The organism is Cytobacillus kochii, assembly GCF_044790165.1.
Taxonomy (GTDB): domain Bacteria; phylum Bacillota; class Bacilli; order Bacillales; family Cytobacillaceae; genus Cytobacillus; species Cytobacillus kochii.
Genome location: NZ_CP085254.1, coordinates 3,459,025 through 3,574,367, shown reverse-complemented (window position 1 = coordinate 3,574,367; position 115,343 = coordinate 3,459,025). Strand labels below are relative to the sequence as shown.

Below are 115,343 nucleotides of genomic sequence, written 5' to 3'. Positions count from 1 at the left end.
GCATACGGACAAGCTTCCTCATAAACGATTTCACCTTTTAATTAATCGAGGATTATTAGGGTTATACTTATCCGATGAAAAAGTCGGGAGAAGACAACAAATGAAAAAACTAGCAAGAAAGATGATTAAATCTGGTGGATTCTCAAGCCTCTTTTTTTATATTAATGGTCGTGCCTATCGCGCATTAAAAAGTAGACAGGCGGTAGTGCGTTCATGAATCCAGTGGATAGAGTAAAATCATGTCTAACGATAAAATTTGCAGAATAAAGTTCTCCTCCACATAAAACCTGTCATCAACGTAGGACATTAGAAAGGGGCTTCTGACGCAATAGAGATCGGAAGCAATCCACAAGAGAAAAGCAGGAACAGGATAGTCTAACTCGAAAAAACCTGACTCGCAAGCGGCATCTAGTCAACCATCAAGAAAAGGCTACAAGTTTGACTAGAATAACTCAGATTCGATTCAAACAAAAGTAAACGAGAAAAAATAAAAAACAAGAACAAATTTGTTCTTGTCTGTTCGAGTGTTTATTTGTCTTAACTTACCTTTTCTCAATCGCAACAATAAAAGGTGGCCGGTTAGCTTGGTTAATGAATTGATATTGCAAAATATGAGCAGTATTTTGATCAATGGTTTTCAAGTAACGCAAAATATAGTCACGCTCAACAGCACCTTCTGGATGACCGTGATAAATCACCAAAATAATAATGCCTTCAGGTGCCATCATATCAATTAACTGTTCAATCGCGGAAATGGTTGTTCTCGGTCTTGTGACAATCGTTTTGTCTCCACCAGGTAAGTACCCGAGATTAAAAACAGCGCCAGTGATACGTCCGAAATGGATTGGTGGAATGCTAGCAGTCACATGCTCATGGCCACGATTAAATAGAACAGTCCGATTAGAAAGTTCATGTTCATCAAGTTTTATTTGGGTAGACTGTATGGCTTCATCTTGGATATCGAATCCATAAACTCTGCCATGTTCGCCAACGAGCTGAGCTAAAAATAATGTGTCATGTCCATTTCCAAGTGTAGCATCAACCACGACGTCTCCTGGTGCAATTGCTTTCTGTAGTAGTTCTCTCGCAAATGGTAGAATACGTTCTAGCTTCAAGAGCTCACCTCCTCGGTAAATGGTTGATGATATTTACCTTGCCAGCTATCTCTTCGCTTCAGTTCATGATCAATGCCATTTAGCACATCCCATTTATTCACACTCCACATAGGACCAATCATAAGGTCGATGGGACCATCGCCAGTGATGCGATGAATAATCATCTCTTTAGGTAAAATCTCTAATTGGTCACAAACTAACTGAATGTATTCATCACGGCTAAGGAATGAAACCATTCCCTTTTCATATTGCTTAACCATCGGTGTTCCTTTTAATAGATGTAATAAGTGTATTTTAATTCCCTGCACATCTAATTTTGCAACCTCTTGTGCTGTTTCCATCATCATTTCAGGTGACTCTTCAGGTAAACCATTAATGATATGAGAACAGACACGTATATCATGTTGACGAAGTTTCTTTACTTCTTCTTTATAGCAATCATAATCATGTGCACGATTAATTAATTGGGCTGTTTTTTCATGAACGGTTTGTAGGCCTAATTCAACCCATAAGTATGTTCTTTTATTAAGGTCAGCTAAATAATCTATGACATCATCTGGTAAACAATCAGGCCTTGTGGCAATAGATAAGCCAACAACCCCTTCTTGTTTTAAGACAAATTCATACTTTTCTTTTAGTACTTCAACAGGTGCATGGGTATTTGTGAATGCCTGGAAATAAGCAATGTATTTTCCATTTTTCCATTTCTTATGCATGCTATCCTTGATTTTAATAAATTGTACGTCTAATGGTTCTGCACGATTACCGGCAAAATCACCTGAACCTGCTGCGCTGCAAAATGTACAGCCACCATGAGCGACAGTGCCATCCCGATTAGGACAATCGAAGCCTCCATCCAAAGCAACTTTAAAGACCTTGTGCCCGAAATGTTTTTTTAAATGAAAGTTCCATGTATGATAACGATTTTGATCATTTGTATATGGAAATTGAGTCAGTAAATCCAAAGTCAGCCCTCCTAAAGTCACCACTGTGACAAATTCAATATTATCATGAAAGAAATCATCAACTCAATTACACATTGATAACATTTCAATTAGTAGAAATCGAACACTCGGTAAATACTATCATTGAGGCGTATTTGCTTCGTACACTTCATTAAAAAAGAGGGGGAAGGCTTTTATGGCAACCCGTGAATCCGTACAACAATTAATGCAACAATGTGAAGAAGTCATTCAATTTGCTAACATGCAGTTTAAAGATGGGCAAATGCAAGAACATTATAACGATCAAGACTATGCTAAAGCGCTTGCTCATATTGAACAAGCCTATAATGATTTGATGACGATGTCTCATAGTGCCACAGATGCGCAGAGGGAAGAACTTCATCGAATGAGATTACAGCTACAGCAGTTACAAAATCAAATGATCATTACTCCCCATTAAGAGGTGAACAACAATTGGTTAGAAAAAAATCAAAACAAAACAATCCAGAGCAAAAAACAAGAAATGGTATCAATAACCAAGAGGTAGAATTCGGTAGTGCGAATGTGATCCCTCGATCTAAAAAGAAATATGAGGAAACAGGTGGGCAACCCGTTAAATCTAAATTTCATCCAGAATAAATAATATGTATTTAGTAAAATGATCTGTACACAAGCAAATCTCATGGAGTTTGCTTGTGTATGGCTATGATAAATTTAAAAAATATTATTGTATATTTCATACATAATGTCATCCATTCCTTCTGTTTATGCTTAATTTCAAGAGTAATTATTCATTTTTATGTATAGATAAGATAGATGTCTAAATCTGTCACAAAATTAGTATTGAATCCATCATAAAAAACGAATAGAATTTATTTTGGAATTCGAAATGGAATGAATTGAATTAGAATGTGAAAGGGGTATGGATGATGCCTCGAGCTTTGTGGTTATTAGTAATTGGGATGGCTGTTAATGTAACAGGTTCCTCTTTTTTATGGCCTTTAAACACCATTTATATGCATGAAGAATTAGGAAAGTCTTTATCGATTGCCGGCATTGTTTTAATGATCAATTCAGCAGCAACAGTCATAGGCAATCTAGTTGGTGGTGTGCTGTTTGATAAATTAGGTGGCTATCGTTCGATTTTATTAGGCATAGTCATTTCGTTATCTTCACTCATTATTATGGTCTTTAAACATGGATGGCCGGAATACATTGTATTATTGACGATATTAGGTTTTGGCTCAGGGATCGTGTTTCCTTCTATGTATGCATTGGCAGGAAGTGTATGGAAAGAGGGCGGCAGAAAAGCGTTTAATGCGATGTATGTAGCGACAAATCTAGGTGTAGCATTAGGTGCAGCAATGGCGGGGTATATAGCTTCATTTTCTTTCAATTATATCTTTATCGCTAATTGTCTAATGTATATCTTGTTTTTCTTGATAGCAATCACTAGCTATCGAAAAATGGAAGTAAAGTCGGTTAGTCAACCAAATGAAATAAAAACAGCACAAAAATTTCGCGGTAATCCTAAATTAAACGCTTTATTCGTTTTGTTAATCGGTTATCTATTATGTTGTATTGGCTATGTGCAATGGCAATCGACTATCTCAGCATATACTCAACAAATTGGGATTTCATTAAAACAATACAGTATGCTTTGGACAATAAATGGCGCCATGATTGTACTTGCGCAACCATTAATTAGTCTTCTAGTTAAAAGGATAAAATCATTAAAAGTACAAATTATTATTGGTATTTTTATTTTTGCTATCTCTTTTGCTGTTGTAGGAAATGCAGTTGCCTTTTCCGGCTTTGTCACAGCAATGATTATTTTAACCATTGGGGAAATGCTCGTATGGCCAGCGGTACCTACAATTGCTAATGACTTAGCACCTAAAGGTAAAGAAGGGTTCTATCAAGGAATTGTTAACAGTGTCTCTACAGGAGGAAGAATGATTGGGCCATTACTTGGTGGCGTACTCGTGGATGTATACGGTGTGAAGATGCTTTTCGGTATATTAATGGCATTACTGCTCATTTCCGTATATACAACTGTTGTTTATGATAAGAAGCTTAAAAAGAAAAAAGTTGTGCCAGCTATACCTTCATAAAAAGCGAGCCCCGTAGATAAAAACTCTAGGGGCTCTCTACTTAACCATTCAGATAATATCCTGGTAATGATGTGATTGAACTTCATCTAGAAAAATGACTTTATGAAAGAAACTTTTCAAGATCAACCAACGAGCGGGATAGGCCTCGATAAAACTTTCAATGACTTTTTCGGAGTAGAGTATCAGACAATCTAACTTCGGTTTGGTTTGTTTTAAATCATAATATAAGGCATGTGGAATGGTGTAGTAATCATGTAATTGATAAGGATTCAATTTAATGGTTTTCATTTGGTTATTTTCAATGAACGTCTGGATGGATTGCTTCTGAACTTCAAGGCTTTCATCTAGCGTTTTAAAATCATTCATAATCCACTTTTCATTAATAAAAGCGATACCTTTCATAATATGAAATCACCTTTCCTTATTTTTTACTATAGTTATGGGCAAAATAAGGAAGAGTAATACATGGATTAAAAAATTGACACGTTTTCGATTTTCTTGAATAGCTTATACTTATCTATAGTAACTTGTGAAAGCCTACTTGCATCAACCATTGAAATTGATTACAATGTCAATATGAATATTTTATAACTGCAATGATGAGGAATAGTAATGCTAGGAAGCCTGATATTAGAGAGCTAGCGGTTGGTGTAAGCTAGTCAGCTCCTTGCATGAACTCACCTACTGAGCAGCAAGTGTGAAAATGACAGTAATGCTTGCCGTACTCCGCGTTAAGGATGAATGAAGTGAACAGTTAACCGTAAACTGTTAATGTGGGTGGTACCGCGGGAGATATACATAATCCTCTCGTCCCTTTTTGAGGGATGAGGGGTTTTTTTATACTTAAAAACGTAGCATTTTTAGGAGGAAAGAAGATGAGCTTTAATCATCAGCAAATTGAAGGTAAGTGGCAACACTATTGGGAAGAACAAAAAACATTTAAAACGGGTGAAGAAAAAGGGAAGAGAAAGTTCTATGCGTTAGATATGTTTCCTTATCCGTCTGGTGTAGGTTTACACGTAGGACACCCTGAAGGATATACAGCAACAGATATTCTTGCCCGTATGAAAAGAATGCAAGGGTATAATGTTCTTCACCCAATGGGATGGGATGCATTTGGTTTACCTGCTGAACAATATGCCCTTGATACAGGGAATGACCCAGCTGAATTTACCGAGAAAAACATTAATACATTCCGCCGTCAAATTAAATCATTAGGATTTTCTTATGACTGGGATCGTGAAATTAACACAACAGATCCGGAATATTATAAATGGACGCAATGGATTTTCTTAAAGCTTTATGAAAAAGGTCTTGCTTATATCGATGAAGTAGCAGTGAACTGGTGTCCTGCACTTGGAACTGTGCTTGCTAATGAAGAGGTAATTGATGGGAAAAGTGAACGTGGAGGCCATCCTGTTGAAAGAAGACCGATGCGCCAATGGATGTTAAAAATAACAGCTTATGCTGACCGTTTACTAGAAGATCTTGATTTACTTGATTGGCCAGAAAGCTTGAAGGATATGCAGCGTAACTGGATTGGCCGTTCTGAAGGTGCTGAAGTGACTTTCCATATCGAAGGTGACAAAGGTACGTTTGAAGTGTTTACGACACGACCAGACACATTATTTGGTGCGACATATGCTGTCCTTGCACCAGAGCATAAACTAGTTGATGTAATTACAACAGAAGAGCAACGTAATGCAGTTGAGACTTATATTGAAAAAGTTAAAACAAAGAGTGATTTAGAAAGAACAGATTTAGCTAAAGAAAAAACAGGTGTATTCACAGGTGCTTATGCAATTAACCCTGCTAACGGTGAAAAAATGCCGATCTGGATTGCTGATTATGTGCTTGCTTCATATGGTACAGGTGCCATTATGGCTGTTCCAGCTCATGACGAGCGTGATTATGATTTCGCGAAAGAATTTAACTTGCCTATTAAAGAAGTCGTAGCTGGTGGAGATATTTCTAAAGAAGCTTATGCCGGTGAAGGAGAACATATTAATTCTGATTTCTTAAATGGCTTAGGTAAAGAAGAAGCAATTACAAAAATGATCGCTTGGCTAGAAGAGAAAGAGATTGGGACGAAAAAAGTGACATATCGCTTACGTGATTGGTTATTTAGTCGTCAAAGATATTGGGGTGAACCGATTCCTGTTATTCATTGGGAAGATGGTACAATGACGGGAGTTCCTTACGAAGAGTTACCGTTAATTTTACCAACAACAACGGAGATTAAGCCATCTGGTACAGGTGAATCACCGTTAGCTAATATTGAAGAGTGGGTTAATGTTATTGACCCTGAAACAGGTAAAAAAGGTCGCCGTGAAACCAACACGATGCCACAATGGGCAGGTAGCTGCTGGTACTATTTACGTTATATTGATCCGAAAAACAGTGAGGCATTAGCTGATGCGGAAAAATTAAAAGAGTGGTTACCGGTTGATATTTATATTGGTGGCGCTGAACATGCGGTTCTTCACTTATTATATGCTCGTTTCTGGCATAAAGTATTATACGATATCGGTGTAGTGGATACGAAAGAACCATTCCAAAAATTATTTAACCAAGGCATGATTCTTGGGGAAAATAATGAAAAAATGAGTAAGTCAAAAGGGAATGTTGTTAACCCTGATGCCGTTGTAGAAAGCCATGGAGCGGATACGCTTCGTTTATATGAAATGTTTATGGGACCACTAGATGCTTCCATTGCTTGGTCTACAAATGGATTAGATGGATCTAGACGCTTTTTGGACCGAATTTGGCGTTTGATTGCTGAAGAAGATCATAGCTTAAGTAGCAAAGTGCAGGATGTAGAAGTATCTCAACTAGAAAAAGTGTATCATCAGACAGTCAAGAAAGTAACAGAGGACTTTGAAGGTTTGCGCTTCAATACAGCTATTTCACAAATGATGGTTTTCGTCAATGAAGCCTACAAAGCTGATATTCTTCCAAAGGCTTATGCAGAAGGGTTCGTAAAAATGTTGGCTCCAATTGCTCCACATATTGCTGAAGAACTATGGGAGATACTTGGTCACACAGGAACCATATCTTATGAAGCTTGGCCAGCATATGACGAAGCGAAAATGACAGATGATGAAGTGGAGATCGTTATCCAAATCAATGGTAAAGTGAAGGCTAAATTAATGGTACCCGTTGATGCACAAAAGGATGTGCTAGAACAAATTGCCATGGATGATGATAAAATCAAAGAACAAATTGATGGCAAAACAGTAAGAAAAGTCATTGCTGTTCCTGGGAAGCTAGTGAATATTGTCGCTAATTAAGATTATTTAGGAAAAGAGGTAGCTTAATGAAAAAGAGCTACCCCTTTCCCTATGAGACTGTAATATTCGCATTTCGATCAACACTTCTTTAGAATAAAGATAACGATAATGGAAAGGGTGGTTGATGATGACTGAAATGAAAGAAATCACAACAGAAGAATTGCAGAAAAAGTTAGAAGCAGGAGAACAACTTGAACTTGTAGATGTAAGGGAAGATGACGAAGTAGCTCAAGGAATCATTCCTGGTGCGAAACATATTAGAATGGGCACAATTCCTGAAAACCTAGATAAGTTTGATAAAGACAAAGAGTATATTATGATTTGCCGTTCAGGGAATCGTAGTGGACAAGTTTGTCGTTTTATGCAAGAACAAGGCTATCAAGTGACCAATATGGTCGGGGGTATGCTTGAGTGGGAAGGCGAAACAAAATAATTGTTACTTTTGAAGAAGGCCTCTTTTTAGGAGGTCTTCTTTTTTTCGTTCTCGTTTAACTATTTAAGAGATGGACGTAAGTACTATGCTAAGGTTTTGATTCATGAAGTATGTAAGAATTAAGAGGTGTGTACATAACTTTCCGTTTGCTTTTACAATATGCCAAGCTTGTCATGAAATGTGTTCATCAATTGAATACTATCCAACACGCTGGATTTCTCAGAGTTGTGAGGCATTTTTATTTAGCGCTCATCAATTTTTTGAGCTGAGTTTGTTTTCAGGAGTTAGCGACAATCATTAGTTGATTGATTTTCTCAGCAACTTCTTTTGTATTTGTGATTGGTAAGAAATGATAGCCATTATTAATGTGGTAGACGTCTGTGTTAGGGTGCTCTTTTGTAAAGGCTGTCAGTTTGGTCTTACTCATATCATCGAGGTTTAAATCAGCTATTAATAATTGCAAGGGAATATCATATTTCCTTAAATAATAGGATGAATCCGTATGAATTTGTTGTATGAGACGATTTACGGCCTTTTCATCACTATGATGCTTATACTCCTCTCCTGTTAGGATAAAATTGTTTTTCAAATAAGAAAATAGCACTTCACTTGTTTCGTTCGTTAACTTGCTCATTTGTTGGCAATGTTCTTTTATCGCAGGGATAAAATCATTCTTATGGATGATGGGAAGCTGAATGTATTCGCTGGGCCTTTCATTTATTGGATAGTAACCACCATCTAATAAGGTAAGACTTAATACTTCCTTTGGATATGTACCGTAATATTTTTGAATAATCCATGCACCAATAGAGTTCCCGATAAAATGGGCTTCACTTATTTCCAGTTGATTTAATACATGATGAATGCCTTTTAGATAATTAGTAAGAGACATATCAACTTCACCGTTGTGTCCAGGCAAATCAAATGAAATGATACGATGGCCCCTTAACACACTGCCAAGAGAGGAGAAAATTTCCTTTCTTTCACCAAGAGGTGGAAGAGCGATTATCGCTTCCTTGCTTACGCTTGCGCCACCATAAATTGCATATTGCATATTTACACCACCTGTTAACAATTTACTCTATTATAGGTATAATATTATAAAAATTCAATTTATTTACTTCGGACGATTGTTCAAATAGATGCGAAAGGAGAAAGAATGAGTAAAAAAATCATCCCTTTTTTATCGGTAATTGTTCTATTATTTTTGTCCATGGGTGTATATCAATTTTATCTTTCTCAGAAAAAGCTGGGTTTTAATGAGGTCGTACTGGTATCGGAGGAAAACCTACATTCCATCATTATAGCTACTAGTGAAACAACAGAAACTGTATCTTTAAATAAGGCCGATCATGATAAGCAACTAAAAGAAATTCGCTCACTTTTGGCAGATATTGAATTAAAAAGGTATCATCGCACAACATCTAAAGAACTGTATAGAATTGGTTTTGTAACGAAAACAGCTGGAAAAAGTGTTAGCGTATATGATGAAGTAATCGCCATTCACTACAAAAACAAAAAACCTACTTTTTATAGAGTCCTAAATAAAGAACCACTCACACAAATCATCGATATCCTATTATCAGAAAATAAATAAAAGAGTTTAAAAACCCTCCAATATACCACCACCCTTCATTTCTTTTGCTATGATGTGAATCTATTCTTAGAAAAGGGTGTGAGTTGATGGTTCTGAAGGTAAAAGAATTGTCCGTTAGTTATGGAGAGAAAACGGTAGTTGATAAGATTAGTTTCTCCCTTCAAAAAGGGGAGGTACTGGGAATACTAGGAGAAAATGGCGCAGGAAAGACTTCGTTGGTAGAAGCTGTGCTAGGAATTAGGCCTGCTGTTTATAAGGAAGTCGCTATATTAGGGCAATCTCCAATTCATAATAGAAAGCAAGTATTTGAGAAAGTGGGTGTGCAATTTCAGGAATCGCATTTTCCAGATAAAATGACCGTTTCTGAAGCATGTCAGCAATGGAGTGTGTTATACAAGGCAACCGCGCCATATCAATTTTTATTGACCAAATTTGGCCTACAAGATAAGGAGAAATCATTAGTTAAATCATTGTCAGGCGGTGAAAAGCAAAGATTGGCGGTGTTATTAGCATTGTTACCCAACCCAGAATTAGTCTTTCTAGACGAATTGACTACGGGTTTAGATACGAAAGCAAGAAAAAAATTGTGGCAAACGCTAAGAAATTATAAGCGTGAGGGATTATCTATTGTCCTTACCTCTCACTATATGGATGAAGTAGAAGCACTCTGCGACCGCGTTATGATTTTAAAGGGCGGACATATCATATGCGAAGGAACGATAGCAGAAGTGATCAATTATTCAGGACAAGCTTCGTTGGAAGCTGCCTATTTAACTTTAACAGATGAAGAGGGGGAAGGATGATGACATTCTATACTTTAACAAAAATAGAAGCGAAACTCGTTTGGAGAGGTTTAGATATACTGATCTTCGGTATCATTTTTCCAATCATTGTTGCCTTATTATTTGGTTATATTATGAATAATGAACTGTTTACCGAAGGAAATACAATGTTCCTCCATTCTTATCCAGCGGTTGTAACTATTAGTATATTAGCTACAGGTGTAATGGGACTGCCCCTTACCATTGCTGATTACCGTCATCGCCATATTTTAAAAAGGTTTCAGGTGACCCCAGCTTCGCCTTTAACTTTGCTTTTTGCGCAGGCATTGGTTCAATTTATTGCCTCTATGTTGTCTTTCCTAGGGGTGACTGCGGTATATCTTTTTGTTTTCAATTATGAAATGACTGGTTCCTTTGGTTTGTTTCTTTGTAGTTATTTATTTGTTTTAATGGCTATGTATAGCATTGGTATACTCATTGGGAGTATTGTTCCAGATCAAAAAGCAGCGAATCTATGGGGGTCGTTAGCCTATTTCGGCATGCTTCTTTTTTCAGGTGCTACTATACCTTTTGAGGTTTTTCCGCAAATTTTACAGAATGTCTTTGCATTCCTTCCTTTATCACAAGGTATTCAGTTGCTTAAGGAAGTAAGTTTAGGCGGAATTCTAAGCGACATGATTTTTCCCATAGTCACAATGATGGCTTGTGTATTCATTAGTGGATTCCTTTCGATTAAATATTTTAGATGGAAGTAGTGAGATATCTTGGTTTATTCAACTAAAGAAATCGCTGATAGTATGGGCGTTCATCCTAATACGGTGAGAGTTTACGAGGAATGGGGATATCTTTCCCCTGCTCCTCGTGCTGATAATGGATACAGACAATATGATGACATACATCTTTTTCAATTGAAAATAGCGAGGTTCGCTTTTCGTTGTGAAATCATTCAAGGCAGTATTCGTAAAAGTGCAAGAGAGATTGTGCTCCTTAGCGGTCAGAAGCAATTTCTCAAAGCTTACGAGCAGGCTGAAGAACATTTACTGCATTTAAACAAGGAATATGAAAGAGCGGTTGAAGCAGCTGATATTGCAGAGAGTTGGTTATATTCAACTAAGGAAATTCAAAGTGAAGGATTGTCAAGACAACAAGTAGCTGAAAAAATTCAACTTCATCCAGAGCTAATAAGAAATTGGGAAAGAAACGGATTAATTACTATTCCTCGTAATGAAAAGGGGTATCGTGTTTTTACAGAAAAGGAAATAAATATGCTAAAGGTGATTCGAGTATTAAGGATGGCTCATTATTCTTATGCATCTATTTTACGCCTAGTCCAACAAGCAAAAATGGCTCATCCAATTCATATCAAAGAGGTATTGAACCTACCAGAAAATCAGGAGGATATTGTATATGTTACTGATCGCTTATTAATGTCGTTAAAAGAAGCAATCGCAGATACAAAAACCATCCTTACCATGTTAAGAGAAAAAAATGACGGAGATTAATCAATCTTTTCTACGTCTACGATATTTATTCTTCCAGGATAAGACTCTAAAATGCTTGTATACCAAATGCGAACTTGATCGCCTGAATCGAATGAATGGTAATCAAGCAAAAATGTCGGTCCGTTCGGTATATAGTCAGGTTGATAGGTCGTGTTAGATGATGCCTCTTCATTTATCTGGACAGTGGGCCGTTTTTCTTCGTCGATAAAGTAAATCATGCCTTTTTCTTTTATCAAAATGGCGTCGATAAAACCAGCACCATTGTATTTAGTAATTGAATTACTGATATCTCCAATTACCCACAAGCCATAAAGACAAATGGTACTTAAAAGTATTCGTTTAACGGCGCTCATTTCATCACCACCTACCTATGTATATATTATGAATTTTCTGTTAATAATAAATGAAAATACTCATTCCCATGAAGGGAGTTTTTATCAAATGATCAAGGTAAAGTTATTTGACCAAGAGCATGAAAAAGATTTAGAGGTTGCGATGAACCGTTTTTTAGAAAAGGTGGAAGAACAAAAGCTTGTTGATATTAAGTATAATATTGCTGCAATGCAAGAAGAAGATGAGGAGCAAATTTATTGTTTTTCGGCGATGGTCATTTATAGAGCGTAACTACTTTTACTTATCAAGTAGTTACGCTTTTACATATAGCCGCATTACTGCCAGCTAAACGTCCAGTTACAAGGGCTGAGGTAATATTGTAGCCACCGGTATAGCCATGAATATCAAGAATTTCTCCGCAGAAATATAAACCAGCCATTTTTTTTGACGCCATTGTTTGTGGTTCAATTTCTTTAACAGAAACGCCGCCACCAGTTACAAAGGCCTTTTCTAATGGTAATGTCCCATCGATTTCAACACGGAAATCATGTAGACGGCTAACGAATAAACGTAGCAGTTCATTCGTGATACTCACTGCTTGTGCCGTTGGATCAATACCTACTTCTTCTAAATGAAAGAGAAGATATCTCTCAGGAACGATCCCTTTTAGCAAGTTTTTGATACTCTTTTTTGGCTCTGATTTTTTTAGTGATATGATCTCTTGGAAGGTTTTCTCGCCATTTTGCCCAGGTAAGGCATTGATGCGTACGCTTACCTTTTTTAGCTTCCATTTTTTCATGGCTTTGACAACGAATTGACTACATCTTAAAATCGCAGGACCACTCAGCCCGAAATGGGTGAATATCATATCCATTTGATGTGTAATCAACGGCTTGTCTTTAGGGTTCAATACACTTACTTCTACATCGCGTAAAGAGAGTCCTTGTAACGCTTTGTTCTTGATAAATAATTCACTTGACGTTAAGGGGACTTCTGTCGGGAATAAGTCTGTAATCGTATGTCCAGCTTTCTCTGCCCAACCGTAGCCATCTCCTGTAGATCCTGTATGAGGAACAGATTTGCCTCCCACTGCTAGCACAACTGCTTTTGCATGAAACTGTTCACCGGAATGTAATTTGACTGTATGGCTTTTCTCCGGTTGGAATTGAATATCAGCAACAGGGCTATTTGTTTTTATCGTTACTTTCAATTCGTCTAGTCGCATAAGTAGTGCATCGACAACGGATTGTGCTTTATTACTTACTGGGAACATTCTACCGTGGTCTTCCTCTTTTAAGGCGATACCAAGCTTCTCAAAAAAAAGGATAATATCTTCATTACTAAAAATGGAGAAGGCGCTATGAAGAAAGCGACCGTTACCAGGAATATGTTTAATGATTTCATCGATTGGGAGCCGATTAGTCACGTTACAACGACCACCACCTGAAATCGCCAGTTTTCTACCTAATTTATTTCCTTTATCAATAAGTAAAACTTTTACTTTATTCTCTGCAGCACCAATGGCAGCCATTAGTCCAGACGGTCCACCGCCAATGACAATGACATCATATTGTGTTTGTTTCATTTTCTTCACCAACTTTTTCTCTTTCATTGAAAATAGCATACCTTTGCTATTATAAAGCAAAAGATAAAACATCTAAACATCTTCTTAAAAAATCATCAAGAATGAAAAGGGTCTTCTGAGATAAAAATATGTCTATTATTGTCGTAACATATGGTAGAATGAGAAGTTGTATAGTTTAATTTTGCGAATGATAGAAAACACCACGCTTTTGGTAGCGCTTGGACAATAGAGGAAGGGATTATATGTCGTCTAAGCTTTTACGAGGAACATTTATTTTAACTCTTGGTACATTCATATCTAAGTTTCTTGGATTATTTTATGTGATTCCATTTTATCAAATCGTTGGAAACGAAGGAACAATCCTTTATAACTATTCTTATGTACCGTACACAATCTTTATTAGTGTGGCGACTGCGGGTGTACCGCTTGCCGTCTCAAAGTTTATTTCAAAGTATAACGCATTAGAGGAGTATGCTGTAGGTAGGAAGCTATTCAAATCCGGTTTAATTATTATGCTTTGTAGCGGAATTGTCTGTTTCTTAATCATGTATATGGGAGCGCCTACTCTAGCAAAGATTTTTGTGGACCCAGAAGATGTAGCAATGCTACAAGATATTGTCTCGGTTATTCGAGCGGTCAGCTTTGCCTTAATCATTATCCCGTTTATGAGCTTAATTCGCGGATTCTTCCAAGGTCATCAATCCATGGGACCTTCAGCCGTATCTCAGGTCGTTGAACAAATTGTACGAATTGCCTTTCTACTTGCTGGGGCATTTGTCGTCCTTTATGTAATGGATGGCGATTTAGTTACAGCAGTCAGTGTAGCTACTTTTGCAGCCTTCATAGGTGGTATCGGTAGTTTAGCTGTTTTGTTTATTTATTGGTACAAAAGAAAGCCTTATTTAGATCAACTATTGGCTAAAGATAAAGGTACAATGGATATCTCTCTTACAGATATGTATAAGGAAATCATTCTTTATTCGATTCCGTTTGTCCTTGTCGCATTGGTTAATCCGTTATTCCAAATGATTGATTTATCAACGTTTAATAAAGCGATGCAATCGATAGGATATTCTGGTAAAGAAGCAGGAGAAGCCCTTTCCGTATTGAACTATCAAACGCATAAATTAGTGATGATTCCTGTCACTTTAGCAACGGCGTTTTCATTAACACTGGTACCAACCATTACGAATTCCTTTATGAAAAATGATCGTTTGACGATGAATCGTCAATTGAATCAAACGTTTCAAGTGATCTTGTTTTTAATATTACCGGCGGTTGTTGGCCTTGCATTATTAGCCGAACCAGTATACACATTGTTCTATGAGCATAGTGAGTTAGGCACTGCTGTACTTCGGGCCTATGCCCCAGTAGCAATGTTATTTGCCCTTTATGCAGTTACAGCTGCGATTCTCCAAGGGATCAATGAGCAGCGCTTTACCATTCTTAGTTTATTAGTAGGAATTTTAGTAAAGCTTGCATTAAATATACCCCTAATTAAGTGGTTAGAAACAGAGGGAGCAGTTCTAGCAACAGCACTTGGTTATGCTGTGGCAATTTTAATCAACTTGATTGTCATTAAAATATTCTCAGGCTACCAATTTAGATTTGTATTCAGGCGCAGTTTATTGATTATTATCCTTACATTGGTTATGACTGTCATTACGTGGGTCCTTTATCAAATATTGATGATTTTCTTAAATCCAGCTTCTGGATGGCATGCAATTATCATTGTGTTTGTTTGTGGAGGAGTAGGTGCAAGTGTGTACTTCTATCTTGCAAATAAGGTTCGACTATTACCACTATTGTTCGGAGATAGAATCGATCGGATATTAATTAAACTGAAGCTGAAGAAATAGTATCTATCTTTTAAGCACCCAGCCATCTATACTGGGTGCCATTAAGTTTTTACTGCTTCCTCTTATGCAATGTTTTCCTCCAGATAAATGTTAATGCCCAATTGGGAAATATTTGTTGCAGTCCTAAAAGGACAGTTCATAAATATTACCTTGGCCATTTTCTTTAATCGTTTCCGTTAACAGATGGTTACTTCACTTGTAATGATTTTACCGCTTTGGTGGTTCATATGTTCAACCCCGCTTTCACAATTCTCTGGATTCTCCCATTTGATTATATATTTATTTCCTTTCTGTTCAATTGAAACGATAGTTACATTCCCAATTGTTCTTGTGTTCTTTTCAATAACGATGGACTTGGCTTGTTGTTCGGAAATTTTAGGTTCTGGTGCTGTCGAACAGCTACTTAAGAAGAGTAGTAACAGAAATAGCAGTAGACGAGACGTTTTTTTCATCAAGTTCATTCCCCTTTTTATGAGTAGACGGAATGATGGGGTGGAAGTTTCATAGGAGTTGGGAAATACTGAAAATTTTCACTAAAAGGAAATGGCACCCGTAAGTACGGCAATAATCGTCATCACAATCGTGGTCCCAAACGCCCACTTAAATAGGAACTTCTGATGCTCCCCAAAGTCTACACCAGATAGCCCGATGAGAATAAAGGTCGCAGGAACTAAAGGAGACAGAGGGAAGCCTGTTGTTGAATGACCGAGTAATGCTGCTCTACCTATTTCCACTGGGTCGATGCCAAAGTTGGCTGCTGTTTCACTTATAATTGGTAAAATGCCAAAGTAATAAGCATCAGGTGGGAAAACAAACACTAACGGTAAACTGGTTATCGCAACAAGGACAGGAAGGTAAGGACCAAGGCCTTCAGGTATGATAGAAACAATGGAAACAGCCATCGCGTCCATCATTTGCGTTCCATTTAGGACACCTAAGAATATCCCTGCAGCAAAGATTAATGTACTGATTAATACAAAGTTATTTGCATGACTTAAAATTTGTTCTTGTTGCGCTTTTGGATCCCGGAAGTTGACAAAAAGTGCGATAGAAAAAGCAATGGCAAATAAAATTTGTAATGGCAATACGTCCATAATAAGCATGATCATTAATGCGATTGTCAAAAGTAAATTAAACCAGAATAATGTGGGGGACGTTTTTTTCTGTTCGATTGTACTCGATTGTTCTGTGAAACTCTCAGTGTATATTTGAATGACACCGATTCTTTCTCTTTCCTTCCTACCTAGAATATAAGCAGAGAAAAATGTCCAGACTAGTCCGCCGATCATCGCTGGGATGAGAGGGATAAATAAATCACTCATTTCCACATTTAAACTAGCAGCGGCTCTAACTAAAGGACCTCCCCAAGGTATCATATTCATTACCCCTGCAGCTAAGGCAACAACACATGATAAAATAAGGCGGTTCATGCCTAACTTCTTATAAAGAGGTAGCATCGCTGATATGGTAATCATGAAAGTGGATGAGCCGTCCCCGTCTAAACCAACAATCATTGTAATAAGAGCTGTAGCTATCACTATTTTTAATGGATCCCCTTTGACATACTTTAAAATACGTGAAATCATTGGGTCAAATAGCCCTACATCAATCATTAACCCAAAATATAGGATCGCAAAAACAATCATTATCGCTGTAGGGGTTACTTGGATAATCCCATCCATCATCAGTTGGCCCATTTCGTTGCTGAATCCTCCGATAATGGCAAAAGCAACTGCAACAAAGACAAAAGCAACAACAGGTGAAAGTTTTTTAGTCAGAACTAAAAGAAGAAAAGATATCATCATGCAGAAGCCTAATAGAGATAGCAAGTTTACATTCACTCCTTTTAATATATAAATAGTTGTGTTTTTTTCTTCTATATAATCCCTTTTTCTCTTAATTTTGCGATTTGCTCTTTTGTGAGTGATAATTCTGACATTAAAACATCTTCTGTATGCGACCCTAAGTTTGGACCGGCCCACTTTATCTCACCAGGTGTTTTACTCAATTTCGGTACGATTCCTGGCATTTTCAAAGTTCCGATTCCATCAATAGGTACTTCTTGTATCATATTTCTGTTTTGATAATGTGGATCATTTACAATATCTTTGATTGAATAAATCGACCCAGCTGGTACACCAGCCTCATCTAAGAGCTCTTTGACTACAAGTAGTGGGTGCTGACTCGTCCAAGCTTCAATCAGCTGATCTAAATACTTTGCATGTTTAGAGCGACCGATATTATTTTCAAAGCGAGAATCTTTTGAAAGCTCTTCTCTGCCAATGGTTTTCATTAACCTTTTGAAAATCGTATCTCCATTTGCACCAATGACGATATATTTGCCATCCGAACAAAGGTATGTATTGGAAGGAGTGATACCTGGTAGTGTGCTACCCGTACGCTCTCTGATTACCCCATTTCTTCCGTATTCAGGTAGGATGCTTTCCATTAAACTAAACACCGATTCATAAAGGGCGACATCAATGACTTGTCCTTCTTCTGAATGATTTACGTCACGGTGATAAACCGCTATTAGTGCACCAATTACTGCATATAGAGCGGATAGGGAATCACCTATACTTATGCCTACCCTCACTGGGGGGAGGTCGGGATAGCCCGTTATAAAGCGAAGTCCACCCATTGCTTCTCCAATTGATCCAAACCCAGGTTTATCTTTGTATGGTCCATCTTGTCCGTAACCAGACACTCGTACCATAACCAATCGTGGATTAATTTTTTTTAATTCCTCATATCCAATACCCCATTTCTCTAGGGTACCTGGACGAAAGTTCTCAATTAAAATATCAATTTCCTTCACTAATGCGCGGAGAACTTTTTGACCTTCTTCTTTTTTTAAATCCAGTGTAATTGATTTCTTATTCCTAGATTGCACATACCACCAAAGGCTAGTCTCATCTTCTATTACTCTCCAAGTTCTAAGAGGGTCTCCTTTTGTAGGAGGTTCAATTTTAATGACATCTGCACCGAATTCAGCTAATAATTTCGATGCGAAGGGTCCAGCGATTAGCTGTCCCAGTTCAAGAACCTTTAAACCAGATAACGCTTTATTGGACATTTTTTTCACCTCAATGAATGATTAATAAATAAATTTACTTATAGATTGCTTGTAAAGAGAGTAAATCTTGTTCAATATGATTGTACATTTCATTGGCTGCTTTTAAGCTATCTCGTTCTTTAAGTGCGGCTAGAATTTGAGCGTGTTCTTCGATACAACTCTCGTCTCGTATGCCGATTTTAATCCCACTATTTCTGAAATAGGTTACTTTATCACGAATGGTATTAGTTAATGAAACTAAATGATCATTTCCAGATGAGCTTAAGATGATTTCATGAAACTGTATACTAAGTCTTACGACATCCTCTTTCGCCTGCGATAACCATGCTTGTTTCGTTTGATCAATAATACTTTCTAAAAGTTCTAAGTCAGAATTTTCAATGTTTTTAGCGGACAACTTTGCTGCGAACGACTCCAATTGCTGTCTAATTTGATAAATTTGTATCATATCTGTTAGGGAAGGACTAAATACTTTAAGGGTGTTTCCGATTTGTACAACTAATTCTTCTTGGATGAGCATTTTTAATGCTTCACGTACTGGCCCTCGGCTAACGTTAAATTCTTCAGCGATTTTTACTTCTATTAATCTTTCTCCTCCAGGATAATATCCGTCTAATAATCTCTTTTTTAAATGCTGATACACTTGTACTGTTAATGTTTCTCTCATAATGGAAATCAAGCAAACCAATCCTTTCAACAAAAAAATGTAAGCGCATTCAATATGTAATTATCATAAGAATATAAATGTATACTGTCAACAGTAAATTTTCAGTATATTTAATATTTTCTAACTAAAACATTCTTCCTACTTTTTATTGATAATGTGAATGAAAAACAAAATGAAATGTAATTACTAAAAAGGGAGAGAAGTGGATCCTTCGCGTATTTCGTTGAAAGAAGTGAATAAAATGGAGTCATTTGGATTATTAGGAATTATTCTCGTCATTGCTTTAGGGGTCTTTTCGCAGTGGTTATCATGGAAAATTCAATGGCCTTCCATTGTGATTATGTCGATTGCTGGATTAGTAATCGGTCCAGCATTCGGACTATTGAACCCAGAACAAGATCTAGGAAGTCTTTATAGCCCTATTATTTCTTTAGCTGTAGCTGTCATATTATTTGAAGGTAGTACAACACTTGATATTCGTGAAGTTCGTAGTATTTCCAAATCTGTTTTTCGGGTAGTTACTGTTGGGGCGTTTCTTGCTTGGATACTTGGATCTTTGGCAGCTCACTATATCGCAGGCTTGAGTTTAGAGGTGGCTTTTATCATCGGTGGATTATTTATCGTTACAGGGCCAACTGTTATAATCCCTTTATTAAGGCAGTCCAAACTTAAACCACGAGTGGGTGCTTTATTAAAATGGGAAGGTATTATTGTCGACCCAGCAGGACCACTACTAGCCTTATTTGCTTATGAGGTTATTAAAGTATTAGTAAGTGATACGTTAGGCATGATGGAGCTCGGAAAATTCTTGTTAGCTTCATTATTAGCGATTGTGATCGGTTACATATTTGCAAAGGTTTTGAGCTGGATGGCTAACAAAGGGTTGTTTCCAGAATACTTGAAATCCCCTATTACTTTATCACTTGTGTTCATTTGTTTTGGCATAAGTGAAGTGATTATGCATGAAACAGGCATGCTTGCTGTGACAGTGATGGGACTCGTGCTAGCTAGAGAGAAGAAAAGGGTATCTGCCCTTGGGAATATTAGTCACTTCATTGAAAATGTCTCTGTAATCTTAACATCTACAATATTTATTCTATTAACAGCTTCTTTAACAAGAGAGACAATTGCAGAAGTGTTTAGTATCCAAATCATTGGCTTTGTAATCGTGATGTTATTTGTTGTTCGTCCACTATCAATTTGGATATCAACAATAGGGACAGAGCTAACCAATCGAGAGAAAACTTTAATTGGATGGATTGCCCCAAGAGGAATCGTGGCATTAACGGTATCTGGTTATTTCGCAACGACATTAATGGATGATGGTTATCGAGAAGCGGGATTACTTACAACATTAACTTTTGCTCTCGTTTTTATTACGGTTTGTGCTCATGGTTTTACATTAGCACCGCTGGCAAAAAAATTAAAATTAGCATCTGAATCAGAGCCAGGTGTACTGATCGTTGGAGCAAGTAGTTTTTCAATTGCTTTAGCATACAAGTTAAAAGAGTTGGGTAATCCTGTACTAATTAGTGACACATCAAGTGGCAAGTTAAAGCTTATCCGAAAAAAGGGGATTGAAACTTACTCGGGACAAATACTAGATGAGCATAGTCAATTCGAAATCGATTTAACACCTTACGAATTCATCCTGGTAATGTCTGATGATCCTAATTACAATGCACTGGTTACACAGTCATTTCTTCCGGAGTTTGGCTATAATAAAACGTTTACCATTGCGACTGAGCGGATGGATGAGGAAAAGGATGGAAGGTTACCCACAACTGTGAAAGCTCATATGCTTTTTGATGAAGAGCATGTGTTCACAGAGTTAAATAAGAAGATAAATACAACTTATTCGATAGAAAGTAAACAAGCAAACGACAATTATGAAAAAATAGAGGAAGCACAAGTGGGCGGTTATCCTTTATGTGTTCGTAAAAAGGATGGATCGATCGCTTTTAAGACCTTAAAGGATTCACCTTCTATTGATAAAGAAGACATTATCATTTATTTGGAGGAAGTAAAATAAGCACAAGATTGCATGATGAAATCATGCAGTCTTGTTTCAGTTTCTATTGTGTATTAATCACTTATTAAAGGACTTACATAGAATATTTAATAAAACTGAATGAAGAGGTGAGGAAAATGTTAGTTAACAAGAAAAAACACACGTCTCATCACTATGGGCAACAGAAATTAGGTTCCCTTTGTCATTTAAATGAAAACAGACAAAAGCATGGAGATAACAAAGAAATAAAGAAACGTCCTCTCACAAATAGTAAGAGTGTATGATCAGGATGTATGTGTAAGTTACATTATGTTAGGTAGATGATATACTAGGGTTAACTAGGAGTAACTGACAAAAAGAGGATATGTAGAAAGAGGAAAAACTTCCTCTTGATCTTTCCTCCTTCCTCAATAAGGGCGAGGAGAGGGTGGCGGATTACTAATACCAATGCGCCGTTCCACTCTTTCTAATCTTCTTTCTAAACGATCGAATTGTTGCTCTAAGCGTTGTACTTGATTTTCTAACCGCTCTATTCTACGGTTGGTATTGCTCGGCGGGAAGCCTGGAATAGGGAAAAACGTTGGTTGTTGACGATAGTAATACATGTTTCTTGCACTCCTTTATCGATAAACTATGATGTTAGTCTATGTTGATAAAGGCAATATGTGCGTAGGAACGATGATATAAAAGGAGTAAGTAAGATGAGAATAGATAAAATGTTAGCAAACTTAGGTTATGGAAGTAGAAAAGAAGTAAAGCAATTATTAAAGCAAGGAGCAGTAAAGGTAAATGGGGCGCAGATTAAAGATGCTAAACAACATATTGATCCAAAACAGGACGAAGTGGGTATTCATGGGGAGATAATTGAGTATAAAGAATACATATATATAATGATGAATAAGCCTAACGGGGTAATTTCTGCCACAGAAGATACGATGCATCAAACAGTCATTGATCTATTAGAGATGGAAGAAATCGTTTATTCTCCATTTCCTGTAGGTAGACTGGATAAGGATACAGAGGGACTATTACTAATAACGAATGATGGTAAGCTTAGTCATCAGTTATTGTCACCAAAAAAACATGTGCCAAAAACATATTATGCCATTATTAATGATAGAGTAACAGAGGCAGATATTCATACCTTTTCTAAAGGTGTGAAGCTTGATGATGGTTATGAAACGAAGCCAGCAAAACTAGAAATATTAAAAAGTGAGACAAACTCTGAAATTCATTTAACGATTACAGAAGGGAAATTTCATCAAGTCAAACGCATGTTTGAGGCAGTAAATAAAAAGGTGATTTATTTAAAAAGGCTTACAATGGGTCCGCTTCAACTTGATGATTCTCTTGCGTTAGGAGAATATCGAGAATTAACGGATGAAGAATTAGAAGAATTATTATCTTATGATCCAAGTAATGAAATGTAAGTACTAAATATACTTTGTAACAAAAAAAGAAGCCTGAATAAGAGCTTCTTTTTTTCGCTTGTCATTTTCTTATGATGACATCTTCACTTTCTTTTGTGTAATAGTCCATTTTCCTCGGCTTGGACTTTTCACCAAGTCATTATAAGCTAAAACATTTAAATCTCGCTGTATCGTACGAGGAGTGATACCGAATTCCTCTACAAGCTCCTGAGTTGTTACAGTTCCGTTTTTCCGAATAAACATATAAACGGATTTGATACGGTTTAACATCCGGTTAGTCGAAGGTTTCAAAAAACCACTCCCTATCCAATTTATAAACCCATGGCAAGTGCCTGCAACCGACAGTTTCAGTTAAGAAACATGTCCTTTCAGTTATATGTAGTCTTCTTTTTCCCGAGACAACTCCTTTTTTGGTTTAACAGAAGAAATAATCAAGATGTCATACTAATTATTAATATTGTAAACCTATTTTCAGATAATTTCTAGTCACTTGCATGATTTTACATTATTTTTCTCTTTTTCCTTCTAAATATACAAAAGCATCCTCCATTCTTTTTAACATCATATATATGGCTAAAGGAGCCTGTTTTATGTTCTAAATATTCAAAAAAATAAAAGAAAAACTTTTTTATTGGTTTAAAGAATGAAATGTTAGGGAAGTTATTATAGATTGAAATTATCTAGTTGGAGGAAACTCATGATTACATTTGCTGGTGTGTCTAAGGCTTTTGGAGAAAAAGAAGTCGTCACTTCTTTGGATTTCTCCATAGAAAAAGGAGAACTATTTGTATTAATAGGTCCAAGCGGCTGTGGTAAAACAACAACACTAAAGATGATTAACCGCTTAGAAGAAACGAGTGGTGGATCAATTACAATAAATGAAAGGAATATTAGTGATTATGCTCTTCATGATTTACGTTATGACATCGGCTATGTGTTGCAACAGATAGCTCTCTTTCCGCATATGACAGTAGAAGAGAATATAGCCATTGTACCAGAATTAAAAAAATGGAATAAAAGTAAAATTCATCAACGTGTGACAGAATTATTAGACTTAGTGGGATTGGATGCAGGTACGTATCGTAACCGAAAGCCAGCTGAGCTATCTGGTGGTCAGCAACAAAGAGTAGGTGTCGCCCGTGCTTTAGCTGCCAATCCTGAAGTGATATTAATGGACGAACCATTTAGTGCGCTTGATCCGATTACGAGAGTGAAGCTACAAGATGATTTATTGTTAATGAAGAGAAATATAAATAAAACAATTGTCTTTGTGACACATGATATGAAAGAAGCGCTAAAGCTAGGTGATCGCATTGCTATTATGAATGAAGGAAAAATGGTCCAAATTGGTACACCCGAAGAGCTGAGGTATCAACCTGAAAGTCAATTTGTTGAAGAGTTCATCACTTCAACTGACCAAACAGTTGATCGATTTGCCATTAATCATGTGATGATTCCTTTTGATACGAGCGATGTATCAATCACTGAAACAGTAACGACAAACATAAGTAAAGAGCAAGTGCTAGATCAACTGGTCACACATGAAAAAATAGCAGTGGAAGAAGATGGTGTTATCGTTGGGATGATTACAAGGGAGAGTGTCATTCAGTTTTTAGCCACTCAAGCGAAAGATGTGGGTGGAGAGTATGAATGAACTTATTAACGTTTTATCAGAGAGACAAGACCAATTGCTCAATGCATTAATTGAGCATATGCAAATTTCATTTATTAGTTTATTATTTGCCGTGATTATTGCAATCCCACTAGGGGTTATCTTAACGAGGAATGAAAAGGTAGCAGAACCCATTCTTGGCATTGCGGCAGTTATTCAAACAATCCCTTCATTAGCTTTACTTGGCTTATTAATTCCCTTATTAGGTATTGGTAAAATCCCAGCTATTATTGCTTTAGTTGCCTATGCTCTTTTACCAATCTTACGAAATACATATACAGGAATTAAAGAAGTTGATCCAGCCTTAAAAGAGGCGGCCAGTGCGATGGGAATGAAATCTGCACAACGGTTGATGAAAGTTGAACTCCCTCTAGCGCTACCTGTCATTATGGCTGGAATCCGTACAGGTATGGTTCTAATTATAGGAACGGCAACTCTAGCAGCACTTATAGGTGCAGGAGGCCTAGGAGATATTATTTTACTAGGGATTGACCGCAATGATTCTACACTAATTGTGATTGGCGCTATTCCAGCGGCCCTTTTAGCTATTTTATTTGATTTTATTTTAAGAAGGTTCCAGAAATTATCATTTAAGAAAGCGCTGGTAGGTGTCAGTATTGGAGCTATAATTGCCTTGTTTGTAACGGTGTCTCCTTATATCTTTCAACAAGAGAAAGACTTGAAGATTGCCGGAAAACTTGGATCAGAACCTGAGATTCTTATCAATATGTATAAATTATTGATTGAAGAAGAAACAGACTTAACGGTTGAGCTCCAGCCAGGACTGGGTAAGACTTCTTTTGTATTTAAAGCTTTAACATCCGGTAGTATTGATATTTATCCTGAATTCACTGGTACAGTGATTGCTGAGTTTTTAAAGGAAGAAGCAGTAAGCACAGACCAAACAGCCGTCTATGAACAAGCGAAAGAAGGAATTCAAGAGGAATTCGATTTAGTTCTATTAGAACCAATGGAATATAATAATACCTATGCATTAGCTGTGCTTAATGAATTTGCCGAAGAACATGAACTTCAAACAATATCCGACTTAAAAGCAATTGAAAGCATGATGAAACCAGGATTTACACTCGAATTCTCTGATCGTGAAGATGGTTACATCGGTATTCAGGAGTTGTATGGCTTAAGTTTTTCTGAAGTGGTGACAATGGAGCCTAAATTAAGGTATACCGCTTTGGAAAATGGTGAAATCAATCTTGTTGATGCCTACTCAACTGATTCTGAGTTAGAAGAGTATGGACTAACTGTTCTAGAAGATGATCAATCACTATTTCCTCCTTATCAAGGTGCACCGTTATTGAGACAAGAAACAATTGAGAAATATCCGGAAATTGTTGATCCTCTCAACCAGTTGGCAGGGAAGATAACAGACGATGAGATGAGAAAAATGAACTATGCAGTGAATGTTGATGGGAAAAGTGCCAAAGAAGTAGCAGAAGAATATTTAAAAGAGAAAGGTCTTATCCAGTAGTGAACAAGAAAGATAAGAAAGTCCGAACAATGTGATGTGTTGTTCGGACTTTTAACGTTTATTAAAGAAATGATCAATAATGAATATAAGATGTAGACTTTGAAATAGAAACATACCGTACATATCGTTATATTTTTAAGGGTAGTGTTATAATAACCATGAAAGCACTTACTTTATTAATCCTTTTAAAAGAGAAGGATGTTGATTACATATAGCAGGAGGTTTTTACATTGGGTGATATTAATTGGCAAGAAGAAGTTATGAAAAGGAAGGACGACTTAATTAAAGATACACAAAAGTTATTGCAAATTAAAAGTGTGCTAGATGAGGAAAATGCCACATCTGATGCGCCGCTCGGTAAAGAGGTAAAAGAAGCGTTAACCTATCTATTGAACTTAGGTGAAACCGATGGATTTATAGCAAAAAATGTTGAGAATCTTGCTGGTCACCTAGAGTTTGGACAAGGTGAAGAGTTACTCGGCATACTTTGTCATGTCGATGTTGTTCCTGAGGGAGATGGCTGGTCCAGTGATCCTTATGCTGCCGAAATAAGAGATGGTAAAATCTTTGCTCGTGGAGCGATTGATGATAAAGGACCAACAATGGCTGCGTATTACGCAATGAAAATTGTCAAAGAGTTAGGCCTGGATATGAACAAACGTGTAAGGATGATTATTGGTACGGATGAAGAGAGTGAATGGCGTTGTGTGGACCGATACTTTGAAGTAGAAGAAATGCCAACTTTAGGTTTTGCCCCAGATGCAGATTTTCCTATTATTTATGCAGAAAAGGGCATTGCTGACTTTGACCTTGTGCAAAAAGAAATTATTCGTGGCGTCGCTTCCTCACAAGTAAAAGTGCTCTCACTCCAGTCAGGTAAAAGATACAATATGGTTCCTGATTTTGCTAAAGCATCACTTATGGTTCAATATGAGCCAACTGAAGTTGTACAAATGTATGTTGACTTTTTAAAGGAAAAAGAACTTCAAGGTAAATATTATATGGACAATGGTGAACTTATTCTTGAGCTTGAAGGTGTATCTGCACATGGGATGGAGCCGAATTTGGGTAAAAACGCCGGACTATTATTAGCAGATTTTCTCTCAAGTTTAAAGCTAGATCAACAAGCAGACCAATTTATCGGTTTCATAGCGAAGCATTTTGCTAATGATTCTAGAGGTAATCAGTTAGGTATTGCCTTCTCGGACGATATCACGGGAGACTTGACAATCAATGTAGGTAAAATCTATTACAAGCAACAAACTGGAGGTAGATTGGGTTTAAATATGAGATATCCAGTTACTACTGATATTGAATCTACATTGAAGAAAATTGAACAAAAAGCTCAAACATTGGGGATGCTATTTGAAAACCTAGATGATTCAAGACCACATCACGTAGATGGTGACTCTTTCCTCATTCAAACATTAAAAAAAGTGTATACAGAACAGACTGGGGAAGAAGCTGAATTACTTTCGATAGGTGGAGGAACCTATGCGCGTTCATTAAAAGCTGGAGTAGCTTTTGGTGCGTTATTCCCTGGGAGAGAAGATGTAGCCCATCAAAAAGATGAATATATGTATATTGAAGATTTATTGAAAGCAACGGCCATCTATGCAGAAGCAATATACGAATTAACAAAATAATCTATTGATAAATGCTGTTTTCCTTGGTAAGATAGCGTTGAAGTTTAGCACTTTAAAGGAAAAATGAAATCGTTGAAGGAGATGCTCTATCATGAATTATGTCATTTTTAATGGCAATATCATTGAAAGATCGGAAGCAAATGTTGATATTGAAGACCGTGGCTACCAATTTGGTGACGGAGTGTATGAAGTCATTCGCGTCTATAATAGCAAGATGTTTACAGCGACAGAACATTTGGAGCGAATTATTTTAAGCGCAAAAAAAATTGGCATGGAGTTAACTTATACTGTTAATGAAATGAAAGAGCTGTTAACACAATTAATAACAAAAAATTCATTAGAGCATGGAACGATTTATATGCAATTCTCAAGAGGAGTAGCTCCACGTAATCATCCATACCCTACTTCTGATGTAGCTCATTCATTTGTGGCTTATACGAAGGAAGTAGCGCGTCCGCTTGCGAATTTAGAAAATGGTGTCAAAGCCATATTAAAAGAAGATATTCGCTGGTTACTTTGCGATATTAAAAGCTTAAATTTACTTGGTAATGTCATGGCTAAACAAGAGGCTGTGTCAAAAGGATGTTATGAAGCGATTCAACATCGTGGCGAAGTTGTAACAGAAGGTAGCTCATCTAACATTTCTATTATTAAAGATGGAACACTTTACACACATCCTGCTTCCAATCTGATTTTAAATGGCATCACTCGTCGTAAAATGATTGAGGTTTGTGAAAAGGATGGTATTCCGGTAGTGGAAGAGCCGTTCTCGTTAAATGATTTAAATACAGCGGATGAAGTATTTTTATCTAGCACAACTTCAGAAATTACACCTATTATTCAAATAAATGAAAAACTAGTAGGTGAAGGTGTACCTGGCGTTTTAACGAAGAGAATTCAAGGATTATTTGATGCAGCGATTGAAAGCGAATGCGGAAGATTAACAACGACAGTGTAATGATTATCAATATAAAGGGAAGATAGAATTCTTTCTAACGATAAGTAATATCAAAAACTGCACCCCACTTGTTAGACGGTATCTAACAAGTGGAGGTGCTCTTTTATTACTAGCAGGCCTTTTCATGAATAAAGTCAGCTATATTTAATACTTTTTGATTGCACACAAATCATTAATCGTCTTCATGAGTATGAAAAAACCGGGCGTGGAGCTGCTTCTTTAGCTGCATAGGATGCTCAAGCAAATTTCCACTTTCAAGGACATTATTGTAAAATTACCAACTTTAATATCTCTAAATATCCAGCACTTTTCAAAAAATCGTACCAAATTTTTCATGATTTTCGAGTGTAGACTTTTTGTTCTTTCAGAGGACTAGTATATAATTATGACATGAAATAAACAGAAGAATTGATGAAAAGAGGATGTTTTATGAAAAGAAGTCATGCTTGGATGATTGTACGAGCTGGCGTGCTTATACTCACTTTGGTGTTGGTCGGCTGGTTCGTCATAAAAACATTCACCCTTACCTATCCTTTCTGGTTGGCTGCCTTATTTGCCTGGTTTTTACAGCCCCTTGTTCGGTTATTACAAAGTAAATTACGCTTTTCTTCAGGATGGGCAAGCTTCGTTGGCTTGTTAGGCGGTGTTCTTGTTATATGCGGTATGATTACTGGCCTACTGTTCTTACTAATCGCCAATTTTAAAACCTTTTTCTTGCAAATCCCTAACTGGATAGAGGGCGCTTCTATTAATGTGCAACACTTTTTTAATACGGTTATTTTACCTTTTTGGCAAGATGCGTCAGGGTTATTTAACTCAATTGGTTCGGGTAATAATCAGGCAATGAAGCAAGGAATAATGGAACTTGGTTCACAGGTTGGTTCTATTTTAGGAGATATTGGTCAAGGAGTTGTTGATTGGTTATCTCAGTTGCTACTCAGCTTGCCTACTTTTTTTGTTGCCTTTATTTTTTTCTTATTAAGCATTTACTTTATGGGAAAAGATTGGGGACAATATAGAAGTTTTTTTAGGAGAATTCTCCCTTTTCGTATGAGAGTGAAGGCAAAAGAGTTTAACTTTGCCATAAGAAACCGACTGTTTGGTTTTATACGAGCGCAGTTTATTCTAATGATCGCAACAGGAATTATTGTCTTCATTGGTCTTGCTATTTTGCGAGTAGAAAATATATTTACACTAGCGGTTATTATAGGTATCGCAGAACTTCTACCTTATTTAGGCACAGGGACAATCCTCATTCCTTGGAGTGTTTATCTACTCATTACAGGAGATGTCAGACTTGGGGTTGGCATTGCCATTGTTTATGGCGTGACATTAGTCGTAAGACAATTGTTAGAGCCCAAAGTTTTATCGAGCAGCATGGATTTAAATCCGGTTGCTGTGTTAATCTCTCTTTTTGTTGGTCTCCAATTATTCGGAGCATTTGGCTTATTTATTGGTCCAGTCACACTTGTTTTGCTTATCATTCTTCACGATATAAAGATTACACATAGTATTTATTACTTTATAAGAGATGGGTTTAAGAATGAAAAAGATGGTTAGTTTGGTGAAATAGAAAAAACGAACAATTTGTTCGTTTTTTCATTTACAGTGGTTTTATGTACCAACGATCCATAGCGGAATGTTCTGATCCTTTTAGTGGCTCATGAAGTAATTCAAACCCATATGATTGATATAGGCGATCCGCAATTGTTAGTGTATTGTGTGTTTCTAAATAACAATACTGATAATGTTGTTTTGCGAATGTGAGTGCAGTATCCATTAACTTTTTGGATAAGCCCAGTCCTTTAGCTTTAGGTGAAACATATAGTTTTTGTAATTCACATATTCCTTCGTCTAAGTCAAAAGGAGCAATGCCGATACCTCCAATGATTTCTTTTTCCATTTCAACAATCCAATAGGCTGAGCCTGGGGTTTCTTCATAGTATTGATGGAGCGAATCTAATTGAGGATCGTAATAAGCCGTTCCTGAAATAGCTAAATTGGCTGACTCTAATGCTTCTTTTATAATTGCTGCAATCTGTAAGTTATCTTTCTGCTTAATTTTTCGAATATTGATCATAGGAACCTTCCTTAATTAAACGGTTAATCATATTGATTGTTTGCATGTGGATTCCCTCGTGAAAGATGGTTCTGATGAGGACATCCTCAATGGTGCACATACCCATATCAATAGGCTGATATTCGCGATTTAAGAAATCACCATAATGATGTTCAATAACTGTCGGTTGGTCACGAAGTAATCTGATTAGATCTTCATAAGAAGGTGTGCATTCATTGAAATCAGTTGGGGTTGTACCGAAACCAAAGAACGAATGATAGGCTGATAAGTCTATGATGACCTCCCTTGTTAACGATTGTATCCATAAGTACTGATCAAGGTAAATATGCCCCATATGCCATCTGATGTTATTGCGGAAACCGAAAGGAATGATTTCTGCTTGTTCTGCAGATACATCCTTGAGGATTGATAGCACTTCCTCACGATACGTGTGTAATTGATTCATAAGAACAGTATGACGTCTGATCAACGGAATCACCTCGTAATATTTTTTAAACCATCTTGTACATTAAAACATCGTCAACATATACATCATGACTAAGCTTAATATCTTTTATTTTTCGTCCTTCTTCCACAAAGCCCATTTTTTTATAAAGATGGATAGCGGGGTAATTAGTAGAAAACACTCCTAAGCATAATTTTTCAATGACAGGATGTCCCTCAGCCCATTTAATCAGTGTTTGCAATAATTGCATGCCAATGCCCTTTTTACGATAGCTTGAGTCAACATATATACTAAAACTACCATGATGAGCTAGTCGGGATATGGATGATGAGCGAAATATTATACATCCAACGACTCTTTGATCAGACTTAGCGACAAAGACAACCGCGTGTTTTTTGCTATGTGTGATGATTGCAGCTAATTTCTTTCTTTCTTCAGCTATATTTGCTAAAAATTCTTCGTTTGTAGTAATGAAAAAACGATTTTCTTCAACGATCCCTTTCTGCAAAGTAAGAATATCATCTACATCAGCTAACAACGCTTGGTATACTTTCAACAGCAACCACACTCCTTACTCTTGCTACAATCAATAAAATTATACGAAATATTCATACAAATAGTAAAGTGAAAATGTACCATGAGGGTTGCCACATAAGTATTTTGGCAATATGATATACTAATAAATAGGTGAGAAAATTACCTTTTATAGGAATTTATTTACGTTCTATATAGAACATGGGCATCTAGTGTGAATAGATGCTCTTTATTGTTTTAATTTTAAGGTTGTAAGTGAGGTTATATAAATGAGTGGATATACAGAAAAAGGAAATTTTTCACTTCTTCAACAAGCTCTAAAGGTGAACAAAAAACCTTTTCCATGGGTAAAGGCTTTTCTAGCTGGATTAGCTGCAGGTCTTCCGGTTATTATTGGTATCCTGTTTGGAGAGCTAGAGTATGGTTTATTAACAGGTATGGGGGGGTTTACCTATCTTTATGTATTTAATATCCCTTATGCCCAAAGAGCAAAAAAACTATTTTTCGTTGTCATAGGTATTACTTTATCCTCCTTCTTAGGGACAATTGCTGCACCGTTTCCACTTGCTGTTGCAATCATTATGGGTATAATTGCTGCAATGGCCACGTTTGTCTTTGGAGCGTTACGGTTTACTGGGCCAAGTGCGATCTTTTTTGTATTAGTGTTCGCGATGACTTCTGGAATGCCTACAGAGCCTGAGCTAGCGTTTCAGCGTGCTGGGTTTGTGTTTTTAGGTGGTGCACTTTCATGGGTGATTGCGATGGCAGGATGGTTTGTGAATCCTTTTGGACCTGAAACAGATGTTGTTAAGAGGGCTTATAATGAATTAATCATTTTGATAAAAAGTATTGGTACAGAGCAGTTTGATGAACAGAGGTATAAAGTGATGTCCTCCTTAAATGAAGTCGAGGATATCTTAATTGCTGGCTACTTACCTCTTAGAAGGCAGAAGAGATATGATCGTTTATATGTGTTAAATGATCATTTGAATCGCATTTTTCTAGAGGTGATTAAAAACTTTTTAAACGAGAAAACAGCGCCACCACAAAAATTAATAGAACAGCTTCAAGTTTTATCGAATTCAGTTGATAAAAGCAGATTGGATATAATTGAAATCGAAGAAGATGAAGTAAGAGGCTGGCACGCCAAGTATAAACAATTATATGCAATTATTAAACGCCTCGATTGGGATACAGAAGATATATCTTCTCATGTGAAAGAAGAAATAGAAATTTCTAAACCCACTGTTAGAAAAGCTTTACTTCATTCATTTGATAAGAACTCGATTGTATTACTGTCTGCTATGAGAATTGGAATTATGACGATCATTGCAGGAATTATCGCTTACCAATTTCATTTTGAACGTTCATTTTGGGTTCCTCTTTCTTGTGTAGCTGTCATGTCTGGAGCAACAGTCGTTGCCACTTATCATCGTGCAATTCAACGTGGAATTGGAACAATAGTGGGGATCTTAATCGCTAGCTTTATACTTAGTTTTCACCCTACAGGACTTGTCATAGCCATATTAATCTTTTTACTTACCTTTATTACAGAATTATTTATTGTGAAAAACTATGGATTAGCAGCAATCTTTTTTACACCTAATGCGTTGATGATGGCAGAAACAGTAACCCCAGGTGATTTTGCTTTTACTTATTTCGCACAAGCAAGAATAATTGATGTTTTTATAGGTAGCATCATTGGTTTATTAGGTGTTTTAATTATTGGGAGGAGCTCAGCCTCTAGTAGGCTACCCCACCTCATTTCAAAAACAATTCGTAGTCAAGCTCAGCTCATGTTTACAATGTTTTCAAACCATACAAAAGATGGTCATGTATCAGAAAGAGAACTATCTAAATTGAAAACAAATATTCAAGGCTTAAAGACTGTATATAATACAGCAGCTGGTGAAATCCCAATCGATCGCAGCGCATTAACCTATTATTGGCCAGTTGTTTTTTGGTTAGAGCAAATCACCTATTTTCTTGAAAAAACAGCAGAAGAAAAAGAGCAGCAGGTGAAATTATCTGATGAGGCTTTAGCGCAACTCTTGTATTCTTATGAATCTTTAGCTAATGCAGCGTACAGAGAGCACGCTCCAGCAAATTTGTCTTTTCCTAAAATGCAAGGTTTATCTAACTTGAAAAATGACATGATTCATCTTCAAAGATCATTACAAATGCACGAAGAAAAGCATCCATCATAGGGTGCTTTTTTTTAATGATAAAACGCTAGTATGTCATAAAAGAAACCTGTATATAGGCGTTGGCATTAAAATGATCAATGTGTTGATTCCCTCTTTTTTATAATTATTATTTAAAAAAAATGATTATTTTTGTTTTAGAAAGAATAGGGAGGGTAAATAGAAACAACTATTCCTTAAAAATAATTACATAATAAAAGGAGAGAATCACTATGTCTAAAAATGATAAAGACAAACAACTTGAAAATTTTAGAAGTAATGACAATAAGGATAAAGACTTAACAACAAACGGTGGAGTAAAACTTTCAGAAGATGATCATTCTTTAAAAGCTGGTACAAGAGGTCCAACATTACTAGAGGATTTCCATTTACGTGAGAAGTTAACACATTTTGACCATGAAAGAATTCCTGAACGTGTTGTTCATGCAAGGGGGTTTGGCGCTCACGGTGAGTTTCAAGTTTATGATGATTCAATGAAGGCTTTCACGAAAGCGAAATTTTTAACTAATCCTCATACGACAACGCCTGTTTTTGTCAGATTTTCAACAGTTGTTGGTTCGCGTGGTTCACTTGATACGCCGAGAGATGCGAGGGGATTTGCAACGAAATTTTATACAGAAGAAGGAAATTATGATTTAGTAGGTAATAATATTCCTGTGTTTTTCATCCAAGATGGTATTAAATTTCCTGATTTAATTCACGCAGTGAAACCTGAACCGCATAATGAAATGCCACAAGCTGCTTCTGCACATGATACTTTTTGGGATTGGGTTTCGCAAAATCAGGAATCTGCCCATATGGTGATGTGGGTGATGAGTGACCGTGGTATTCCGCGAAGTTATCGTACAATGGAAGGATTCGGTGTTCATACATTTAGATTGGTTAATGATAAAGGCGAAGGTCACTTTGTTAAGTTTCACTGGAAACCAGTATTAGGCACACATTCTCTTGTTTGGGACGAGGCACAAAAGTTAGGAGGAAAAGACCCTGATTTCAATCGCCGTGATTTATGGGAGTCTATCGAAGCAGGCGACTATGCTGAATACGAACTTGGTGTGCAAATTTTAGAAGAGAAGGATGAATTTTCGTTTGATTTTGATATTCTGGATCCAACGAAGATTTGGCCAGAAGAAGAAATTCCGGTTCGTAAAATTGGTAAAATGACACTGAATCGCAATGTAGACAATGTGTTTGCTGAAACAGAACAAGTAGCCTTCCAGGTTGGGAATGTAGTACCTGGTATTGATTTTACGAATGATCCATTATTACAAGCAAGATTGTTTTCCTATACAGATACCCAACTCATTCGTTTAGGTGGTCCAAATTTCCATGAGCTACCTATTAATAGACCTGTTTGCCCTTTCCACAATAATCAAAGAGATGGTTATGGTCGCCAAACGATTAATACAGGACAAGCTGCTTATCATAATAATACCTTAGCAAATGGTTCGCCGAATACGGTTGAAGAATCTGAAGGTGGTTATGCTCACTATCAAGAAAAAGTAGAAGGTAGGAAAATTAGAGAACGAAGTGATAGTTTTGAAGATCACTTTAGTCAAGCTACACTGTACTGGAATAGCTTGAGCGATATAGAAAAAGAACATACGATTAGTGCTTTTCAATTCGAATTGAGTAAAGTGGAAAGCCATGCTGTAAAAGAGCGTGTAGTCGAAATGTTTAGTCACGTAAATAGTGATCTTGCTAATCGCATTGCTGAAAAAGTGGGTGTTGATGCAGTTGAAAATAATAATGAGACAACTACAGCGAAATCATCACCTGCACTAAGTCAACAAAACACAATCTTTTCAGCAGCTACACGTAAACTAGCAATCATTGTTACGGATGGATTTGAAGGTGAAAAAGCAAAGTCAATCATCAATGATTTGCAAGAAGCTGGTGTGAACCCATGTATTGTAAGTGACCGTCTTGGCACAATTAGAGGGAGTGGAGGAGTAGAGTTACAAGCAAAACATACATTTGCTAGTGACAGTTCAGTGGTATTTGATGGTGTGTATCTTATTGGTAGTGATGAAGTTGATGCAACCTTTAAGCATGATGCATTGCTGTTTATAGATGAAGCATACCAACACTTCAAACCAATCGCTGCTACTGGTGATGCCATCTATTGGATTAAAGATTTAGATTATCCTAGTGAAGAAGGCATTTTACTAGAAGAACAATCAGGTAATGATTTTGCGAAACAAATAATTGATGCTTTGTCCGCTCACAGATTTTGGAATCGGTCGCAAGTATAATGACTAAGTAGGAAAGCAGAGACGTCATCTAATGGTGTCTCTGTTTTTTGCGTTCAATAGTAAATTTAACTACATGTATCATCCTTTCTATCATACGTAGTTGTTTTATAGAGAATTTCTTCAATGATTATGATGTATTGTTTTTGAAATAGTTGTACTCTCAATTTCATTAATCAAATCATCATTATCTTCTCTTATCTGTTAGATACAGTATAGACGATTAGTGCCATCCAAACGCCGGTAATAGGTCTATTTTAAAAACTCCTTTATAAAATCAACCCCTCTCTTGTATTACTTATTATGCCTGATGATTAATAAATAGTTGAATACCTTAAGGTGTTATGAAAGCTTATACTAGTTGAATGATAATCAAATCATTGCTCACATGTGCCAGAAATAGAGTAAACTAGTCAATAACGGTTGTAACCAGAGGGGATGGAGTAAAATTGAGTGAACATCAAGTATCTATCATTGATTTTGCGAGGAGGGGACAATCTATTTATATTGTCCTACAAGGGTACGATGCACGATCCGATAAACCATTTGCAGGAGAAGTGAGAATTCTAGGGAATAACATATATGGTGATATGATTCATCCGAATAAGTCACTTTTATCTGAAAGCTGCCGTCAGTTTATTAAGGATACAATACGAAGAAAACTTCAAAATCAAGAAATATAAAATTTAACAAAGTGAGGGGAAGAAATGGGAGAACCGATTCAATCGAGTTATAGTGAGAGTGAAAGAGAGAGATTATATAAAAGAACTTTAACGGTTGTAAGTATTTCTCAGTTGTTTGGTGGAGCAGGTTTGGCTGCAGGCATTACGGTAGGAGCGTTATTAGCAGAGGATATATTAGGAACGCCTTCATATGCAGGCTTGCCAACAGCTTTATTCACGATTGGATCAGCAGTTACTGCTTTTATAGTAGGGAAAACTTCTCAATATTATGGCAGAAGAATTGGGCTTACTATAGGTTTTATTGTTGGTGGACTAGGAGCATTAGGGGTTGTTTTGGCAGCTATATTACAGAATATTTTTCTATTATTCTTTTTCTTATTCCTTTATGGAGCAGGTACGGCAACCAATTTACAAGCGAGATATGCCGGCAGTGATTTGGCTAATGAGAATCAAAGAGGAAAAGCAATTAGTTTAACAATGGTTATGACCACATTTGGAGCAGTATTAGGGCCCAATCTAGTTAATATTATGGGGGAGGTGGCAGGCCGATTAACCATTCCTCCTTTAGCTGGCCCGTTTTTATTATCTGCCCTTGCATACATAGCTGCTGGGATTGTATTGTTTATTTTATTACGCCCAGATCCATTTATCTTAGCGAAGCAATGGGTAGCTGAAGAAGAAAAACAAATGAGTAATTCCGTTATTGCTACCAAAAATGTAAATAAATATCATATCGTTGTTGGGGCAACAGTTATGATTTTAACACAGTTAATTATGGTAGCGATTATGACGATGACCCCTGTTCATATGCTTCATCATGGTCATACACTACAAGCAATCGGAGTGGTAATTGGCGTTCATATTGGTGCGATGTATTTACCATCTCTATTTACAGGTGTTCTAGTTGATCGATTAGGTAGATATTTTATTGCTATTGCTGCAGGTGTTACATTATTGTTATCTGGAATTACCGCTGCTAGTGTGCCTGAGGATTCTTTATTTGGATTAATCTTAGCTTTAGCTTTATTAGGGTTAGGCTGGAACTTCGGTTTAATCAGTGGAACGACATTAATTGTTGATGGAACAACCAATGAAAACAGAGCTCACATTCAGGGAAAAGTCGATGTGTTTATTGCCCTATCTGGTGCGACCGGTGGGTTGCTTTCGGGCATGGTTGTTGCTCATTCTAGTTATGCTACTTTAAGTATAGTTGGTGGATTGATTTCATTCATTTTAGTACCAATTGTCTTCTGGCCAAAGTTAGCAAAAGCAAATAGCTAATAGGAAATGAATAACCACGAACCAAATTCATTTGGCTCGTGGTTATTTTAGATAAAAGCAAAACTGTCCAAGCTGTTTTTATTTTGTTTGTAAATAGTACCAAATCAAATTTGTAAACGTATGAGCTTGTAGTTCGATCTCTGTCTTGTCTAGTGAGGTTTGGAAAGGTTTGAGTAAAGGTAACAGAACAGGTTTACGAATTCGATCTGCTTTTAATTCTGTTAATATCGCATCAAATAAATCTTGTTGATCTTCATCAAATTGGTGCTGTTCTTGCAATTGCTGAGCAAACTCAAAAATTTCTTCAATTTTGATAATCCGTTTATTTATATGAGTTCTTAGCTGATTAATAGCTGAATAATTGAGAAGAGAAACGCCACTAGATTTCATCGTTTGTAAAATCATCTCTAAATAAGATAGTGTCACATCAATAAGTTGTTTTAAATCATAAACATTGTTCGTAATTCTTTTCACAAATAGAAGGTGTTGGAGCATTCCAGTAAATAAGACAACTCCTTCAAACGCGTAATCTCTAGTGTCTTCTCCAAATACCTCAATAACTCTAAAAGTTAACCATTCCATATCGTACACTCTATGTTGTAAAACGAGTTTTTTTAAATCCTTTTCATTTGAATGCAATATCGCTTCAAACAATCGATGAAGATTACTGGCTTCTTGCAGTGTGTATAAAAGGGAGATTTGATCAATAAAGACGTCTCTATCTTTTGTATCTTTCCCCACTTGTAGTGCAATTCTTCTTTGACTTGCTTCATAGCGCAAATCCTCTAATATCTCAGCGATACAATCATTTTTTGTGGCGAAATAATTGTAGAATGTCCCTTTGGAAATATTTGCTGAATCAATAATATCTTGTACAGATGTTTGTTGAATCCCCTTTTCTTGAAACAGTTTCAATGCTGCATCTGCCACTTTCTTCTTCTTGTTATTCATCGTGTATTCCCCACCCTTATGGCTTTCATTATAGATTCTTAAGAAGAGAAATACAATGCAATTGAACTTTTAGTATAAATATGTTGACCAATTTATACTTTGGGTTTAAAATGGTTCAGTACTCGAAATAAAAAAATAAAAAGGATGAGAAAGTATGGATTCAAGTTTACAACCTCAAAAACCTCCGTATTTAATGCTTGCGATATTATTTGTCGGTGCGTTTGTGTCTTTCTTAAATAATTCATTATTAAATGTGGCATTGCCTAGTATTATGGTCGATTTAAATGTAGAAAATTATTCTACAGTTCAGTGGCTGGCAACTGGGTATATGCTAGTTAGTGGCGTGCTTGTTCCTGCTTCAGCATTCTTACTAACACGTTTTAAAAATCGTAGCTTATATATTTTCTGTATGTCTGTATTTACAATTGGTACAGCGATGGCTGCATTTGCACCAAACTTTGGTATGTTATTAGCAGGTCGCATGGTTCAGGCTGCAGGTGCATCCGTTATGGGGCCTTTATTAATGAACGTCATGCTTGTTAGTTTTCCTCGTGAAAAACGCGGTACGGCAATGGGTGTGTTTGGGTTAGTTATGATTACTGCACCAGCCATTGGTCCGACTTTGTCTGGGTATATTGTTCAATATCACGATTGGCGTGTTCTTTTTGAGATGATTTTGCCATTAGCAATCATCAGCTTATTACTATCTATTTGGAAATTAGAGAACGTTATGCCTCAAAATAAAAATGTGCAACTTGATTATTTTTCAGTCGTGCTATCTTGTCTAGGTTTCGGCGGCTTGCTTTATGGATTTAGTTCTGCAAGTGCTGATGGTTGGACAGATACATGGGTACTAACGACTTTAATTGTTGGTGGCATTTCACTTATTCTCTTTATTATTCGTCAAATGACAATGGAAAAACCACTATTAGATTTACGTGTATATAAATATCCGATGTTTGCACTGGGATCAGTGATTGCAATTGTTAATGCGGTCGCAATGTTTTCAGGTATGATCTTAACTCCAGCATATGTCCAGAGTGTTCGTGGAATATCGCCGCTCGATTCTGGTCTGTTAATGCTTCCAGGAGCAATTGTGATGGGAATTATGTCACCAATCACTGGTAAGTTATTTGATAAATTTGGACCGCGTATGTTAGCTGCTGTTGGTTTAATAGTGACAGCTATTTCAACTTATATGTTAGCTAATTTACAAATCGATACATCCTATAGTCATATTGTGATTATCTATGCGTTGAGAATGTTTGGTATGTCAATGGTAATGATGCCAATTATGACAAATGGTATGAACCAAATTCCAAATCGCTTAAATCCACATGGAACAGCAATAAATAACACAGCTCAACAAGTTTCGGGTTCAATCGGTACAGCTATATTAGTAACGATTATGAATAGTGTCACACAATCTGAAGCAGAAAGCTTAATGACAGGTGTAGACCCTACAACAATGACAGAAGCAACAACTGCTGCAGTTACTCAACAAGCGTTACTAGCAGGTATACAATATGCCTTCTATGTATCACTTGCCATTAATATTGTTGCACTTATACTCGTATTATTTATAAAACGAGTAGATACAAGTGAGGAAGCAGTACGTAAGTTAGAAGAAGAGGAAGACAATAGGCATTCAAAACAAGTGAGTGCAGAAGTATAAGAGAATGGCCATTCGATAAATCGAGTGGCCTTTTTTTTTGGTGTTCTAAACATAACGCATATGAGCGGGGAACACGCGAAAGAAATATTGGAGGATTTCTTTAGGGCACATTTGAAGCACAAGGTACATATTAAATGTGTGGTTTGCATATTACTCAGAAGCGAGAATGGGGATGAAAGCCGAGCAATGCGAACGTGCAAGTCATTTAGCAGGAAAGACACAAATGAAAACTAAAATAGGAAATTAGGGAATCAAATTGGATACACACGAGGTGTGAAAGCTTGGTAAACTTGGTTAACGGGGGATCGGTTTTTAATTTAGGAGTGTAATAATAAAAAAGCCGGACAAATCTACGATAGCATTCGTCCGGCTTTCTAGCTCTATATTCAAATTTTAAATAAATCACTTGATAAATATCGTTCACCTGTGTCACAAACAATGAATACAACGACATCATCTGGTGTGAAATCTTTAGCGACCTGTATCGCTGCGAAACAAGCAGCTCCAGATGATGGCCCGACAAGGATGCCCTCTTTTCGTGCGAGGTCTCTTGTTGTTTGATAGGCGTCTTCGTCTGTGATTTGATGTATTTCATCATAGACATTTGTGTTTAAGATATCTGGTATAAAGCCAGGACTCGTCCCTACTAATTTATGTTTTCCTGGTTCTCCACCGGAAAGCACAGGCGAACCTTTTGGTTCTACAACATGGACTTGGAGTCCCTTATAATAATCTTTCAATACTTCCCCGGTTCCTGTAATGGTTCCCCCTGTCCCTGCAGTAGCAACGAATGCAGACAAATCCTTACCTATTTGTTTCATCCCATCAATAATTTCAATAGCAGTTGAATGCCTATGCGCATCTGGGTTAGCATTATTTTCAAATTGCATAGGGATAAAGCTATTAGGAATTTGTTTAGCTAATTCTTTTGCTTTTCTAATTGAACCAGGCATTTTTTCATCTCCTGGTGTGAGAACAACTTCTGCACCGTACGCTTTTAATAAATTGATTCTTTCTTTCGTCATCGTATCGGGCATTACGAGTATACTTTTATATCCTCTAGCGGCAGCATTCATAGCCAGACCTATGCCTGTATTTCCGCTTGTAGGTTCAATAATTGTCGCCCCTGGTTTTAATAACCCTGCTTGCTCTGCTTTTAGAATCATATTATATGCTGCTCGATCCTTTACGCTTTTGCTAGGATTAAAAAACTCTAGTTTCCCATAAATAGTAGCCCCATTTTTAGGTCCAATTTTATTTAATTTCAATAGAGGGGTGTCTCCTATTAGTTGCGCTAAGTTTTCAACAACCTTCATTCAAGTCGCATCCTTTCTTCAATGCTTTACTCTTTATTATAGTTATATCATATTTAACTTATCAGTTATAAAGGAATTGCTTAAAGGCAAACATGACATCATACCTATGGAAAAATACTGAAATTCTTATCTGTTCTGATAAAATAGATATAGATAATCAAAAGGAATTGGGAGGATAAAGATGATGGAAAAGAGAAATCCTCATTACTTTTATGCGATTAGTATTCCAAGAAATATACAATTAATCATAAAGCAAAAATGTCTGGCAGTAGAGGCTGATTATCCCTTTAAAGATTGGGTCCATGAATGTGATTATCACATTACTCTTGCTTTCTTAGGGGGTGCTTCATTAGAAGTATTGGACGAAATGAACCGAGTGATAGTTAATGATTTAAAAAATATTTCCTCATTTACGCTGTATCTTGAAGGTGTTCAAACTTTTGGGCTTAAGGAACGCCCTCGTATTCTATGGTGTGATATACATAAAGAAAAGCAATTACATGAGATTCAATCAATTGTTAATCAAGTCTGTGAAAAGTATGGTTTCTCACGTGATAGAAGAAATTTCACACCACATATTACATTAGCTAAAAAGTGGCAAGGTGAAAATCAGTTCACACATTTTCCGCCTATTATGGAAACACCATTATCATTTGAAGCTACTGAAGTGGGTCTTTATGAAGTAAATACAGAGAGTAAGCCGAAATATAAAAGAATAACAACATTTTCATTAAAAAGTTAAGGGGGTAGTAGGGTGGGGCAGTTAATAAAAATTGTCGATTGTATTTCACGATATGAGCAGAATATTTATTTATATCCATCTAGATTTGTAAAATTAAAAAAACAACAATGGGAACTGTTGTTGACCCGTTTTGAAGAAGAAGGAAAAGAGTACCAACTCATAGAGAAAGAACCAGCTCAATATCATAAACCACGCTTGAAGGATAAGTTGCTCAATATTGTAAAAAGAAACAAAGAGACAATGATTGAAGAGGAAACGAATCATAATGAAGAGTCATTTTCATTTACCGCGGACTATCATGTGAGACCTACCTCAACAAAGGAACTTAAGCAAATGTACCTCGATCAATTATTTCGTACACAATTAAAATGGGCAAGCTCAACCTTGTTTTCTGAATCGTCTCTATCAAGAAGTTACTATTATAATGAACAGTTAAAATACTTGTTACAAAGGTTTCCAGATACATTCCTTGTCCTTTTTCAGCCGATACTAAAGCTAGGTCAAGCACCGGTTTCTCTTGATACAATTATTCTCACACCGACAGAAGTAATCTGTCTCCATTTTTTAGACGGTGCTGAATTAACGGCTTATACCGGAAGTGCTGGCCGATTTTGGTTAGCTAAAAAAGAAAATGAACAGAAAATTTTAAACCCATTGATCTCATTGAACAGAACAGTCACAGTAGTCAAGAAAATTTTGGACAAACATGATGTCACTTTACCTGTTCAAAAGGTCGTTCTTTGCCGAGAAGGATATATTGATTATCCATCAGTTCCCTTTGATGCTACTTTAATTGACCGGAAAGAGTATCCGTCTTGGTTCATAAATCAAAGACAAACAAAAGCACCGTTAAAAAGTCAGCAGTTATTAGCAGCACAAGCCTTGTTGACTTATGCGGAAAGGATATCATTTGAAAGATCTGAATGGAGTGACATAGGGGAAGGATGATGAATAGTCGATTATTGTCTATCCATACGTAAAAAATGAAATTAAATGAGTGTTTCACTCGTTCAGTCAAATGTAAGACAGTCAAGCCAAATACTGTTGTCAGGTAACAGGGTCCGAATAAAAGAGTGTTATTGGTTTGTAAGGCAGTGTTTGTACCATTCATGAACTACATAATGGATGGTATAAGAGCTCGGCTGTTAATCTGGCCTTTTTCCATATAGAGCGGGTAATAATTTGGCAAGAGGTATTTTGAAAGTCTATTCAGCTAAACAAGCACTTAAATCGCTGGTGAATAATATAGATAATGAAGAAGAGTTTGATATAGGGAGAATATGCGGATTAAATAACTCTACTCGCTATTTGTAAAAATAACGGGCTGTGTTTAATGCTCAAGTTCCCTATAAAGTGAATCGTTTTATAAACCGACAGCAATAGAACCTGAGACTTTTTGTTGGCGTTACATATAATTTCCGCAAATGTCGTTAGTAACTGTGGCGAGTACAGGGGTGGACATTATCATAATTGATTAATATTCTCACATTGCAAAGGAAAGTAGGGAAGTATAAAGAAGTGATGTCACATCTTGGACTTTCTATCTCCATGCGGCTTCCCGTTACACCTAAGAGATATTTCCAATCTAGCAAAGAGTAAAATAATTAAATGAAGGGATGGGGGAGTAATATGAATGATAGTAAGAAAGCATTTTATGCGTATATAGATCGATTAGATTTAATCACATTATTACTTCCTTATGATTATCACCAGGGCCATTCAAAGTATTTTACTTATATCCATCGTGATGAAAGTTACGAGCTTGTAATAGAAGGAATGGAAGAAATTAATGATTTTCGCAAATACTATTGCTCTTTTCCTCATCCTTTTCCATTTGGGGCGATAGGTTATATAGAAAGTGAACACGGAGATGTGATTGAGGTCGATATTGGGTCGGTGACAAGAACACCTGAATTTGATGAGCTCTTCAAATATGAAGGGCCTCTTGGATATGAATATCAACCGCATGCAACGACTTTTAAAGTATGGGCACCAACAGCAACTGCCCTACGATTAGAGTTACAGCATGGCGATGATTCAGAAATAATTGAACTAAGTAGGAAGCAAAAAGGCGTTTGGCAGGTTACTGTATCAACGGATGTACATGAATGGAGTTATTGCTACCACATATGTGTGAACGGGGTTTGGAGAGAAGCTGTAGACCCATATGTAAAAGCAATTACTCCGAATGGGCAATTAGGTGTCATTATTGATGAGAATCGATTTAAACATCCAAAAACAGCACGTCCATCCTTCTCAATGATGACAGATGCCATTATTTACGAAACGCATATTCGGGATTTAACCATTCATCCAAATAGCGGTGTCCGCCACAAAGGCTTATATAAGGGTATAGTTGAAGAGAACACTACTAACGTAAAAGGAGATTCTACAGGACTCAATTATATGAAAGAATTAGGTATAACACATATCGAATTTTTACCATTGAATCATTTTGCTGGAGTTGACGAGACAAGACCAGACGATTGTTATAATTGGGGATATAATCCTCTTCATTTTAATGTGCCACAAGGAAGCTATGCCTCTAATGCTGCCACTCCTTATACAAGAATAAATGAATTAATCGAACTCATTGATGTCATTCATCAAAATGGTATAAGGGTCATTTTAGATGTTGTCTATAATCATGTGTATGAAAGAGAAACTTCCTCTTTTGAAAAAATTGTTCCAGGCTATTATTTTAGACATGATCTAAATGGTACTCCATCAAATGGTACAGGTGTCGGAAATGATATCGCATCTGAAAGGCATATGGTAAGAAATTTTATTGTTGATTCGATTACTTATTGGACCAACACTTTTAAGGTTGATGGTTTTCGATTTGACTTAATGGGTATTTTAGATGTGACAACGATGAAACTTATCCGGAAAACGTTAGATAGTATTGATTCGACAATCCTTGTTATCGGTGAAGGTTGGGACTTAAATACACCTCTCGCTAAAGAAGAGAAAGCGAATATTCATAATCAAGATAGGCTTGGTGCCATTGCACAATTCAATGATCAGTTTAGAGATGGAATAAAAGGGAATACATTTAATCTATACGATTGTGGATATGCACTTGGTAATCACTATTATTATCAAACAGCTAAAACGGTATTGAAGGGGAGCATTGGTCAACAAGGGATATTTAATGAACCATTTCAGACGGTTAATTATGTAGAAGTACATGATAATCATACTTTGTGGGATAAAATCCATATATGTTTTCCTGAAGACACAGATGAAAGTAAAAGACTAAGACATCGATTAGCAACAGCGATGGTTCTTCTTGCCCAAGGGATTCCTTTCTTGCACAGTGGTCAAGAGTTCTTTCGGACAAAAAACGGTGAAGGGAATAGTTATCGTTCACCTGATTGTGTGAATCAATTGGATTGGATGGCTAGGAGTAAGTATAAAGAGAATGTTGAATATGTAAAAGGATTAATTGCTTTCAGAAAAAAGTATGCGATTTTACGTTTATCCAGTACGAAGCAAATTAATGAAGCGGTAAATTTTCTAGATATTGAAAAACCACTACTGGCGTATTTACTTTCACATCATAAGTTTAATGAGGATGTATTATGTTATTTTAATCCAACTGAAAAGGAATATGAAATTTCCTTACCATATGGGCAATGGCAATTATTTGTCACCCAAAATCAAGCCTCTCCTCATTCGTTAGGTAACTATTCTAATATTACTTTGCCTCCATTTTCCTGCTATTGTTTTGTTCAGGAAAAAGTAACTTGCTAAAAACTCTTGAAAGAGATAAAATTTATAAAGATAGCTATTGTTGAATTTGTATCAATAGCTATTTTTATTTTCAGATGAAACTTTAAGTGTGAAATTGTTTAATACAGCTATTCATAAATGGCGTAGTAAATTGCAGGTGAACTATTTTGGAAAATTTATTCGGGGATGACTGGCGGATTATCCCGGCTGGTGGTGCAACTGGAGAAGCCTATTATGCACAACATGATGAACAGCGATTATTTTTAAAAAGGAATTCTTCTCCTTTTCTAGCCGTGCTTTCTGCTGAAGGAATTGTCCCGAAGCTTGTTTGGACGAAAAGGATGGAGAATGGAGATGTATTTACTGCTCAGCAATGGATGAGTGGTAGTGAGCTTAGGCAATCGCAAATGAATAGCGAGCGCGTAGCCAAGCTGCTAAAGAAGATTCACTCATCAAAACCATTGCTTGCCATGTTAACTAGGTTAGGGAAATCGGCCATACATCCAGAGACAGTATTACAATCACTATTAACGGAATTGGATCAAGACTTATTGGAAATTCCATTAGTAGCTGAGTCACTAACATTTTTAAAAGACACAGTGAATGCGATTGAAACGGATGTAACGACTGTGTGTCATTGTGATGTAAATCATAATAATTGGCTATTATCCGAGGATAATCAGTTGTTTTTAATAGATTGGGATGGAGCAATGATCGGTGACCCGGCTATAGATATAGGCACATTATTATATGCCTATATTCCATATGAACAATGGAGTGAGTGGCTTCAGTTATATGGCATGGTGTTGACGGAAGATTTGCGATTGCGTATGAAGTGGTATGCATTGTTCCAAGCCTTGGATAGTATTCAATGGCATAAAAGTAAATTCCGTTTTCAGGAAATGAATAATCTAATCCAAGGGCTGGAAAGAAGGCTTCATTTAGATTATATTAGTTGATTCATTGTGTCGACCCATTGAGAGAGATCCTCTTTGCTAGAAGAAATATGCTCGTTTAGGTCAGATGATACTATACCGTTTTTACTATATTGATCAACATCATTTAATAAAGGAAGTAAATCTTGATGAATAGTTTCTTGGTTTTGTAGGGATTGTACAAGCCTAGCAATTTGTTCACATTCTGATTTGGAGCCACAGGCATCTGTGTGATGGTTCCTTAATAGATCCTGCAGCAATGTTAATTGGTCTTTTTGACTAATTGGCATTTTACTCACCCTTTTTCTTTTTATGGAATCACAACTAGATTGTGATTCCTTTCGTTTTTTATACATACAAAAAACCGTAATGACAAAAGAGGTTTCACCATGGGAAGTAGTGAGTATCTCAAAAACTGCATAGTAAGATACCCTTATAAAGGAGCTTGCACACTTTTACATTGCATGTTATCTTTTGAAAGATGAATTGAATATAGAGGTGTAATTATGCGACAAAGAAATAAACCGTGGGCGAGAGAAAAACTTGCCAATTATCCACAATACATTATCCAAGAGCCAAAAGAACAAAAAGGAAAGTGGCAAGCGTGCTTTGGTAATAATCGTCCACTTCATATCGAAATTGGTACTGGAAAAGGTCGTTTTATTACTGGAATGGCAAAACAGAATCCTGAGGTTAATTATATTGGTATTGAATTAGCGGAGAGCGTCATTGTAAGTGCGCTTGATCTTATTATTGAAGAAGAATTACCGAATGTAAAATTGATGAATATCGATGCAGCAGAGTTACGGGAGGTATTTGAGAAAGGGGAAGTTGATCGGATTTATTTAAACTTCTCAGATCCGTGGCCTAAAAAACGACATGCAAAAAGAAGACTAACTTATCAAACATTCCTATCTCTTTATGAAGATATTCTTCCTCCTCAAGGAGAGATTCATTTTAAAACAGATAACCAAGGTCTTTTCGAATATTCTTTAATGAGTTTTTCTCAATACGGTATGATATTGAAATATGTCAGCTTAGACCTTCACCAAAGTGATTATGAAGGAAATATAATGACAGAGTACGAAGAAAAGTTCTCGAATAAAGGTAGTCGTATTTTCCGATGTGAAGTGCAATATCGATAAGGTGAAAATGCCACTTCACTAAGAAAGGCTCAGAAAATAGTAATAGGTCTTTATCGTCACGTTGTGTTGGTGATAAAGGCCTTTTTCGCTTCTCTAATCATGTTTCATTGCGTTGACTGGATAACAAGAGTATGTGTTCAAAGAGAATACGAGTTCTGTACAAAGTCGAATAAAGGTGAAAAATGATAAATTGTAAGATATCGAGCCTGTAACGGAAGTCACGGAAAGAGAGCTTCTATGTGAACGATGAATTGCTATTTCTTTTCCTTACTTCACAGTTTTTTAGTGACTATACCCAGCGGCTCAACTGAACTTGTTTTTTCTTTTTTAAATGGAAGACTGTTTAATGTTAGATTTCTTAATATTGCGTAAATATGATAGACTAATGGTGTGAAAGGGAGGGAAAAGAATGGAGACTTTACAAATAGACGATATAAAATTAACTTGGCTTCGTGGTGGTGTCAATCATCTAGATGGGGGAGCGATGTTCGGTGTCGTTCCGAAGCCATTATGGTCCAAAAAGTATCCTAGTAATGAAAATAACCAAATTGAGCTACGAACAGATCCAATCCTCATACAATGGAATGATCAATTGCTATTAGTTGAAAGCGGTTTAGGGATTGGAAAGTTTACAGATAAACAAAAGCGGAATTACGGTGCATGGGAAGAATCGTTTATTGAGGAAGACTTAAGGCAACTAGGTTTTACAACATCGGATATTGATTATGTTCTTATGACCCATATGCATTTTGATCATGCTTGTGGTTTGACTAAATTAGAAGGAGAATCCTATCATTCTGTATTTCCGAACGCGAAGATTATTTGTTCACAAATCGAATGGGATGAAATGAGAAATCCGAATATTCGCTCACGTAATACATATTGGAAGGAAAATTGGCAGAGTATACAAGAACAAGTAATAACATTTGATAAAGAATGGAGTATGGGACCTGTTCAAATGATTCACACAGGCGGCCATAGTGATGGACATAGCATCATTATCATTGAGGGAAAAGAAGAGTTGCTTATACATATGGCTGATATTATGCCAACACATGCGCATCAAAATGTGCTATGGGTATTGGCGTTTGATGATTATCCGATGGATTCTATCTCTGCAAAACAAAAGTGGATGAAAATTGGATTAGAAAAAGAAGCTTGGTTTAGTTTTTATCATGATGCTTTTTATCGAGCGGTTAAATGGGATCAAGAGGGGAAAGAAATCATCGCAGAAATTAAAAGAGCCAAATAAATAATGAATGCCTGTGCCCATCAACGCATCTGCGTCGATGAGGCTCAGCGCTCATTTAGGAATAAATTAAATAGGATAAGCGTCAATAATGACACCTGTTTTTGCATCGGCAACAAATTCATATTGTTTTACATCTTCACCAGTATATCTGGATATGCCGCCTTTATACACTTCATAATTTAACTCTTCCTTTTGATAAGGTTCTTTTTCCATATGAATCCATGAACCACTTATTTCCCCATTCTCCTTAAAGGCATCTTTCGCATTTTGTAATGCCTTCTCAGGTGACGCTGCTATTTTCTCTGTCATTACTTCGCGCGTAATATATCCTCCAACAAGACCGACCCCTACACCTAAAACAAATGATTTCCAACTCATAATTAAACCTCCATTATTAAAAAGTATCTACATAATCTTTTAGATGTTTTGCTAGTGCTAATTGCTTCACTTTTATCTTAGCAAAGATTTGAATATTTAAAAACTAATTAACTTTCCTAATGGTGGCACCCGTCATAAAAGTTATGTAGAATGGTAATATACATAGGATTCAATATAGTCAAATAATAGGAGTGGGAAATAATGAATGAGAAGACCTTAGAACTATTTAAAACATTAACAGAACTTCCCGGAGCAGCTGGTAACGAACACTTAGTTAGAAATTTTATGAGAGAAGAGCTTAGTAAATATTCAGATGAAATTGTTCAAGATCATTTAGGAAGTATTTTTGGTGTGAAAAAAGGTGCTGAAACAGATCCTACGATTATGGTTGCAGGTCATATGGATGAAGTAGGTTTTATGGTAACTGCTATCACAGATAATGGCATGATCAGATTTCAAACATTAGGTGGCTGGTGGAGCCAGGTATTATTAGCACAAAGGGTGCAGATTATGACTGCTAACGGTCCGGTAATTGGGGTAATTGGTTCTATTCCTCCTCATTTATTAGATGATACGGCAAAAAATAAGCCGATGGATATAAAGAATATGTTGATTGATATCGGGGCTGACAATAAAGAAGATGCAAGAGAAATCGGTATCAAACCAGGACAACAAATTGTTCCTATTTGTCCATTTACACCAATGGCGAATCCGAAGAAGATTTTGGCGAAGGCTTGGGATAATCGCTATGGGTGTGGTCTTGCTATCGAATTGCTTGAGGAGATAAAAGATGAGAAACTACCTATTAATTTATGGTCTGGTGCGACTGTACAAGAAGAAGTAGGCTTAAGAGGTGCAAAAACAGCTGCTAATATGATTAACCCGGATCTTTTCTTTGCGCTTGATGCGAGTCCTGCCAATGATATGACTGGTAAAAAGGACGAGTTCGGACAGTTAGGGAAAGGTACATTATTAAGAATACTTGATCGCTCAATGGTTACACATCGCGGTTTGAGAGAATTTATTCTAGATACGGCTGAAAGTCATCAGATTCCATATCAATACTTTGTTTCTCCTGGCGGAACGGATGCAGGTAGTGTTCACTTAACAAATAATGGTGTCCCAAGTGCAGTTGTTGGTATTTGTTCAAGATACATTCATACGCACGGTTCAATTATCCATATAGATGATTATGCTGCTGCGAAAGAACTACTTGTCACATTGATAAAATCACTTGATCGCACAACAGTTGAAACCATTCGTCAAAACAGTTAGAATTTCAAATAAGTAACATGGGACTTCTTTACAAGAGGTCCTTTTTAAGTTTTGCACTGGCAATGAGTATATCAGGATGATTTTTAATATATTTATTTTAGGAGGGGCTATCATGAAGATCTATATTGGATCGAAAAACCCTACAAAAGTACAGGCCGTTAAAAATATTTTTATTGAAAATAGTGATGTTATTGCTGTTGATGTTGCATCTAATGTAGCTAAACAACCAATGACTGATCAAGAAACGATTCAAGGAGCAATTAACAGGGCGAAGGGAGCCTTATATGAAGGCGATGGAGTCATTGGCATTGGCCTAGAAGGTGGTGTACAGCAAACAGATTATGGTCTATTCTTATGCAATTGGGGTGCACTTGCAGTGGAAGGGCATACGCCAATTGTTGCAGGTGGAGCAAGAATTCTTTTACCAGATTCTATAGCGCAGCGTCTGATTGAAGGTGAGGAACTGGGACCAGTCATGGATGATTTTACGAATAAAAATAATATCCGTAGCCAAGAAGGAGCAATAGGGGTATTTACAGGAAATCAAATCAACCGCGAAGAAATGTTTACCCATCTTGTTAAGCTATTGTATGGTCAATGGCAATATCGCAATAGTGGTGAATAAAGCCTTACGCAATAAATTAACCAGCCCATTTTATTTTGGGGCTGGTTTTTTTATGGGATACATATGGTGTGTTTTATGCAAAAGTCTTTATCAAAAATATACCTACCACATGAATGGTGGCAGGTAGGGAGTAGTCTACTATTTTTCCTCAAAAATATAAGAAAGTACTTTAATGGCCTGATTAACCGTTTCCACTGTAACATTTGCTTTACTTGATAATTCTTTCAGAGGGTGGTGGAGTTCTTCTGGCCGAATGAGGATAAGCGGTTTGTTTTGGTTGATAGCTGCACTTGCATCCATAGCAGTATTCCATTGCTTATACTTTTCGCCAAATAAGGCAATCACTAAATCAGATTTTTTCAATAATAGCTCAGTGCGTAAATTATTGATATTTGAAGCTGCTTCGTCTTTGAAAATAGCATTAGGCTGCTTACCAAGGATCTCCTCTCCAATGAAGTCACTGCGATCGTGATTCTCCATAGGTCCGAAAAAATGAACCGGTAGCTGTAGTGATTTGACTTTATCCTTCAGTTCTTCACGCCAGTTAGAATGAATTTCCCCAGCTAAATATACATTCAGTTCCATTGTCTTCCTCCTCTACACTTTTACTTATTCTAACATCAAATGGATTGATAGTGAAAATATGTGCACTGCTTATTTTGTTTGATACTGTTAGTGCTAAATGGCCATTTTCTGTTCCCATGCTTCATCCTTTCTAATAATAATCGTTACCCTTTACAATCGCGTATGTAGATAGTCTATTTCATTTCACTATCAGCAGGCTTGTATGAGGCTATTTCTAATGGTATTAACTATTTCATCAACTGAAGTATGAATATGAGAAGAAGAAGAAAGAATGTGGACAAGTATCTACTGAATGTTTTGGAAGAAAAACAAATGGTCATACCATTCATTGGATTTTTGAATGGTATAAAACTTTAAGGTTGTTTACTCCCTCTATTAACATCTTAATGAAATAAAAAAATAGATATTACATATGTCTTTACATGTGATAAGATAATATGGTGTTAAATGAACATAATGATGGAGGATTTATACTTATGAACGCTTTTCTTAATAAGAAGGGAGTAAAACTGTCTCTAAAAGTATATTTTATAGACGCTATGGGGAGTATGGCTTTAGGATTGTTCTCCACTTTAATTATAGGGTTGATTATTAAGACGATTGGTGAACAATTACAACTAGGCATGATTTCTAATGTAATGATTGAAATGGGTACAATGGCGATGGGGTTAATGGGTCCTGCGATTGGGGTTGCTATTGCGTATAGTTTAAAAGCGCCTCCTCTCGTCTTGTTTGCTTCTTTATTAAGTGGGGCTGCTGGTGCGGTATTAGGTGGACCAGCAGGTAGCTTTGTTGCAGCAATCATCTCTACTGAACTAGGCAAACTAATTAGTAAGGAAACAAAGCTTGATATTATTGTGACACCTTTTGTTGTTGTGTTTTCCGGATATAGTGTAGCGACTTTAATTGGTCCTTTTATAGATCTTGGAATAAAAAATCTTGGTGCATTGATTATGTGGGGGACAGAGCAGCAACCACTGGTGATGGGAATGATTGTAGCTGTACTAATGGGTCTCGCTTTAACAGCCCCTATATCAGCAGCAGCTATTGCGATGATGCTTGATTTAAATGGTATAGCTGCAGGAGCGGCAACAATTGGTTGTGCTGCTCAAATGGTTGGATTTGCTGTCTCGAGTTATAGGGAGAATAAATTTGGTGGCCTTGTTGCACAAGGGCTAGGAACTTCTATGTTGCAGGTGCCAAATATTATGAGAAATCCATTCATACTCATCCCACCCACAATTGCAGGGCTTTTACTTGCGCCAATTGGCATCATTTTTTTTAATATGGAAAGTATTGCTGCTGGTGCGGGGATGGGTACGAGTGGCTTAGTCGGCCAAATAATGACTTTTACAACAATGGGATTTAATCTTACTGTACTATTAAAAGTGATTTTAATACATTTTATTGGACCTGCAATCATTAGCTTGATAATATCAGAATATATGAGAAAAAAAGGCTGGATTAAATTCGGCGATATGAAGCTTGATATGGGAGATGAAAAATAATGAGAAAATTAGCGTCAATGGAAGAATATGAGCAATTAAAAGGAAACGGAAAATATATTTTAATGTTTTCAGCACAGTGGTGCGGGGATTGCCGGTTTATTGAACCGTTTATGCCTGAAGTAGCTGATAAGTATAAAGAGTTTACATTTATTTATGTAGATCGCGATGCGTTCATCGATCTTTGTGTGGAACTTGATATTTTCGGTATTCCGAGCTTTGTAGCTATCGAAAATGGTAAAGAGCTTGGTCGTTTTGTCAGTAAGGATCGTAAAACACAGGATGAAATTGAGCAATTTATTGCAGCGCTTTAAAAATAGATTTGCACGGCTCCTTATAAGGGGCCGTTTTTTATTCTTACAATATGAATTTGGAGATAATCGGTGTTATTTCTTGTTCACACCACGAATTGTATCAATGACAATCTTGTTTGAATGGGCAAATGAATCCAACCTGTAATCAGATAAATGGTATTTTGTTCATTCCTTTATATCTTTTTTCGCTTTTCCCACGAAATAGGCTGGTTGTTTGGATAGGATAGATGATGAAGATATTTGTTCTACATGGATAATAGCCATATCATTCGTTATGAAGCGGGACACTTTTGTTTCTGTTCATTTTAGTGTAAACTAAGTACCGAAATCTTCCCTGTAAGGAGGGATAAGAATGAAGAATAAAATGACAAGTAAGCGTATGAAAGAGGAATTAGAAAAGCGTCTTCATAAAGAGGATCGCCTAATGACTTTCGATAGAGAAAAAGATCAATTACGTATAGAAAATAAACATACTGGCAAAGGGATAACGATAGAATTGCCTGGCATTGTTGCGAGATATCAAGAGCAAAAGGAAAAAGCGATTGATGAGGTTGTTTATTATGTAGAAGAAGGCTTAGAAGCCATGACAGGAGAACAACGTTTTTCCGGTAAAGAAAAAAACATTTTTCCCGTTATTCGCTCAACTTCCTTTCCACTAGAAACAGGTGATGAAGTACCCTTTGTATATGATGAGCATACCGCAGAAACACGAATTTTTTATGCGCTTGACTTAGGGAGCACTTACCGATTAATTGATGAAAAATTGCTTCAAAAAGAAGGCTGGGAAAAAGAGCGAATAAAAGAAGTTGCTCAGTTTAATGTTCGGTCGCTTTCAACAGAAATGAAAATAGATCAAGTAGCTGGCAACGATTTTTATTTCCTCAATAAAAAAGATGGGTATGATGCTAGTCGTATCTTAAACGAGTCTTTTCTCAAAAATATGGCGACAAAGGTCAAAGGAAATATGGCTGTAGCTGTTCCTCATCAAGATGTATTAATTATTGCTGATATTATGAATGAAACAGGATACGATATCTTGGCGCAAATGACAATGAGCTTTTTTGCAAGTGGTCATGTACCAATTACAGCTCTGTCTTTCTTATATGAAGATGGGGAGTTAGAACCAATATTTATTCTAGGCAAGAATAAAAAGAAACAATAACCATGGAAATGGGTCGCTATAGGCGGTCCATTTTTCATTTGTGTGTCATCTTTTTCAATGATATCAAAAACTTATCAAAGATAACTCAGATTATATAATTGCTATCATTCTTAGTAGGTTTACTGATAGAATGTAAGTTAGAACAGAAAAGGAAGTTGATAGAATGAATTGGTTTAAAAGAATAAAAGCCTACTTTAATGGCTATGATGCCGATGAGTTCAAGGAATATAATCCAACGAATACAACTCAAGAAGAGAAACCTACAAATAACACTAATAAAATTCAAGCTAAAGAACCATATGATACACATAGAGAGATAGAAGCAAAAGTAATTTATCAATATCCAAAAGGTGAATTTCGTTTTCCTCTCATCCCAGATGAGACACGGGGAAGAAGAAAGCCAAGAGAACGTGTAAATAAATTAGCAGACGAAAAGCCAAAAGATAGCAAAAATCTTCAAACAAGACAAAGAAGAAATCATTCAACAAAAGAAAATATTGAAAATCAGCAAGAAAATCATCGTCCAATAGAAAAGAAACAAGTAAAAAAAACAGAAATTAAGCTGAATGCTGGGCCATTTAAACCATCAGAAATTCCCTCTCCTATATATGGTTTTGGTCAAAGGAAAAGTCAAATAAAAGAGGAAACGAAACTTGAACAGTATGAAAGAATAGAACCTACTGAATATGACCTTGGTATTGCTCGTGGAAGAAAAGAATCTGCTTCACTTGAAGAACAATACAATCAATTGTCTCTTTACGATGAGCCGGAACAAGTGAATGTGAGGGTGGAAGAAGACCCAATAGTGGCGACTAACAATGAGTCTGAACAAGTGGATGTGAGGGTGGAAGAAGACCTGATAGTGGCGACTAACAATGAGTCTGAACAAGTGGATGTGAGGGTGGAAGAAGACCCGATAGTGGCGACTAACAATGAGCCGGAACAAGTGAGTGTGAGGGTGGAAGAAGACCCGATAGTGGCGACTAACAATGAGCCGGAACAAGTGAGTGTGAGGGTGGAAGAAGACCCGATAGTGACGACTAACAATGAGCCGGAACAAATGATAACATCCTTTCAGGTCGAAGATGAGCTAACAGTTTCACAAGATCAAACTGCTGTCGCACTTGAAAAATCCATTCCTTATTCGAATCAGTATGAAGAAGTTGAAGAAAAACGGATGTATGAAGATGAGGCACAGGATGAAGGACAAGCAAACATACATAGCATGGAAGAAGCTCACGCCAATGTGGAAGAAGAGATAGAAACTGGAACATCGTCTCATCAATCACAGAAGCGGAGTCATCTGCCCTTTAATGTAATGATGTTGCAATCGGATAAGAAAAAGTTAAATGTCAATGAGACGGCAGCATTTGATCCATCGTCACAAGTAAAAAAAAATGACTTTTATAGAGATGAGGAAATAGAAGAAAATTTGCCTAATTATGTCTTCCCATCTATGAGGTTGTTAGATCCTCCAGTTAATATGGACACAGATGAAGAATGGTTATTAGAACAAGAGGAATTATTAAATGCCACCCTACATCACTTCAATGTCCGAGCTCATGTGATACAAGTAACGAAAGGTCCTGCCGTTACTCGTTTTGAAGTGCAACCAGAGCCGGGAGTGAAAGTAAATAAAATTACAAACCTAGCTGATGATATCAAACTCAGTCTTGCTGCAAGGGATATTAGAATAGAAGCACCTATCCCTGGAAAACATGCGATAGGCATAGAAGTGCCTAACCAAAAGAGTAGACCTGTACAAATTAGCGAAATCATTCATAGTGAAGAGTTTATGCAATCAGAATCACCATTAACTGCTGTATTAGGTTTAGATATTGCTGGTGATCCAATTGTCACAGATTTACGCAAAATGCCCCATGGTTTAATTGCAGGTGCAACAGGATCTGGTAAAAGTGTTTGTATAAATTCTATTCTTATTAGTCTTTTATACAAAGCTGATCCTGAGGAGTTAAAGCTCTTGCTCATTGATCCTAAAATGGTAGAATTAGCACCATACAATCAAATACCACATCTTGTTAGTCCGGTCATAACCGATGTAAAGGCGGCAACAGCCTCACTGAAGTGGGCAGTAGAAGAAATGGAAAGAAGATATGAATTATTTGCTCATTCGGGCGTACGAGATATTAATCGTTTCAATGATTATGCAGAGGCAAATAAGCAATACCATCAAAAACTGCCGTATATTGTCATTGTCATAGATGAATTAGCCGATTTAATGATGATGGCCCCAGCGGATGTTGAGGAAGCCATCTGTCGTATCGCTCAAAAGGCAAGAGCCTGCGGGATTCACTTAATTATTGCGACTCAACGACCGTCAGTTGATGTTATCACGGGTCTCATTAAGGCAAATGTACCAACAAGAATTGCCTTTTCTGTCTCTTCACAAGTGGATTCGCGGACAATAATAGATATTAGTGGTGCTGAAAAGCTTTTGGGTAGAGGAGATATGCTCTTTTTAGAAAACGGTTCATCAAAGCCAGTTCGTTTGCAAGGAACTTTTGTTTCTGATCAAGAAATTGATGATGTCGTAGCACATGTTAGGAAAGAGCAGAAACCACAATATTTATTTGAACAAGATGAGTTATTAAAGAAAGCGAAAGTAACTGAAGAAACAGATGAATTATTCTTTGAAGCATGTTATTTTGTGATTGATCATCAGGCGGCATCCGCTTCTATGTTACAAAGAAGGTTTAAAATTGGTTATAACAGAGCAGCACGCTTAATAGATATGATGGAGGAACAAGGCTTCGTATCTGAAAATCGGGGCAGTAAACCAAGAGATGTCCTCATTACTGAAATGGAACTAAATGAAATTGAACAAAATAGTGAATGATGTTAGAAGAAAGGTAAGGAAGGGTCATGATGGTTGAAAATGATACACCCATCGTTCATTTGCACAAGTTTCGTGATAAAAAGCAACTGCAAGGTGAGGAAGCTAGTTTTCAGTTAATTGAAAAGGTTAAAAGGTACAGTGAACGCCACTTAAATATTCGTGAGATGGTCCGTGCAAAGCATATTTTTAAACTACACCTCCAATTAAAGGAGGAGGATGAAATTCCATCAAGCATGTACCATCTATTTACAGATTGGTTAATTTTTGACTACCAAACCATTCATGGGGTTAGCGTGTTTCAGCTATTTTTACAGAGACAAAGAAATCAGATGCGTGAATATGAAATGATTCAAGCTGCCCTATGTATGGCTGCTGTTATGGAACCATTGTTAATTACAAACTATGATGGAAAGACTATAGTTGGATATGATTTAAATGAGGAAGAACAAATTGTATCTTTAAATAACGTAGAGCATTCTTCTTTAACTATCGTAAGAGGAACGGTTGTTTTTTTAAGGAGAATTCCTGGTATAAAGAATAATTTCGCTTTTCCCCCTCTCCTACTATGTCAAGATGTTCATCCTTTTAGTGAATTACGTACAAACTATCAAAGAATGGGCAAAAAAGATACATTGAGGTCTTTTTTAAAGCACAGAGCATTGGACATTTTACCAGAAAGCCAATATTGGGAAGTGTTGAGTCAATAGTCCTCTTTCTTATTACCTAAAAATAAACAACCTTTTTAAGTAGAAAAGGCTGATATACTGTGCTGTAGGTAAGGAAAATTCTCATGCACTATAAGTTGCAAAAAATTATGATGATCGGGACAAGTGATACATAGTTTTTCAAAGGGAATAATGATATAATGTTTAAATGTGAATTAAAAAGAACTATGGAAACTTGAAATAAACGATTATGAGCAAAAATAGATATATGTCATATACTGTTTTACAGATATACGATGGTTGGAGGTTTCTTTATATGACTATTTACCATTTCGTCGGTATTAAAGGGTCAGGGATGAGTGCACTTGCACAAATTCTACATGATATGAATTATAATGTTCAAGGATCAGACGTTGAAAAGCACTTCTTCACACAAGTGGCACTTGAGGAAGCTGGAATAAAAATTTTGCCATTTAATAAAAATAATATACAACCTGGCTTAACAATCATTGCCGGTAATGCATTCCCTGATACACATGAGGAAATAGAAGAAGCGACAAGACTTGGTTTACCAATCATTCGCTATCACAAGTTCCTCGGTGATTTCATGAAGAATTTTACAAGTATCGCTGTTACAGGAGCACATGGTAAAACTTCTACGACTGGGTTGCTTGCACATGTACTTACAGGTGCGAATCCTACTGCTTATCTGATTGGTGATGGTACTGGGAGAGGAAATAAACTGGCCGAATATTTTGCTTTTGAAGCATGTGAATATCGCCGCCACTTCTTGTCATACCATCCGGATTATTGCATCATGACAAATATTGATTTTGATCATCCAGATTATTTTGCAAGTCTTGATGATGTTTTTTCTGCGTTTCAAGAAATGTCATTACAAGTAAAAAAAGGGATTTTCGCTTGTGGTGATGATGAACAATTACAAAAAGTGCAAGCAAAAGTACCTGTTGTTTTTTACGGTTTTGGTGAAGAAAATGACTTTCAAGCAAGAAATGTCATCAAGTCAACAAGCGGTACAACCTTTGATGTATTTGTAAGGAATACCTTCTATAATACGTTCACGATCAAATCATACGGAGATCATAACATCTTAAATGCTTTAAGCGTGATTGCCGTGTGTCATTACGAAGATATTGATGCTTCGATTGTTCAAGAGCAGCTCCTCACATTCGGAGGAGTAAAGAGACGATTTACAGAGAAACAAATTGGTGATCAAGTCATTATCGATGATTACGCTCACCATCCGACTGAAATAAAAGCAACAATTGAAGCAGCGCGTCAAAAATACCCTGATAAAGAAATCATCGGTGTTTTTCAACCGCATACCTTCACAAGGACACAAACATTCTTAGATGATTTTGCTTCAAGTTTAAACTTGGCAGACCAAGTGTATCTATGTGAAATCTTTGGATCCGCTAGGGAAATTCATGGAAAGCTTTCTATTGAAGATTTACAAGCAAAAGTGGATGGTTCTGTTATTTTAAACGAAGACGATACGAATATCTTAAAAGATCACCACGATGGTGTCTTAATCTTTATGGGTGCAGGCGACATTCAAAAATTCCAGAAAGCATACGAAATGCAACTATAAGCGAGTAGTTCCTCATGAGAGTGGGGGACTACTTTTTGTTTCATCAATTCAATTTGTGGTTTAAGTCCATTAGAGAAAAAGGAATTTGCTCGTGCAACTGAAGTGAAATAAGCAAAGATAGCAGATCAAAAGGGATTTGCTCGTGCATCAGAAGTAAAATCGGAAAAGATAGCTGCGCATTTAATGGGCTACACTCACATCAGGCCATCAACACGGCATAGCAATCATTTTTTCTTTAAATATTCCCCTTAATCAATTACTTTGAACTAAATAAATTTGAATGATGAAAGTTGATGGTATTCATTTTCTTACTATTTTGATAAAATATAATATAAAAAAATGACGGATAAATTACGGGGGAATGAAGATGCGAAAAAATATATTAAAGGTATGTGTTCAACAAGATGATATTGATCATTTAGGTCACATGAATTATATGAAGTATCTTGTCTATTTAGAGAAGGGTGTATCTAACTGGTATAGAGAAATTGGCATTGGAAAAGAGCAATTAGATCAACAGCATTTAGGAACAGTAATGGTTAACTTTGATGTTACCTATAAAAAAGAGGCACGAGTGAATGAAGAACTCACAATTTTCACAGAATTACGTAATGTAGGTAATAAAAGCTTTTATATTTATCAAGAAATATATAATGAGGATCAAGAGCTATTGACAACATGTAAGAAGACTTTTGTCATGTTTAATACCATTACAAGACAGGGTGTACCTGTTGTTAAGGAAATTACTGAATTAGTACAGAAGGAAAATTACAACAATTAAATCTGAAGAAAAGACGGTTAAGATGATTGTTGGCTTCTGCTATATGCATGAATTATTGTGGCAGTATTTTTTATGTAGGAATACATAAATAACCACGAACAAAAATTTGTTCGTGGTTCACATGGGAAAATTCCCATTTGTTAGCTTATTTTAAGTTTTCTGGATTGAGTGCTTCTAATTCTGCAATTACAAATTTGCCGTCTTTGCGGATTAATTGATCATCGAAGTAGATTTCTCCACCACCATAATCAGGACGTTGGATATTGACTAAGTCCCAATGGATATTTGATTTGTTCCCATTATATGCTTCGTCATAGCATTGTCCTGGTGTGAAGTGAAAGCTACCGTCAATTTTTTCATCAAAAAGGATATCTTGCATTGGGTGTAGAATATAAGGGTTAACACCAATAGCAAATTCTCCAACAAAGCGAGCACCCTCATCTGTATCAAATATTTTGTTAATACGCTCAGTATCATTAGCAGTGGCTTCAATGATTTTCCCATTCTCGAAAGTTAGTTTTACATTTTCGAACGTAAAACCGTTATATGGAGATGGTGTGTTATAAGAAATAACTCCATTCACTGAATCACGCACTGGAGCGGTATAAACTTCACCATCGGGTATATTCATTTGTCCAGAACATTTAATAGCTGGGATATCTTTAATTGAAAAACTTAAATCAGTCCCAGGTCCTGTTAAGCGAACTTTATCTGTTTTATTCATCAATGAAACGAGATTGTCCATGGCTGCATCCATTTTACTGTAGTCTAAATTACATACATCAAAGTAAAAGTCTTCGAATGCTTCCACGCTCATTTTAGCTAATTGAGCCATTGAAGCGTTTGGATAGCGGAGTACGACCCATTTTGTTTTTGGCACGCGAATTTCTCTATGTACCTTCTGACCGATTGTTGATCCGTGAATACGCATTTTTTCATCTGGTACATCTGCTTGTTCGTTAATGTTATTTCCAGAACGTAAACCAATATAAGCATCCATTTGACTCATGACATTTGCTTCAAATGAAGCCATCATATTATATTGTTCTTCATTTGCGCCGAATAAAAGTGCGCGGTCAACTGTATTATCTTTTATCGTGACAAAAGGGTGACCACCAGCGGCGTAGGCTTCTTTTACAAGAGCAGTTACAAGTTCTTTTTGTAAACCGAAGTTCTCAATGAGAACTTTTTCTCCTTTTTGTAAACCAATTGAATAATTAATTAAGTTCTTAGCTAATTGTTCAATACGAGGATCTTTCATTACATATCCCTCCGAATAAAAAATTGATTACTACCTTCTTATTGTAACCTAAAGTGGGAGGTTTGTTCGAAAATAACTAGAGAAAAAGACAGAATAAATGATTTTCTTAGGATAAAATAGATAAGTAAGGTTCCCGTTAGGTCTAATCGCTTCATTTAAGTAATTGTTTATATTATGATAATATTTACAGATAAAATAAAAAGGATTATTTGGAAAGAGCGTTTATTCTCTCATAATTGGGGAAAAGCAATAATAAATTAAATACTTTGCTCTTTTCTTTGAATCATTCTTATTTTGAAAATACGGAGGTGTGCCTAATGGAAATTATCTTGTATTTGAGTGTAGCGGTTATTGCCATTGCTTTTTTAGTTTTAGTCATCTACCTTGCTAAAACACTCTCATCCCTACAAGTAACGTTAACAAGTGTATCTAAGACATTAGACGGGTTAGAAAAACAGCTTGATGGAGTGACCAAGGAAACGACAGTACTCTTACATAAAACGAATGCATTAGCAGAAGATATTCAAAAGAAATCTGAAAGCTTGAATAATGTTGTTGGTGCCGTAAAAGAAGTAGGGGACTCAGTAAGAACCTTTAATGGTTCTATTCAAAATATATCATCTTCAGTCAGTCAGCAGCTAGAGTCGAATAAAGAAAAAGTTGCACAAGCTATTAGCTGGGGTAATGTCATCTTAGAATTAAGAGAGAAATATAAACAACGTAAGCAAGCACCAGCGCAAACGTATACAGCTGAGGATCCTATCCCAGTTCCTAGCAAGAAAAGAGAAAGAGCAAGGTCATAAATTCAATTTGGAGGATGATAATGATGAGTAACCAAGATCGTCAAGAAAATGAATCAACACAAGTGGCCAAAAATGAAGATAGCATTAATACAAAGGATTTCGTCATCGGAGCACTAATTGGTGGTATTGTAGGTGCTGGTACAGCATTATTACTTGCCCCTAAATCAGGTAAGGAACTAATAAGTGATATTAATACACAAGCTTCTCATTTAAAGGAAAAATCTAGCCATATCGCTGATACTGCTAAAGTAAAAGGTACTGAATGGGTTCAGGTTGCTAAAGAAAAAAGCAATGAAATCGTTCAATCAGCAAAAGAAAAATCTAATGACTTACAACAAACAGTCTCAAAGCAGTCTGCAGATATGAAAGATAAAATTAAGCAAATGACTGCAAAAGATGACGGAGTGGCTGAAGAAAATGCTCCAACATCGGAAGCAGAAGCACAAAAGAGATTAGAAGAAACGAAAGTAGCTTTTGACCAAACAGAGGAAAAAGTAAATCAATAGTATTCAATAAAGCGGTAAAGAGCCCTCTATTCTTTACCGCTTTATTATGATCTCGATTTGTCATAGGTGACTCTTTTTTAGTAAAATAATGTGAGGTATACCATAATTATAATAAGAGAGGTAATTCAAATGGAAAGATTAAATACAAAAGAAGCATTTAACCAAGCATTGCAAGAGAATGAGAAGATGTTATTACTTAAGCACAGTAACACTTGCCCAATCAGCGCAGATGCTTACGAGCAATATGAAAAATACACAAATGAAAATAGTGATGTGAAAGCTTATTACTTAGTTGTTCAAGAAGATCGCCCATTGTCAAACGAGATAGCAGAAATATTTGAAGTAAAACACGAATCTCCACAAGCTTTTCTTTTTGTTAATAAAGAAGTGTCTTGGCATACATCCCACCGTAAAATTACATATGATAACCTAAATGAGGCTGTACAAGCTTAAGGAAGTTATCTATCCCGAACGATTTATTTGTCTAATATGGACGTGAGTCGTTCGGAACATTATTTAAATTGGTTGAAGGAGTTATGTGTTTTTTCCGCACGAGTGTGTAATTTTTAGTTGACCAGTGAATTTTTAAACTGTCCCCCTCTTGTATTTCCTCCAATAGAGAGGACTTCTTGCCGTTTTTAAATAATGTACATTGAAGTTTACCATGATAAGGAATTTGAACTTGAGCAAATTTAATCACATCATGAAAATAAAACCTTGCTTGTTCTTCTTCCTTTATTATTTCTAGTACATCTCCTGAATGTATAAGTGATTCCTCACCTAATTTCTCTTTTTCTCTGATTATGTGCAAAAGTTGTTTATAAAGCGTAACTTCTTTATTATTAACACTAATCGTCATACTGACCTTGTACTGTAAAGATTTATATTTGATGAATTCTAACAGTGTTAATGGGCGTTGTTCAATAATCTCTAAACGATCTAAATGGTTCACATGACTAGTTAAAGATATCGAATTTCCATTGCAAATGACTTTTCCGTTATGAGGTGGAATGATTGTCTGCTTCCCATTGATGATCAGTTGAAATGGCTTTACGTGCTCTAAAAGATGTGTCAAATCTAATGAATGAAAGATTTCTGTAATTGTCGATGGGATTATATATTCAATATGATCACCGTCCTCGAGTAGCTGTTGAGTGGATGCTGTTACTTGATTCACTTTTATTAAGGGCATAATGGTGTATTTTGCATCATGAATATAAATACTTTTATTCTCGGTTTCTCCGACACAATCAGATACTCTAATAGTCGCTGGCTCTCCGCTCATTCCTCTTACGACACTTATTTCATCATGGGCGTGAATGACATCTTTTAATTTTGCTTTTTTACCGTTCAAATAAATATATGGCGGTTTTCCGTGACTTCCTGGAATGGTCATTTGTTGTTTGTTAACGGTAATTACTTTTGGAGAGCCAATTTTTCCATACCAATTCCTTGTTAGATATTTTGCAGTTAATAAGACATCCTTTACTGTGAGAGTCATGATTTTTAGCAATCGTTCTGTCTCACCATTGATTGTAATAGGAACAAATCTAAGCGGAGTTTCGTTGGCTGCAATAGCGATTGCAAAAGGTGTAACATACATCGGGTGAGAAGCTAGCTCTTCTGGAAATGATAGATGTTTTAAGCTATTTAAAGTTTTAAGCATGACCTGATGTGGCGGCAAATCTAATTGGTCTCTAAGTAATTCTTGAATGCCAGGTGTTAAGCTTCCACCGCCAATTATTAGGAGAGCAAGAGGTGACTTTTTATTATTTAGCTGTTGTATTTTTTTTGAAAGTGAATGAGCAAGTTGTTCGATAAAGGGAAAAAGTCTATTCATTAAGTCTTTTGAGTAGATATGTTGTTGTGTGTTATTTAATGTTTCAAATGTGAAGGATTCATGGTCGACTAAATGCCGTTTGATACGCTCTGCTTCATGAAAATCGGTTAGTGTCAATTGCTGAATGAACTCTGTCACTTCATCACCTGCCTGTGGCACCATCCCATAAGCAGTAATTGTTCCTTCATTAGTAATGGCAATATCAGATGTACCCGCTCCGATATCTAATACAGCTATATTCAAGTGTCGTAAGGATGGAGGAATTAAGGTTTGTACACAAGCAATAGGCTCGAGTGTGAGCCCATCAATCGTTAACCCTGCTCTTTGTACTGTTGCTTCTAGAGAGGTAATAACAAGCTTAGGTAAGAAGGTGGCAATAATTTCTACACTCGCTTGAGCACCTTGTTGGTGTAATAAACTTCCAATAGGCTGTCGGTCAATAAAATAATACAGTGGTGTATAGCCTACAAAGGTATAATCTGTTTGGATTTCTGTTTGATGAGTTTTATTTGTAATAGTAGATTGTGCTTTTTGAAGAGCTTGCCATTCTAAGTATTGAATATTATCAGCAGTTAAAGGCGGGTAATTTCTTATATCCATACTAGCCATTATGCGTTCGGTTCGTAATGATCGACCAGCTGCAGCAATAAATACTTTTTGAAGGGGACCATGTTTTTTTTCAAAGTATTGTTTAATAACAATAACTGTTTCTGCAACCGATTGGATATTGTGAATTTGTCCATCCATCATTGCCCTATCATCATGTTCCTTTACAAAGTAATCAACACAATTATACTCACCTTCTTCAAAAAGAATAAAGAGACCAATGACTGACCTTGTTCCTATATCTAAGACAAAAAATTGTTTCTTCTCACCCAAAAGAATCACATCCTTTTGAATCAATTTGCTTTATTGCTTAAAAGCGTCTAATTAATAAAGATAAAATTAGTGACAGAAGCGTATATTTCATATATAATAACAACAATTATAAAAAATGTATTATAATTATCACCAAAACAAATAAGTGATATCTGAATGAAGCAAGAAAGTATTGTACTCATCTTCGCTTTTTCGGAATTGAGCTTTAATGTAATAACAATTGAGAGGATGGGACTATTATGGGTAAAGAACTAGAGCAATTGCGTAACCGAGTGGATGAAATTAACCTTCAGTTGCTTTCTTTAATTAATGAGAGAGCAGAACTTGTACAAGAAATCGGAAGGGTAAAGGAAACACAAGGAGTCTATCGTTATGATCCTGTCCGTGAAAGAGCGATGTTGGATCTAATCAAAGAGAATAATAATGGACCTTTTGAGAACTCAACAATTGAGCATATGTTCAAGGAAATTTTTAAAGCTGGTTTAGAATTACAAAAGGATGACCATCGCAAAGCATTATTAGTATCCCGTAAGAAAAAATCTGAAAATACAATTGTTGATATAAATGGAGAGCAGATCGGTAACGGACAGCCACATCTTGTCTTTGGGCCATGTGCAGTAGAATCATATGAGCAAGTGGCATCAGTTGCTGAAGCTGTGAAAGCTAAAGGCTTGAAGTTGTTACGAGGCGGCGCATTTAAGCCTAGAACTTCTCCTTATGATTTCCAAGGTTTGGGTGTTGAAGGCTTGAAGATCTTAAAACGTGTAGCAGATGAATATGGTTTAGCTGTTATTTCAGAAATCGTAAGCCCAAATGATATGGAAACTGCAGTGCAGTACTTAGACGTTATTCAAATTGGAGCTAGAAATATGCAGAACTTTGAATTGCTAAAAGCGGCAGGACAAATCAATAAGCCTGTACTCTTAAAGCGTGGTATGTCTGCAACGATTGAAGAATTCATTAATGCAGCTGAATACATCATGGCACAAGGAAATGGCCAAATTATTCTTTGTGAACGAGGCATAAGAACATATGAAAAAGCAACAAGAAATACGTTAGATATTACGGCTGTTCCAATTTTAAAACAAGAAACACATTTACCAGTTATGGTTGATGTCACTCATTCAACTGGAAGAAAAGATTTATTACTTCCAGCTGCAAAAGCAGCACTTGCAATTGGTGCTGATGGGGTTATGGCAGAAGTACATCCAGATCCTGCAGTGGCGTTATCTGATTCCGCTCAGCAAATGGATTTAAATCAATTTGATCAATTCATGAACGCACTTAAACTTCCTTCACAAATTCAAGTGTAATGGTATAATAAAGCTGATTTAAGGGGAATGGTAACCTTCCCTCTTGAGTCGGCTTTTTTTATATCTTTTTAAAAGAATTTGTAGTAAGCTGGTTGTGGTTTCTAATCTTTATTTTTAAGATTATGTGAGGAATTGAACAATAGGAAAGAACTTTGGGATAACAGTTATGTAGGTTAGATTCTAACTATTTTTTGACTTTTTCATAAATATTTCAGCATGAAGTTGCGAGGGATGAGAAAAGTATCGTATGATTATACATAATTACAATTCTTGCTGAACAAATAAGGTTTGTAGAAGAATGACATACATAAATACATTTTATTAATATAGAAAAAGTAGAAGGAGTGTGTGACATGAATATTACGATTTATGATGTAGCACGCGAAGCAAATGTTTCAATGGCTACTGTTTCAAGGGTTGTCAATGGGAATCCTAATGTCAAACCGACAACAAGAAAAAAAGTATTAGAGGTAATTGAACGTTTAGGCTATCGCCCTAATGCTGTTGCAAGGGGACTTGCTAGTAAAAAAACTACGACAGTAGGGGTGATATTACCCGATGTATCGAGTACTTTTGTCGCGGAGTTAGCTAGAGGAATCGAAGATATCGCAACGATGTATAAGTATAATATTATTTTAAGTAACTCAGATCAAAATATGGACAAGGAGTTACATCTATTAAACACGATGTTAGGAAAACAAGTGGACGGGATTGTTTTTATGGGCGGTAATATAGAGGAAGCACATGTGACGGAATTTGAGAAATCTCCTGTACCTATTGTACTTGCTGGTTCTATTGAAAAGTCGCAAACCATCCCTTCTGTTAACATTGATTATGAACAAGCAGCTTATGATGCCACGGAAGCCTTTATTCAAAAAGGTCACGAAAAAATTGCCTTGCTGATTGGCCCTTTAAGAGAACCAATCAATGCAGAGAAAAAATTAGAAGGCTATAAGAGAGCTCTTCAAGACGCGAGTATTCCTTATCATGAAGAATGGGTAATTGAAGGCGACTACACATATGACTCAGGATTGGAAGCATTTGAACGTTTGTTAGAGTTAGATAGCAAGCCAACTGCTATATTTGCTGGTTCAGATGAAATGGCATTAGGCATCGTTCATGGCGCACAAGATAAAGGGTATCACGTACCTCAGGATGTAGAAGTGATTAGCTCTGATAGCACAAGATTAGCTTTAATGGTGAGACCACAACTTACATCTGTTGTACAACCGCTATATGACATAGGTGCAGTTGCAATGAGATTATTGACGAAGTATATGAATAAGGAAGAAGTCACAGATCACACAGTAGTACTTCCGCACCGAATTGAACAGCGTAACTCAACAAAATAATCATCCGACCGATATGAGAAAAAGAGGGAAAGACATGTAAAGTGAGTTTACCGTATTTACAAGGTAATTCTCACTTTTTACATGTTAAGGTAAGAAAAAATGGTCAAGTGAGAAGATAAGTTTCTTTACAGCTAATAAGGAATAACTTGTCTTCACCTCTTGCAAGACTCGCCAATAGGCGAGTTTTCTAATTTCGTCATTAGGGAGAGAGAGAATGAGAAAGTTAGACAAGTTAACACCAGTTGGTTTAATGGTCGGTGTAATCATGATTATCTTTGGAATTGTTGCTTCCGGTGGGTGGACTGGGATTAAGTATTTTTTTGATTTCTCATCCATCTTTATTGTCATTGGTGGGATAGTTGCAGGTCTTTTTATATCCTTCCAAATGAAGGATCTACGAAAGACTTTTATAGTAATGAAAAAAGGCTTTTCTAAAGAAGAGAGGTCAATAGAGAGTCTGATTGAGACTTTTGTTAAGTTAGCAGACCGTGCTAGAAGAGAAGGTATATTATCTTTAGAATTAGAAGTTGTAAATGAACCAAATCCTTTCATCCGTAAAGGTGTGTTGTTGGCGGTTGATGGAATTGAACCAGAAATGATTAGAGATATACTTGATGCCGATATTGATGCAATGGAAGAGCGCCATCGAAAAGGAAGGAATATTATTGAAAAAGCAGGGGATTATGCACCTGCTTGGGGAATGATTGGTACATTAATTGGACTAGTCCTTATGTTGAAAAATATGGACGACCCTTCAGAACTTGGTTCCGGAATGGCAATTGCTCTTTTAACGACTTTATATGGCTCTTTACTAGCAAATCTTTTTTTCAATCCTTTAGCTGCGAAACTTGAATCACAAACGGATGATGAAATTTTTTATAAACAGGTTGTGATTGAAGGGGTAATTGGTGTTCAAACGGGACTGAACCCAACGATTTTACGAGAGAAATTAAGTGTTTACTTGTCCGAAACCGAGAAAAAAGCTATCGAGGAGCGACTAGAGCTAACGGAGGACTTTGAACATGAGGCGCAATAACCGCCGATCTAAAAGAGATAGGAACAATAAAAAGGGTGCTCCCCTTTGGATGGTGACCTATTCAGACCTTGTTACGCTCGTTCTCGTTTTTTTCATCCTTCTATTTTCGATGTCGCAAGTGGATATGACGAAGTTTAAGGCTGTCTCAGATTCATTTAATAAAGTAGGGATATTCCAATCTAGCTCATCAATATTACCTGATGATGGACGTGAATCTGTGCCAGATGAAACAGAGACAGGTACACCACATTCACTTGATTCACTTGTTCAGGAAGTGGAGAGTTATCTAAAATCTAATGGGTTGGAAAATGTGATCACAGCCAATCGAAATGAAAGAGGTGTTGTGCTCGTTCTGCAAGAGCAAGTATTGTTTGAAACGGGCCAAGCCGATCTTATTGAAGATTCATTTGGTTTTCTCGAAAGCTTAGGGGTCATGCTCAAAGAAATGCCTAATCTTATCCGAGTCGAGGGCCATACAGATAATCGCCCAATTGAGACTTATCGCTACCCATCAAATTGGGAGTTATCTTCAGCTCGAGCAAGTAGTGTTATTCGTTATTTAGTGGAGAATAATGAAATAGAACCGTCTCGTTTTACTGCAGTAGGATACGGTGAAACAAGGCCGATTGCCGCAAACAATAGCTCAGAAAATTGGGAGAAAAATCGCAGAGTAGAGGTTATTATTCTTGATCCTGAGTATAAACACAATGAAGCTATGGAATCATCTAATTGATTCTATAGCTTTTTTCACTTTTTTGGTCCCAGAAAAAGCTGTGCATACTCATTATCCTTTAATATTTAACTGATTTTTTCAACCTATAGACTGACTTTTAAACAACGGTCATTTTGTATAATGAAAGAAACGGTAAGGAGGAGAAACGTATGCAAATAAAAGAGCTGACAATATATGTAGGTAATTACAATGAAACGAGAAAATTTTATGAAGAAGTGATGGGTCTAAATGTATATAAAGAATCTAAACAACAGATTACATTTCAGGTTGGTACAAGTCTGTTAACCATTCAAGAGGAGATTGAACAGGCATCTTTTTATCACTTTGCTATTAATATTCCACCTAACTTACTTCAATCAGCGAAAGTTTGGTTAAGTAATAGAGTTAAATTGGCAATGGAGGAGGGGGAAGATGAGGTAGACTTTAAGGAAGCGAAAGCAAAAGCGATCTATTTCGAGGATCCATCCGGTAATATCGTTGAATTGATTGCAAGAAAAACGTCCGCAGTAGCTAGTGAATCACATTTTCATAAGGCTCATTTTTTAAATATAAGTGAGGTAGGTATCGTTACAAACCATATAATAGAGCTTGCTCAGCAATTACAAGATAAAGGAATACCAGTGAGAAACAACGAATCAATTAAACACGAGAAATATTTAAACTTTTTCGGAGAATATGAAGATGGAGTTTATATTATTGTTGCTCCTGTTGGTAGAAGGTGGATTTTCTCAAATAAATACGCTAAAGAAGCACCAATCATTATTCGAACAGATAGAGGGACTATTCAATCCTAGGAAATGGAGGTAATCATGAGGAAAGTAGAAGTACTTAATTATGATAGACAATGGTCTACGGCCTTTGAAGTAGAGGCACAGAAGTTAAAACGAGTCTTTAAAGATAATATGATAGTCATTTTTCATATCGGTAGCACCTCAGTACCAGGCCTTAAAGCCAAGCCGATTATTGATATATTACCGGTTGTCAAAGATATTGCAGAGGTTGATGATTACTTAATTGAAATGAATGCATTAGGGTATGAAGCAAGAGGAGAGAATGGTATAAGAGGAAGAAGATATTTTCAAAAAGGACATGATAATCGTATGCATCATCTTCATTTTTTTGCAAAAGACAATAAGGAGATTATTAGACATCTTGCCTTTCGTGATTATTTACGGACTCATCCATTAGAAGCTGAAAGATATGGTGCCTTAAAAGAATCGTTGGCCATCAAGCACTCGACAGATATCCATGCCTATATTGAAGGAAAAAATGCTTATGTGAAAAAAGTTGAACAGAAGGCATTGGTATGGTTTGAACGGTTCGGGAATCTTCACCAACATCGGTTTTGAATATATCTTTCTGGATGGCTTTGTATTTTCACCATCCAGAAGAGACATATTGGTCTGTCACAAATTTTTTAAACGTTTTTGTAATGGGTGACATATAACGGCTTTCTAACCAGGCAATACCAATCATACGGAAGCAATGTGGTCGGCTAATTGGAATTTGTATAATCTTACTTTTGTTGATACCTTTCAAATCAGGTAAAACTGAAACCCCAAGCTCTGCAGCAACTAACCCCGCGACTGTATCTGCCTCATCACCTTCAAACGTAATTTTTGGCGTGATGCCTGCATCTAAAAAGAGCCCCTCAACGGTCTCTCTTAAAGAATATCCTTTCTTTAAATGAATGATTGGTTCATATTTTAGTTCTTCGAGTGTAATAGAGTTTTTCTTTGCTAGCCGATGGTTTTTAGGTACGACAGCAAAAAGTTCTTCTTCCCATAACTTCATCCAGCCTACCTGATCATTTTTTTCATTAGGTGCAATAAAACATAAATCAATTTGCCCATTATAGAGTTGTTCTAACATGACATGTGAAGCTCCCTGACTAAGTCGGAAATGTGTCTCAGGGTAAGAATCACGGAATTGTGAAATCATATCGGGGATAATGTTGGTACTTAATGTGTGGAGAAAGCCAAGAGAAATCGTTCCAGTATGCGGTTGAATAAGGTCTTGAATTTCTTGCTTAGCTTCTACATACTCTTGAATCATTTTCTCTACTCTTCGTAAAAAGATAACCCCATAAGCATTAAGGTGAATAGCACGCCCCTGTCTTTCAAATAATGGCACACCTAATTCATCCTCTAGCCTCGCAATGGAACGACTTAATGCAGACTGAGAAATCAATAGTTTCTCTGCTGATTGTGTCATATGTTCCGTTTCCGCAAGAGTTCGAAAATAAAGCAATTGTTGAATATCCATAGACTCACTCTTTTCCATTACAATAATACATTGTTTTTATTATTATAATGCATTATACAAATCGATTCAAAGGTGGTACGATGTTTAATATTAAAGAATATGTTACAAGACAAGAACTATTCTAAAAGAAAGAAGAGAACATGAATTGATGAACGGCATACAACAAGGTAGCAATCTTTTCAAAAAAGTGAATATCGCATTTTTTGCTGCGGGGTTTAATACTTTTGCCATACTCTATTGCATGCAACCATTACTGCCGGAGTTTTCGAAAATTTTTTCTATTACCCCAGCAGAAGCAAGTCTCTCCCTCTCCCTGACAACAGTAGTTTTAGCGATTAGTATGTTATTTTTTGGGTCTATATCAGAGGTGTGGGGAAGAAAACCGATTATGGTTTATTCCATGTTCATTTCCTCATTTCTGTGTATTTTGACGGCATTTAGTCCTTCTTTTGAGATATTACTTATTTATCGTGTGCTCATTGGTGTGACACTTGCAGGCTTGCCTTCTATTGCAATGGCTTATTTATCTGAGGAAATGAATCCGAAAAGTTTAGGAAAGGCAATGGGCCTTTATATTAGTGGGAATGCCACAGGCGCTGTCTTTGGGCGTGTGTTTACGGGTGTTATTACAGATTACTTCAGCTGGCAAATTGCTATCCTTGGCGTGGGACTGATTGGCTTTATTGCCACAATGTATTTTCAACGAAGTTTACCTGATTCAAAATTCTTTAAACCGAGATTATTAAACCTTCGTTCATTATCCCATTCTTTAATTGACCATCTTAAAGATCCAATGTTGTTAGCTTTGTTTTTTATCGGTTTTTTACTATTAGGCAGCAATGTGGCATTGTTTAACTATGTTGGTTATTTATTAATGAGCGAGCCATTTTCATATAGTCATGCAACGATTGGCTGGTTATTTCTTATTTATTTAATCGGTGTAGTTAGTTCTACAATTAACGCAAAACTTGTTCGTTCTTACGGTAAAGAGAAGATGTTAGTTAGTTATTTCACCTTGGCCATAGTAGGTACAGTTTGTACGGCTATACCTCATATCATCGGCATTCTTTTAGGTTTATCTATCTTTATATTTGGCTTTTTCGGGGCACACGCCATTGCTTCAAGTTGGGTTGGCCAACGAGCAACACATGACAAAGCACAAGCCTCTTCGCTTTATTTATTTCTTTATTATTTCGGCTCTAGTGTCGGTGGTACAGTTGCTGGATTCTTTTGGTCGCGCTACGAATGGCATGGAGTCATCGGCATGGTTGTCATTTTTCTTATGATAGGATTTGCGCTTGTTGCAAGTCTACAATATATGCAAAAAAACGATGTAGTGTTGAAACAACAGTGGCATTCTTATAAATAAAAATGATTGATGATTGAGCGCTCAATCAAATATTTTTATGAGAGTAATAGACGATAGTAAAAAACCAATCTGATCAAATCGGATTGGGTTTTTTCATATAAGGAAATGATGGACAAGAGTGGAAAAGCAGAAGTGAAAGCCGAGCGATGGTGGTGTTAGCCTTTTCATTAGTAAATTTTGTTTCCTTGCGAAAATTTAGATTGTTTGCGTTACAACTTGTTACGACATTATTTCACATAGTGGAGACGATCATTAAATAGTAACTGCCAAGCTATCGATAATAGGATTAACTCTTATTAATAAGAACCAACAGCTTTTTTTCTCTCCTCTTTAAATACGTTTCTAGTTAAATCAATAAATGCTTGTAGTGGTGGTGTCATTTGTTTGTTTTTATGCCAAGCTATTTGTGTATAGAGTTGAATGTGTTCGTTTGGCCAAATAACTTCTTTTAATTGACCGTTGTGAAGCTCTTTATTGACGACCATGGCGGGAAGAAAAGCCACACCTAGTCCAGCTATTACACATTGTTTAAGGGCCTCTATACTCACAAACTCAATACTGTTATGCAAAAAGACATTTTCCCCCGCTAAAGTCTGCTCCAATAAAGTGCGATAGGCACATCCGATTTCGGTTAAGAGAAATGATTCATTTTGTAAATCTTTTAGGGTAACGCTTGATTTAATTGCATACTCTGGCGCTGCGACCATTTTTAACTCTTCAATTATTAATGTCTCTGTCAGTAAGGTCTCAGGGGTTTTTCTCACATCCATGATAAAGGCAAGGTCGAGTGTACCATCATCTAAAAGTGCTCTTGCTGAATCATCAGAATGGGCAGGTTTAAACGTCAATTTTACATGAGGAAACTGTGATTTAAATAATTGTAAAACTCGTGGAAGTCTGTAAGTACATTGACTTTCTTGTGCGCCAATTGTTAAGGAGGCTGTTCTAAACTGTTTGTCACTTATTTTTTGTAGTGCCTCATCATTTAACCTTAACATTTGGTCAACATACTTCTTGTATTCTTTACCGGTAGCGGTCAAGACAAGTTTTTTTCCCAACCTTTCAAAAAGTGGGTGTTGCAGTTCTGCTTCTAATGCTTTTATTTGAGCGGTTACACTTGATTGTGCAAAATTAAGCATTTTTGCAGTTTTTGTAAAATTCAAAGTAGTGGCCGCTGTTTGAAAGGTCTTTAATTGCTTCATATCCATTTTTTCACCTTCTGCATTGATCGTATTTTTCGATTGATGATATCTATATTATCATCTGTATCTATTAATAGAAACAGATTAAACTTAATATGATAGGAAACTAGAGGAGTGAATCGTAATGAATATAGCAGTCATATATGGTGGAACACGTAAAAGCGGGAATACTGAATGGTTGACGAAACAAGTGATAAATGGGGTGAAAGTTAAGGAATTTCATTTATCTAACTATCAAATAAATGCTATAAAGGATCATCGACATAGTGAAGGCGGTTTTCCTCTAGTGGATGATGATTATCAACAATTAATTCAAGAAATAATGACATATGAAACGTTAATATTTGCTACACCTATTTACTGGTATAGTATGTCCGGTATGATGAAGAATTTTATCGATCGTTGGTCCCAAACACTCAGGGATCCCGAAATGAAACACTTTAAGAAGTCCATGGGAAATAAACAAGCTTATGTCATTGCTGTTGGTGGAGATCAGCCAACGATCAAGGGATTACCAATGATTCAACAATTTCAGTACATCTTTGATTTTATAGGAATGAAGTTTTTAGGATATATATTGGGTGAAGGAAACAAACCGGGAGATATCGAAAAAGATACGAGGGCAATAAATGCAGCAAAAGAAATGAATAAAGTTATTTCACAAGGAAATGAGGCATAAAAATGAACAATCAACCCATTAACATTCAGGAAAAACTAACAAAATTTCATACGTTTTGGTCTCCAAAAGTTGTTGCAGAAATGAATAATTATCAATTGAAGGTCGCTAAATTCTCAGGGGAGTTCGTGTGGCACAAGCATGATGATACAGACGAAGTATTTTTGGTAGTTAAAGGTGAATTAACGATTCGCATGAGAGAAGAAGATGTGGTATTAAAGAATGGTGATTTATTCGTTGTCCCTCAGGGAGTAGAACATTGTCCATATGCAAAAGAAGAGTGCCATGTCATATTAATTGAACCGAAAGGAGTGATTAATACAGGAGAGGTGAAATCATCATTGACGGCTGAAAATGATGTTTGGATTTAAGAATGCAAAAGGGGGCAAAGTGATGGAATTAAGGGAGGTATTAAAAGAGCAATTAAATGCATCACATCATGAAAATGGTTGGTTTGTTAGTTTGCTGAATAGCATAGTCAATTTGAGTGACGAAGAGGCAGATTGGAAACCGAACGAAGACGTTCATAGTATCCATGAAATCACAACACATCTTCTTTATTATAATGAAAGATACTTGCATCGCTTCAAAGAAGAATCAGTGGATGACAATCGAAAGAAGATACTTTTCAGATGGATGAAGGGGTAACTTTTTCTCATACGAGAGAGAGGATTCATCATTTATATAATGATTGGAAAAAAAACCTAGAAGCAGCGGATGATTTAGTTATGAATCATGCCAGTGAGGCATTGAGTCATCTTTATTTGCATACGGCGTATCATACGGGTCAAATCATCTTGTTGCGCAAATTACAAGGAAAGTGGGATGCATCCCAAGGAGTGGAAGGCTAAGCTTGATTGGGCTTTAAGCTCATATTTTTCTAATTGAAAACTGTCATCGACTTCTTCTTTCATATGAAGGTTGCAATCAGTTGCAGGTTAAATATGGGCATGGTATAATTGGGAAAACTTAAATATCAACTACCTTTTGTCTAAAGGGGAGTAGCAGTTACAGTAAAGTCGTCAGTACAGGGACTTTCCCTCGGCTTTATTGGCAACATTCGTTGTTTGCGAGACCTTTACCAAGTTTCTTTGGTAAGGGTTTTTGTCGTGCTTTTAAAAAAAGAAAGACTAACTCATTTATGAAGGAGTGAAGACTAATGGCTGTGAAAAAATTATTAAAGAGACTCATTCAAAAAGAAGGCGTGAAGTTTTTGAAGAAAAAAGCAGTGCCAATCATAAAAGAACAGTTAAAGAAAAGAAAGGGTAGATAAGGGATGAAAACAAAAGTTTACCTTGCTGCTTTTGGTTTGTTGTTAAGCTTGTCTGCGTGTTCGCCAATTGAAGATACAAAAAATACGTTGGCATACGTAAATGATGTGGAAGATTATATGAATGAGATTACACAGTTTGCCAACGAATTTCCGGAACAAGCAGAGCAAGCGATAACGGATGAGAATGTTGCAGCATCACTGGAAAAAAATGTAGAGGATTTACAAAATGCCATCGATACAATTGAAAACACTGAGGCACCAGAATTAATTGATAGTCTGCATGCTGAATTGGTGCAACAAAATGAAGCATTATCTACGCAGTTAGTTAAGCTTGAGGAAAGTTTGGAGAAAGGGACATTATCTGAGGCATTTATCGAGGACCAAGAATTTATGCAAACAATTAATGACATCACATCCATTTACAATGAAATTGAAAATCTTGGAGAATAGACGCCCGTGATCCTATTAAGTTAAAACAAGCAGAGACTGGGACAAAACAGAGTTGAGCGCTTCGCAAAAGGGAATAGCAAGTCACTCAGAAGGAAAACCAGAGCTGAGCGCTTGGCAAAAGGGAATAGCAAATCACTCAGAAAGAAAACCAGAGCTGAGCGCTTCGCAAAAGGGAATAGCAAGTCACTCAGAAAGAAAACCAGAGCTGAGCGCTTGGCAAAAAGGATTAGCAAGTCACTCACAAGGAAAAACAGAGCTGAGCGCTTCGCAAAAGGGAATAGCAAATCACTCAGGAACAAAACCAGAGCTGAGCGCTTCGCAAAAGGGAATAGCAAATCACTCAGGAACAAATCCAGAGCTGAGCGCTTGGCAAAAGGGAATAGCAAGTCACTCAGAAGGAAAACCAGAGCTGAGCGCTTCGCAAAAAGGAATAGCAAATCACTCAGAAGGGAAACCAGAGCTGAGCGCTTCGCAAAAGGGAATAGCAAGTCACTCAGAAGAAAAACCAGAGCTGAGCGCTTGGCAAAAGGGAATAGCAAGTCACTCAGGAACAAAACCAGAGCTGAGCGCTTCGCAAAAGGGAATAGCAAGTCACTCAGAAGAAAAACCAGAGTTGAGCACTTCGCAAAAGGGAATAGCAAGTCACTCAGAAAGAAAACCAGAGCTGAGCGCTTGGCAAAAGGGAATAGCAAGTCACTCAGAAGGAAAACCAGAGCTGAGCGCTTCGCAAAAGGGGATAGCAAGTCACTCAGAAGAAAAACCAGAGCTGAGCGCTTGGCAAAAAGGATTAGCAAGTCACTCAGAAGGAAAACCAGAGTTGAGCGCTTCGCAAAAGATGTTAGCAAGTCACTCAGAAAGAAAACCAGAGCTGAGGGCTTGGCAAAAGGGAATAGCAAGTCACTCAGAAAGAAAACCAGAGCTGAGCGCTTCGCAAAAGGGAATAACAAGTCACTCAGGAACAAAACCAGAGCTGAGCGCTTCGCAAAAGGGAATAGCAAGTCACTCAGAAGAAAAACCAGAGCTGAATGCTTCGCAGGATTTTTTTCTGCGGGAAAAATAAGAATATAACAGTAAATATAAAAGAATGCGAATCATAATATGTGTTTCTTACTGTCAGCGCCCAGCAAGCTGCTTACACTCTGTTACAATAATGTTTAGCTACTTCTTCATAAAAGAGAAGAGGTTAGGACAAAAGGTTTGCAGCAACTCAATTAAAAAGGCCGAACTATGATTAGACAAGCTCACACATCGGGAACATGCTACAATAGTTCAGCTTTCTATATTGATAATTTAGCTCATAGATCAATAGGTGATGTTAGTTATGTTACCTAACCTTTATCATTACTTAATAACTTCTGTCCCAAAACTTTGCGCCTTACTTCATTTTTTATTCATTTTTTCCTCTTATGGGATAAAGCGCTTTTTCCACCGTTTTAGCGTTTTTTTCAGTGATTTCATTTTTTCTTGGAATGGGATTATATATATCCGATGAATCTTCCCAAGTTTGTGGCAGCTTAAATGGAGACTCCTTTTGCCACTTTTCAATCCAATCAGAAGGTAATGGTCCTGTACCGCTTGAATTTTCAATCATTTCTAACCAAATAAGTGACCAAGCTCTCGGAACTACCCGCCAGATATCATATCCGCCCCCACCAACGGCTATCCATCTTCCTTCACAATATTGATGGGCAAGTTGGTGAGCAAGCCTTGGTATTTCTTTATATATTCTCATTGTTGCTGAAAGATGTGTTAACGGATCAAAGTAATGCGCATCAGCACCATTTTGGGTGAAAATAATATCTGGTTTAAAAAACGCTGCTACTTCTTTAAAGGACGTTTCGTACGCATGTAGCCAGGAATCATCCTCTGTAAAAGCGTCTAAAGGTATATTAAAAGAATAGCCATATCCATGACTATGACCTCTTTCGTTAATATTCCCTGTTCCGGGAAATAAGTATCTACCGGTTTCATGGATAGATAATGTACATACATTTGGGTCATCATAAAACGCCCATTGTACACCATCACCATGATGAGCATCCGTATCAATATAAAGGACACGAGCATTATATTTTTCTCGTAAATATTTGATTGCTACTGAGCTGTCATTATAGATACAAAATCCAGATGCCTTACCTCTAAAGCCATGATGAAGTCCCCCGCCTAAATGAAGGGCGTGTTCTGCCTTCCCTTGCATGACATAATCAGCAGCAGTCAATGCGCCTCCAACAAGTAAGCTACTGGCCTCGTGCATTTGAGGGAAAATAGGGGTATCCTCGGTTCCAAGCCCGTAACTCTCTGCCTGCTCTTTTGGAAGCTCATTATTACCTGCTAACTTTACAGCACGAACATAACCTGGATCATGAATGAGTAATAATTCTTCTTCTGTTGCTATTCTAGGTGCAATCATGTGTGTGTCTTTTATCGCATGGATAGATTGTAGTAAATCTAAAGTTAATTTTAGGCGTTGCTGATTAAAAGGGTGCTCAGCATTAAAGCGATAGTTAAGTAATGCATCAGAATATAAAAAAACAGAACGGTCCATGATGTTCACTTCCTTGGATCTATAGGCCAGAGTACAGAATGTCCTTCCTCACGTAATTTGTCTACAAGAGAAAGCGGATTCATTGTTTGGACTCTAAGGACTATAATTTTATAATTACTATCCTCTTTATCTGGATAGACGAGGACACTAAGAATATTGGCTTTTAAATTACGAAATACGGAGGTAACTTCAAATAGCTTACCTGTACGATTAGGCACTCTTACTTCGATTTGTGACCCTGGCTGATGGGCACCTGTTAATTCTACATAAGTATGAAGGAGGTCTGTCTGAGTCACAATGCCGACTAATTGGTTTTCGTTGAGAATGGGCATACAACCGATGCGGTGCTCGTAAAGAGTCGCAGCGATATCTTCTACAAAGTCTAATGGGTGTCCAGAAATAATATCCGTCTTCATAATTCGTTTAATTGGTTGTGAGAGGCCTTCTTTTAATTGAACTGTATCTAGTATAGAAGGCGTCGCATCTCGTATATCTCGATCTGTTACTAAGCCGATCAGGTGATTGGCTTCATCGATAATGGGCAAATGGCGGATTTTTTGATCACGCATGAGTTGGAGTGCATCAGCAATGAGGTGATTTTCCGTAAGTGTAAAGATTTCCTTCTTCATCATTTCTTCAACAATCATTTAAAATCCCCCTTTTTAAGAAAAACTAATACATAAAGCGATTCATAAATCGAAGTTTATCGAACTGTTGAATGGAATCTGTGCTTACCCGATTACCAATCCGGGCCATTAGACAATTAGCAGGATGGGAGCTGATTTCTGGATCATCGGTAGCAAACCAAACAAGTCCCCCGGCATTCATCATCTTTTCCATGATTTTGCGGTACTCCCATACGTTTAAACCAGTTCCTTTTAAGTCCCAATGCCAATAATATTCGGTAGTAATAACAATATAATCTTCCATCGCATCATCCATCATTGATACGCGTAAGATACTTTTTCCTGTACCCGTTCCACGAAAGGCAGGAATCACTTCTATTGCCCCTAGTTCGATGAGATTATTCATTTTCCCTTCTGACCATCTTTCTAATGGGTCTGGATATAAATAAGTCGCATAGCCTACGATCGTATCTCTAAATCTAGCAATAATGATTCTTCCTTCAGGTAATCCAGCAATCTCAATTAAAGCCTTCCTCTGTTGCTCTGGAGGTCTGAAAGCAACAAGATCATGATGAAAGTCATAGGTTTTTAGAACATCGGCAGAAATCGGTCCTTCAATGATTAATTCTCCGTTTGCCGTATTCAATTTCATCGCATTATACGTTTTCAGATGCTGCAATTCATTCACCGCCTAAAACAAGTAATCTTTCTATCTATTATACATAAACTACTGAAGCGCTTTCATATAAAAAACATCAATTTAATGACAATTTAAAATAATATGTAGATTATATAAAAATTTCAATGGAAATTGAAACCTTTTTATTTCATTTGCCCTCTATTTGATCAATGGAAAAGGAGATATTAACATAATATTTACGTCAGTCTTTTTAGATTACTCTTAACAGGCAATGTACCAGTGAAGAAAATCATAGCAGCGAAAAAAAGTAAGAGCGTTTGTTAAAGCTATCAGTATAAAGTTAAAAATCCAGAGTAGCTTCAACAGTAGAGGAAGTGAGGGAGGATGTAAAACCTTATTTGTCAGTAGGTAAGTATAAAAAAACAGCTGGCTGATCGAACTGTTGACATTCTAGCAAAAGTGGCTGCACAAATAAATAAGCATATCTTTAGAGCAGAAAGCAATTGGTAGGTGAGAGCAAATCTAAGTATATTTTAGATTTAGTATTTAGTAGTAAAAATGAAGATGAAACGATAGCAAGACAAGAAGAATTGAAGAAGGATAGCCCATTTTTTAGTTCAGATGCACGAGCAAACCGTGTTTGCTCAGTATCTTTGCCGGTCCTACTATAGTTGTAAGAGCAAATCCCTGTAGCTCAACTATCCTTGCCCATTTCCCTTTAGATGTACGCGGAAATCCCCTTTACTCATCTATCCGTGTTTGGAAAAATCGTATCAATAACACAGAAGGTATCAACTTTTAATGGTTATCCGTTCTTAACTTACAGTTTAATAAGTCTTTATAGATAATTTACTGCCTTATAATTTAAAAAATTGTGAAAAAAAAGTATTTATATTATAATAGTTTAAACAAGTTTAAAGGGGGATAAATAAACATGAAATTGGAAGCGCTGCCAGCAATACAAGGTAACCATAATTTGAAAAATTATGAGGAAGCGTATAATAGTTTTGATTGGACAGAAGCGAAAAAGCAATTTTCTTGGTACGAAACAGGAAAAATGAATTTGGCGTACGAAGCCATTGACCGCCATGCTGAAAGTGATAAGAAAAACAAGGTAGCGCTCTATTATCGTGAAGGTGAGAATAAAGAAAAGTATACCTTTAAAGAGATGAAGGACTTTTCAAACCAAGCGGCTAATGTACTAAAAGCACATGGAGACGTTGAAAAAGGTGATCGCGTATTTGTTTTTATGGGACGGTCACCAGAACTTTACTTCTCAGTTCTTGGCGCAATCAAGCTAGGTGCCATAGTCGGACCACTATTTGAAGCCTTTATGGAGGGAGCAGTAACAGACCGTTTAGAGGATAGCGAAGCAAAAGTCCTTATTACGACTCCTGAACTTTTAGATCGTGTACCCGCTGATAAATTACCAAACTTAAAGCATATTTTTGTTGTTGGTGAGAATGTGGAAGAAAATGGAAAATTATTAGATTTCCGTAAATATATGCAAAAGGCTAGTAAAGAATTAGAAATTGAATGGGTAGAACCGACAGACGGTCTAATTTTACATTATACTTCTGGTTCCACTGGTAAACCAAAAGGTGTGCTGCACGTTCACAATGCAATGATTCAACATTATCAAACGGCAAAATGGGTATTGGACTTAAAAGAAGATGATGTTTATTGGTGCACGGCTGACCCAGGTTGGGTAACAGGAACTTCTTATGGTATTTTCGGACCTTGGTTGACAGGAACATCTAACCTTATTGTCGGAGGCAGATTTAGCCCAGAAACATGGTACCAGGCGATTGAAGATTATGGTGTTACGGTTTGGTATAGTGCACCAACAGCTTTTCGTATGTTAATGGGCGCTGGGGATGAAGTAGTGAAGAAGTTCAACTTAAGCACTCTACGACATGTGTTAAGTGTAGGTGAGCCATTGAATCCTGAAGTTGTGAGATGGGGAGTGAAAGTATTCAATAAGCGTATTCATGATACGTGGTGGATGACTGAAACGGGTGCTCAACTCATTTGTAACTACCCATGCCTAGAAATTAAACCTGGCTCCATGGGTAAACCAATTCCAGGGGTGAAAGCAGCCATTGTCGATGACCAAGGGAATGAACTACCACCAAATCGCATGGGCAATCTGGCCATAAAAAAAGGGTGGCCATCTATGATGCACACGATTTGGAATAATAAAGAAAAATATGATTCTTACTTTATGCCAGGTGATTGGTATGTCTCAGGTGATTCCGCTTATATGGATGAAGATGGCTATTTTTGGTTCCAAGGAAGAGTCGATGATGTAATTATGACCTCCGGCGAACGGGTAGGACCGTTTGAGGTAGAAAGTAAGCTCATCGAACATCCAGCTGTTGCTGAAGCTGGTGTCATAGGAAAACCGGACCCGGTCCGTGGCGAGATTATTAAAGCCTTTATTGCGCTAATCGATGGCTATGAAGCAACAGATGAACTGAAAGAAGATATTCGTCAATTCGTTAAAAAGGGGTTAGCTGCACACGCTGCACCTCGTGAAATCGAATTCCGCGACAAACTACCAAAAACACGTAGTGGTAAAATCATGCGCCGTGTATTAAAGGCTTGGGAATTAGATTTACCTACGGGCGACTTATCTACAATGGAAGACTGATCTTACAACCATACACAAGTCAAATAGATAGAGTAGTAAGAAAGATTTTTGGGTATTTTGAAATGACGGGTCAATGATAGGAGATTCCTCTCTTATTGACTCGTTTTTTAGTATTGAGGAAAGTTTTTTAGGAAAACAACATTTTATGCTATCTATACATAAAAGGGTGGTTAATAGCTATAATGAATGTTTTCCTTGTTTTAATGGATGATGTTTAAAAGTAGGAATTATTAATTTGCATATACGAAAAAATTGATAAATTAATCTAGCCTCTTTTTTATAACCACAATAGAATGCAAAATAAAATGGCCACAGCCCTATAGAATATAGAGCAATGGCCCCTTACATTTATGTTATTTTCAAGGTCGGCAGTCAATTGTCAGCAATTTTGTTAGAAGTATAAACATCAAATACAATTGCTCCACAATTTTAATTAGTATTTAGAAATTAATTTAAATCATTATTATATTCATTATGCGAAGCTTCATCTTTAATTTCTGAGCGTAAACCGTCGATACTTTTTCTCCGTCTTTCATTTTTATTCACTATTTCATTTTTTTCTTGGGTACTCAACTCTTCTGAGTGAGCTTTAGTGTAGTCCTCAGCTTCATTGATATTCTGAAGAGTATTGTCAATGGTATTTTGAATTTTTCTCACATTATCTGAACGGTTGTCTGGTTTGGCATTCGTCATATTATCCCTCCTAAGATTAATTCTTTCAGTATTTTCTCCTAACACTTCGGAAATATTCTTACTAAGTTTTTTTCGCTACTTTAGGCAATTTATAAATTTCCCCAAATTCCAGTTGATAACTATATGAATTTGAATGGATCATAAATTGATTTATGGTGCCGGTTTTCTAGACTATTTTCGTTAAATATTTAATACAAAAAATTGAATAAGTAGAAATTTGTTTAGAAAAGATAAGATGTAATGTAGTTTGATTTTTAATTGATATGAAGAAGAAAAAATTCTACTTAACTGCTATTACATTCCTCTTAAAAGATTTTGAGAATCCTTTCCGTACATCAAAAGGTACTCTCTCTTTCCATTTCATAACCCCAATTTTTAATGGCTGTAGTAACGAATCCCTAATTCATCTGCCAACCCTTTAACTTTTAGACCTTTTCATATATCTTTTACCCGGTGTTATGTGAAAACTCTCCTATGAATATCTGTTAAAACTTTATCCTTTCTTTGCAATAAAAAAATCCCCTCCAAGTAGCATTCTTCCTTCATGGTAAGATGAAGGCTTTTTTGAATATCTACTTTAAGGGGATATTAAACAACTGGTAAACTTTAGTAGTACCACTTCGAGAATGATTTACTTTGTTTAGTTATTTTAGGGTAGTAACAAATGTCATTGTGTTTTTTTCTATAAATTCTTTCTTACATGCCCGATTATCCTGCTCTTTTCGTATTCTTCAGCTTTGATTTTAGACTATCGCCAATTAATTCTAATCAAACGGAATTTACACCAGGCGTTTAATTTTGTGCGAATGACATCTCTTTTAATTTGAAAAATGAAATGACCAGATTCCTGCTATTCTTCATCACTCGTATCCGGTTGATCTTCTTCCGCAGGAGGATTTTCTGTTTCACCTTGAGGCTTTTCCTCTTCCGGTTTTTCTTCTGGTTTGCTATCCGTTTCTGTTTCCTTATCTGTTTGTTCCTCTTTAGGCTCGTTTTCTTTTGCTTTTTCTTTTTCTTCTTGTTGTGGCTTCTCTTCTTCCTTCACTTTTCCAACTTGGACTTTGCTTGAAGGTGAAGATTCATTACCGGCAATATCAACTGCTGTAACATGGTATTCACCATTGCCACCTTTATAGCCTAAGGAGTTACCGGCTTTGATACTGGCTACTTTTTTACCGTCTTTATATACACGATAACCAATGACGTCATTTTCAGGATGTTGCCCCCAAGTAATGGAGTTACCTGATGCTTTAGCATTTGGTGCAGCTGGCTTTTTGCCATTTTCACTCATTTTATCGGCTGCAACGAGTACTTTAGCCCATTTATCCCTTTTCGGTAATAAGTCACTTGGATTCGCTCTAATGCCAAATAGTTTTTCAATATAATCGGCATCTATGACCATACCAGGATCAGAAAATTCCGCTGGTGTGGATTCAAGTGCCAAATACTTTTTATCCCCTATATGGACAATTCTACCTGTTCCAAGACTATCATCTGATTTAGACGGAACGTATTTTGCATTAAAGATGTCAGTATCAACAAGCCCTGCTTCAGAGCAAGCTTGAGAAGGGATTAAACCACTAATTGCACAGAATGAGCGACTGACTATACCATCAGGTCGTTTAAAGGTTTTATCTGGCTTCATGAGTTCAGGATTTGCATCATAAGCAGCGTTCATCAAATCAGCCCATAAGTAATTATTACGTGCGCTATAAGATAAACTACCACTTGCTTTTAGAGACTTAGGCGTATCGTAGCCACTCCATAGACCAGCGGTAACATTTGGGTTAGACGCGACAAACCAAGCATCTTCAAAGTTATTACCTGTCCCTGTTTTTCCTGCCCAATCGGCACTAAATTTTAAACGGTTTTTAACAGCAGTGGCTGTCCCACTATTAATAACCCCACGCATTACATCTATTGTTAAGTATGCTGTTTGTGGAGTAAAGACTTCTACTTCCTTCGTTTCATGTTCGTAGATGACATTGCCTTCTTTATCAGTAATCTTATCAATCATATAAGCATCTACGAATTTACCGTTATTAGCAAATGTTGTAAATGCATTCGTATTTTCCTCAACGGAAACACCATTTGTTAATGAACCTAATGCAGCTGATCTATTCGTTTTATCTTCTGCGGTTAATGTGGTTATACCCATCTTTTCAAGATATTGTGCCGGATTTTGGCTCAAAATATCGGTATAAAGTTTAACGGCAGGGACGTTATAAGATTGTTCAACGGCATACCTTGCTGAAACTAAACCATGGTAGGTAAAAGAATAGTTTTTTGGCCAATAGTCACTTGAACCTGGATTTAAGCGCAGTGGCACATCGGGAAGAATACTTCCTGGTTGTGCTGCACCAAGTTCGAATGCAGGACCATATACAAGTAATGGTTTCATGGTTGAGCCGTTTGGTCTTAAAGTATCGGTTGCATGGTTAAGGTCTTCATTTAAGGATACACCCTTGCCACGACCACCAACAAAGCTCAGAATTTTCCCTGTACTGTTTTCAATAAGTTGTCCCCCAACTTCCACTGGTTCCATTACTTCTTTTTCTTCACCATCGATTACATAGGTTGCACTTTTGGCAGGCCCGTAGTTAGGATAATCTTTAACAACTTTTTGCCAAGCTTCATAAATATCTTTATCAATAGTTGAGTGGACATGATAACCATTCTGTCTTAATGCTCGATCAGCTAAAATAAGATATTCGTTTTTAAGGTCACCAGTTAAATCAGCTTCTTCATATCCATCTTGTTCTGCTAAGATGGATGCTAAAAGTTCTTTGGCACGGTCTTGAATTTCATAAGTTAAATAAGGGTATTTTTCAATCGCATCATCATTTTTCGGTTTTCTAAAGTCAGCAACAATATCATACTCACTAGCTTCTTTATATTCTTTTTCAGTAATTCTTTCATCATCGTACATTCTCTTAAGTACGACTTTCATACGATCAATGCCTGGTTGCAGAGACTCCTCATCCTTCAAGCCACCACCTTGTTGGAATGGTGTATAACCAAAAGGTGACTGAGGCATACCAGCAATGAAAGCTGCTTGCGGAATAGACACATCTTTAGCATCAACACCAAATAAACCTTGGGCAGCAGCCTGAACGCCAGCGATATTTCTACCTTCTGCATTGCGGCCAAAAGTAGAGACATTTAAATAAGCTTCAAGAATCTCCTCTTTATCGAAATAGTTCTCTAACCTTAATGCGAGTAAGATTTCTTTTGCTTTACGATCAAAAGAAACTTCGTTTGTTAAGATCTGGTTTTTTATCAGTTGCTGAGTTAATGTACTTCCTCCAGATTGAGTAGAGGCGTTAGTTACTTCTTGAAACAGTGCACGTAGGATAGCTTTTGGTACCACACCTTCGTGCTCATAAAAGTACTCATCCTCTGTGGCAATAACAGCATCTCTCAAATATGGTGAAACATTTTCTAGCTTCACTTCTTCTCTTTCAAGGTCCGTTCTTACATTCCCTAAATATACATCACCAGCGAAATATAATTTTGAGGTTTCCTCATAATTATAGATATCTTTTTGCATATTTTCATAAGAACGAAGGGGTTCATCTTTAACAAGAGAAGCAAAATAGCCAATACCTGTGGCACCTGCAAATGCCCCACCTAAAATAACGGTAATGGCAAGTATTAATAATAAGTTCCATATAACTTGATATGTAATACGTGCGCCTTTTTTGGTTTTATTATGAGTTAAAAAACCGAACGCGGCTTTTGCTTTTTCTATTATCTTGCTGAAGGTTTCATTCATTCGTTCATCCCTCCTAAAATCAAATACATTATAGCATAACCTAACAGGTAATATGACAAGGTTCGTCATAAAGTACAAAATTCATATTTTTCCTATTATGATAAAAAAAAGTTGAAAAAAACGTCATATTGACATTGGTTATTCTTTTATGATAAAAATGCATTATTACGATTCAATTTAATATTAGCGTTGATGGGTCATAAGTAGTCATTCTATCCCTGTTTTCAGAAAGTCGACGGTTTGCTGTGAGTCGATACAAATAGAAGTGCGAAATACCTCCCGGAGCTTTTACTGCGAATGAATATATCTAGTAGTAGTAAACGGTATTTCCGTTATCAGTGAAGAGTGGAGAATAAGGGTGTTCTCAAACTGGGTGGTACCGCGCAAAGAAATGCGTCCCTGCAATAAGCAGGGGCGTATTTTTTTTTGGATAATAGTTTATCTTTTATGAAATAAAGGAGGAAAAGTGAATGAATTTATTAGAAGATTTACAGTGGAGAGGCATTATTTATCAACAAACAGATGAAGAGGGAATGAAGGATCTTTTAGAAAAAGAAAAGATTTCCTTATATTGTGGGATGGATCCGACTGGTGATAGTATGCATATTGGTCATTTATTACCCTTCTTAACATTGAGGAGGTTTCAAAATGCTGGGCATCGTCCGATTGTGTTAGTAGGGGGGGCAACAGGGTTAATTGGTGATCCCAAGGCGACAGAAGAAAGAACACTGCAAACGATTGAGAAAGTACAAGAAAATGTTGCTTCTTTATCACAGCAATTAGAACGTATTTTTGATTTTGAAGGAGATAATGGAGCGACATTAGTCAATAATTACGACTGGACATCGAGTATGAATATTGTCACTTTCCTCAGGGATTACGGTAAACATATTGGGGTTAACTATATGTTAGCTAAGGATACGATAGCTAAAAGATTAGAATCAGGCATTTCTTTTACGGAATTCACTTATACGATTTTACAAGGGATGGACTTTAAGCATCTTTATGAAAATCATCAATGTAAAATTCAAATTGGCGGCAGTGATCAGTGGGGAAATATTACAACTGGGCTTGAGCTTATCCGTAAAATGGTTGGAGAAGGTGCGAAAGCATACGGTATGACCATTCCGCTTGTGACAAAAGCTGACGGTACGAAGTTTGGGAAAACAGAAGGTGGAGCCATTTGGCTAGATGCCGAAAAAACATCACCTTATGAGTTTTATCAGTTCTGGATTAATACGGCAGATGCAGATGTTATTAAATACTTGAAATACTTCACCTTCCTATCACGTGAAGAAATCGAAGCTTTGGAAGTAGCTGTCCAAGACGAGCCTCATTTACGTAAAGCCCAAAAGGCATTAGCAGAAGAAATGACGAGACAAATACATGGTGAAGCAGCATTGAACCAAGCGTTGAAAATTACTGAAGCCTTATTCAGTGGACAAATTAAAGAGTTAACCGCTGCGGAAGTAAAGGAAGGATTTAAGGATGTTCCTTCTTATCAACATACTGGAGAGGGCAATATTGTTGACTTGCTCGTAGAGGCTAAAATTTCGCCTTCTAAAAGACAAGCGAGAGAAGACGTAACGAACGGTGCAATCTACATTAACGGTGATCGTATGCAACAGGTTGATTATCAGTTGAGTGAGCAAGATAAAATAGAGGGTCAATTTACAGTTATTCGTCGCGGGAAGAAGAAATATACATTAATTCAATATTAAAATGAAGTAGCCTATTTCTAATCTGAAAATTAGAGATAGGCTGCTTATCTTTAGTAAACAGTTCATCTAAATTTTTTTAATGCTATTAAGCGTATTAAGCGTGGCCGATTATAGCGTTGTACGATAATAATAGGTAAATTAAATAGTAATGCATAGGCAACCATTACCCAACCTGCCCAAATGGGGTTCCAAATGAAAAATAAACATGCAGGTGGTATGGATAGCCAGTGGGTGAGCTCTGCTCTTCTAGATTCATATAAGAAAACTTCAAGGTCTGACAGAGATACACCCTGTAAGTGTTGTTTTTCGTATCCTTTAGAAATAATATGCTTACCATCTGGAATTTTATGTTTCCACTGTCTTACCTTCACCAGCCACTGCCAAAGCTCTCCGTTTTTCTCCCATTTTTTTGATTGATAAAGAGGAGAATCATTTTTAAACCAACGGAGTGGTAGAGAAGCTAGTAAAAGAGATAAACTGATGTGAATGAAACCCCATGCAAGAATATTAACTGTCAAAAGAGCGAGTGGTGTAAGGGTGAAAATCGGAAAAATATTCATACTTTTACCTTTCTACCACGCCAGTTCACCCTTTTTTTAATCCGCGTTAAATAAAGAGAATATACAAATGTTAGTGTAAAGAAACAAAATAAAAATGGATAAAGGACAATACTCGCTATATGAAAACGACCGATTTTTTGAGACTGCAATATAAGATGATAGATGTAAAGAAGATAAAATCCTAATGAAATAAGTAATAAGCTAAGACTGCTTTGCCATAGTGACAATAAGATGAATGCAACGGAAGAAAAGGCACCGGCAATCCATAAACTTATTAGTATGGTAATAAAAGAATGAGTAGCCTTTGAAGCTGTAGCAAAGCTTTTAGTCCAACCTTCAATCAAACCTTTGATCCCCTCTGGGTACATACGAAAGCTGATAAGGTCTTTACCGCTAATACAATGGACTGGGAATCCCTCTTTACTAAAAATTCCTCCTAACACAAGATCATCCATAATCGCTTCCCCGACTTTTTGATGCCCGCCTGTCTGTAGATATTCATGTGTATTACATAAGATACACGGACCGAATGCACCTGCAGGTGGTATTTTTTGACGAAAAATGGTAAAGACATTCATGCCTGCAAAAACAATCATATTAAATAGTAAGGATAAGTTTTCATAGGATTTTTGAATACGATGAAAAGGCTGTACAGAGAGAATACCGGTTTTTCCGTATCTTTCATATGTTTGCATTAAATTCTGCAAGCTATCAGGATGTTCAAAGAATGTATCAGCATCAAGGAATAATAAGAAATCACCATTCGCTTCGTTCGCGCCAAGCCAGCAGGCCGCTGACTTTCCTTTCCAATTTTCTCTTAATGTGTTGGTATTTAAAACTTTTGCACCGTAATGCATAGCAATAGAAGCTGTGCTATCTACCGAACCATCATCGATGACAATAATTTCTCTTGGCTGCATAATTTGTTGCTGTAATGAAGTGAGTAAGTTCGGCAATCGTTTCGCTTCATTTCGTGCGGGTATAATAATAGATACCTGTTTGATAAGCGGCGCAACCAGTTTTGTACTTTTTTTTTCAGCAGTGGGAATATCCCATAACATTAGCTTCCCAGAAAGGAGGCCAAATATAATGAACAAGACAAGTATGGTGAGAATACCGGTCAGAACCATGATTTGTTACGCCCTTTCTTTTTCAGCAGTCATTATTTTATCACGCACTTGCATACCGCTAAGTGTGACCATCGGCATACCGCCACCTGGGTTTACGGTTCCGCCTGTGAAAAATAAATTCTTATACTTTTCACTTTGTTTAGGGTGTTTAAAGCCTTTGTTTTTGCTCTTATCAGAAACGGTTCCATAGATAGAACCACGATGAGAGTTGTATTTTTCTTTAATATCTTCAGGTGTCCAAAAATCCTCTGTAACAATGGATTGACGTAAATTAGTCAAGCCCATTTCTTCTAATTTAATGAGTACAGTCGTCCTTAAATGCAAATAATCCTTTTTTGTGAAGGGCTGATCTTGAATATACGGGATATGTGGCAGCACCTTAAGATTTTCATGGCCAACTGGAGCCTGACTTGGGTCTGTTTTATTGACATTGACTAAATAGATCGTTGGATCATCTGGTAGTTGTTTTTTATGAAATACTTTATTCATCTGCGTCTTTAAATCTCTTGAGAAAAAGAAATTATGATGACGTAATTGTGGGTATTGATTTTTAACACCAAGATGAATCACTAAACCTGAGCTAGAGGGCTCAAACTTTTTTTCAAGTTTATTAATGTAGCCTATGTTTTCATTCAATAAAAATTGATAGGTTGGAATGACTTCCATATTGGAAATATAATAATCAGCCTTTAAGGTGGTACCATCTGCTAGAATGGCTTCTGTGACTTGATTTTTGCTAGTAGATAATTTTGTTACCTCTTGACCGTGGTAAATATGAACACCAACTTCTTGAGCAAGTTTTGTTAAACCTTCTGCAATTTTGTGCATACCACCAGGTACATACCATACCCCTTGCTTATGCTGCATATAAATCATCATATTAAGTATAGCTGGTGCATCATAAGGTGAAGAGCCAACATATTTGATAAAATAAGAGAGCATTCTCTTGAGATGATGATGACTAATATGATGCTCGATGGCATCATACATCGTGGAAAATAAATCAAACCCTCTAAGTGAGCGGATGATTCCGTGATGTTTGATTACTTCTAATGTTGAATCAAGCCCATGCTTATAGTAACCTTCATTAGTCATTTCATATAACCCTTTACAATAATGAAGGAACTGCTCATATTCTTCTATATCCTTGGATGTTAAATCATCATTTTCAGTGAGCATTTGTTCTAAATTTGAGAAGAGATCAAGCATTTTTCCATCTGGAAAGAAAGCACGCCATTGGTGTGCTACTTCCTTTATTGGAATATATTCAGACATCTGTTTGCCACTGCCGTTAAACAATCTTTCAAAAATATGCGGCATGGTTAAAATACTTGGCCCAAGATCAAAACCAAACCCATCTTGCTCAAGCCTATTTAATTTTCCACCGAGGTGAGCATTTTTTTCATATAATGAAACTTGAAAACCGCTCTGTGCTAAGGAAATACTAGTGGACAGTCCGCCGAGTCCACCGCCGATGACAATGGCTGTTCGCTTCATTAATTATCCCCCTTAATTAGCTAAATCCATTCTTGTATTATTTAATATATCCGCCACATCATCATAGATCATCGCATGCTTTTCTTTAAAACAGTTATATTGTTTGTTTCTAATTTGTGCTAAGTAGCTTCTATAAACTCTTGCAGCGGATAATACTTGGAATTGAGAGTCACGATCAAATAGATGATAGCTCGTTTCAAAGCTGTCATATTCGCTTTCGGCCTTTTGGGCAAGTTCCTCCCATATTGAAATAAATGAAGGGTTAATCACACCTCTTGAAAGTTCTCCAGTTGAATATTGATATTTTACTAGCAAATTTTCTGGGATATATATACGTTGATGATTGCGATAATCTTCACCAATGTCTCGTAAAATATTTGTTAATTGCATAGCATTTCCTAATTTAATAGCTATTGGTCTTAGTTGTTGATAATGCGTCTTAGCGATAATAGGTAGCAGCATAAGGCCGACAGTTCCGGCTACATGATAACTATACTTCAACAACTCATCAATTGTACGAGGGGCTTTGAAGGAAATATCCATTGCTTGTCCTTCTAATTGTTCAAAAAAAGGTTGAATATTCATTTCATAGCGGTTAAATACATCTCGTAATGCTCTCCATAAAGGTAAATCTAGCTCCTTATTATGTTGAAACAGGACAAGTTCATCGTGTAGTTGCTCCAGACGGGTAACTTTTTCCGCCGTACTGTCATGAAGGTCGACCGCATTATCTGCCATTCTACAAAAAGCATAAATGGCATACACTGCATTCGCTTTTTCCTTCGGTAGATGAGAAAAGGTATAGTAAAAACTATTTGAATAGTTTTGGATGATTTTTTCACAATAATAATAATCGTCTAATAGCTGCTGATTCATTACATGCCCCCCTTAAATTTTCTCGTATGCTTTCTCGTCATCTAATATAAGCTCCTCTGAGGCAATTTTTGCTGATAATAAAACAATCGGTACGCCTGCGCCAGGATGTGTACTACTACCGGTAAAGTAAAGATTTTCACAATAAGTAGCTTTACTTTGCGGGCGTAAGTGATTGCTTTGGGTCAAATTTGGTCTTAATCCAAAACACGCTCCATTATAAGCGTTAAATCGATGTTTGAAATCCATTGGAGTGATATGTGTTTCAGAAATAATGTGTTCTTCAATATCTTCGAATCCAGGCATGGTTGATAATTTTTTCATGACTTGCTCGCGGTAGTGTTGCGAGGTTTCATGCGTCCATTCATCCTTAGCTGTAGAGAGCTCAGAAACAGGAACAAGTATATAGAGACCATCTTTATCTTTAGGTGCCATTGTTTCATCAAGTTTTGAGCCGATATAAACATAAAAAGAGGGGTCATTTAATTGATTACCTTCGAATATATCGTCAATGTTTTTCTTTAAAGATTGACTAATATAAAAATTATGGACAGTGTCTAGTTGCTCCACTTTTTTATCCAACCCTATATACATGAGAAAGCAGGAACATGAATATTTCATTTGATCAATCTTTTTATCTGTATATTTCTTTCCTTTAGTGCGCTGATCTTGAATGAGATGTTTCATGGCATGAGGAAAGTCTGCGTTGCACATAACATAATCAGAATGGACAACTTGGTTGTTTGCCTGTATACCATATGCTTTTCCATTTTTTATTAAGATCTGTTGCACGTCGCAGTTGTAATTAATTTTACCTCCTAGTTCTAAGAAAAGTTTTTCCATTGATTTTGCCATCGTATGCATTCCACCTTTTATAAACCAGACCCCATAAAGTATTTCAATCATTGGGATAATCGTATATAAAGAGGGTCCAGTATAAGGCGAAACCCCAATATATAATGTTTGGAAGCTCAGCATACTTTTTATTTTGTCATTTTTGATGTACTTTCCAATAAATGAATCTGCACTATCTAATGTTCTTAATTTGAGCGCTTGCCTCAATACTTTGGGGTTGTAAAAATCTTTTCCGTTCCTAAAAGGTTTTTGTAGAAAGTGTTCTTTGGCAACTAAAAACCGTTTGTATATTTTTTCTAAATAGGTGAGGAATCCTTGGGCATCTTTCTCATCAATATCTTCAAGTGTTTTCATTAATTCAACTAAGTTTGAGGATATTTCATAATGATCTTGAACCTGTTCACTGAAGAAAACAGCGTACATCGGATCGAGTTTTTGCATAGGAATATAATCATCAGGATCTCTTCCGGCAAGTTCAAATATCTCTCTGTATAGTTCGGGCATCATCACGATAGTCGGCCCGAGGTCAAATGTGAAGCCATCTTTTTCGATACGATTCATTTTACCTCCAGGATTACTATCTCTTTCATAAATTTCTACATCATAGCCTGCTTTTTGTAATCGTATCGCACTAGCTAATCCTGCAACACCCGCTCCGATGACTACCACACTTTTTGTCTTTTCCATTGCTTCGCTCCTTTTTTTTCTGTACCTAATGAAAAGGAGAAAGTCTAGAATTTAAGTGACACATATGTCACTTAAGTTTAAAAAAAACCTTTCCTTTTACAATAGATAAATATCCTTAATAGTTTTATTTCAAACCTTTTTTTGTAAATTTTTTTATTTAGATCTTTTCTCTTTTATCTCATATCATTTTTAATAGTTATTTCTTTATCTATATATGTTGCTGAATAAAAAAATAGTAGAAGAAATTGAGTGGCCCTTTTTGTATAGTAAAAAAGCAAATAGAAGCTATAGCTCTCTATTTGCGCGATATTTCTTTAGCTTCCTAGCAGCAGATGCTTGGCTAATTCCTAGTAATTCAGCTACTTTATAGCTTGAGGGATATTGTTTATACGTATGTAAGAGAATATGTTTTTCAATTCTTTCTAGTCTTTCTTTTAAGCTTTCATTATTCTTTAGTAGTGGTAAGTCAATGAGGTCTGGTTCAATTTGCTTGTTTTTAAAGAGTGCTTGGGGTAGGTGACTTGGGTAGATAATGACAGAATCAACTGTTAAGACAAGTCTTTCTATTAAATTCTCAAGCTCGCGCACATTTCCTGGCCAATGATACTCTGTTAAGTATTCGTAAGTCTCATTATGAAGCTCTTTCTCCATATGATATTTATTGTTCATGATGGACAGATAATGACTTACTAAAAAGATGATGTCTTCTTTCCGTTTTTTTAAAGGGGGAATTTCAATGGGAATCACATTGATACGATAGTAAAGATCAAGGCGAAAATCACCTTTATTGACCATTTCCTCTAATGGGCGATTCGTTGCTGTAATCAGTCTGAAATGACTCGTTCGATCTGTATTACTGCCAACTCTTTTAAACGTCTTTTCTACAAGTACTTTTAATAATTTGACTTGTAAAGATAACGATAATTCTCCAATCTCATCTAAAAATAATGTACCATGATGTGCTTGTTCAATTAACCCCTTTTTCCCATGCTTATGTGCCCCAGTGAAGCTCCCTGGTTCATAGCCAAAAAACTCCGTTTCGAATAAACTTTCTGGAATAGTACTGCAGTTTACCTCAATGAATGGTTCGTTTTTTTCTTTACTTAGTTGATGGATTTTTCTTGCCCACATACTTTTTCCAACACCAGATTCACCTAATAATAAGACGGTTGCGTTTGTATTGGCTACCCGATGAATCGTTCGTTTGATTTCTTCCATTTTTTTATTACGATATTGGGCATTTTCTTGTTCTCTAAGTGCTTTTACGACCTGCTGATAATTTTTGATTTGTCGCTCTAGCTCTTTATATTGTAGATGAAGTTTATTTATTTCCGTTTGATCTTGAGCATAGCTCACTACGAATTGTATTTGATTGTTAGTATCAAATATTGGATAGGCGGTAGTCATAATGATTTTTCCTGTTAGCGTTTGCTGCATCAGTTCTACTTGTTGTTTCTTTTTTATTACTAATGCTGTAATTGAAGGGTTAAATACGCCTTTTGCCTCTAATTCATAAACTGTTTTACCTAAGCAATCTTCTTGCTTTACACCATAAACAGACCAATGTTTTGGATTGAAATATAAGATTTCGCCTACGCCATTTGTAATTGTAATATTATTATTGGATGTGAGAACAATCGTTTCTATTATGTGATGAAGTGATGAATTTTCCATATAAAAAACTCCTTTGCATAAAAACCTTTCTTTAATTATACAATAATTCAAAATTTAATTAATAATTAATTTATTAATTAAAAAAGTCAAAAATGAATTATTACATTCATTAATCATAAAGAAGTGGCTTCATTTAATAAGTTTTATAAATTTGGCATAAGAATTGCATTATAAATTATATTATTCGAAATAATCACATAATGGAGGAATTGACATGACGACATTATTAACAACAGAGTTATCTGAATTAGACAAGAAGCATTTTATCCATCCAACTAGCTCAATTGCACAGCAACAGGCGGAAGGTCCGAGCCATATATTTACAGAGGGTAAGGGTGTATATTTGACAGATACGAACGGACATAAAGTTATTGATGGTATGTCCTCGCTTTGGAATGTCAATATAGGCCATGGTGTGAAGGAAATGGCTGAAGCAGCTTATGAACAAATGTCTAAACTCGCTTTTACATCTAATTTTAGCACTTTTAGTAATGAGCCAGCGATTCGCTTAGCAGAAAAGTTGTCAAAAATACTACCAGGAGATTTGAATGCTGTCTTTTTTACATCAGGGGGTTCCGAATCAAACGATACAGCATTTAAATTAGCAAGACATTATTGGATATTAAAGGGTCAACCAGAGCGCCAAAAAATTATTTCCCGGAAAATGTCGTATCATGGTGTTGCAATGGGGGCTACAAGTGCTACAGGGTTAAAACCGTTTCGTGATTTTACAAATGCTAATGCACCCCATTTTCACTATGTAAATTCGAGCGTAGAAGAATTCCGTACATTAGTAGAGAAGGAAGGACCTGAAACGATAGCCGCTTTTATTGCTGAGATTGTTCAAGGCGCAGGCGGAGTCAATCTCCCACCACAAGGCTACTTTAAAGAGATAAGAAAAATATGTGATGAATATGGCATCTTAATGATTATCGATGAAGTCATTACTGGCTTTGGAAGAACAGGAAAATACTTTGCCATTGAACATGAAGCGATTCAACCAGATATGCTTTGTTTTGCCAAAGGGGTAACAAGTGGATATGCCCAATTAGGTGGTGTCGCGCTTAATGATCGCTTACACAATGATTTCAAGACGCTTTCAAAGGGCACTCTGTTGCATGGTTATACGTATAGCGGTCATCCAGTTGCTTGTAATGTTGCTTTGAAAAATATTGAAATTATTGAGAGGAATGGTCTTATTGAGAACGCGAAAAAAATGGGAGAGGAATTGTATAAAGGGCTAAAGTACTTAGAAGAAAAACATGAAATCGTGACACAAGCAAGAGGGTTTGGTTTACTCGGTGGCATTGACATTGTCAAAGATAGTCAATCTGGTGAGCGTTTTGATGATTATTTAAGTCCACTCATTGTAAAGGAAGCTGCGAAGCTAGGGTTGATTTTGCGAACAGTTACGTATGATCATGACTCGATTGTTTTCTCACCGCCGCTCATCATAAACAAAGCAGAAGTAGAGCAGATGGTTAATATCCTTGACCAGGCGATTTCGAATATAAAGAGAGAGGTGTTAGAAGGTTGAAGATTGAAACAAATAAAAAAAAGTATATGCGCTACAACCCTGCTAATACTGATGAATTGATTGGAAAAGTAGAAGAATCATCCCTAGCGGAAGTAGACTTAGCGGCTACTTCTGCTAGGCAAGCCTTTTTAAAATGGAAAAACAAGCCTTCAATTGAACGTGGGGATATCTTACGTGTAGCTGCAGATTTATTAGAAGCAAATATAGAAGAACTGGCTATACTTGCGACAAAAGAAACAGGAAAGATTATAAGAGAGACGAGAGGTGAAATAGGAAGAGCTGCAGCGATTCTTCGATATTATGGGCAAGAAGGATGGCGACAAATTGGAGAGTGTCTTCCTTCTGCGTATATTGGAAAAACCCTCTACTCTTCAAGAGTGCCGATTGGGCCGATAGCTGTTATTTCTCCATGGAATTTTCCCATCGCCATCCCAATCTGGAAAATGGCCCCTGCATTAGTTTTCGGAAATACAGTTGTTTGGAAACCATCAGAGGAATCTACATTAACAGCAATAAAAGTAGCAGAAATTCTGTGGCAAGCAGGGTTACCTAAAGATGTGCTACAAATGGTTAATGGTTCAGGAGCAACGATTGGTGAGGCATTAGTTCGTCATAAAGACATAACTGCAGTTACATTTACAGGGTCAAACCACGTGGGCAATCAAATTGCTGTTACTGCTGCATCTCAGCAAAAGAAGTATCAACTTGAGTTAGGCGGGAAAAACCCTGCGATTGTAATGGCTGATTGTGATTTATCTTTTGCTGCACAATCCTGTATAGACGGTGCAATGAAACAATCTGGGCAACGCTGTACAGCAACGGGCATCGTTTATGTTGAGGAAGCAGTCTATGATTCTTTCAGAACGATATTGGAGGATAGAATCAATGAATTGAAAATAGGAGATCCATTATCAGAGATGACAGATATTGGTCCGGTGGTATCAAAGAGACAATATGAAAAAGTACAATCCTATATCCAAAAAGGATTGGAAGAAGGTGCAGAGCTTGTTTGCGGAAGTAAGTCGCTTGCTGATACATATTGGCATAATGGTTACTATATTCAACCGACAATTTTTGAAAATGTGAAAGAAAACATGACGATTGTTAAGGAAGAAATCTTTGGCCCGGTACTTTGTTTAAGGAAAGTAGCGAATTACAAGGAGGCATTAGAAGCAACGAATTCCTCTAAATATGGCCTAAGCGCTTCTATTTTCACGAATAATCTTCACCAAGCATTTCATTTTATTCAACATGCTGAAGCAGGTATGGTTCAAGTCAATGGAGAGACTGGAGGTGCAGAACCCCAAGCACCATTTGGGGGGATGAAGGCATCAAGCTCAGGTAGCAGAGAACAGGGACAAGCAGCAATTGAGTTTTTTACAGAGATAAAAACAGTATCTATACAAACTTTTGAAACATTAGATGGCAATTAAATCTGAAGGGGTTGAATTTTATTAACAAGAATAAAGTCCTGTCTCGATTCGATGTGTTGTTTTTGTCTTTTGGTGCAATGATTGGCTGGGGTTGGGTTGTGCTTTCAGGCAACTGGGTTCATACTGCCGGTTCTGTTGGAGCAACGATTGCCTTTATTGTTGGCGGTATTTTAGTTTCTTTTGTCGGACTTGCTTATGCAGAATTATCATCAGCGATGCCGACAAATGGGGGAACGATGATTTTTGCAGAAAGAGGGATTGGACGTAAGTCCGCTTTTATTGCTGCTTGGGGGTTAGCACTTTGCTATATTTCAGTCGTCGCTTTTGAAGCAGTTGCCCTGCCGACCGTTGTAGAATATTTGTTTCCTAATTACAAAGTTGGTTATATGTACACCATCAATGATTATGATGTCTATTTATCCTGGGTTTTAGTAGGAGTAGCAGGTGCCCTATTTGTTACCATTTTTAACTTCTTTGGTGTGAAATCAGCTGCCTTTTTACAGATGGTATTAACGATTGTGATTTCTTTAATTGGTGTCATGCTCATTGCAGGTGCCGGTGTGACTGGAAGCTTAGCAGATGCTGAACCACTTTTTGTAGGGGGCGTTTCAGGTATTATTGTTGTTCTAGTGATGACTCCATTTATGTTTGTTGGTTTTGATGTTATCCCACAAACGGCTGAGGAAATGAATATACCTCCAAAATCGATTGGACGCCTTTTAATAATGTCAGTCGCCTTTGCTGTTATATTTTATATTGGAGTAGTCATAGCAGTAGGAATAGCAGTAGATAAAACAATTCTTTCGACATCGGTTTTACCAACCGCGGATGCGATGGCAATCATATATGGTTCTGATCATTTTGCTACCATTTTGATTCTTGGAGGAATTGCTGGGATACTGACGAGTTGGAATGCCTTTATTATTGGGGGTAGTCGTATTCTTTGCTCAATGGCAGAGAAGGAAATGATTCCCGCTTGGTTTGGTCGCTTACATCCCAAAAATAAAACGCCAACGAATGCGATTCTTTTTATTGGTGGACTATCAATGTTAGCGCCACTCTTAGGTCGTCCAATGCTTGTATGGTTAGTAGACGCTGGTGGGTTGGCCGTTCTCTTTGCTTATTTAATCGTCTCTATTGCCTTTTTGCAATTACGTAAAAATGAACCAGATATGCTTCGACCATTCAAAGCAGGTAATTCTAATATTGTCGGTTGGTTAGCGGTTCTATTAAGTATTGGCTTTATTGTCCTCTTCTTCCCAGGAATGCCTGCTGCATTAATCTGGCCATATGAATGGGTCATCTTTGCAGGCTGGTGGGTTATAGGTGGTCTATTAATCTATCTTAAACGTGAAACTTATATGAAGAGTAGCAATGATATATCTAGTTCAAAAACAATGTAACCATTCTATATGTTTCCGAATGTAGCAAGGAGTTTTTTCGAAGAAAGAAAAGTCTAAAGGAGTTCAATTTTGTTAACATATGAGTGATAAAAGTATTTTGCACCCTAATAGGGTGTTTTTTTTTGTGTCTATTTTCCTATATTCTAGTAAAAATTTTATTAATCATCCGATATTATTATAGTAGACTAATAGTTTTATATAGTCTTATAACTCGTTTGTGGGTGTAAAGACCTATATGCGAGTAAAAAATAATAAGGAGTTATAGGAAAATGAAAAAAGCAACGATTCATGTGAATGAAGCAAGTAAAATAGTAAATATGTCTGTAGCAGGGCAGATGACGATGGAGGATGCAAAGCTTTTTGTTGAGGAATATGTGGCAAAAATCGGTCCGATCAATGGACCGGATTATGACCTTTTTGTTGATTGTACGGAAATGAAGCTTTTATCTCAAGAGCTGTCTGATAATTTGACAGAAGTGATGAAAATGTACAAAGAGACAGGCTTCAAGAAAGTCATCTATACGATTAAGGAAAATGTAGTCCTCAAAATGCAATTGGCAAGAGTGGCGAGAAACGCGGGTCTTTTACAAGCAAGTGTTGAAGAGGCTTAAATAAGTATGAAGAGCTATTCTATTTGGGTAGCTCTTCATACTTATTTATATGGAAAAGAAATCATATCAAGAGGAGAATCGAAAGTGACAGAACAGAATATTAAAATGCGTGCAATAGCTATCTATCATCCGGAGAATGTTGTGACAAATGATTTTTATATTGAACATTTTAAGAAACAAGGGAGGGATATTACCCATTTCCTTGAAATCATGGGAAGAAAAGAGCGATACATCATTGATAACAGTAAGGAGAATAGCTTATCAATGGGAATAGAAGCAGCGAAAAAGGTATTAACTAAGGCTGAAATGGCTGGAGGGGATATAGATCTGATCGTCTTTTCCACACAGGTACCTGAAAGGACGTTTCCAAGTCATGCGATGTATGTACATGAGGCCATTGGTGCCAAGAATCATACAATGATATATGATAGTAATGCAAATTGCGCAGGTATGACTTTAACAGTGGAAAATGTGTCACGTTACATGATGGCCAATCCACGTGTGCAGAAAGCATTGGTGATTGGATCGGATGCGAATAGCCTCATTTCTCACCCTCAGCAAGAGATAACCTTTGCCAACTTTGCTGATGGAGCAGCAGCTCTTATTTTAGAAAAAACAACAGAAGAAACAGGTTTTATTGATGCCATATTCGAAGTGGATTCTGCGAATAAAGATAATATTGTCTATCCGCAGGCAGGTTTTTCTCAAACGAGAGGACAAGCAGAAAATATTGTATTCCTACCTTTTGATGGAGCAATGGCCATTCCAGTAGCTTGTGATATGATCGAAGAATTGCTTGAAAGAAATAACCTAACAATAGGAGACGTAGATGCTTACTGTTTCTCTCAATTTGCTTTATCAAACATTAAGAAAATACAATCACATTTTGAAATCAACCAGGAGAAGATCATCTACATAGGTGATAAGTATGGGTATACCACTACAAGTAGTCCTTTTATTTGTTTATATGAAGGTATTGAAACAGGAAGAATTAAAAGAGGCGATACGGTGTTATTTTGGACTATTGGTGCGGGGCATGAGATGGTTGCCATGTTGTTTAAGTATTAAGCAAGGAGGTATATCATTATTAAATAAAGAAAAACCAACATATAGTAGTGACTCCTAAAAGTTAGAGCTTTATATTAAGCAACGATTTGGCTGGCATGAACATGGTATTGAACCACTCATGTCTGCCATTTTTTTCTTTATGCGCTTATTTATATAATAAATGATCTATTCTCTTTTAATTTTCTCAAATGAGCAGCGTGTTTTCTGAAATACATTTCCTGATTTAGTAATCCAAAAAAGTTCTCCATAGGTGAATTGTCTAAGCAGTTTCCTTTTCGGGAAATACTCCGGAACTCAAGTATTAGATGAAGTTTATGGCATGGTTAGGTATAAAAAGAATAAAAGTATTGATTGAGCTCCAAATAACAGTATAATCTTTTGGTTAACCGAAACATGGGGGGATTGAATGAGTTGGAAGGATTTAGAAATAGAGAAAATTAATACAATTGAAAAGTTAGTGGCTGAGTTTGAAGTATCTGCTTTAACTTTTTTTGAAGAAGTATATGAAGGTGACCAAATTCCTTTTGGTTCCTTTAAAGTGAGAATCTATGAACAAAAAGAATCTAATACCTTTATTGGTTATACAAATCTAAAACTAAAAGATCCTTTAGGTGGTTTTGAGGGAGCAGTAGGATATGGCTTGAAAATTGAGGATGCCTTAGTAGACATTATAAAAAACTTCAAGAATAATGTTTGTTATTACATGGATAATTGTAAAAGGAAATTAAATAAGGATGACTTTTCTTTAGTAAGTTATGACGAGTTTTAATAAAGCCCCTTCTCAATCGAGAGGGGCTCTTTACCTAAACAGCTGTTTGTTTAAAAAACATCTTTTCACATATTGATTACTTATTAAGTAAATTCACATCTATCCAGTTGCCTTGAAACACGAATTGCTTTAGCGAAATCTCCTTGGTTCAAACCTCGCTCTTTTCTAAATTCGCAGTATCACTATTATGTGATTTTAGCTTGATTCTGCATATAAACTTATACCTTGACTTAGAGTTAACTATAGGGGTTATTCTAGTTTTGTAAGAAACAAACAGGTCAATTTTCTTTGAAAATCAAATTATTGGAGGTTTAAACAAATGATAACAGCTAAAGCAAGAGCAGTAGACGGTCCAGACAAACCATTTAGAGTTGCAGAAATTAAAAGACGTGATCTTGATTCACAAGATGTTCTGATAGAAATTAAATATGCGGGCATATGTCATTCTGATATTCATACTGCTCATGGTGAATGGGGTCCAGTGAACTATCCACTTGTACCCGGACACGAGATTGCGGGAATCGTCACAGATGTTGGAGCCGAGGTGACAAAGTATAAGGTTGGGGATCGAGTAGGAGTCGGATGTATGGTTGATTCCTGTGGTGAGTGTGAGAACTGCCGTAAAGGAGAAGAGCAATATTGTTTAAAAGGAAAAGTCGATACTTATGCAGGTGTTGATAAATACGGGGAACCCACTCAAGGTGGCTATTCAACCCACATTGTCGTATCGGAAGATTTCGTACTCAGAATACCTGATAATATTGAATTTGACGTAGCAGCACCATTACTTTGTGCGGGTATTACAACATATTCTCCATTAAACCATTGGGGAGCAGGTCCTAACAAGAAAGTAGCAATTGTTGGTATGGGGGGGCTTGGACATATGGCGGTTCAAATTGCACATGCAATGGGTGCTGAAGTCACTGTTCTGTCTCGAACATTGAAGAAAATGGACGATGGTCTGAAGTTAGGTGCAGATCATTACTATGCAACAAGTGACACAGAAACATTCGAGAAACTTGCCGGATCCTATGACTTAATTATTAATACGGTAAGTGCAAAGATTAATCTGGATGCCTATTTAGGACTACTCAATCTTGATGGAGCGCTAGTAAACGTAGGTGCGCCTGCAGAACCACTGTCACTAAACGTGTTCAATTTAATCGGTCATCGTCGTTCATTTGCTGGTTCAATGATTGGAGGCATCCGGGAGACACAGGAAATGTTGGATTTTTGTGCTACACATAATATTACTCCTAAAATTGAAGTGATTTCAGCTGATCAAATTGACGAGGCTTATGAACGTGTAGTAGCTTCCGATGTGAAGTATAGATTTGTAATTGACATCAGTACAATGTGAATGACGTAAGTGATATTTATGGGGGACAGCCAATGGCGGTACCCCTATAAAAATTAAATATTAGTAACTAAAAAGACGAACGATAACAAGATATCTTGATGTCGTTCGTCTTTATTTGTTCGCTAAAACCTATGCCCTGAATTTTTCTTTATAAATCCCGATTTTTGCTTTTCATCATTTTACTGTATTCTTCAAAATATACCTTTTCTGAATCTGACGCTCTATTAGATGAGTTTGAATTTATCGCACGATGCCATAATGGATAGATAGGCTCAAGTGCCGTTAAGTCCGTGATTTGTCTAATATCGTCATCCGTTAATTTTAAAATATACGATACAATATTTTCATGCAGCTGGTCTTTATTTCTCGCAGCTAATACGATTGAATCTACATTTGGTCTATAGCCGTAGCATAAGTTATAATCCTGCCCATTAGGATAGGCACTGATGACGTCAATATACTTCAAACGCTTGTGACCAAATCCTCAGGCTACAATGAGAACCTTGTGAGAGTTACTGTGATAATTATGATAATTAGCAACAACCCCGCGCCTGCACCAAATCAGTTATTTTGTGCTAAAAAAATGTATTGACCGATCTTCGTGACCCAATCCATTTTATATAACACTTAAACCAGATTAAACTAAGAACTCATGTTAAAATAGCTTCTATTCATTTCAATCCTTGCTTTTTCTCTCTTACCTAATCCAGTTTAAATCTTATAGTTAACTCTAGGTCAAATGGTACGTTTATTCTTTTTACCCCAAATTTCTAATTAACAGATGACTTTGCCAATCAACAAATATCGTGATATAATTTCCTTCATTTCTAGAGTTAACTCGAAGTCTATATCGTAAAAAAAGAAAAGGGGAGTAATAATGAAGACATATTCTATCAGCGAGGTTGCTAAAGAATTGAATCTAACCGCATATACCCTGCGCTACTACGACAAAGAAGGACTTATGCCATTTATAGAACGTACTGCTAGGGGAACAAGGATTTTTAAAGAATCCGATATCGACGCTTTAAAAATAATTGAATGTTTAAAAGCCACCGGAATGCCTATTAAAGAAATAAAAAATTTTATTGATTGGTGTTCTGAAGGAGATTCCACCTTGCAACAAAGATTTGACATGTTTATGGAACGAAAAGCTATAGTGGAATCACAACTAGAGGAATTAAACAAGACAATGGAACTCATCAAGCATAAATGTTGGTATTACAAAACAGCTTTGGATTCCGGAACTGAAGATATTCATAAAAATAATAAAATAGAAATTCCTTTTAACTAAATATAGTTCTAAGACAAAGTCATTCTGTAAGTTCTTTTATTCCTTGTGAGCCGTCAAGTACGATGTTCGGGGATTTGAAGAATGAGTAATAATATGAAGCAAACGGGCTTTTTTCTATTCATATTTTTGGGACCAAGTTGGTCCCAAATCAGTGCATTATCTTGGCCTGTATTGCAAAGTAAATAAAAACGAAAAAACCCCTGAAATGTTGATTTAACAACATTTCAAGGGTTTTATTAGCATTAAAATGCTTAATGCTAATATTAACGAGAGTAGAACTCAACGATAAGAGATTCGTTAATTTCTGCTGGAAGTTCAGAACGCTCTGGTAAACGAGTGAAAGAACCTTCAAGTTTATCTGCATCGAAAGATACGAAATCAGGAACAAAGTTGCTAACTTCAACTGCTTCTTTCACGATATCTAGGTTACGAGATTTTTCGCGAAGAGTAATTGTTTGACCTGGTTGCATGCGGTAAGAAGGGATATCTACACGCTTGCCATCAACTAAGATGTGACCATGGTTCACAAGTTGACGAGCTTGACGACGAGTACGAGATAAACCTAGACGATAAACAACGTTGTCTAAACGAGATTCTAAAAGAATCATGAAGTTTTCACCGTGTTTACCAGTCATTTTACCAGCTTTATCGAATAAGTTACGGAATTGGCGTTCGTTTACACCATACATGTGACGAAGCTTTTGCTTCTCTTGTAATTGTAATCCGTACTCAGATAATTTTTTACGTTGGTTAGGACCATGTTGTCCAGGAGCGTAAGGACGCTTTTCTAATTCTTTACCAGTGCCGCTTAGAGAAATACCAAGACGACGAGATAATTTCCAGCTTGGGCCAGTATAACGAGCCATAATATGACTCCTCCTTTTTGTTTTTATTTGGGTAAAATAAAAACAGTTGTGGTCATCTTTACGCACATTTTGTTTTCAAGTATCTTCGCCCTCGCAGCAGAGGGTTACACAATACCCCATCAACAAAGATTGTTAGAGGAACAAAATGAAACATTAAAGTACACACAAAAGCTGCGATATTTTACACAAAGACTATTATACAATCTTTATTGATTAGAAGTCAATGTTTTACTGAGTGTAATATGTAGTCAATCAGTAATCTCTGATGTCGAGGTTGTAAGTTGAAAACAATTAATGAAAATGAGTCAATTCCTTATGAATATAGTAAAAACTATAATAAAGATTGATTGATATTGTAAAATATATGATATAATATAGTTCTAAAGTATCTGTTTTGAAGTAGGTTAAAAGAACTATAGTATAGAAAAAAATAGCTAAGTGTAATAATAAATATATTTAAGTGCGATTATCCTTTTATGTCATTTGTTAAGTCATAAAAATGATAATCCCCATACCATTTAAGAGACGATTAATTATGTCTGTTTTATACATCTGGATTTAGTACATATTCTATCTAAAATGTGGGTGATAAACAAACCACTTTTGAATATAGGTGATATAACTATGGATAAGGAAAAAGAAGTAAAAGCGTTACTAGAAATAAAAAGTAAAATATTAGACCTTATATATAAAGGAAACACTTCTAAGAATCAATTTGATGATTTTGTTAAAGAAGTTGCTACTAGTTTAGGATGTATAGCAGCGGGATTTTATTTCGTAAATGAGTGGAGAAAGGCATATGTCATTGAAGGGGAATACCATGCTGAGTTATTGTCTTTACCTGCTATTATTCCTATAGATGAGGTTTATCGTGAAAATCATCCTTTGTATGTTAATAAAAAACAGGGAGCTTATTCGAGTAAAGATGGACGCTTACTCATCTTCTTCCTTCAGCGGTTAGATGGCTTACCAGAGTATTTGGTTTTGCTAAGGGAGGATCAACAATTTATGTTGAGCCAACCATTTATGAATGAGCTTACAGATGTCTTGAGTTCCTATATGTTATTTAAAGGTAAAATAAATGAGCTTTACGATGAAAAACTGCATTACACGGAATTGTTCGCATTTGTCGAACGTTTTAGTTTTCATAGAATATTAAAATTGGACGTATTATTAAGTGAAATGTTAAAAATTCTGGATAGGCTCTATCCTTCATTTCAATATTATTTATTGTTGACACATGATTATGAAGAAATCAATCAATTACCAGTGAGGGATCTAGATTATCAGGAGGAAAACAGTCTCGCACTTGAAGCGTATGTATCAGGGGAAGTGACAATAGAACAAACATCAACCGACATTGTTCTATATGCTCCTTTTTTAGGAAGCCAGGGGGTATATGGTGTTCTCCAAGTGATTACTAAAGGGATATATGCCATTCCTAAAGCAGATCAAAAGTATTTTGGTTTAATTGCGAAAATGACAGGAGCAATTATTGAAAATATTCAATTACATCAACAATCACAACAATTAATTGGTGATTTGCAATTTATAAACGAAACATCACAGCAATTAAATGCTGATCTGCGTTTTACAGAGACGATTCATTTTATGACAGAACAAATAAAGAAATCATTTCACGCAGAAGAAGTGGGTTTTTTCTTGTCTCAAGATGGTGAAAAATGGACTCCATTAAGTGGTAGCACCAGTTTCTTCTTTGCAAAAAAATCGAAAGCCTTTGTAACATATGTGCAAAAACTGATGTTAGAGAAGAAAGATGCGCTCTTTATTGGCGATTTAACGATTCCCCATATGAAAGCTAGTTACCGTTCTCTTATGGCCGTACCTATGGGAAACTTAGGGGATATGTGGGGGTTTGTCGTGATTTTGCACCCTATGCCTTATTACTTTCCGTTTGATTCATTTAAATTACTCCAAGCATTAATTCATCATACAACGCTTGCATTTAAGAATTCGTTATTAAGAGAGGAATTAGAAAAGTTAGTCGTAACCGATCACTTAACGCAACTTTTTTCACGAAGTTATTTGGATAATCAAGTGGAACAATCACTAAAAAGTGATGAAAAAGGTGTTTTAATATTAATCGATATTGATGATTTTAAAATGATTAATGATGAATATGGTCATCAAGTCGGTGACGATATCCTTATTCAAGTGGCAGATATCATCATTCATCATATTAGAGTGGGTGATGTGGGCGCAAGATGGGGAGGAGAGGAACTGGCGATTTATCTTCCAAATGTAGATGCGAAGATCGGTGTTTCAATCGCTAGAAGATTAAAGGAAAAAGTGAGTCGATTAACGAGTCCAAATGTGAGTATTTCATGTGGTGTTTCACATTGGAAAGCTAATGAAGATGAGAGCTATGCAACCTTATTTCACCGTGCTGATGTAGCATTATATGAAGCGAAAAATGCAGGGAAAAATAAAGTTGTTTTTTTAGAAAAAGATAGAGACTAAGAGGTTGGTTAGTTTAGTTGGATAGAAATTAAATAGATGGGTTTTAGAATGAGAACTTTTAAGTCCAAATTGGCTACTTATCGTTCACAAACGCCCAATCCTATTTAGTTCATGCCACTTATACCAGCCTCTTTGTTTAATTAGACAACCATAAATAATAATAATCGTTGAAAATTCTTGCGTTGTATCATATTCTGAATTATAGAAAAGTTTTTGATATTCCTATGGTGATACGATAATGTTTTTTGTTTTTATTATTGTAAGCGTTTTCAATTTATAATTCTGGAGGAGATATCCTTGGAAGGTAAAGAGAAAAGAATAGAGACCAAATGTATTCACTCTGGTTATGATAGTCAAGTATATAACGGCAGTTTAATACCACCTTTATTTCAAACAGCTACATTTACATTTTCAAGTGCAGAGGAAGGTGCTCGCAGGTTTGCCTCTGAAGAAGCAGGGTATGTTTATTCACGTTTAGGTAACCCGACTGTTGAGATCTTAGAAAAACGAATGGCAGAATTAGAAGGGGCAGAAGTGGCATTAGCATTTGGATCTGGAATGGCAGCTGTTTCATCTGTGTTAATGACATTAACGAAAGCGGGAGACCATATTTTATGCTCACAAGGAGTATATGGATGCACATATGGTCTATTGCATTTATTAGAAGAAAAGTACCAGATTTCACATCAGTTTTCTACTATGAGCTCTAGAGAAGAGTTAATGAGTTGTATTACACCAGAAACCACTTGTATTTACATTGAAACACCGATTAATCCCACGCTTGATATTGTTGATCTTGAAATGGTCGCAGCAATAGGTAAAGAAAAACAAATCCCTGTTGTAGTAGATAACACCTTTTGTTCCCCTTATTTGCAAAACCCAATTTCCTTTGGGTGTGATATTGTTATCCATAGTGCAACAAAGTATTTATGTGGACATGGAGATGTCATTGCTGGCATTGTGGCTGGTAAAAAAGTGTGGATGGACGACATCGCGAGACAAACAAGAAAGGATATAGGTGGTATTATATCTCCCTTTGATGCTTGGCTCTTATTAAGAGGTATCAAGACATTAGCTATTCGATTAGACCGACACAGCCAACAAGCTGCTATTCTTGCCGAATTTTTACGAAATCATGAAAAAATTGAGCAGGTTTATTACCCAGGTTTTGCTGATCACCCACAAGCTAAGATTATCGCAAAACAAATGAAGCAACCTGGGGGGCTTATTTCTTTTAAAATTAAAGGAGGACAAAAAGAAGCACAGGCATTGATGAATCATCTAAGTCTTATTAAAGTGGCTGTGAGTTTAGGTGATGCAGAAACTTTAATTCAACATCCGGCAACGATGACACATGCTGTCGTACCTAAAGAAGAGAGAGAAAAAATGGGGATTGAAGATAATTTATTACGGCTTTCAGTGGGATTAGAAGCATTCGAAGATATTAAAGCAGATCTCTCTGAAGCGTTGTATCAATTGAAATAACATCATCTAATCAAAATGCGAACAAATGCATATCTCCCATTTGTTCGCATTTCTTGAAATTATAAGAACTTCACTAATTCTTTTACAAACGCTTCTAGCATTTTTTCATCTATTTCATCGAAGCGGTTTTTTTCAGGAGAATCAATATCTAAGACACCTAATAATGTTCCATCTTTTACGATAGGAATGACAATTTCCGATTGAGAAGCCGCATCACATGCGATATGGCCAGGAAAAGCATGGACATCTGCAATTCTTTGCGTTTCTTGTCTAGAAGCAGCAGTGCCGCAAACACCTCTACCGACTGGAATCCTTACACATGCAGGCAATCCTTGAAATGGTCCGAGAACAAGTTCTCCCTCTTCCATTAAATAAAAGCCAACCCAATTTGTACGGTCTAAAAATTGATTTAATAAGGCAGAAGCATTACTTAAGTTGGCGATTGTATTTTTTTCACCTTCTAATAGTGCAGCAAGTTGCTTAATTACTAATTGATAATTTTCTTCTTTATTTCCTTGATAATTTTCGACGTTAAACATCATGCATCACCATGCTTTCTTTAAGTATTTAAGGTATTATGCCATAAAATAGGTTAAAAGGGGAGACTTTGTCGACAATTAATAAAAGGAAAATCTCTTTTATGCAAGAATAGATTTATTATAACAAGAACAGCGGATATTTGAACAAAAATCTTGTTATAGGGAGGCGAAAGAGCGCATGAAAGAAAATGCTAAAGTGGCAATAATTGATGCAGCTATCTATCTCTTCAACCATAAAGGGTTTAATGGAACATCTGTTAGGGATATCGCCAGTAAAGCAAAAACAAATGTTGCTAATATATCCTATTATTTTGGTAATAAGAATGGGTTGCTAGAGCAATGTTTAACGGAATATTATGAAGCATATATTCAAGAAATTGAGAAAGGGTTTAATCTCTTAGACCGAGGATCGACACATTCCCTAAAGGCCGTTGCTGAAAATATCCTTTATTTCCAATTTGAAAATGTGCAATTAACGAGACTGATTATTAGAGAAATGTCGATCGATTCGCAAATGGTTCGAGAAATTATGTCCACTTATTTAACAAAGGAGAAGTATTATCTCAATAGAATCTTTGAACAAGGATTCAAGACGAAAGAATTCTACTTAAACACGACGGCGTATTTAATCCTACAATGGAAGAGTCTGCTTACTATGCCATTTCTTAATACTCATTACTTAACAGAAGTACTTTACCTTGTTCCTCATGAAACTTATTTTGTGGAGAAATATGTACGTGAGACTCATGCTTGGATTGATCATGTTGTTTGTAGGAAAGTGCCAAAAGAGCAGCAGGTGACATTATTAAATGTTTTGTAACTGGGAATTTAACTTATTCCAACCGCATCCCACAAGCTTTGCTTGATGAGCGTCGGAGCCGTATACAAGGGGAATGCCCATACTCATGGCTTTTTGTGCGACTGATGCCGGAGGATAACTTTCAAGACATAGCGGCTTAATGAGCCCAGCAGCATTATAGTCCAGTTCGTAGTGCTTATCTTTAACAGCATTCAAAATATCACTAAGTTCCTTTTCAAATTCCTGTTCAACGGGAAATTTTTTTTGGAATTTTTTAACTAAAGTAATATGTCCAATTCTAGTTGGTTTATACTGACCAAGGTCGCTTAAGATGGACTTTTGAACTGTACGAAAATAATGTTGATATACGGCATCGATAGATCCATATTCATTAATCATTTCTTGGAAGACATCAGGACTGTAATCTAAACAATGATAACCAGTTTCTCCTTTTAGGAAATGAACAGACAAGATGGCGTCATCGATACTTGGGCCGATTTCATTCAAAAATGCCGTTATTTCGTCTTCATACCCTTCAATATAATCCACTTCTAGTCCGATATGAATATTGAGTTCCTTTTTATATTGTTGTTTTAACTGCTCAACTTCATCTATATAATTGGCAATATCACCATTTTTCATTGCACTATCTTTGGCTGGTGCAGGATCAATAAAATGAGTGGGTAAAGGGGCATGCTCAGTAAAAGTGATATCAGTAAAGCCTTGCGCTATTGCTCTATTAATATAATGTTTCATTTGATCCTTTGTTCCATGAGGGCAATAAGGCGTATGAATATGACCATCTTTTTTCACGTGAAAGCTCCTTTTTATAGCGAAATAATTGTTATTTAGTGCGATATATGAGATAAATAAAAATAATCATTTATACGTGTAGATTTAACATTATTCGGTTATCTTTACAGGGAAATAGAAGTTTTACTGTCAATTTAAGATGTAAAAAGATTGATTATACGATTTTTGTCCAATTATTTCTATAAAATCTTAAAATAATAGTCAAAAAATGTCGTTTACATGGTATCATAAAAGCATTGAAATGAACAAGAAAATGATTTATTTAAAGTATATATTTGGTTCGGTAACAGAACAGGGGGCTTTACAGATGGGATATGTAATTGGTGTACTCATAGTTTTCATATGCATTTATTTTACAGGGTATTTTTTTAAGAAGAAATACTTCAAGGAAGTGGATCGACTAGAGACATGGAAGCTTGAAATTATGGATCGCCCTGTTTTGGATGAATTATCGAAGGTGAAGGCACTAAATATGACAGGTCAAACGGAAAAATTATTTGAAAAATGGC

Annotated in this window: 108 protein-coding genes and 2 other annotated features (2 of these 110 only partly in view); of the genes, 69 read left to right on the top strand and 39 right to left on the bottom strand. The window is 36.5% G+C overall.

The annotated features are described in order from the left end of the window. Window positions 1–217, top strand: the end of a protein-coding gene (locus tag LG276_RS18155) for a tetraprenyl-beta-curcumene synthase family protein (RefSeq protein WP_251162512.1). Its footprint begins 869 nt before the window's first position; the window shows 217 of its 1,086 coding nt (coding positions 870–1,086); its start codon lies beyond the left edge, outside the window; its stop codon occupies window positions 215–217. A 325-nt stretch (window positions 218–542) separates the two neighbouring features. Here the strand turns inward: LG276_RS18155 and LG276_RS18150 are convergent, their stop codons facing one another. Together LG276_RS18150 and LG276_RS18145 are read right to left on the bottom strand one after the other, a co-directional pair. Then, entirely contained in the window at window positions 543–1,115 is a 573-nt protein-coding gene (locus LG276_RS18150; RefSeq protein WP_251162513.1) for a class I SAM-dependent methyltransferase, read from the bottom strand. Then, window positions 1,112–2,080 (bottom strand): TIGR01212 family radical SAM protein, encoded by a 969-nt coding sequence (locus LG276_RS18145; RefSeq protein ID WP_251162514.1) that lies wholly within the window; start codon window positions 2,078–2,080, stop codon window positions 1,112–1,114. Before LG276_RS18145 ends, LG276_RS18150 begins: the two co-directional genes overlap by 4 nt. A 175-nt stretch (window positions 2,081–2,255) precedes the next feature. Here LG276_RS18145 and LG276_RS18140 point away from each other — a divergent pair, with 175 nt between their 5' ends. From LG276_RS18140 to LG276_RS18130, 3 genes are all read left to right on the top strand, one after another. Continuing rightward, the gene (locus LG276_RS18140) at window positions 2,256–2,519 is read left to right on the top strand and encodes a YtzC family protein (protein ID WP_191809788.1); all 264 of its coding nucleotides are present in this window, start codon (window positions 2,256–2,258) and stop codon (window positions 2,517–2,519) included. A gap of 14 nt (window positions 2,520–2,533) precedes the next feature. Next, a complete protein-coding gene (locus LG276_RS18135) occupies window positions 2,534–2,698 on the top strand; it encodes a glycogen biosynthesis protein GlgD (protein ID WP_095372173.1) in 165 nt (54 codons plus the stop codon). 290 nt (window positions 2,699–2,988) lie between these two features. After that, on the top strand, window positions 2,989–4,173 hold the full coding sequence (locus LG276_RS18130; protein ID WP_224938823.1) for an MFS transporter: 1,185 nt from the start codon (window positions 2,989–2,991) through the stop codon (window positions 4,171–4,173). A gap of 48 nt (window positions 4,174–4,221) precedes the next feature. Here LG276_RS18130 and LG276_RS18125 read toward each other — a convergent pair whose 3' ends face one another. Continuing rightward, window positions 4,222–4,575 (bottom strand): hypothetical protein, encoded by a 354-nt coding sequence (locus LG276_RS18125; protein WP_224938822.1) that lies wholly within the window; start codon window positions 4,573–4,575, stop codon window positions 4,222–4,224. Between the two features lie 185 nt (window positions 4,576–4,760). Then, window positions 4,761–4,991, top strand: a binding site (T-box leader). A 57-nt stretch (window positions 4,992–5,048) separates the two neighbouring features. Between LG276_RS18125 and leuS the strand changes: the two genes are divergently transcribed. Further along, on the top strand, window positions 5,049–7,463 hold the full coding sequence (gene leuS, locus LG276_RS18120) for a leucine--tRNA ligase (RefSeq protein WP_251162515.1): 2,415 nt from the start codon (window positions 5,049–5,051) through the stop codon (window positions 7,461–7,463). Window positions 7,464–7,590: 127 nt separating this feature from the next. After that, entirely contained in the window at window positions 7,591–7,896 is a 306-nt protein-coding gene (locus tag LG276_RS18115) for a rhodanese-like domain-containing protein (protein WP_251162516.1), read from the top strand. A 277-nt stretch (window positions 7,897–8,173) separates the two neighbouring features. On the opposite strand, the gene LG276_RS18110 is transcribed toward LG276_RS18115, so the two are convergent. Next, entirely contained in the window at window positions 8,174–8,950 is a 777-nt protein-coding gene (locus LG276_RS18110) for an alpha/beta hydrolase (RefSeq protein ID WP_281202964.1), read from the bottom strand. A 105-nt stretch (window positions 8,951–9,055) separates the two neighbouring features. Between LG276_RS18110 and LG276_RS18105 the strand changes: the two genes are divergently transcribed. The 4 genes from LG276_RS18105 to LG276_RS18090 all read left to right on the top strand — a co-directional run bounded on the left by LG276_RS18105 (window position 9,056) and on the right by LG276_RS18090 (window position 11,777). Beyond that, a complete protein-coding gene (locus LG276_RS18105; RefSeq protein WP_251162518.1) occupies window positions 9,056–9,493 on the top strand; it encodes a hypothetical protein in 438 nt (145 codons plus the stop codon). Window positions 9,494–9,579: 86 nt separating this feature from the next. After that, window positions 9,580–10,296 carry an ABC transporter ATP-binding protein gene (locus tag LG276_RS18100; RefSeq protein ID WP_224938817.1) on the top strand — a complete coding sequence of 239 codons (717 nt, stop codon included), beginning with the start codon at window positions 9,580–9,582 and terminating at the stop codon, window positions 10,294–10,296. Continuing rightward, complete coding sequence (locus LG276_RS18095; protein ID WP_251162519.1) at window positions 10,296–11,030, top strand: ABC transporter permease; 735 nt, start codon at window positions 10,296–10,298, stop codon at window positions 11,028–11,030. Before LG276_RS18100 ends, LG276_RS18095 begins: the two co-directional genes overlap by 1 nt. A gap of 9 nt (window positions 11,031–11,039) precedes the next feature. Continuing rightward, window positions 11,040–11,777: a MerR family transcriptional regulator gene (locus LG276_RS18090; RefSeq protein ID WP_224938815.1), complete on the top strand. Its 738-nt coding sequence runs from the start codon at window positions 11,040–11,042 to the stop codon at window positions 11,775–11,777. Here LG276_RS18090 and LG276_RS18085 read toward each other — a convergent pair. Beyond that, on the bottom strand, window positions 11,774–12,130 hold the full coding sequence (locus tag LG276_RS18085; RefSeq protein ID WP_251162520.1) for a YobA family protein: 357 nt from the start codon (window positions 12,128–12,130) through the stop codon (window positions 11,774–11,776). The two genes, LG276_RS18090 and LG276_RS18085, sit on opposite strands and share 4 nt — an antisense overlap. 88 nt (window positions 12,131–12,218) lie before the next feature. Between LG276_RS18085 and LG276_RS18080 the strand changes: the two genes are divergently transcribed. Beyond that, window positions 12,219–12,401: a sporulation protein Cse60 gene (locus LG276_RS18080; RefSeq protein ID WP_095372184.1), complete on the top strand. Its 183-nt coding sequence runs from the start codon at window positions 12,219–12,221 to the stop codon at window positions 12,399–12,401. 13 nt (window positions 12,402–12,414) lie between these two features. Here LG276_RS18080 and LG276_RS18075 read toward each other — a convergent pair whose 3' ends face one another. Continuing rightward, window positions 12,415–13,695, bottom strand: coding sequence for an NAD(P)/FAD-dependent oxidoreductase (locus LG276_RS18075; RefSeq protein WP_251162673.1), 1,281 nt, complete (start codon window positions 13,693–13,695; stop codon window positions 12,415–12,417). Between the two features lie 242 nt (window positions 13,696–13,937). Between LG276_RS18075 and LG276_RS18070 the strand changes: the two genes are divergently transcribed. After that, complete coding sequence (locus tag LG276_RS18070; protein WP_224938813.1) at window positions 13,938–15,554, top strand: polysaccharide biosynthesis protein; 1,617 nt, start codon at window positions 13,938–13,940, stop codon at window positions 15,552–15,554. A 176-nt stretch (window positions 15,555–15,730) separates the two neighbouring features. Here the strand turns inward: LG276_RS18070 and LG276_RS18065 are convergent, their stop codons facing one another. From LG276_RS18065 to LG276_RS18050, 4 genes are all read right to left on the bottom strand, one after another. Beyond that, window positions 15,731–16,006, bottom strand: a complete 276-nt coding sequence (locus LG276_RS18065; RefSeq protein ID WP_224938812.1) for a hypothetical protein — start codon at window positions 16,004–16,006, stop codon at window positions 15,731–15,733. An 81-nt stretch (window positions 16,007–16,087) separates the two neighbouring features. Continuing rightward, entirely contained in the window at window positions 16,088–17,383 is a 1,296-nt protein-coding gene (locus LG276_RS18060) for a CitMHS family transporter (protein WP_251162521.1), read from the bottom strand. Window positions 17,384–17,430: 47 nt separating this feature from the next. Further along, window positions 17,431–18,639 carry a CaiB/BaiF CoA-transferase family protein gene (locus LG276_RS18055; protein WP_342673075.1) on the bottom strand — a complete coding sequence of 403 codons (1,209 nt, stop codon included), beginning with the start codon at window positions 18,637–18,639 and terminating at the stop codon, window positions 17,431–17,433. Window positions 18,640–18,664: 25 nt separating this feature from the next. Further along, window positions 18,665–19,309 (bottom strand): GntR family transcriptional regulator, encoded by a 645-nt coding sequence (locus tag LG276_RS18050; protein WP_251162523.1) that lies wholly within the window; start codon window positions 19,307–19,309, stop codon window positions 18,665–18,667. Between the two features lie 229 nt (window positions 19,310–19,538). Here LG276_RS18050 and LG276_RS18045 point away from each other — a divergent pair, with 229 nt between their 5' ends. Beyond that, window positions 19,539–21,329: a cation:proton antiporter gene (locus tag LG276_RS18045; protein ID WP_404294453.1), complete on the top strand. Its 1,791-nt coding sequence runs from the start codon at window positions 19,539–19,541 to the stop codon at window positions 21,327–21,329. Window positions 21,330–21,715: 386 nt separating this feature from the next. On the opposite strand, the gene LG276_RS18040 is transcribed toward LG276_RS18045, so the two are convergent. Next, complete coding sequence (locus tag LG276_RS18040; RefSeq protein ID WP_224938810.1) at window positions 21,716–21,913, bottom strand: hypothetical protein; 198 nt, start codon at window positions 21,911–21,913, stop codon at window positions 21,716–21,718. A 96-nt stretch (window positions 21,914–22,009) separates the two neighbouring features. Here LG276_RS18040 and LG276_RS18035 point away from each other — a divergent pair, with 96 nt between their 5' ends. Beyond that, a complete protein-coding gene (locus tag LG276_RS18035; RefSeq protein ID WP_251162524.1) occupies window positions 22,010–22,738 on the top strand; it encodes a pseudouridine synthase in 729 nt (242 codons plus the stop codon). Window positions 22,739–22,807: 69 nt separating this feature from the next. On the opposite strand, the gene LG276_RS18030 is transcribed toward LG276_RS18035, so the two are convergent. Next, entirely contained in the window at window positions 22,808–23,029 is a 222-nt protein-coding gene (locus tag LG276_RS18030) for a DeoR family transcriptional regulator (RefSeq protein ID WP_095372193.1), read from the bottom strand. A gap of 406 nt (window positions 23,030–23,435) precedes the next feature. Between LG276_RS18030 and LG276_RS18025 the strand changes: the two genes are divergently transcribed. The 5 genes from LG276_RS18025 to ytvI all read left to right on the top strand — a co-directional run bounded on the left by LG276_RS18025 (window position 23,436) and on the right by ytvI (window position 30,063). Further along, window positions 23,436–24,392 carry an ABC transporter ATP-binding protein gene (locus LG276_RS18025; RefSeq protein WP_224938808.1) on the top strand — a complete coding sequence of 319 codons (957 nt, stop codon included), beginning with the start codon at window positions 23,436–23,438 and terminating at the stop codon, window positions 24,390–24,392. After that, complete coding sequence (gene opuFB, locus LG276_RS18020) at window positions 24,385–25,899, top strand: osmoprotectant update ABC transporter permease/substrate-binding subunit OpuFB (protein ID WP_251162525.1); 1,515 nt, start codon at window positions 24,385–24,387, stop codon at window positions 25,897–25,899. The genes LG276_RS18025 and opuFB overlap by 8 nt, the downstream gene beginning before the upstream one ends. A 230-nt stretch (window positions 25,900–26,129) precedes the next feature. Then, window positions 26,130–27,545: a dipeptidase PepV gene (gene pepV / locus LG276_RS18015; RefSeq protein ID WP_251162526.1), complete on the top strand. Its 1,416-nt coding sequence runs from the start codon at window positions 26,130–26,132 to the stop codon at window positions 27,543–27,545. Window positions 27,546–27,636: 91 nt separating this feature from the next. Then, on the top strand, window positions 27,637–28,503 hold the full coding sequence (gene dat, locus LG276_RS18010) for a D-amino-acid transaminase (protein ID WP_251162527.1): 867 nt from the start codon (window positions 27,637–27,639) through the stop codon (window positions 28,501–28,503). Between the two features lie 429 nt (window positions 28,504–28,932). After that, on the top strand, window positions 28,933–30,063 hold the full coding sequence (ytvI, locus tag LG276_RS18005; protein WP_224938804.1) for a sporulation integral membrane protein YtvI: 1,131 nt from the start codon (window positions 28,933–28,935) through the stop codon (window positions 30,061–30,063). Between the two features lie 43 nt (window positions 30,064–30,106). Here the strand turns inward: ytvI and LG276_RS18000 are convergent, their stop codons facing one another. Genes LG276_RS18000 through LG276_RS17990 form a run of 3 tightly spaced genes read right to left on the bottom strand, consistent with a single transcriptional unit; the run spans window position 30,107 to window position 31,584 of the window. Next, on the bottom strand, window positions 30,107–30,580 hold the full coding sequence (locus LG276_RS18000; RefSeq protein WP_251162675.1) for a GNAT family N-acetyltransferase: 474 nt from the start codon (window positions 30,578–30,580) through the stop codon (window positions 30,107–30,109). Continuing rightward, window positions 30,561–31,052 (bottom strand): DinB family protein, encoded by a 492-nt coding sequence (locus LG276_RS17995; RefSeq protein WP_251162528.1) that lies wholly within the window; start codon window positions 31,050–31,052, stop codon window positions 30,561–30,563. Before LG276_RS17995 ends, LG276_RS18000 begins: the two co-directional genes overlap by 20 nt. A 22-nt stretch (window positions 31,053–31,074) precedes the next feature. Further along, window positions 31,075–31,584, bottom strand: coding sequence for a GNAT family N-acetyltransferase (locus LG276_RS17990; protein ID WP_251162529.1), 510 nt, complete (start codon window positions 31,582–31,584; stop codon window positions 31,075–31,077). 247 nt (window positions 31,585–31,831) lie between these two features. Between LG276_RS17990 and LG276_RS17985 the strand changes: the two genes are divergently transcribed. The 4 genes from LG276_RS17985 to LG276_RS17970 all read left to right on the top strand — a co-directional run bounded on the left by LG276_RS17985 (window position 31,832) and on the right by LG276_RS17970 (window position 37,982). Next, on the top strand, window positions 31,832–33,769 hold the full coding sequence (locus LG276_RS17985; protein ID WP_251162530.1) for an FUSC family protein: 1,938 nt from the start codon (window positions 31,832–31,834) through the stop codon (window positions 33,767–33,769). A gap of 209 nt (window positions 33,770–33,978) precedes the next feature. After that, window positions 33,979–36,021: a catalase gene (locus LG276_RS17980; protein ID WP_224938800.1), complete on the top strand. Its 2,043-nt coding sequence runs from the start codon at window positions 33,979–33,981 to the stop codon at window positions 36,019–36,021. A gap of 446 nt (window positions 36,022–36,467) precedes the next feature. Next, window positions 36,468–36,701, top strand: coding sequence for a hypothetical protein (locus LG276_RS17975; protein ID WP_224938799.1), 234 nt, complete (start codon window positions 36,468–36,470; stop codon window positions 36,699–36,701). Window positions 36,702–36,725: 24 nt separating this feature from the next. Beyond that, complete coding sequence (locus tag LG276_RS17970) at window positions 36,726–37,982, top strand: MFS transporter (protein WP_251162531.1); 1,257 nt, start codon at window positions 36,726–36,728, stop codon at window positions 37,980–37,982. Window positions 37,983–38,060: 78 nt separating this feature from the next. Here the strand turns inward: LG276_RS17970 and LG276_RS17965 are convergent, their stop codons facing one another. Next, window positions 38,061–38,933: a TetR/AcrR family transcriptional regulator gene (locus tag LG276_RS17965; RefSeq protein WP_095372205.1), complete on the bottom strand. Its 873-nt coding sequence runs from the start codon at window positions 38,931–38,933 to the stop codon at window positions 38,061–38,063. 154 nt (window positions 38,934–39,087) lie between these two features. On the opposite strand from LG276_RS17965, the gene LG276_RS17960 reads away from it, so the two are divergent. Next, a complete protein-coding gene (locus tag LG276_RS17960) occupies window positions 39,088–40,608 on the top strand; it encodes an MDR family MFS transporter (protein WP_251162532.1) in 1,521 nt (506 codons plus the stop codon). A 386-nt stretch (window positions 40,609–40,994) separates the two neighbouring features. On the opposite strand, the gene cysK is transcribed toward LG276_RS17960, so the two are convergent. Further along, the gene (gene cysK / locus LG276_RS17955) at window positions 40,995–41,924 is read right to left on the bottom strand and encodes a cysteine synthase A (protein ID WP_224938796.1); all 930 of its coding nucleotides are present in this window, start codon (window positions 41,922–41,924) and stop codon (window positions 40,995–40,997) included. Window positions 41,925–42,105: 181 nt separating this feature from the next. Here cysK and thpR point away from each other — a divergent pair, with 181 nt between their 5' ends. The 4 genes from thpR to LG276_RS17935 all read left to right on the top strand — a co-directional run bounded on the left by thpR (window position 42,106) and on the right by LG276_RS17935 (window position 47,360). Continuing rightward, a complete protein-coding gene (gene thpR / locus LG276_RS17950) occupies window positions 42,106–42,666 on the top strand; it encodes an RNA 2',3'-cyclic phosphodiesterase (RefSeq protein WP_251162533.1) in 561 nt (186 codons plus the stop codon). Between the two features lie 12 nt (window positions 42,667–42,678). Next, complete coding sequence (locus LG276_RS17945) at window positions 42,679–43,614, top strand: nuclease-related domain-containing protein (RefSeq protein ID WP_251162534.1); 936 nt, start codon at window positions 42,679–42,681, stop codon at window positions 43,612–43,614. 681 nt (window positions 43,615–44,295) lie between these two features. Beyond that, complete coding sequence (gene pulA, locus LG276_RS17940; RefSeq protein ID WP_251162535.1) at window positions 44,296–46,422, top strand: type I pullulanase; 2,127 nt, start codon at window positions 44,296–44,298, stop codon at window positions 46,420–46,422. A 146-nt stretch (window positions 46,423–46,568) separates the two neighbouring features. Then, window positions 46,569–47,360, top strand: a complete 792-nt coding sequence (locus tag LG276_RS17935) for a phosphotransferase family protein (protein WP_095372211.1) — start codon at window positions 46,569–46,571, stop codon at window positions 47,358–47,360. Here the strand turns inward: LG276_RS17935 and LG276_RS17930 are convergent. Continuing rightward, the gene (locus LG276_RS17930) at window positions 47,348–47,626 is read right to left on the bottom strand and encodes a YtzH-like family protein (protein WP_224938792.1); all 279 of its coding nucleotides are present in this window, start codon (window positions 47,624–47,626) and stop codon (window positions 47,348–47,350) included. The genes LG276_RS17935 and LG276_RS17930 overlap by 13 nt on opposite strands. A gap of 216 nt (window positions 47,627–47,842) precedes the next feature. Here LG276_RS17930 and trmB point away from each other — a divergent pair, with 216 nt between their 5' ends. After that, the gene (trmB, locus tag LG276_RS17925; protein WP_224938791.1) at window positions 47,843–48,481 is read left to right on the top strand and encodes a tRNA (guanosine(46)-N7)-methyltransferase TrmB; all 639 of its coding nucleotides are present in this window, start codon (window positions 47,843–47,845) and stop codon (window positions 48,479–48,481) included. Between the two features lie 409 nt (window positions 48,482–48,890). After that, window positions 48,891–49,733 (top strand): MBL fold metallo-hydrolase, encoded by an 843-nt coding sequence (locus LG276_RS17920; protein WP_224938790.1) that lies wholly within the window; start codon window positions 48,891–48,893, stop codon window positions 49,731–49,733. 66 nt (window positions 49,734–49,799) lie between these two features. On the opposite strand, the gene LG276_RS17915 is transcribed toward LG276_RS17920, so the two are convergent. Then, window positions 49,800–50,111, bottom strand: coding sequence for a PepSY domain-containing protein (locus tag LG276_RS17915; RefSeq protein ID WP_224938789.1), 312 nt, complete (start codon window positions 50,109–50,111; stop codon window positions 49,800–49,802). Between the two features lie 201 nt (window positions 50,112–50,312). Between LG276_RS17915 and LG276_RS17910 the strand changes: the two genes are divergently transcribed. Together LG276_RS17910 and LG276_RS17905 are read left to right on the top strand one after the other, a co-directional pair. Beyond that, window positions 50,313–51,386, top strand: a complete 1,074-nt coding sequence (locus LG276_RS17910) for a M42 family metallopeptidase (protein ID WP_224938788.1) — start codon at window positions 50,313–50,315, stop codon at window positions 51,384–51,386. A 112-nt stretch (window positions 51,387–51,498) separates the two neighbouring features. Continuing rightward, window positions 51,499–52,011, top strand: a complete 513-nt coding sequence (locus LG276_RS17905) for a DUF84 family protein (RefSeq protein WP_224938787.1) — start codon at window positions 51,499–51,501, stop codon at window positions 52,009–52,011. A 138-nt stretch (window positions 52,012–52,149) separates the two neighbouring features. Here the strand turns inward: LG276_RS17905 and LG276_RS17900 are convergent, their stop codons facing one another. Further along, a complete protein-coding gene (locus LG276_RS17900; RefSeq protein ID WP_224938786.1) occupies window positions 52,150–52,596 on the bottom strand; it encodes a YtoQ family protein in 447 nt (148 codons plus the stop codon). A 476-nt stretch (window positions 52,597–53,072) separates the two neighbouring features. On the opposite strand from LG276_RS17900, the gene LG276_RS17895 reads away from it, so the two are divergent. From LG276_RS17895 to LG276_RS17865, 7 genes are all read left to right on the top strand, one after another. Next, a complete protein-coding gene (locus tag LG276_RS17895; RefSeq protein ID WP_251162536.1) occupies window positions 53,073–54,104 on the top strand; it encodes a PTS transporter subunit IIC in 1,032 nt (343 codons plus the stop codon). Then, window positions 54,104–54,415, top strand: coding sequence for a thioredoxin family protein (locus LG276_RS17890; RefSeq protein ID WP_251162537.1), 312 nt, complete (start codon window positions 54,104–54,106; stop codon window positions 54,413–54,415). The genes LG276_RS17895 and LG276_RS17890 overlap by 1 nt, the downstream gene beginning before the upstream one ends. 352 nt (window positions 54,416–54,767) lie before the next feature. Then, window positions 54,768–55,577: a DUF1444 domain-containing protein gene (locus LG276_RS17885; RefSeq protein WP_224938783.1), complete on the top strand. Its 810-nt coding sequence runs from the start codon at window positions 54,768–54,770 to the stop codon at window positions 55,575–55,577. Between the two features lie 163 nt (window positions 55,578–55,740). Next, window positions 55,741–58,434 carry a DNA translocase FtsK gene (locus tag LG276_RS17880; RefSeq protein WP_285840907.1) on the top strand — a complete coding sequence of 898 codons (2,694 nt, stop codon included), beginning with the start codon at window positions 55,741–55,743 and terminating at the stop codon, window positions 58,432–58,434. Between the two features lie 29 nt (window positions 58,435–58,463). Continuing rightward, the gene (locus LG276_RS17875) at window positions 58,464–59,141 is read left to right on the top strand and encodes a hypothetical protein (protein WP_251162538.1); all 678 of its coding nucleotides are present in this window, start codon (window positions 58,464–58,466) and stop codon (window positions 59,139–59,141) included. A gap of 274 nt (window positions 59,142–59,415) precedes the next feature. Continuing rightward, window positions 59,416–60,711 carry a UDP-N-acetylmuramate--L-alanine ligase gene (gene murC / locus LG276_RS17870; RefSeq protein WP_224938780.1) on the top strand — a complete coding sequence of 432 codons (1,296 nt, stop codon included), beginning with the start codon at window positions 59,416–59,418 and terminating at the stop codon, window positions 60,709–60,711. Window positions 60,712–61,078: 367 nt separating this feature from the next. Next, entirely contained in the window at window positions 61,079–61,492 is a 414-nt protein-coding gene (locus LG276_RS17865; RefSeq protein ID WP_224938779.1) for a thioesterase family protein, read from the top strand. A 145-nt stretch (window positions 61,493–61,637) separates the two neighbouring features. Here LG276_RS17865 and LG276_RS17860 read toward each other — a convergent pair whose 3' ends face one another. Then, window positions 61,638–62,753, bottom strand: coding sequence for an aminopeptidase (locus tag LG276_RS17860; RefSeq protein WP_095372225.1), 1,116 nt, complete (start codon window positions 62,751–62,753; stop codon window positions 61,638–61,640). Between the two features lie 317 nt (window positions 62,754–63,070). Here LG276_RS17860 and LG276_RS17855 point away from each other — a divergent pair, with 317 nt between their 5' ends. The 3 genes from LG276_RS17855 to ytxJ all read left to right on the top strand — a co-directional run bounded on the left by LG276_RS17855 (window position 63,071) and on the right by ytxJ (window position 64,515). After that, window positions 63,071–63,556 carry a DUF948 domain-containing protein gene (locus tag LG276_RS17855; protein WP_224938777.1) on the top strand — a complete coding sequence of 162 codons (486 nt, stop codon included), beginning with the start codon at window positions 63,071–63,073 and terminating at the stop codon, window positions 63,554–63,556. A gap of 23 nt (window positions 63,557–63,579) precedes the next feature. Then, a complete protein-coding gene (locus LG276_RS17850) occupies window positions 63,580–64,062 on the top strand; it encodes a YtxH domain-containing protein (protein ID WP_224938776.1) in 483 nt (160 codons plus the stop codon). A gap of 129 nt (window positions 64,063–64,191) precedes the next feature. Further along, complete coding sequence (ytxJ, locus tag LG276_RS17845) at window positions 64,192–64,515, top strand: bacillithiol system redox-active protein YtxJ (RefSeq protein ID WP_251162539.1); 324 nt, start codon at window positions 64,192–64,194, stop codon at window positions 64,513–64,515. Between the two features lie 31 nt (window positions 64,516–64,546). Here ytxJ and LG276_RS17840 read toward each other — a convergent pair whose 3' ends face one another. Beyond that, the gene (locus tag LG276_RS17840; RefSeq protein WP_251162540.1) at window positions 64,547–66,781 is read right to left on the bottom strand and encodes a cell division protein FtsA; all 2,235 of its coding nucleotides are present in this window, start codon (window positions 66,779–66,781) and stop codon (window positions 64,547–64,549) included. 239 nt (window positions 66,782–67,020) lie between these two features. On the opposite strand from LG276_RS17840, the gene LG276_RS17835 reads away from it, so the two are divergent. From LG276_RS17835 to LG276_RS17810, 6 genes are all read left to right on the top strand, one after another. Continuing rightward, window positions 67,021–68,094: a bifunctional 3-deoxy-7-phosphoheptulonate synthase/chorismate mutase gene (locus LG276_RS17835; RefSeq protein ID WP_285840908.1), complete on the top strand. Its 1,074-nt coding sequence runs from the start codon at window positions 67,021–67,023 to the stop codon at window positions 68,092–68,094. Window positions 68,095–68,447: 353 nt separating this feature from the next. Further along, window positions 68,448–69,446 carry a catabolite control protein A gene (gene ccpA / locus LG276_RS17830; protein WP_224938773.1) on the top strand — a complete coding sequence of 333 codons (999 nt, stop codon included), beginning with the start codon at window positions 68,448–68,450 and terminating at the stop codon, window positions 69,444–69,446. A gap of 214 nt (window positions 69,447–69,660) precedes the next feature. Continuing rightward, a complete protein-coding gene (gene motP, locus LG276_RS17825) occupies window positions 69,661–70,482 on the top strand; it encodes a flagellar motor protein MotP (RefSeq protein ID WP_404292464.1) in 822 nt (273 codons plus the stop codon). Continuing rightward, a complete protein-coding gene (gene motS / locus LG276_RS17820; RefSeq protein WP_251162541.1) occupies window positions 70,469–71,215 on the top strand; it encodes a flagellar motor protein MotS in 747 nt (248 codons plus the stop codon). The genes motP and motS overlap by 14 nt, the downstream gene beginning before the upstream one ends. Before the next feature lie 149 nt (window positions 71,216–71,364). Then, the gene (locus LG276_RS17815) at window positions 71,365–72,009 is read left to right on the top strand and encodes a hypothetical protein (RefSeq protein ID WP_251162542.1); all 645 of its coding nucleotides are present in this window, start codon (window positions 71,365–71,367) and stop codon (window positions 72,007–72,009) included. Window positions 72,010–72,024: 15 nt separating this feature from the next. Continuing rightward, a complete protein-coding gene (locus LG276_RS17810) occupies window positions 72,025–72,564 on the top strand; it encodes a GrpB family protein (protein ID WP_251162543.1) in 540 nt (179 codons plus the stop codon). A 28-nt stretch (window positions 72,565–72,592) separates the two neighbouring features. Here LG276_RS17810 and LG276_RS17805 read toward each other — a convergent pair whose 3' ends face one another. Further along, on the bottom strand, window positions 72,593–73,480 hold the full coding sequence (locus LG276_RS17805; protein WP_224938768.1) for a LysR family transcriptional regulator: 888 nt from the start codon (window positions 73,478–73,480) through the stop codon (window positions 72,593–72,595). 148 nt (window positions 73,481–73,628) lie between these two features. Here LG276_RS17805 and LG276_RS17800 point away from each other — a divergent pair, with 148 nt between their 5' ends. Further along, the gene (locus LG276_RS17800) at window positions 73,629–74,849 is read left to right on the top strand and encodes an MFS transporter (protein ID WP_251162677.1); all 1,221 of its coding nucleotides are present in this window, start codon (window positions 73,629–73,631) and stop codon (window positions 74,847–74,849) included. A gap of 296 nt (window positions 74,850–75,145) precedes the next feature. Here LG276_RS17800 and LG276_RS17795 read toward each other — a convergent pair whose 3' ends face one another. After that, window positions 75,146–76,057 (bottom strand): LysR family transcriptional regulator, encoded by a 912-nt coding sequence (locus LG276_RS17795; protein ID WP_224938767.1) that lies wholly within the window; start codon window positions 76,055–76,057, stop codon window positions 75,146–75,148. A 118-nt stretch (window positions 76,058–76,175) separates the two neighbouring features. Between LG276_RS17795 and LG276_RS17790 the strand changes: the two genes are divergently transcribed. The 6 genes from LG276_RS17790 to LG276_RS17765 all read left to right on the top strand — a co-directional run bounded on the left by LG276_RS17790 (window position 76,176) and on the right by LG276_RS17765 (window position 79,510). Further along, window positions 76,176–76,730: a flavodoxin family protein gene (locus LG276_RS17790; RefSeq protein WP_251162544.1), complete on the top strand. Its 555-nt coding sequence runs from the start codon at window positions 76,176–76,178 to the stop codon at window positions 76,728–76,730. 2 nt (window positions 76,731–76,732) lie between these two features. Next, the gene (locus LG276_RS17785; protein WP_095372238.1) at window positions 76,733–77,098 is read left to right on the top strand and encodes a cupin domain-containing protein; all 366 of its coding nucleotides are present in this window, start codon (window positions 76,733–76,735) and stop codon (window positions 77,096–77,098) included. A 22-nt stretch (window positions 77,099–77,120) separates the two neighbouring features. Beyond that, window positions 77,121–77,375, top strand: coding sequence for a DinB family protein (locus tag LG276_RS17780; RefSeq protein ID WP_251162545.1), 255 nt, complete (start codon window positions 77,121–77,123; stop codon window positions 77,373–77,375). Next, window positions 77,360–77,578, top strand: coding sequence for a hypothetical protein (locus tag LG276_RS17775; protein ID WP_251162546.1), 219 nt, complete (start codon window positions 77,360–77,362; stop codon window positions 77,576–77,578). Before LG276_RS17780 ends, LG276_RS17775 begins: the two co-directional genes overlap by 16 nt. Before the next feature lie 425 nt (window positions 77,579–78,003). Next, window positions 78,004–78,450, top strand: coding sequence for a DUF6376 family protein (locus LG276_RS17770; protein ID WP_251162547.1), 447 nt, complete (start codon window positions 78,004–78,006; stop codon window positions 78,448–78,450). 52 nt (window positions 78,451–78,502) lie between these two features. After that, window positions 78,503–79,510 carry a hypothetical protein gene (locus tag LG276_RS17765; RefSeq protein ID WP_251162548.1) on the top strand — a complete coding sequence of 336 codons (1,008 nt, stop codon included), beginning with the start codon at window positions 78,503–78,505 and terminating at the stop codon, window positions 79,508–79,510. Window positions 79,511–79,837: 327 nt separating this feature from the next. Here the strand turns inward: LG276_RS17765 and LG276_RS17760 are convergent, their stop codons facing one another. The 3 genes from LG276_RS17760 to LG276_RS17750 are packed head-to-tail and all read right to left on the bottom strand — an operon-like array spanning window position 79,838 to window position 82,300. Continuing rightward, on the bottom strand, window positions 79,838–80,995 hold the full coding sequence (locus LG276_RS17760) for an acetoin utilization protein AcuC (RefSeq protein ID WP_251162549.1): 1,158 nt from the start codon (window positions 80,993–80,995) through the stop codon (window positions 79,838–79,840). A 5-nt stretch (window positions 80,996–81,000) separates the two neighbouring features. Continuing rightward, on the bottom strand, window positions 81,001–81,642 hold the full coding sequence (locus LG276_RS17755; RefSeq protein ID WP_224938759.1) for an acetoin utilization AcuB family protein: 642 nt from the start codon (window positions 81,640–81,642) through the stop codon (window positions 81,001–81,003). A gap of 25 nt (window positions 81,643–81,667) precedes the next feature. Next, complete coding sequence (locus LG276_RS17750) at window positions 81,668–82,300, bottom strand: GNAT family N-acetyltransferase (RefSeq protein WP_095372243.1); 633 nt, start codon at window positions 82,298–82,300, stop codon at window positions 81,668–81,670. Window positions 82,301–83,195: 895 nt separating this feature from the next. Between LG276_RS17750 and acsA the strand changes: the two genes are divergently transcribed. Then, window positions 83,196–84,914, top strand: a complete 1,719-nt coding sequence (gene acsA / locus LG276_RS17745) for an acetate--CoA ligase (RefSeq protein ID WP_251162550.1) — start codon at window positions 83,196–83,198, stop codon at window positions 84,912–84,914. A gap of 447 nt (window positions 84,915–85,361) precedes the next feature. Here the strand turns inward: acsA and tlp are convergent, their stop codons facing one another. Together tlp and LG276_RS17735 are read right to left on the bottom strand one after the other, a co-directional pair. Next, window positions 85,362–85,607: a small acid-soluble spore protein Tlp gene (tlp, locus tag LG276_RS17740; protein ID WP_224938757.1), complete on the bottom strand. Its 246-nt coding sequence runs from the start codon at window positions 85,605–85,607 to the stop codon at window positions 85,362–85,364. 850 nt (window positions 85,608–86,457) lie between these two features. Continuing rightward, window positions 86,458–89,382, bottom strand: a complete 2,925-nt coding sequence (locus LG276_RS17735; protein ID WP_251162551.1) for a transglycosylase domain-containing protein — start codon at window positions 89,380–89,382, stop codon at window positions 86,458–86,460. 180 nt (window positions 89,383–89,562) lie between these two features. After that, window positions 89,563–89,786 (top strand) — a binding site (T-box leader). Window positions 89,787–89,852: 66 nt separating this feature from the next. On the opposite strand from LG276_RS17735, the gene tyrS reads away from it, so the two are divergent. Continuing rightward, window positions 89,853–91,103 carry a tyrosine--tRNA ligase gene (gene tyrS, locus LG276_RS17730; protein ID WP_224938755.1) on the top strand — a complete coding sequence of 417 codons (1,251 nt, stop codon included), beginning with the start codon at window positions 89,853–89,855 and terminating at the stop codon, window positions 91,101–91,103. Window positions 91,104–91,165: 62 nt separating this feature from the next. Here the strand turns inward: tyrS and LG276_RS17725 are convergent, their stop codons facing one another. The 6 genes from LG276_RS17725 to LG276_RS17700 all read right to left on the bottom strand — a co-directional run bounded on the left by LG276_RS17725 (window position 91,166) and on the right by LG276_RS17700 (window position 98,379). Next, window positions 91,166–91,663 (bottom strand): glycosyl-4,4'-diaponeurosporenoate acyltransferase, encoded by a 498-nt coding sequence (locus LG276_RS17725; protein WP_281202176.1) that lies wholly within the window; start codon window positions 91,661–91,663, stop codon window positions 91,166–91,168. Then, entirely contained in the window at window positions 91,660–92,793 is a 1,134-nt protein-coding gene (locus LG276_RS17720; protein WP_251162553.1) for a glycosyltransferase family A protein, read from the bottom strand. Before LG276_RS17720 ends, LG276_RS17725 begins: the two co-directional genes overlap by 4 nt. Before the next feature lie 6 nt (window positions 92,794–92,799). Continuing rightward, window positions 92,800–94,290 (bottom strand): NAD(P)/FAD-dependent oxidoreductase, encoded by a 1,491-nt coding sequence (locus LG276_RS17715; RefSeq protein ID WP_251162554.1) that lies wholly within the window; start codon window positions 94,288–94,290, stop codon window positions 92,800–92,802. A 12-nt stretch (window positions 94,291–94,302) separates the two neighbouring features. Continuing rightward, a complete protein-coding gene (locus LG276_RS17710; protein WP_251162555.1) occupies window positions 94,303–95,166 on the bottom strand; it encodes a phytoene/squalene synthase family protein in 864 nt (287 codons plus the stop codon). Between the two features lie 12 nt (window positions 95,167–95,178). Then, on the bottom strand, window positions 95,179–96,705 hold the full coding sequence (locus tag LG276_RS17705; RefSeq protein ID WP_281202178.1) for an NAD(P)/FAD-dependent oxidoreductase: 1,527 nt from the start codon (window positions 96,703–96,705) through the stop codon (window positions 95,179–95,181). A 285-nt stretch (window positions 96,706–96,990) separates the two neighbouring features. Then, window positions 96,991–98,379, bottom strand: a complete 1,389-nt coding sequence (locus LG276_RS17700; protein WP_224938754.1) for a sigma-54-dependent Fis family transcriptional regulator — start codon at window positions 98,377–98,379, stop codon at window positions 96,991–96,993. Window positions 98,380–98,593: 214 nt separating this feature from the next. Between LG276_RS17700 and LG276_RS17695 the strand changes: the two genes are divergently transcribed. The 7 genes from LG276_RS17695 to LG276_RS17665 all read left to right on the top strand — a co-directional run bounded on the left by LG276_RS17695 (window position 98,594) and on the right by LG276_RS17665 (window position 106,560). Then, complete coding sequence (locus LG276_RS17695) at window positions 98,594–99,916, top strand: aspartate aminotransferase family protein (protein ID WP_251162557.1); 1,323 nt, start codon at window positions 98,594–98,596, stop codon at window positions 99,914–99,916. Beyond that, window positions 99,913–101,349: an aldehyde dehydrogenase gene (locus LG276_RS17690; RefSeq protein ID WP_224935736.1), complete on the top strand. Its 1,437-nt coding sequence runs from the start codon at window positions 99,913–99,915 to the stop codon at window positions 101,347–101,349. Before LG276_RS17695 ends, LG276_RS17690 begins: the two co-directional genes overlap by 4 nt. Window positions 101,350–101,360: 11 nt before the next feature. Beyond that, window positions 101,361–102,752, top strand: a complete 1,392-nt coding sequence (locus LG276_RS17685) for an APC family permease (protein ID WP_306470047.1) — start codon at window positions 101,361–101,363, stop codon at window positions 102,750–102,752. Between the two features lie 269 nt (window positions 102,753–103,021). Beyond that, window positions 103,022–103,363 (top strand): hypothetical protein, encoded by a 342-nt coding sequence (locus tag LG276_RS17680; protein ID WP_095372256.1) that lies wholly within the window; start codon window positions 103,022–103,024, stop codon window positions 103,361–103,363. A 105-nt stretch (window positions 103,364–103,468) separates the two neighbouring features. Continuing rightward, window positions 103,469–104,431 carry a ketoacyl-ACP synthase III gene (locus tag LG276_RS17675; protein WP_224936188.1) on the top strand — a complete coding sequence of 321 codons (963 nt, stop codon included), beginning with the start codon at window positions 103,469–103,471 and terminating at the stop codon, window positions 104,429–104,431. Between the two features lie 406 nt (window positions 104,432–104,837). After that, window positions 104,838–105,200, top strand: coding sequence for a hypothetical protein (locus LG276_RS17670; protein WP_251162558.1), 363 nt, complete (start codon window positions 104,838–104,840; stop codon window positions 105,198–105,200). A 319-nt stretch (window positions 105,201–105,519) separates the two neighbouring features. Continuing rightward, window positions 105,520–106,560 carry an NAD(P)-dependent alcohol dehydrogenase gene (locus tag LG276_RS17665; RefSeq protein ID WP_251162559.1) on the top strand — a complete coding sequence of 347 codons (1,041 nt, stop codon included), beginning with the start codon at window positions 105,520–105,522 and terminating at the stop codon, window positions 106,558–106,560. Window positions 106,561–106,708: 148 nt separating this feature from the next. Here LG276_RS17665 and LG276_RS17660 read toward each other — a convergent pair whose 3' ends face one another. Further along, window positions 106,709–107,026, bottom strand: a complete 318-nt coding sequence (locus LG276_RS17660; protein ID WP_251162560.1) for a hypothetical protein — start codon at window positions 107,024–107,026, stop codon at window positions 106,709–106,711. Window positions 107,027–107,437: 411 nt separating this feature from the next. Between LG276_RS17660 and LG276_RS17655 the strand changes: the two genes are divergently transcribed. Next, entirely contained in the window at window positions 107,438–107,851 is a 414-nt protein-coding gene (locus tag LG276_RS17655) for a MerR family transcriptional regulator (protein ID WP_251162561.1), read from the top strand. A gap of 263 nt (window positions 107,852–108,114) precedes the next feature. Here LG276_RS17655 and rpsD read toward each other — a convergent pair whose 3' ends face one another. Then, complete coding sequence (rpsD, locus tag LG276_RS17650; protein ID WP_095372261.1) at window positions 108,115–108,717, bottom strand: 30S ribosomal protein S4; 603 nt, start codon at window positions 108,715–108,717, stop codon at window positions 108,115–108,117. Between the two features lie 624 nt (window positions 108,718–109,341). Here rpsD and LG276_RS17645 point away from each other — a divergent pair. Both LG276_RS17645 and megL read left to right on the top strand, forming a co-directional pair. Then, a complete protein-coding gene (locus LG276_RS17645; protein WP_251162562.1) occupies window positions 109,342–111,198 on the top strand; it encodes a GGDEF domain-containing protein in 1,857 nt (618 codons plus the stop codon). A gap of 297 nt (window positions 111,199–111,495) precedes the next feature. Then, complete coding sequence (gene megL / locus LG276_RS17640; protein WP_251162563.1) at window positions 111,496–112,683, top strand: methionine gamma-lyase; 1,188 nt, start codon at window positions 111,496–111,498, stop codon at window positions 112,681–112,683. A 59-nt stretch (window positions 112,684–112,742) separates the two neighbouring features. On the opposite strand, the gene LG276_RS17635 is transcribed toward megL, so the two are convergent. Next, window positions 112,743–113,222: a GAF domain-containing protein gene (locus LG276_RS17635; protein ID WP_251162564.1), complete on the bottom strand. Its 480-nt coding sequence runs from the start codon at window positions 113,220–113,222 to the stop codon at window positions 112,743–112,745. Between the two features lie 178 nt (window positions 113,223–113,400). On the opposite strand from LG276_RS17635, the gene refZ reads away from it, so the two are divergent. After that, complete coding sequence (gene refZ, locus LG276_RS17630; RefSeq protein WP_251162565.1) at window positions 113,401–114,042, top strand: forespore capture DNA-binding protein RefZ; 642 nt, start codon at window positions 113,401–113,403, stop codon at window positions 114,040–114,042. Here refZ and hisJ read toward each other — a convergent pair. Then, window positions 114,028–114,834, bottom strand: a complete 807-nt coding sequence (gene hisJ, locus LG276_RS17625; protein WP_251162566.1) for a histidinol-phosphatase HisJ — start codon at window positions 114,832–114,834, stop codon at window positions 114,028–114,030. The genes refZ and hisJ overlap by 15 nt on opposite strands. A 307-nt stretch (window positions 114,835–115,141) precedes the next feature. On the opposite strand from hisJ, the gene ezrA reads away from it, so the two are divergent. Next, window positions 115,142–115,343, top strand: the 5' portion of a protein-coding gene (ezrA, locus tag LG276_RS17620) for a septation ring formation regulator EzrA (protein ID WP_224935747.1). The gene runs 1,496 nt beyond the window's last position; 202 of the gene's 1,698 nt are visible here — the first part of the coding sequence; the start codon lies at window positions 115,142–115,144; the stop codon falls past the right edge of the window.

Excerpts from the sequence above, each read along its gene's own strand:
- LG276_RS17930 (WP_224938792.1), bottom strand. The coding sequence starts at position 47,626 with ATGCCAATTAGTCAAAAAGACCAATTAACATTGCTGCAGGATCTATTA.
- LG276_RS17785 (WP_095372238.1), top strand. The coding sequence starts at position 76,733 with ATGAACAATCAACCCATTAACATTCAGGAAAAACTAACAAAATTTCAT.
- LG276_RS17885 (WP_224938783.1), top strand. The coding sequence starts at position 54,768 with ATGAAGAATAAAATGACAAGTAAGCGTATGAAAGAGGAATTAGAAAAG.
- ytxJ (WP_251162539.1), top strand. The coding sequence starts at position 64,192 with ATGGAAAGATTAAATACAAAAGAAGCATTTAACCAAGCATTGCAAGAG.
- LG276_RS17665 (WP_251162559.1), top strand. The coding sequence starts at position 105,520 with ATGATAACAGCTAAAGCAAGAGCAGTAGACGGTCCAGACAAACCATTT.
- LG276_RS17905 (WP_224938787.1), top strand. The coding sequence starts at position 51,499 with ATGAAGATCTATATTGGATCGAAAAACCCTACAAAAGTACAGGCCGTT.
- motP (WP_404292464.1), top strand. The coding sequence starts at position 69,661 with ATGAGAAAGTTAGACAAGTTAACACCAGTTGGTTTAATGGTCGGTGTA.
- LG276_RS18085 (WP_251162520.1), bottom strand. The coding sequence starts at position 12,130 with ATGAGCGCCGTTAAACGAATACTTTTAAGTACCATTTGTCTTTATGGC.
- LG276_RS17915 (WP_224938789.1), bottom strand. The coding sequence starts at position 50,111 with ATGAGTTGGAAATCATTTGTTTTAGGTGTAGGGGTCGGTCTTGTTGGA.
- pulA (WP_251162535.1), top strand. The coding sequence starts at position 44,296 with ATGAATGATAGTAAGAAAGCATTTTATGCGTATATAGATCGATTAGAT.
- LG276_RS17795 (WP_224938767.1), bottom strand. The coding sequence starts at position 76,057 with ATGGATATGAAGCAATTAAAGACCTTTCAAACAGCGGCCACTACTTTG.
- LG276_RS18130 (WP_224938823.1), top strand. The coding sequence starts at position 2,989 with ATGCCTCGAGCTTTGTGGTTATTAGTAATTGGGATGGCTGTTAATGTA.
- LG276_RS18100 (WP_224938817.1), top strand. The coding sequence starts at position 9,580 with ATGGTTCTGAAGGTAAAAGAATTGTCCGTTAGTTATGGAGAGAAAACG.
- LG276_RS18070 (WP_224938813.1), top strand. The coding sequence starts at position 13,938 with ATGTCGTCTAAGCTTTTACGAGGAACATTTATTTTAACTCTTGGTACA.
- LG276_RS18105 (WP_251162518.1), top strand. The coding sequence starts at position 9,056 with ATGAGTAAAAAAATCATCCCTTTTTTATCGGTAATTGTTCTATTATTT.
- LG276_RS18025 (WP_224938808.1), top strand. The coding sequence starts at position 23,436 with ATGATTACATTTGCTGGTGTGTCTAAGGCTTTTGGAGAAAAAGAAGTC.
- LG276_RS17920 (WP_224938790.1), top strand. The coding sequence starts at position 48,891 with ATGGAGACTTTACAAATAGACGATATAAAATTAACTTGGCTTCGTGGT.
- LG276_RS17710 (WP_251162555.1), bottom strand. The coding sequence starts at position 95,166 with ATGAATCAGCAGCTATTAGACGATTATTATTATTGTGAAAAAATCATC.
- LG276_RS17720 (WP_251162553.1), bottom strand. The coding sequence starts at position 92,793 with ATGGTTCTGACCGGTATTCTCACCATACTTGTCTTGTTCATTATATTT.
- thpR (WP_251162533.1), top strand. The coding sequence starts at position 42,106 with ATGATGGAAAAGAGAAATCCTCATTACTTTTATGCGATTAGTATTCCA.
- LG276_RS17800 (WP_251162677.1), top strand. The coding sequence starts at position 73,629 with ATGAACGGCATACAACAAGGTAGCAATCTTTTCAAAAAAGTGAATATC.
- dat (WP_251162527.1), top strand. The coding sequence starts at position 27,637 with ATGAATTATGTCATTTTTAATGGCAATATCATTGAAAGATCGGAAGCA.
- LG276_RS17700 (WP_224938754.1), bottom strand. The coding sequence starts at position 98,379 with ATGGAAAATTCATCACTTCATCACATAATAGAAACGATTGTTCTCACA.
- LG276_RS17985 (WP_251162530.1), top strand. The coding sequence starts at position 31,832 with ATGAGTGGATATACAGAAAAAGGAAATTTTTCACTTCTTCAACAAGCT.
- LG276_RS18040 (WP_224938810.1), bottom strand. The coding sequence starts at position 21,913 with ATGTATTACTATCGTCAACAACCAACGTTTTTCCCTATTCCAGGCTTC.
- LG276_RS18095 (WP_251162519.1), top strand. The coding sequence starts at position 10,296 with ATGACATTCTATACTTTAACAAAAATAGAAGCGAAACTCGTTTGGAGA.
- LG276_RS17835 (WP_285840908.1), top strand. The coding sequence starts at position 67,021 with ATGGGTAAAGAACTAGAGCAATTGCGTAACCGAGTGGATGAAATTAAC.
- LG276_RS17805 (WP_224938768.1), bottom strand. The coding sequence starts at position 73,480 with ATGGATATTCAACAATTGCTTTATTTTCGAACTCTTGCGGAAACGGAA.
- LG276_RS17860 (WP_095372225.1), bottom strand. The coding sequence starts at position 62,753 with ATGAAAGATCCTCGTATTGAACAATTAGCTAAGAACTTAATTAATTAT.
- LG276_RS18045 (WP_404294453.1), top strand. The coding sequence starts at position 19,539 with ATGGAGTCATTTGGATTATTAGGAATTATTCTCGTCATTGCTTTAGGG.
- LG276_RS17755 (WP_224938759.1), bottom strand. The coding sequence starts at position 81,642 with ATGATTGTTGAAGAAATGATGAAGAAGGAAATCTTTACACTTACGGAA.
- LG276_RS17980 (WP_224938800.1), top strand. The coding sequence starts at position 33,979 with ATGTCTAAAAATGATAAAGACAAACAACTTGAAAATTTTAGAAGTAAT.
- LG276_RS18035 (WP_251162524.1), top strand. The coding sequence starts at position 22,010 with ATGAGAATAGATAAAATGTTAGCAAACTTAGGTTATGGAAGTAGAAAA.
- LG276_RS17960 (WP_251162532.1), top strand. The coding sequence starts at position 39,088 with ATGGATTCAAGTTTACAACCTCAAAAACCTCCGTATTTAATGCTTGCG.
- LG276_RS17775 (WP_251162546.1), top strand. The coding sequence starts at position 77,360 with ATGGATGAAGGGGTAACTTTTTCTCATACGAGAGAGAGGATTCATCAT.
- LG276_RS17725 (WP_281202176.1), bottom strand. The coding sequence starts at position 91,663 with ATGAATATTTTTCCGATTTTCACCCTTACACCACTCGCTCTTTTGACA.
- LG276_RS17865 (WP_224938779.1), top strand. The coding sequence starts at position 61,079 with ATGCGAAAAAATATATTAAAGGTATGTGTTCAACAAGATGATATTGAT.
- LG276_RS18125 (WP_224938822.1), bottom strand. The coding sequence starts at position 4,575 with ATGAAAGGTATCGCTTTTATTAATGAAAAGTGGATTATGAATGATTTT.
- LG276_RS17855 (WP_224938777.1), top strand. The coding sequence starts at position 63,071 with ATGGAAATTATCTTGTATTTGAGTGTAGCGGTTATTGCCATTGCTTTT.
- LG276_RS17850 (WP_224938776.1), top strand. The coding sequence starts at position 63,580 with ATGAGTAACCAAGATCGTCAAGAAAATGAATCAACACAAGTGGCCAAA.
- ytvI (WP_224938804.1), top strand. The coding sequence starts at position 28,933 with ATGAAAAGAAGTCATGCTTGGATGATTGTACGAGCTGGCGTGCTTATA.
- LG276_RS17780 (WP_251162545.1), top strand. The coding sequence starts at position 77,121 with ATGGAATTAAGGGAGGTATTAAAAGAGCAATTAAATGCATCACATCAT.
- trmB (WP_224938791.1), top strand. The coding sequence starts at position 47,843 with ATGCGACAAAGAAATAAACCGTGGGCGAGAGAAAAACTTGCCAATTAT.
- cysK (WP_224938796.1), bottom strand. The coding sequence starts at position 41,924 with ATGAAGGTTGTTGAAAACTTAGCGCAACTAATAGGAGACACCCCTCTA.
- acsA (WP_251162550.1), top strand. The coding sequence starts at position 83,196 with ATGAAATTGGAAGCGCTGCCAGCAATACAAGGTAACCATAATTTGAAA.
- LG276_RS17655 (WP_251162561.1), top strand. The coding sequence starts at position 107,438 with ATGAAGACATATTCTATCAGCGAGGTTGCTAAAGAATTGAATCTAACC.
- LG276_RS18140 (WP_191809788.1), top strand. The coding sequence starts at position 2,256 with ATGGCAACCCGTGAATCCGTACAACAATTAATGCAACAATGTGAAGAA.
- LG276_RS18110 (WP_281202964.1), bottom strand. The coding sequence starts at position 8,950 with ATGCAATATGCAATTTATGGTGGCGCAAGCGTAAGCAAGGAAGCGATA.
- LG276_RS18080 (WP_095372184.1), top strand. The coding sequence starts at position 12,219 with ATGATCAAGGTAAAGTTATTTGACCAAGAGCATGAAAAAGATTTAGAG.
- LG276_RS17760 (WP_251162549.1), bottom strand. The coding sequence starts at position 80,995 with ATGGACCGTTCTGTTTTTTTATATTCTGATGCATTACTTAACTATCGC.
- LG276_RS17735 (WP_251162551.1), bottom strand. The coding sequence starts at position 89,382 with ATGAATGAAACCTTCAGCAAGATAATAGAAAAAGCAAAAGCCGCGTTC.
- LG276_RS17895 (WP_251162536.1), top strand. The coding sequence starts at position 53,073 with ATGAACGCTTTTCTTAATAAGAAGGGAGTAAAACTGTCTCTAAAAGTA.
- LG276_RS18075 (WP_251162673.1), bottom strand. The coding sequence starts at position 13,695 with ATGAAACAAACACAATATGATGTCATTGTCATTGGCGGTGGACCGTCT.
- opuFB (WP_251162525.1), top strand. The coding sequence starts at position 24,385 with ATGAATGAACTTATTAACGTTTTATCAGAGAGACAAGACCAATTGCTC.
- tyrS (WP_224938755.1), top strand. The coding sequence starts at position 89,853 with ATGAATTTATTAGAAGATTTACAGTGGAGAGGCATTATTTATCAACAA.
- LG276_RS17790 (WP_251162544.1), top strand. The coding sequence starts at position 76,176 with ATGAATATAGCAGTCATATATGGTGGAACACGTAAAAGCGGGAATACT.
- LG276_RS18115 (WP_251162516.1), top strand. The coding sequence starts at position 7,591 with ATGACTGAAATGAAAGAAATCACAACAGAAGAATTGCAGAAAAAGTTA.
- LG276_RS17965 (WP_095372205.1), bottom strand. The coding sequence starts at position 38,933 with ATGAATAACAAGAAGAAGAAAGTGGCAGATGCAGCATTGAAACTGTTT.
- leuS (WP_251162515.1), top strand. The coding sequence starts at position 5,049 with ATGAGCTTTAATCATCAGCAAATTGAAGGTAAGTGGCAACACTATTGG.
- LG276_RS17680 (WP_095372256.1), top strand. The coding sequence starts at position 103,022 with ATGAAAAAAGCAACGATTCATGTGAATGAAGCAAGTAAAATAGTAAAT.
- LG276_RS17815 (WP_251162542.1), top strand. The coding sequence starts at position 71,365 with ATGCAAATAAAAGAGCTGACAATATATGTAGGTAATTACAATGAAACG.
- LG276_RS17675 (WP_224936188.1), top strand. The coding sequence starts at position 103,469 with ATGCGTGCAATAGCTATCTATCATCCGGAGAATGTTGTGACAAATGAT.
- LG276_RS17810 (WP_251162543.1), top strand. The coding sequence starts at position 72,025 with ATGAGGAAAGTAGAAGTACTTAATTATGATAGACAATGGTCTACGGCC.
- LG276_RS17910 (WP_224938788.1), top strand. The coding sequence starts at position 50,313 with ATGAATGAGAAGACCTTAGAACTATTTAAAACATTAACAGAACTTCCC.
- LG276_RS17670 (WP_251162558.1), top strand. The coding sequence starts at position 104,838 with ATGAGTTGGAAGGATTTAGAAATAGAGAAAATTAATACAATTGAAAAG.
- LG276_RS17695 (WP_251162557.1), top strand. The coding sequence starts at position 98,594 with ATGACGACATTATTAACAACAGAGTTATCTGAATTAGACAAGAAGCAT.
- motS (WP_251162541.1), top strand. The coding sequence starts at position 70,469 with ATGAGGCGCAATAACCGCCGATCTAAAAGAGATAGGAACAATAAAAAG.
- LG276_RS17635 (WP_251162564.1), bottom strand. The coding sequence starts at position 113,222 with ATGTTTAACGTCGAAAATTATCAAGGAAATAAAGAAGAAAATTATCAA.
- LG276_RS18065 (WP_224938812.1), bottom strand. The coding sequence starts at position 16,006 with ATGAAAAAAACGTCTCGTCTACTGCTATTTCTGTTACTACTCTTCTTA.
- LG276_RS17715 (WP_251162554.1), bottom strand. The coding sequence starts at position 94,290 with ATGAAGCGAACAGCCATTGTCATCGGCGGTGGACTCGGCGGACTGTCC.
- LG276_RS17880 (WP_285840907.1), top strand. The coding sequence starts at position 55,741 with ATGAATTGGTTTAAAAGAATAAAAGCCTACTTTAATGGCTATGATGCC.
- LG276_RS17970 (WP_251162531.1), top strand. The coding sequence starts at position 36,726 with ATGGGAGAACCGATTCAATCGAGTTATAGTGAGAGTGAAAGAGAGAGA.
- rpsD (WP_095372261.1), bottom strand. The coding sequence starts at position 108,717 with ATGGCTCGTTATACTGGCCCAAGCTGGAAATTATCTCGTCGTCTTGGT.
- LG276_RS17900 (WP_224938786.1), bottom strand. The coding sequence starts at position 52,596 with ATGGAACTGAATGTATATTTAGCTGGGGAAATTCATTCTAACTGGCGT.
- LG276_RS17705 (WP_281202178.1), bottom strand. The coding sequence starts at position 96,705 with ATGGAAAAGACAAAAAGTGTGGTAGTCATCGGAGCGGGTGTTGCAGGA.
- refZ (WP_251162565.1), top strand. The coding sequence starts at position 113,401 with ATGAAAGAAAATGCTAAAGTGGCAATAATTGATGCAGCTATCTATCTC.
- LG276_RS17645 (WP_251162562.1), top strand. The coding sequence starts at position 109,342 with ATGGATAAGGAAAAAGAAGTAAAAGCGTTACTAGAAATAAAAAGTAAA.
- ccpA (WP_224938773.1), top strand. The coding sequence starts at position 68,448 with ATGAATATTACGATTTATGATGTAGCACGCGAAGCAAATGTTTCAATG.
- murC (WP_224938780.1), top strand. The coding sequence starts at position 59,416 with ATGACTATTTACCATTTCGTCGGTATTAAAGGGTCAGGGATGAGTGCA.
- LG276_RS17770 (WP_251162547.1), top strand. The coding sequence starts at position 78,004 with ATGAAAACAAAAGTTTACCTTGCTGCTTTTGGTTTGTTGTTAAGCTTG.
- tlp (WP_224938757.1), bottom strand. The coding sequence starts at position 85,607 with ATGACGAATGCCAAACCAGACAACCGTTCAGATAATGTGAGAAAAATT.
- LG276_RS17875 (WP_251162538.1), top strand. The coding sequence starts at position 58,464 with ATGGTTGAAAATGATACACCCATCGTTCATTTGCACAAGTTTCGTGAT.
- LG276_RS17890 (WP_251162537.1), top strand. The coding sequence starts at position 54,104 with ATGAGAAAATTAGCGTCAATGGAAGAATATGAGCAATTAAAAGGAAAC.